This window comes from Alcaligenes faecalis, assembly GCF_041521385.1.
Classification (GTDB): domain Bacteria; phylum Pseudomonadota; class Gammaproteobacteria; order Burkholderiales; family Burkholderiaceae_B; genus Alcaligenes; species Alcaligenes faecalis_E.
Genome location: NZ_CP168006.1, coordinates 1,256,824 through 1,372,166, shown reverse-complemented (window position 1 = coordinate 1,372,166; position 115,343 = coordinate 1,256,824). Strand labels below are relative to the sequence as shown.

The window sequence follows — 115,343 nt, the reverse complement described above, 5'->3', positions numbered from 1 at the left end:
AAGTCAGCCCCAGACCGATGGCAAAGATGTAGAACACCAGATCGGTTTTCGGCATCATCAAGTACCACAGGATCAGCACAGCGCGCGAGGCATACATCAGTGCCAGTACATACTTGCTGCGCCAGCGGGCAATGCAGGAACCGGCGGCGATACTGCCAAAGATATTGGCCAGGCCGATCAGGGCCAGCGACCAGCTTGCTACCGATGGTGGCAGTCCGCACAGGTCAATTTCCCCCGGCAAGTGGGTGACCAGAAAGGCAATGTGGAAACCGCAGGTGAAAAAACCCAGGCTCAGCAGCAAGTAGCTGCGATCTGTCATGGCGTTTTTCAATGTCTCGGTCAGCCCCGGACCGCTGGTAACAGGAGCGGGGCGGGGGGCGGCGGCTGTCTTTTGGGCTTTGCTGCCAGGGCTTAGTTTGCGGATCAGGGGCAGGGTCAGCAGGGCGGTCAGGGCCAGGACCCAAAAGGTCGACATCCAGCCCACCCAGCCGATCAGCTTCTGCACCACGGGAGCAAAGACGAACTGGCCGAAGGAGCCGCCGGCATTGATCAGGCCCGAGGCCTGACCACGAGCGTGATCGGGAATACGTTGGGCAGCCGCGCCAATCAGAGTGGAGAAGCTGGCTGCACCCGAGCCAATATTGGCCAGCAGGCCCAGCGTCAAGGTCAGGCCCAGCCCCGTGTCAATAAACGGTGTGACGGCACAGCTCAATGCCAGAATCAGAAGACCCGCGATCAGAACCCGGTCCGGGCCCCAACGGTCGGAACAGGCACCGGCAATCGGTTGTATCGCCCCCCAGGCAAGTTGGCCCACGGCCATGGCAAAGCTGATGGACATGATGCCCATGCCGGTAGCCTTATCAATGGGGCCAACGAACAGGCCAAAGGATTGGCGTATCCCCATGGTAACCATCAGGATGCCAGCAGCCGCCAACGTCACCGTCATGACAGCGGGCTGGCGCAAGGATTGAAACATGGGGTCCCCTCTTATTATTCAGATTTGAATTATCTGGCGAAATGTCAAAGCGGTGCAATCACCTTGTCTTGTGAAAAGCGACTGGGCGGACAGTGCTGTCGCGCGCTGCTATCCAGTGCAGGGGGGCGGGAGGAGGAGGTGGTGGCTGCGCGTGGCAGGAAGTGCAGGGAGCGGAAGCAGGCCGTTTAGTGCGGCGTTTGATGGCTCAAGCAAGCGCGGGACATAAAAAAAGACGGGCTGACAGCGCCGTCTTTTTTATACCTGCTGCTAAGTAAGATCAGCCTTTTTCCAGACCCGCCTGCACTGAACGTGCGCCTAGCTGGTCGATCAGAACCTGGGGATTGATACCCAGCAAATAGCCGCGTCGGCCACCATTGATGTAGATGGTGTCGAACTCCAGCAGTTCCTCTTCCAGCCACACCGGCATGGCCTTGCGGGTGGCAAAGGGCGAGGTACCACCCACCATATAGCCCGAATGGCGCTGGGCCACCTCCGGTTTGCAAGGGGCGATTTTCTTTGCGCCCGTTTGACGAGCCAGGTTCTTGGTAGAGACTTCACGGTCGCCGTGCATCACGATGATCAAGGGCTTGGCGTTTTCATCTTCCATGATCAGGGTCTTGGCCACCCGGTGCAGGTCCAGACCCAACTGGGCTGCGGCTTCCATGGCGCCGCCATGGTCGACATAGTTGTAGCTATGTTCGGTAAAGTAAATGCCATTTTTACGTAGCCACTGTGTGGCTGGTGTTTCGCTAACGTGTTTTTCTTTCGCCATATCGTGGGAGTGCGCTCAGGCGCGTGGATGATGGGCTGCGTGCAAGGCTTTCAAGCGTTCACGTGCCACATGGGTATAAATCTGGGTTGTGGAAATGTCCGCGTGTCCCAGGAGCATCTGCACCACGCGCAAGTCCGCACCGTGATTGAGCAAATGGGTCGCAAAAGCATGACGCAGAACGTGCGGGGACAAGGGGGCCAGAATCCCGGCCTGCACGGCGTATTTCTTGACGATCAACCAAAAGGACTGGCGACTCATGCAACTGCCACGCCCGGTAATAAATACAAAGTCGCTGCGACGCTGGCCCAGCAAGGCAGGGCGAGATTCCTGCATATAGCGTTCGATCCAGTGCAGGGCTTCCTGCCCCAAAGGCACCAGCCTGTCTTTGCCGCCCTTGCCTTGGTCGATGCGCAGTACGCCATCGTTCAGGCTCAGGTTTTGCAGAGGCAGTTCAGTCAGCTCCGTGACGCGTAAACCGCTGGCATACAGGGTTTCCAGCATGCAGCGGTCGCGCAGCCCCAAGGGATGATGTATATCCGGTGCGGCCAGCAGGCGTTCCACCTGTTCTTCAGACAAGGTATGCGGGACACGCGGGGCCTGTCGGGCGCTGCTCAGTTCCAGGCAGGGATCGTCTTGCCGCATCCCTTCTTGCACTGTCCAATCGTAAAAGCGGCGCAAGGTGGCCAACCTGCGGTTGGCCGTGCTGGCCTTGCTGGCCTTGCTCTGACCGGTCTGGCTGGCCATCCATTCGCGCAAATCGCTGGCATTCAATTGCTCCAGCGGCGTGCCGTCACGTTCCTGCTGAGCCCACTCCTCCAGGCGTTCCAAGTCCTGCCGATATGCCTGCTGTGTATTGGCGGACAGGCCGTCCTGCAACCAGAGCATGGTGATGAAATCGGAAATCAGACTGGCTTGCGTCATGGGGATGGAGAAGTCGTAAAGCGTGGCTATTGGCGTGTTTTTGAGAGCCGGAATAAAGCAGGAAAGCCATCATGCTATCACTCCGGGGTGATGAGTTTCATTTAGCACAAGGGTAGATTTACGCTATATACCTATATATATTTCCTGATTATACTCATTCGTTACCCCTGTCCCGGAGGAGAAAACAATGTTCAAACGTGTCGTATCAGTAGCCGCCTTATCCCTGTTTTTGCAAGGCACTGCGCAAGCCGATGAATTGGTGGTGGCCGCCGCTGCCAGCCTGACCAATGCCTTCAAGGAACTGGCTGGCCAGTTTGAGGCAGCGCATCCCGGCACCAAAGTGCTGACCAGTTTCGCAGCATCGGATGTCGTGCTGCAGCAAATCGTCAATGGCGCTCCGGTCGATGTGTTTGCCTCGGCAGACCAAAAGGCCATGAACAAGGCGGAAGACGCCAAGGTGGTGGACCCTGCTACCCGCAAGAATTTTGTGCAGAATCAGGTGGTACTGATTGTACCGAGCGATAATCCTGCCAACGTGACAAACGTGGGTGATCTGGACAAGGCAGACGTTAAACGCGTGGCTTTGGGCAACCCGGCTGTGGTGCCTGTGGGCCGCTACACCCAGGCTGCCTTGGAAAAAGCCGGTCAGTGGGATGTCGTGAAACAGCGCGAAATCCTGGGTCAGAACGTGCGTCAGGTGCTCGATTACGTCGCCCGTGGTGAAGTAGAAGCCGGTTTTGTGTTCGCGACTGACGCGGCCATCATGAAAGACAAGGTGAATGTGCTGGAAGTGCTCAAGACCACCGAGCCTGTCACTTATCCGATTGCTTTGGTGCAACGTGAAGGTCGCAGTGATAAGGCCCAGGCCTTTCAGGATTTCGTCATGTCCGAGTCTGGGCAGCAAGTGCTGGCAAAATACGGTTTTGCCAAGCCTTGATAGGATGTTGATAGTCGGATGACGTCATTTTGGATTCCCCTGTGGTTGTCGCTCAAGGTCGCCGGTTGGGCGACCTTGTTTGCCTGTGTGCTGGGCATCGGCATTGCTTACGCTCTGTCACGCTGGCAGTCGCGCTGGTGTGACCTGCTCGACTCCATTCTGACTTTGCCTATGGTCTTGCCACCTACGGTCATCGGTTATTACCTTCTGGTCTTGCTGGGGCGGCGCAGTACCTTTGGGCAGTGGCTCTCCAGTATGGGTATCGAGCTGGTCTTTACCTGGCAGGGGGCAGTGATTGCTGCCACAGTTGTCGCTTTCCCCATGATTTTGAAAGCAGCGCGTGCGGCTTTTGAGGATGTGGACCCCCGTCTGGAAAATGCGGCCAGCGTACTGGGCCTGAAGCCTCTGGCCATCTTTTTCCGCGTCAGCCTGCCTTTGGCGGCGCGTGGCATCATGGCTGGTGTGTTGCTGGCGTTCGCCCGAGCCTTGGGCGAGTTTGGGGCGACCTTGATGATTGCGGGCAGCATACCGGGGCGTACCCAAACCATGTCCATCGCTATTTACGAGGCGGTGCAGGCAGGCGAGGATCAGCAGGCGCTGGTGCTGGTCGCCATTATTTCGATTACCTGTGTGCTGGTCTTGTGGAGCACCAGTGCGCTGTCACCGCGTCATGTACGCCGTAAAAGAGGGATGCAATGAGCCTGAGTGTACAGATTCAACGCACCGTGGTTAGCGAGGCCCGTCATTTTGAGCTGAACATTCAGATTCAAACCGAGGCTCGTCATATTGCCCTGTACGGGCCTTCGGGGTCGGGCAAGTCCTTGACGGTGCAAAGTGTGGCGGGCTTGTTGCGGCCCGATCATGGTCGCATCCAGATTGGCGGTCAGGTCTATTTTGATTCTGGGGCAGGCATCAACCTGAAACCGCGTGAGCGTCGGGTGGCCTATCTGTTTCAGGACTACGGCCTGTTCCCGCATTTGACTGCGGCGCAGAATATTTGCTTTGGCCTGAATACGGGTTTGTTCAACCGCTCTGTGCGGGATATGCCTGTGGCTGCCCAGCGTTGGGTGGAGGCATTTGAGCTGGAGTCGGTATTGAGCAGCTATCCCGCCCAGTTATCGGGTGGGCAAAAACAGCGTTGCGCTTTGGCGCGAGCCTTGGCTATCGAGCCTCAGTTGCTTTTGCTGGATGAGCCTTTGGCGGCCCTGGATCAGGATTTGCGTGTTCGTTTGCGGGCGGAACTGGCTCAGTTGCAAAGCCAGATCGATATTCCCACTATCTTGATCACGCACGATCCTGAAGATGCCAGGGCTTTGGCCCAAGAGGTTTATCGTATTCGCGATGGACGCATTATTGAGTGCTGTACCAGCGCAGAACTGGAAGCCCTTACAGCGTAGCGATCATGACACTGGATGCCTTGAATAAGGCATAGGCGGATTGGCCCGCTTCCAGATGCAGACGCTGTGTGCTGTCCAGGGTGATGCTGGCGGTGACTGTCAGGCCCTGTGGTAGTTCCAGACGCACTTCCGCATTGACGGCGCCGGTAATGACGTCAGTAATCGTGCCAGGCAACTGATTGCGTGCGGACAGAGAGTTGCGGGTGTCGCCCGTGCCTATCATGATCGAGGATGCTTTCAGAAAGGCCAGCACTTTTTGTCCTTCGCGCAGGCCCAGGTTTTCCGTGCTTTCCCGTGTAATCGAAGCAACAACGGTTTGGCCCTGGCCAATATCCACATGAATTTCGTCGTTGACGGCGCCGGTCTTGATGGTGGTAACAAGGCCGGGCAGTTGATTGCGGGCTGAAGTTTGCATGATCATGGTTTGGAGTAACTCCATCTGAGTGGCCACGGACGGCATTAAACGACCAATACGGCTCATGAAACGCTGATGCAGCCTGTCGTAGGTTTGGTACAGCTCCAGCAGTTCGATGGCTTTGGGTGTCAGGGTGGCACCGCCCCCCCGATGGCCGCCTGTGCTGCGTAGCACCAACGGTTCGCCTGCCATATTGTTCATGATGTCGATGGCATCCCAGGCCGCTTTGTAGCTGATGCCAATATGACGGGCCGCGGCAGAGATCGAACCCTGTTCGGCAATCGCTGCCAGCAAGGCCATACGGCGGGCGCTACCCCAGGTATGGTCGCCGGTACGTAGCGATAGGCTGCCGGTTAATTCGGTATTGGGGGTGTTTGAACTAGACATGGCGGTAAGTGTAATGGCGAGAACAAACTAGGGATAGAGCGCCGGTACAATGGCTGGATCAGTGCTGCTGGCCGTTCTGTTTTCTTGCAACCTTAACTGGTTTTTTCTATGCATGACACCCCTGCTGTTTCCATGGCTCAATTGCAGGAGCTCAATAGTGCCGAGACGCTTGTATTAACCGTGAACAAGCGCTATGCGCGCCGCCTGCTGGGGCATTTGTCAGCCCGTCTGGCCGGCGCGGGCGGGACGGTTGCCGTACCGGAAATCGTGCCTTTGGGGGCATGGCTGGCGCAGGCCAGTGATCAGCTTTGCTTTTCGGAACAGTGGCAACCGGCTGCGCATCAGATGGATCGTTTCGCCGCCTTGCAACGTTGGGAGCACAGTATCGAGCAGTGCGAGGAAGAGGGGTATTTCCTGGATGTAGGCCAGGCAGCGCGTCTGGCTTGTGAAGCCGATACCTTGCTGGATGAGTGGAGCATTGAGTTGCAGCCCGGTGAGGCCAGCGTGGATTTCGAGCGTTTCATGCAGTGGCGCTCTCATTACCGGCAAAGCCTGGAGCAGGCAGATCTGGATGACGCGAACCTGGCTGCCGAGCGCGTCCTGAAAGCGGTGCAGGCCGGGGCCTTGCATATGCGTCATCGTCATATGGTACTGCACGGTTTTCATGAATACTCCCCGCGTCTGCAAAGCCTTTTGAGTGGTTTGCAGAATATGGGGGTGCAGATCCTGCAACTGCAGCACGAAGAGGCTCCGGCAACAGACGTTCATCGGGTGCAGGCACAGGATGCAGATACGGAATGGCGCTTGGCCGTGCAGTGGGCGCGTCGTCAATTGGACGAAGATCCCAATCGCACGGTAGCCATTGTGGCGGCGCAACTGGAAACGCAACTACCGCTGGTGCATCGCCTCTTGCGGCAAGCCATGCATACCGATCAAGGCGCTTTGCCCTATAACGTGGCAGCGGCCCGATCCTTGGCCGAGTGGCCTGTGGTTGAAGCGGCCCTGGCCTGGTTGAAAGCCCTGTTTACCTTGGCAACCAAGGGGCAGGCTGAACCGGCCATGCTGGGCCAAGCCCTGCGCTTGGGGGCGTGTCAGGCGGAGCAGTCCGAAGCCGGTGGCCGTGCCCGCATTGATAAGGCCTGGCGCGACAACCGCAAGACACAAGTTAGCCGTAAAGACTTTGCTGACATGCTCAGCTTCCATACGCCCGAACTGGCTCTGGCCTGGGTCAAGGCGATGGAGCGTTTCGAGTCCGTATCGGCAGGCGCTCAAGGGGTGGATACCTGGGCTTCGGTCATGCGCCAATGCCTGGAGGCGCTAGGTTTTCCGGGAACCAACCGTCTGGATAGTGCCCAGTTTCAAACCTTGGAGGCGTTGGAGGCCTTGCTGCTGCAACTGGCGCAGCAAGCGCCTGTTTTGGGGCGAATCAGTGCTTTGAAGGCGCAAAGTGCCCTGGCTCGCATGGCCCGTGAAAATCTGTTTCAGCCACAACGAGACCCGCGCTCCCGTCTGGACGTGCTGGGGTTTCTGGAAGCGGAAGGTGGGCGTTGGGATGCCGTATGGGTGTTGGGCCTGACCGATGATATTTTGCCAGCCGCCGTCAAACCCAATCCCTTGATTCCCGCCCAGGTGCTGCGCCGGGTGCAAGCCCCGCGCAGTACGCCAGAGCGGGAGCTGGAGTGGGCGCGCTGGATGCTGAGCGCCTTGTTGCGTTGTGGCAATCAAGTCCTGCTCAGCGCCCCTTTGCAGCAGGGAGAGCAAGAACTGAGGCCCAGCCCTTTGATTGCGCGTTGGCCTGTGCTTGAAATGCCTTGGGTGGTGCCGCTTGAACAGGCCGTCGCACAGGAAGCCTTGCTGGACGAGCAAGGTCCCAGCCTGAAACTGGAAGAGCGTATACGCGGCGGGATCAGCGTACTGGATACGCAGGCTCGCAATCCCTTGTGGGCTTTTGTGAAGTTCCGTTTGCATGGTCAGGCCTTGCCCGATTACGCCCGTGTGGGCGATATGAATACTCGCGGGATGTTCCTGCACCGCGCCGTTGAGCTGTTCTGGCAGCGTGTGAAGGATCAGGACAGCTTGCACGAACTGATTGGCGAGGATTCGCTGCTGGACGTGGTGCAAGCGTGTATCGATCAGGCGGCTCAGGAAGAACTGACCGATTACGGCCCGGTGCTGCGCAGCCTGGAAATGGAGCGGGGTCTGGCCGTCTTGAACGAGTATGCGCATCAGGAAGCCCAGCGCCCGCCGTTTGCCTTGGGTGCGACGGAACAGGAATTGAGCTGGAGCCGTGGCTTGCTGCGTCTGAACCTGCGCTTGGACCGACTGGATGACCTGGCTGATGGCGAGCAATTGCTGATGGACTACAAAACTGGCATAGGCGAACTCAGGCCCGATAAAGATTGGCTGCGGCCCAGGCCTGTGAATCTGCAATTGCCGTTTTATGCAGCCGCCTTGCAGGATGAAGGTCGAACCGTCAGTGGCTTGGCCTTTGTGCGCCTTCATGCCCGTCACGTGGGGCTAAGCGGTTTGGCTGCGCCCGGCATGGATATTGATGGCCTGACCGAATTGGAAAGCGCCCAGCAGTGGACCGCGCAAATCGCACAGTGGAAGCAGGCGGTGGAAGGGCTGGCCGATGAGTTCCTGCAAGGGCAGGCCGCTAACCAGATATGGAACCGCAACGATTTGCTGTATTGCGATGTTTTGCCATTTTTACGTTTGTTCCAGGAAGACCTCCAAGACAATGGAGGAGAGGTGTGATGCTGACAGCCCCTAGTGATAGCCCCGCCCGTGCACGGGCTCTGGACCCCGAGTCCTCCTTTCTGGTGCAAGCCCCAGCCGGCTCCGGCAAGACAGAGTTGCTGACTGACCGGATTCTGGCCCTGCTGGCTCGCGTGCAGCGGCCAGAAGAAATTGTGGCCATTACCTTCACCCGTAAAGCTGCGGCTGAAATGCATGCGCGTGTGCTGGAGAAGCTGGCCGCTGCCAATCAGGAGCGTCCTGCCGAACCCTACCGGGTACGTAGCTGGGAACTGGCGCGCGCGGCCATGCAGCGCAATCAGGAACAGCAGTGGGATTTGCTGGCCTACCCGGCACGTTTGAGTATTCGTACCATCGACTCCTTGTGTGCACACCTGGTGCGTGCCATGCCCTGGATTACGGGGCTGGGCGGGGTGCCCGCTATTACCGATAAGGCACAGGAGCATTACGAAGCAGCGGCCTGGGCCACGCTGGAGATGGCGGAAAGCGTGCCGAGCGTGGCACGTTTTCTGGAGCATATGGATGTGAATTTGCTGCAGGCGCAAGCTTTGTTGGCCGGAATGTTGGCCAGCCGCGATCAGTGGTTGCCCGCCGTGGGGCAGGGCGGTGATGTGGCGCTGTTGCAAGATAGCTTGCGAGAGGTCGTGGAACAGCAGTTGCAGCAGTTAAGCGATGCGCTGCCTCCCGGTTGGGCACGAACCTTGGCTCCCTTGGCCTGCTTTGCTGCCTCGAACCTGGAAACCGGCGATGTGCTGGCCTTGGCCGATTGGCAAGGCGATAACCTGGCCCCGGTCATGGATGATTTGCCGCGCTGGCGTGGTCTGGCAGCCTTGTTGCTGACGGATAAAGGCGATCTGCGCAAAAGCCTGACGGTGCGTAATGGTTTCCCGCCGAAAACCGCACAAAAAGAAATGCTGACGGAGTGGCTGAGCAATTGTCTGGGCGCAGAACCCTGGATTGCCCGCTTGGCCAGTGCCCGTCTTCTGCCCGAGCAGTACTCCCCCCAGCAGCAAGAAGTCCTGTCCAATCTGATTCAGGTTTTATGGCTGGCTGCGGCGCAATTGAAACTGCGTTTTGCCGAGCAAGCCGAGGTCGATTTCACCGAGATTGCACAGCGTGCCCTGCAAGCCTTGGGCGATGCGGAGGAGCCGGGCGAACTGCTCTTGCGCATGGACAGATCCATACGCCATTTGCTGGTGGACGAGTTTCAGGACACCAGCCAATCCCAGGTGCAATTGCTGGAGCGCCTGACCAGTGGCTGGGAGCCGGGCGACGGGCGCAGTCTGTTTCTGGTGGGCGACCCCATGCAGTCCATTTACCGTTTCCGCAAGGCGGAAGTGGGTTTGTTTCTGCAGGTCTGGCAAGCGCGACGCTTGGGCGAAGTGGGGCTGGAGCCGCTGAATCTCAGCAATAACTTTCGCTCCCACCCGCGTTTGGTGGAGTGGGTGAACAAGGTGGGGGCGCAACTGTTTCCGGCTCGACCTGATCCGGATCTGGGCATGGTCACTTACGAGCACTCGACGGCCTTCAAGCCCGATATTCCCCAGTGGGCGGTGCAATTCCATCCGTCCTGGCATTTTCGGGTAGCGCGTGGCGAGGACACGGTGCCATCGCAGCAGGCGGCGCAGGAGCGGGCTGTCGATGAGGCTGTACAGTGTGCGGCCCACGCCCTGGCGCGCTATCCGAATAGCGAGCACCCGGTGGCGATTCTGGTGCGGGCGCGTTCGCACTTGCAGGGTCTGGTGCGCAAGCTGGGCGATCAGGGCATTCCGTGCCGAGCCGTAGAGCTGGAACCCTTGCAACAGCGCCCTGTGGTGGCGGATTTGGTGCAGTTGGTTCGTGCCTTGGCTCATCCGGCTGATCGACTGGCCTGGCTGTCCGTGTTGCGCTCGCCCTTGATCGGCCTGCGTTTGGATAGTCTGCATCGCCTGTGTGCCTTGCATCCCACGCAGACCTTGGCCGAGCTTACGCACAATCAGGATTTTGAAGATTGGGATGTAAATGAGCGCGACCGTTTGCTGTTCGCTTGCCAGATCTTGCTGGATAAAGGCAATCGTAGTGGTTTGATGCCTTTTGCTGCCTGGGTACAGGAGTGCTGGACGCGCTTGGGCGGGCCGCAAGTCTATCCAAGCCTGGCAGATCAGGCGGATGCAGAGCAAGTCTTGCGCCTGCTGGAAGAGCTGTGTCCCTATGGACCGCCCGATCAGCAACAATTGCAGGCTCGTGTGGAGTCCTTGTATGCCACCCCGCAAGGGACGGGCAAGGCCGTGGAAGTGATGACGATTCACAAATCCAAGGGCCTGGAGTTTGAAACCGTTATTTTGTTTGGTTTACACAAACAGTCTGCGGCTGATTCTGAACCCTTGATCCGTCTGGAGCACAGCGCCGAACGCTTGATTTTGGGACCGATCAGTCACAAGGGCAGCGATCAGCGCGATCCGGTGTCGCAGTTTTTGGCGGCGCGGGAACGCATACGTGCCGAGCAGGAAAGTCACCGTCTTTTATACGTGGCCCTGACGCGTGCCCGTCAGGAGTTGCATCTGTTTGCGGAGCTGAGTATCACCCAGGACAAGGGCCTGCGAGAGCCGGATGGCCGTTCCTTGTTGAGCCGTGTCTGGCCTGTGCTGGAGCAACCGCAGGCCCCGGTTTGGCAAGCCGAGCAGGGTGGACAGCAAGAGGAGTCCGGGCAAGGTTCTGCGGCATTGTTGCAGCGTGTGGTGAACGTGCCCGCCATGCCACCGGAGCCGTTGCAATCTGCTGGTCCGCACTATCAAAGTTGGCAGTGGTCTTTGGATACAACGCATGAAAAAGCCATTGGTACGGTTGCTCACGACTGGCTGGAAAAGCTGGGCCGTGAAGGTCTGGATGAATGGCCGGTAGAACGGCTGCAGCAGGGTCGAGCCGTCATGCGTCGCCAATTGCTGCGGGCCGGGGTGCCTGCCATCTATCTGGATGAGGCGACCCAATCCTTGTTCGAGGCCATCGCTGCAACGGTACAAACCGAGCGTGGTCGTTGGCTGCTGGGTGTCAGCCGCGCTTACCGGGAATGGGCCTTGCTGGATGTCAGTGGCCGGGTGTCGATTATCGACTTGGCTATTTCCCAGGAAGACCACTGGCTGGTGGTGGATTACAAGACCGGACGACCTGCCGAGCATGAAAGTCTGGACGATTTCAAGGCCCGGATGCTGGAGCGTTATGCGCCCCAATTGCAGCGTTATTGTGAGCAGGTGCAGGCTCTGGATGGACGGCCCGCGCAGGCGGCGCTTTATTTCCCGAGAGCCGATCTTTGGCTACCGTATTAATGCTACACTATTGGTCGGCGGGCCCCTCCGCATGGTTCGGCGGTGAATCTGGTCAGGTCGGGAACGAAGCAGCCACAGCCGTGCAGAATCAGTGCCGGAGTCAGGCTCGCCACTTCATTTGCTTGTCGGGTTATGCGCGCCCGATCTGTCTGCTTCCCTTCAGCACCGAATCCGGTACACTTTTCCTTTCGCTTATTTGTATTGATGGTTCACGCCGTCCGGAATTCGCATGACCTATCTCGTTCTGGCCCGCAAGTGGCGCCCCCGTTCCTTTGACACCTTGGTTGGTCAGGACCACGTGGTGCGCGCTTTGACGCATGCCCTGGATACTCAGCGTCTGCACCATGCCTGGCTGTTTACGGGCACACGCGGCGTGGGCAAGACCACCTTGTCGCGTATTCTGGCCAAGTCGCTGAACTGCGAAACCGGCATCACCTCCAAGCCCTGTGGTGTTTGCCGCGCGTGTACCGAGATTGATGCTGGCCGTTTTATTGATTATGTCGAGCTGGACGCGGCTTCCAATCGCGGTGTGGAAGAGATGACCCAACTGCTGGAGCAGGCGGTTTATGCCCCCAGCTCGGGCCGCTACAAGGTCTACATGATTGACGAAGTTCACATGTTGACCGGGCATGCGTTCAACGCCATGCTCAAGACGCTGGAAGAACCGCCTGCGCACGTTAAATTCATTCTGGCCACGACCGATCCGCAAAAGATTCCTGTCACCGTCTTGTCGCGCTGTCTGCAATTCAATTTGAAGCAGATGACGGTGCCCGCGATTGTGGGCCATCTGCAGGACATTCTGTCCCAAGAGGACATGCAGTTCGAGCTGCCCGCCTTGCGTTTGCTGGCGCAGGCTGCCGACGGCTCCATGCGGGATGCCTTGTCGCTAAGCGATCAGGCCATTGCCTATAGCGCGGGCGACCTTAGCGCCCAGGCTGTACAAGCCATGCTGGGCACGATTGATCAACGTCATTTGGCGCAATTGCTGCAAGCCTTGGTCGCTTATGATGCACAGGCCATTATGGGAGTGGCCGATGATCTGGCCTTGCGTGGCCTGTCTTATTCGGGGGCTTTGGCGGACTTGGCAACCTTGTTGTCTCGTATCGCCATCGAGCAGCGCATCCCTGGCACGATTTCGGACGATGACCCCTTGGCAGAGGCGGTGCGGCAATTGGCGCCCACGCTCTCGCCCGATCATGTGCAGTTGTTTTATTCGGTCGCGGTGCATAGTCGCCAGGAACTGTCTTTGGCGCCGGATGAGTACGCCGGTTTTGTGATGGCGTGCTTGCGGATGCTGGCCTTGCTGCCCGAGCCTGTTTCAGCCTATGTGCCACCGCCAGCAGGGCCTTCGGGGTCTGATACTGCTGGTGCGGCTCAGGCTGCTTCTGCAAGCCCTGTTGATGCCGCCGCCTCTGCCGCACCTGTACAGCAAGCTGCGCAGGGTGCTCAAGCAGTACAGGCAACACAAACACCCCAGCCTGTGATTGATCCAAAGGCCGCTGCCGCGGTAGTTGCCCCGGCTGTTGATGTTGCCAGTGAACATGCAGCCCAAGCAGCGCCCGTTGCAGAAGCCATCCCTGCTGACGACGATTTTGTCCCTGCCTGGGAAGATGCTCCCGAGTCTGCCAGTGCTGCTGCCAGCGATGAATCTTCTGCGTCTGCCCCGGCAGATGCAGGTTTTGAGGCTCGTTCTGCAACAAGTCAAGCTCAAGAAGCTGTGACCGCAGTTGTCGACGGCAGTGCTGTTGAAACCACCCAAGCGCCATCGACTCCATCCGCCCCGTCAGTCCAGCCAGCCGCAGAGTCCTCTTCAGCAAGTCAGGCAGGTTCCTCTGCGGACCCTGCAGCAGAAGAGTCCTCCAACGCCCAGGGCAAGAGCAGTGCTCAGCCCCTGATGTCGTCTCAAGCTCAGGCCGCGGCCCGAGTAGAACCCGTGCTAGCAGACGCTCCGCCAGCCGCCTCCACCCAGGATGGCCCGGAAGAGCCCGCCTGGTTGTCCGAGGGCATGGACGAAGAGTTCGAGAATTACCAGCCTTTGGATATGGACGCGGCCCGTGCCGAGGAAGACGGCGATGTGCCATCGGTGTCCATGTCTGATCGCTTCATGCCCGACACCGAGCTGGGTTTGCCCGTGCCGCAAAGCGGTGCGGACAGCCCGCGCACTGTGCGACTGGGTGGCATGAAACCGGAAACCTGGCCCGAAGTGGCCACCAGCTTGCCCTTAAGTGGCTGGGCCGCTGAGCTGGCCCGCCAAAGTGAATGGCTGGGCGTGAAAGGCCAGGAAATCCACCTGCGTGCCAAAATCAAGGCCACTGAAGGAAGCCAGGGCAAAGCGCGCTTGCGCACCGTGTTGTCGGAATATTTTGCCCAGTCCATTCAGTTGGTGATCGAATACGGGGATACAGGCGATGCTACCGCGCATGCCGTGGAGCAGGCCAAGCTGGCCGAGCGTCAGCGACAGGCCGAAGAGCAGGTTGCCCAGGATCCCTTTGTCTTGAGCCTGATCCAGGACTTTGACGCCAGTGTCAAAGCCGGGTCAATCAAGGCGACTCCTTTGGTTCGGGCCGCCTGAAGGGCCCCTTGTCAATTTATATCAATCAGGAAAACCAAACCATGATGAAAGGTCAGATTGCCGGCTTGATGCGCCAGGCGCAGCAAATGCAGGAAAACATGAAAAAGGCCCAGGAAGCCTTGGCCGATATCGAGGTCGAGGGCGTTTCCGGTGGTGGTCTGGTCAAGGTCATCATGAACTGCCGCCACGATGTGCGCCGTGTCTCTATCGACCCCAGCCTGCTGGAAGACGAAAAAGAGATGCTGGAAGATTTGATTGCTGCTGCCTTTAACGATGCACAGCGCAAAGCCGAGGCAACCTCGCAGGAAAAAATGGCGGGTGTTACCGCTGGCCTGCCACTGCCTCCCGGTATGAAGCTTCCATTCTAATGAACGAGCCGCAGATCGCAGAGCCCGAACCGCTGCGGGCTCTGATCCAGGCTCTGCGTCGGCTGCCCGGTGTGGGCGAGCGTAGTGCTCGCCGCATGGCTTACCACTTGTTGCAACATGACCTGGTAGGCGCCGACCAATTGAGCCGGGCTCTTGAACATGCCACGACGGCACTGCAACACTGTCAGCGTTGCAATGGTTTTACAGTCCAAGCTATTTGTGAAACCTGTGCCAATCCCCGCCGTGATCCGGCGTTGTTGTGTGTGGTGGAAACACCTGCCGATCAAAACATGATCGAGGCCACGCATGGCTATCGAGGTCTTTACTATGTGCTGATGGGGCGCTTGACGCCACTTGAAGGCGTAGGGCCGGATGCCTTGCAATTTGACCGCTTGCTAGAGCGAGCCAGTGATGGCCAAGTGCAGGAAGTGATTCTAGCGACCAATTTCACCGCAGAGGGCGAAACCACCGCCCATCATCTGGCGGAAATGCTCACTAGCCAGGGTTTGAAAGTGACTCGGCTGGCCCGCGGTGTGCCAGCCGGTAGCGAGCTGGAGTATGTAGACCCCAGTACCATTGCCTGGGCTTTAATGGAGCGTCGCGCCACGTAATCGGTTTTGACCGCTTAGCGGACAAGGGGGGGACACCTCCCTTTGTTTTTTAGTATAAGTATCAAACCTAAATAATTAATGACCAACAACAAGAAGGGGGTTGCCATGAAACTGACTCGTCGTCATGCGCTTAAACTGGTTGGAGCATCGGGTCTTGCGCTGTCGTTACCGTCGCTGGGCCGTACGCAGGAAATCGAGAAAAAAAACCTGACGATTGCCGTGGGTGGTAAGGCGTTGATCTATTATCTGCCTTTGTCCATTGCGGAGATCAATGGTTACTTTGAAGACGAAGGTCTCAATGTCAAGGTAGCGGACTTTGCGGGTGGTTCCAAAGCACTGCAAGCCGTCGTCGGCGGTAGCGCCGATGTGGTATCGGGTGCGTTTGAGCACACCATCAATCTGCAGTCCAAAGGGCAGATGTACCGAGCCTTTGTGCAGCAGGGACGTGCGCCGGCTATCGTTTTAGCCGTGTCCAACAAGACGATGGCTGACTATAAGTCGCCTGCTGACTTGAAAGGCAAGAAGATCGGTGTGACCGCACCGGGCTCCTCGACCAATATGATGGTCAACTTCTACCTGGAGCAAAACGGTCTGAAGCCGTCTGACGTGGCCTTTATCGGCGTAGGTGCGGGTGCCGGTGCTGTCACCGCCATGCGTACGGGTCAGATTGATGCCATGGCCAACCTGGATCCGGTGATCGGCACCTTGCTCAAGGAAAACGAAGTGCGCGTCATTGCGGACACCCGTACCCTTGCCGATACCAAGGCTATTTTTGGTGGCAATATGCCTTCGGCCTGCTTGTACGCCTCTGAAGACTTCATCACCCAGAATCCGAAAACGGCTCAGGCGCTGGCTAACGCCATTGTGCGCGCCGACAAATGGATTCAGGCCAACGACGCTGAAACCATTGCCAAGACCGTGCCGGCGACCTATCTGCTGGGAGATGTAGAGCTCTACAAGCAATGCCTGGAGGCCAATAGGGAAGCACTCTCGCCCAATGGCCTGGTGGATGCTGATGGCCCGGCGACCGCCTTGAACGCACTGGCCGCTTTTGTGCCGAATCTGGACGCCTCCAAGATTGATATCAGCAAAATCTACACCAACGAATTTGCTGACAACGCCAACAAGAAGTATCCCAATGTCTGAGGCGGCACTTTCTTTAGATAACATCAGCTGTGTTTTTGCCTCCCGGGATGGCAAAGGTACGTACACAGCGGTTCGTGACGCCAGCCTGAGTATTGCCCCAGGCGAATTTGTGTCGGTTGTAGGCCCAACGGGCTGCGGCAAGTCCACGCTCCTGAACGTAGGGGCGGGTTTGCTCAGCCCTTCGTCGGGCGAAGTGCGTGTGTTCGGCAAACCCCTGGAAGGGGTGAACGAGCGCGCTGGCTACATGTTCCAGGGCGAAGCACTGATGCCCTGGCGCAGTGCTGAATCCAACGTGATGGCCGGTCTGGAGTTTGCCGGTGTCCCGCAGGACGAGGCCCGCGCCCGTGCCCAGGAGTGGCTCAAACGAGTCGGCCTGGGTGGTTTCGAGGATCGTTATCCGCATCAAATGTCGGGCGGTATGCGCAAACGCGTCATGCTGGCTCAGACCCTGATTCGTGATCCCGACATCATTCTGATGGACGAACCCTTTTCGGCGCTGGACATTCAGACCCGTCAATTGATGGAAAATGAAGTGCTGGAGATTTGGATGGCGCAGCGTAAAGCTGTGCTGTTCATCACTCACGACCTGGACGAAGCCATTGCCATGAGCGATCGAGTGGTGGTTCTGTCAGCCGGGCCGGGCACTCATCCCATCGGCGAATTTCATGTCGATCTTCCACGCCCTCGTGACGTGGCCGAAGTACGCAACGACCCCCGCTTTGTCGAATTGCATGCGGCAATCTGGGCCGTCTTGCGTGATGAGGTTCTAAAGGGCTATGCCCAGCAAAAGCGCGCCTGATATGTCTAAATCCATTACTCAATCCAAGCTGGCCCTGCGTGGCTGGCAAATCTCGCTGCTCGTTGTCATTTTGTCGGCCTGGCACTTCTTTACGCTGGACCCCAAAGTCGCCTTCTTCTTTGGCCAGCCACTGGAAGTGGTCAAGGTGATCTGGGCCTGGTTCGTCACCAACGGGGATATTTACCTGCACCTAGGGGTGACCTTGAGCGAAACCCTGCTGGCTTTTGCTATCGGTACGATTGCCGGTCTGGCATGCGGTCTGTGGCTGGGTCTCTCGCCCCGTGCGGCGGCCTTGCTGGACCCGTACCTGACCGCTGCCAATTCCATGCCGCGCGTCATTCTGGCGCCGATTTTCGGTATGTGGTTTGGCCTGGGTATCTGGTCCAAAGTGGCTCTGGCCGTAACACTGGTGTTTTTCATCGTGTTCTTCAACGTCTACCAGGGTGTGCGTGAAGTCAGCTCCACCTTGCTGGACAATGCCCGTATGCTGGGTGCCAGCCGTCGTCAGTTGCTGCGCCATGTCTACATTCCTTCGGCCACTAGCTGGGTATTTTCCAGCTTGCACACCTCGGTCGGTCTGGCCTTTGTGGGCGCCGTGGTGGGTGAATATCTGGGCTCTGCCAGCGGAGTAGGCTACCTGATCCTGCAGGCCGAAGGCACATTGGATGTGAATACAGTGTTTGCCGGTATTGTGGTGCTCACGGTATTTGCGCTGATTCTGGATGGGCTGGTCAGTGTGTTTGAAGATCGCTTGTTGGCTTGGCGGCCACAAGGTGGTGGTACAGAAAAGCTCTGATTACCGTTGGCCCAAGTGTTGAGAAAAACGGCTCCTGAAACAGGAGTCGTTTTTTATGCTGGTTCGTTCTCTGGACTGTACCGCGTGATCACTGGGGCAGCAGGTACGATGAAACGGCTTTGAAAACAGCAGATTTTCGTTCCTGACGCTGGCAAACGCCGGTAGTGACGCAGCAGGCTGTAGATATTTATCCGCCTGTTTTCTGGGAGGACGACGAGAAGAAGTGTCCGCAGATCAGCTTGCTGTGCGAGTGTTGAAAGAACGTCGATGTACTGAGCCAGAAGAACGTGATGCCCCAAAGCTTGCCAGGGTGTGGGGGGCTTTTGGCGGTACGGAGAAAAACAGCGAGCGTTCATTTGTTTGGAAATGAGAATTGTTGTTATTATCAGCCTTCTCCTTTCCTTGCAGGCTCTTTGCTTTCATGTCCGACCGCCGTGCCTTTCGTAAAACCTGGCTTGCTCACTACAGCGAGCTGCTGGGGGCGTGGCGTCGTCGATCTCACGTTGATCACGATGTGGAAGATGCCATGCACGACGCCGTGCTGCGCATACTGGAAAACGGCTCGGTTTCGGCCGATAATCCGGCGGCCTATCTGCAACGCAGTACCTCCAACGGTCTGATCGACCGGCACAGGCGGGAGGAAAAGCTGCCCATGGTGCCTTTGCACGAGTTGCATGAATCCGAGCATCCCTTGGCAACTGGTCCGGAGTCCCAGGTGTATTCCAGCCAGATGGTCAATGATTTAAGAACGGTGCTGGATGAACTGCCGGACATTTGCAGGCAGGTGTATATTTACCAGCGCCTGGAGGGAAGCTCCCATGCCGAGATTGCCAGAGAACTGGGTATTTCCCGTGCCATGGTGGAAAAGCACATGAACAAAGCGTTGCGACATTTGAGTACAAGGTTACAGAAGTATGCCCCCTGATGTCCTGAACGCAGCGACCGCACAGGATCAGGCGGCCGCCTGGTTTTCTCATCTGCGCTCGGGTGAGGCCTCGCCCGAGGATTGGCGTGCCTTCGAGCAATGGCGTCAGTCCGATCAGGAGCATGATCGCTGTTACCGTCATCTGGAGGCGATCTGGCAAGCGACCTTGCAGATTCCCGAGTCCGAGCTGCGGGCTGCCTTGCGGGCTTCGCGCCCATCGGCCCCGGTCAACAAGCCACGCCGTCGTTTTGCCTGGGGCATGACGGCGGGGCTGTGTGCGGCGGGTGTGCTTGCCGCTGTAGGCATACGGGCTAGCCTGGATACTGAGCCTTCCTATCAAGCCACATTGACGACCCCACGCGGGCTGCACGAAGAATTGCGTCTGCCTGATGGCTCTACCTTGATGGCCAATACTGGCACACGCGCCCAGATTCGTTTTTACGAGAATGAGCGTGTCGTTGACCTGTATGCAGGCGAGGTGTTCTTTGATGTGCAGCCTGATCGGTCTCGCCCGTTTGTGGTGCATGCCGGGCAGAACCGGGTGGTGGTGACAGGCACGCGCTTCAATGTTCTGCATGAGCAGCAGCAATTGCAGGTGACAGTAGAGTCCGGCTCGGTGAAGGTGCAGCAGGGGGCCTGGTGGGACCGGGATACCCGCTTGCTGGAGCGTGGGCAATTCGTTTACACGGCTGAGGATGCTCCTCTGGGACAGGTACAAAAGGCGGATCTGGATACCAGCCTGGCGTGGCGTAACGGCATGATTGTGTTCGAGAACACGCCATTGGAGCGGGCGGTAGCGCAGATCAATCGTTACTTGCCGCAAGCGGCCGTTTTCGATGCGCCTCGTTTTGCAAGTTACAAGGTAGCCGGGGTTTTCAGTGTGAATGAGCCTTTGGCCCTGATTCATACCTTGCCCGATCTGGTGCCAGTGAAAGTTCAAACCTTGCCCAGCGGACAATTGCGAATCAGCGAATAGAGCCCGAGTTTGCCTGGCAATCCAGGCTCTACTTTTTATTTATCAAAAATAATTCTCATTTTTGTTCCGGTGTTTTGATTCTGGTTCGTCGATAGAGTAAGGGGAGCTGTTTTATGTCGCAGACGGCAGCGCCCATCACCTTGCCTTGAGGCCGCCTTGGGCGTGCCTTGCTACTCTTTGGACCTAGTCAGACTGTGAATACACCGACCTCTTCTGTGTGGCGCAACAAGCCCGCGATCAATACACGCTTGACGATTCTGGCAATCAGCCTGGCCTGCGCCGTCAGCGCCTTGCCGCTGGACGTACGTGCGCAGGCTCAAGCCACCTCCATCCATCTTCCTGTGCAGCCCCTTAGCAAGTCCTTGTTGCAGTTGGGGCAGCAGGCCTCGGTACAGATCTTCTTCTCTCAGGAGTTGGTGGATGGTCATCAGGCGCCGGCCTTGTCGGGCAGCTATTCCCCTGAGCAGGCTTTGCAGCAGTTGCTGGCGGGCACGGGCATCACGTACAAGCGCAAGGGCAATACCATCAGCCTGACGCCGGACCCAACCGCCTCGGTGGCCGAGCTGTCCACTATTACCGTCAAGGGCGGGATTCTGGGCGACTTGTCGCCCGCCTATGCGGGCGGGCAAGTGGCAACAGGGGGTAGCCTGGGTTTGCTGGGTTCCGTGGATGTCATGGATAACCCCTTTAGCACCACCAACTACACCTCCGAGCTGCTCTACGACCAGCAAGCCAGAACGCTGGCCGATGTGGTGGTCAATGATGCGGCGGTGCGTACGACGACCTCTACCGGCGGTTTTGGCGAGGACTTTGTGATTCGCGGCTTTGCGGTAGGTAGTGGCGATGTCAGCGTGAACGGCTTGTACAGCCTGGTGTCTTCCAGCCGTGTGCCCGTGCAGATTCTGGAGCGTGTGGAAGTCCTGAAAGGACCCGGTACCCTGATGCGGGGTATCCCGCCCGGAGGGAGTATAGGCGGGGCGATCAATCTGGTGACCAAGCGGGCCGAGGACGAGCCTCTGACCCGTGTGACGGCCAGTTATGTCAGCCAGGCAAACGTGACGGCACAGCTGGATGTGGGCCGCCGTTTTGGTGAAAACAAGGAGTGGGGCGTGCGCTTTAACGGCGTCAAGCGCGGTGGGGAGGCCACGTCGCGCGATGGCAAGCAGGATCTGGGCATGGCCGCCTTGGGCGTGGACTATAGAGGCGCCCGTTTGCGCTGGTCTGCGGATGTCATCCACCAGGAAGACACGCTGGAAAATATCCGTTCGCAAATTGGCTTTCAACGCGACTTGACCGAACTGCCCGCACCACCTGATGGCCGTACCAATTTCTACCCCGGCACTCGCCTGAGCCAACGCGACAACACCATCATGTCCCGTCTGGAGTATGACTTCAGCGATTCGGTAACCGGGCATATCGGGGTCGGCTACCGTCATGGCAAGAATCGCCAGATTTTCCCGGTGAATGTGGAACCGGGGAATCCCAATGTACGCCAGTCTGTGGATGCCGATGGCAATTTCAGCGTGATCTCCACGTTCTATGACTCCTATTCCAAAACGCTAAGCAGCGATGCGGGTTTGAGCGTGGATTTCGACACGGGCCGCGTGGCGCACAAGCTGGCTTTTGGGGTGAGCTATATGGATCAGGAGCTGGGCAATGCCTACAGCCCTGGCACCGAAGTGGCGGACTCCAATATCTACAATCCCGTACCTATTCCCGCAGGTCCGTCACAGCGGCTGACACCGCAAAAGGCATCCAGCACCGGCCTGCTTAGCTTTGCCGTGGCAGATACCTTGTCCTTTGCGGATGACCGTGTCTTGCTGACGGTGGGGGCGCGTCGTCAGACCGTGGATGTCACCAGCTTCAATACGACCACAGGTGTAAAAACTGCCGATTACAGGGCCAGCTCCATCTCGCCCTTGGCGGGGATTGTGGTCAAGCCCATGGAGAATGTCTCGGTCTTTGCCAACTTCACCGAAGGCCTGACACGCGGCACGATTGTGGGCGACACCTACGCCAACCGGGGCGAGATTCTCAAGCCTTTCAAGTCCCGTCAGTATGAGGCGGGTGTGAAAGTGGATTGGGGCGGCATCATGACCTCGGCCTCCCTGTGGCAGATTGCCCGACCTGCAGGGCAAGAGGATGGCAACAATGTGTATGGCTACTTTGGCGAGCAGCGCAACCGTGGTCTGGAGCTGAGTGCTTATGGCGAGTTGATGCCTGGTTTGCGCATGATGGCCAGTGCTGGCTTCACGCAAGGCAAGCTCACCAAAACCCAGAACGGCGTGAATGAAGGTAACCGGGCACCGGGTGTACCTGCCAGCACCTATAACCTGGGTCTGGATTGGGATACGCCTTGGGTACCAGGCCTGAGCCTGAATGGTCGCGTGATTCACACCTCGTCCCAGTACCTGAACAACACCAACACCTTGAAGCTGCCCGCCATGACCCGCTTTGATGTGGGTGTGCGCTACTACACCGATATCGCCGGCAAGGATGTGGTGATCCGCGCCAATATCGAAAACCTGACCGATAAGCGTTACTGGCTGGCTTCCAGCAATTTTGCTACGAACGGGGCAGGGCGCACGTTTATGTTGTCGGCCTCCGTGAATTTCTGATTCGCTGATTGTTAACGTCAGGCAGGGCTTTGCGGCGGTTTTCGGTGCCGCGTAGCCCTGCCTGGACTTGGAAGGGAAAAACAAAATGTTGAAACGATGTTTTTTGGTGTCCGTTCTGTCGGCGGCTCTGTTGAGCGTGACCGCCCAAGCTCAGCCGACTCAGCCGTCTGTGCAGCCCTTGAGCCCAGAGTTGGCGCAGCGCAGCTCGATCACGGCCGATGGCGCCTTGCGCAAGGAGCTGGCTTACGGGATTTATCAGATGGCGTATAGCGCCTCTGAAAAGGCCCTGTATGTGGCTTCGGCAGAAATGCTTGATGGTGTACGGGGTGGGGCGCTTTACAAGCTGGACCCGCAGACTCTGGATGTGCTGGGTGTGATTCACACCGATGAAAGCAATTTTGGCTTGAGCAGCAATGCCGAGGGGGATGTGTTGTTCATGACGAACAGCCTGAACCCGGCGGTTGCTCGTGTGGAGCTGGGCGAAAAGGGTGGTCTGACACGTACGCCTTTCAGCAATATGGGAACGGATGGTTTCAAGGTGGGGCCACGTACGGTGAAGCTGGATGAGGCCCGCAAGCGTCTTTATGTAGGGGGCGTGGGCAATCCGGCGGTGATCTGGGTGCTGGACGAGAGCAGTATGGAAGTGCTCAACACCATTGAAAATGCGGGCAAATGGGTGACCGGCTTGTTGTTGGATACGGATCATCGCCGTATGTACGCAGGCAATGGCGACGGTGAAGTGCTGGTGATTGATACGGACAAGCATCAGATCCAACAGCGATGGAAACCTGCTGGGGACAAACCGGCGATCTTGCTGAACTTTGCTCTGGACCCGAAGCGCAATCGTTTATACGCCACGGAAAATCAGCATCAAAAAACGGTTTATGTACTCGATGCCAGCACGGGCAAACTGCTGGAGCAACTGGACGTAGGGGACGCGCTGGATATTGTTTATAACCCCAAGCGCGACGAGCTGTATGTGTCGCACCGTCAGCAGGGCAAGGTGTCCGTGCTGGATGCGGGCAGCTATGCGAAAAAGGCGGAATACAGCTTGCCTGCTCATCCCAACAGTCTGCTGCTGGGGCCGGACGATCAACTGTATGTCACGGTGAAAGCGCCTTTTACCCCTGACCACAAGGTCAGCGCCCGGGAAAGCGTGGTGCGTATTGATCTGAGCAAGATCTGATTGCAGCCTGAAGGTTCAAAGCAAATCAGCCCGGCGCAATGCCGGGCTGATTCTTTTTGCTGATCACCTTATTGATCAAGCAGGGCTTCTGCTTTCAGGGTTTTGCAGGGCACAAAACCTTTTTATATCGCAGTGCTAGTGATCAAGCCTGCTGACGCGCCTGTTGAATCAGGGTATCCAGCTTGATGCCATCCGCGGTGAACTGACGGATGCCTTCGGCCAGCTTTTCAGTGGCCATCGCGTCCTGGTTCAGGTCGGTACGGAAAGTGATTTCATTGCTGGCCCGCCATTCGGGGGCGACGGCCTTGGCGCGCGCCACATCCAGCATGGCGGGGACTTCACCTTGGGCTGCATCCAGTTGGCCCAGCAGATCCGGGCTGATGGTCAGCAGATCGCAACCGGCCAAGGCCTTGATCTGGCCGACATTGCGGAAGCTGGCACCCATGATCTCCGTGGGGATGTCATAGGTTTTGTAGTATTCGTAAATGCTGCGTACCGAGCGCACGCCGGGATCGTTCTCGCCCTGGTTGGCGCTCTCGTCCCAGTTCTGGCCGGCGGCTTTCTTGAACCAGTCGTAGATACGGCCCACAAAAGGTGAGATCAGGGTGACTTTGGCCTGAGCGCAGGCAATGGCTTGCGGCAGGCAGAACAACAGGGTCAAGTTGCAGTTGATGCCGTCGGCCTGCAGTGTGCGGGCAGCTTGTATGCCCTCCCAGGTGCTGGCCAGCTTGATCAGTACCCGTTCGCGGGTGATACCGGCTTTTTCGTAATGCTGGATGATGTGGCGGGCGCGCTCGACGCTGGCCAGCGTGTCAAAGGACAGGCGGGCATCCACTTCGGTGGAGACGCGGCCAGGAACAATGTCCAGAATCTGGCGGCCAAAGGCAACCAGCAACAGATCGCTGGTTTCAGCCAGGCTGGCGTGAGGGTGGTCGGTGATGACGCGTTCAAGCAACGGTTGATAGGCTGCCTGCTGGACAGCCTTCAAAATCAGGGAAGGGTTGGTTGTTGCATCGGTAGGGCGATACGCGCGCATCGCTTCAAAATCGCCGGTGTCGGCGACTACGGTTGTGCACTGGCGCAGGGAGTCAAGCTGAGTAGTCATGTCTGTTACTAGTCCATCGCAAAGCCATCAAACCAATCAATTACTGTAGTCGATTTTCCATGTTTTCGTGCCTGGTTTCAGTGTTACTTCCGAGAAACTACCGGAAAATGACGGTTTGAGCATATAATTAGAAGGTTTAATATTAATTTCAGAATCCGGGGTTTTTAACGTGCTGCCGTCTTTATTTCCTGAGGAGTCCCGCACTATCACTAGTGCCGTCCTAGCCCTGGCGGATGGAACCCTATTCAAAGGGGTATCAATCGGTGCCGAGGGGCACTGTGTTGCTGAGATCGTTTTCAATACAGCCATGACGGGCTATCAGGAAATCCTGACAGACCCAAGCTACAGCGGTCAAATTGTTACGCTTACCTATCCGCACATCGGTAATACCGGTGTCAATCCAGAGGACTCCGAATCCAACAAGGCCCACGCTGCCGGGCTTGTCATTCGCGATTGTCCCGCCCGCCTGTCCAATTTCCGCTCCACCCAGTCCTTGCCCGACTACCTGAAAGATCAGGGCGTTGTGGCCATCTCCGGTATCGACACCCGCAAGCTGACTCGCATTTTGCGCGAGAAAGGCTCCATGGGGGCTTGCATTCTGGTGGGTGATGATGCCGAACGTGCATTGGAACTGGCCCGCTCTTTCCCTGGCCTGAAAGGTCAGGACTTGGCCAAGGTGGTTACCACCGACAAAACCTACAACTGGACCGAAGGTTCGTGGGAACTGGGGCGAGGTTTCTCCAAGCCCGAAGGCGAGCGCTTTCACGTGGTGGCTTACGACTTTGGCGTCAAGGCCAACATCCTGCGCCTGTTGGCAGACCGTGGCTGTAAAGTCACGGTCGTGCCTGCGCAAACGCCCCTGGCCGATGTGCTGGCGTACGAGCCCGATGGCGTGTTCCTGTCCAACGGCCCTGGCGATCCAGAGCCTTGCGATTACGCTATCGAAGCCTGCAAGGGTTTGTTGGAACGCAAGTTGCCTGTGTTTGGTATTTGCCTGGGCCATCAGATTCTGGGTCTGGCCGTGGGTGCGCAGACCTTGAAGATGAAAAACGGCCACCACGGTGCCAACCACCCTGTGCAAGAGCTGGCCAGCGGTCGTGTGTTCATCACCAGCCAAAATCACGGTTTTGCGGTGGATGCCACCACCTTGCCAGCCAATGCCAAGGTCACGCACATTTCTTTGTTCGACCAGAGCCTGCAAGGCTTCGAGTTGACAGATCGCCCCGCGTTTTGCTTCCAGGGTCACCCCGAAGCCACTCCCGGCCCGCGCGATATTGCCTCGCTGTTCGACAAATTCATCAGCCTGATGGCTGCCCACCAGGCCAATAAATAAATCGCACTATGCCAAAGCGTTCAGACTTAAAAAGCATTCTTATCATTGGCGCAGGCCCGATCATCATTGGTCAGGCTTGTGAATTCGACTACTCGGGAGCCCAGGCATGTAAAGCCCTGAAGGCCGAGGGTTACCGGACTGTACTGGTCAACAGCAACCCGGCCACCATCATGACGGACCCGGATACGGCCGACGTCACCTACATCGAGCCCATCACCTGGCAAGCTGTCGAGAAAATCATTGAAAAAGAGCGTCCCGATGCGCTCTTGCCCACCATGGGTGGTCAAACCGCGCTGAACTGCGCCCTGGACCTGGCCAAGCATGGCGTGCTGGAAAAATTTGGTGTTGAGCTGATCGGAGCCAACGCCGACGCTATTGAAAAAGCCGAAGACCGCCTGAAGTTCAAGGACGCCATGACCTCCATCGGTCTGGAGTCTGCCAAGTCCGGCGTGGCTCACTCCATGGACGAGGCCTGGGCCGTTCAAAAGCGTATTGCTGAAGAAATCGGTACGGCTGGTTTCCCTGTCGTGATTCGCCCCAGCTTCACGCTGGGCGGCACGGGCGGCGGTATTGCCTACAACCCTGAAGAATTTGAAACCATCTGCCGTCGTGGTCTGGAAGCATCGCCGACCAACGAACTGCTGATTGAAGAATCCCTGCTGGGCTGGAAAGAGTTTGAAATGGAAGTGGTGCGTGACCGCGCCGACAACTGCATCATTGTGTGCTCCATTGAAAACCTGGACCCCATGGGTGTGCACACCGGTGACTCCATCACCGTGGCTCCTGCCCAAACCCTGACCGACCGCGAATACCAGATCATGCGTAATGCCTCGATCGCCGTATTGCGTGAAATCGGTGTGGATACCGGTGGCTCGAACGTACAGTTCGCGGTGAACCCCCATAACGGCCGCATGATCGTTATCGAAATGAACCCGCGCGTGTCCCGTTCCTCGGCTCTGGCTTCCAAAGCCACGGGTTTCCCTATCGCCAAGATCGCTGCGCGTCTGGCCGTGGGTTACACCCTGGACGAGCTGCTGAACGAAATCACCGGCGGTGCGACCCCCGCTTCCTTCGAGCCCACCATCGACTACGTGGTCACCAAAGTGCCACGTTTCGCCTTCGAAAAATTCCCCCAGGCCGACTCGCGCCTGACCACCCAGATGAAGTCCGTGGGTGAAGTGATGGCCATTGGCCGCACTTTCCAGGAATCCTTCCAGAAAGCCCTGCGTGGTTTGGAAGTGGGTGTGGATGGTCTGAACCAGAAAACCACCGACCGCGAAAAACTGCAGGTTGAGCTGGGCGAACCTGGCCCAGAACGTATCTGGTACGTGGGCGATGCCTTCGCTCAAGGCCTGACCCTGGACGAAGTTCACAACCTGACCAAGATCGACCCCTGGTTCCTGGCCCAGATCAAAGAGATCGTGGACATTGAACTGGCTCTGGAACAAAAGACGCTGGCCGATCTGGACCGCGACACCTTGTTCGGTCTGAAGCGTCGTGGTTTCTCCGATCGCCGTCTGGCTTTCTTGCTGGACACCGTGGAATCGGAGGTGCGCAAGCTGCGTCACCAGTTGAACGTGCGTCCTGTCTACAAGCGTGTGGACACCTGCGCGGCCGAATTCTCCACTGATACGGCCTATATGTACTCAACCTACGAGGAAGAGTGCGAATCCAACCCTTCGGACAAGAAAAAGATCATTGTTCTGGGTGGTGGTCCTAACCGTATTGGTCAGGGTATCGAGTTTGACTACTGCTGCGTGCACGCTGCGCTGGCATTGCGCGAAGATGGTTACGAAACCATCATGGTCAACTGCAACCCCGAAACCGTTTCTACCGACTACGACACGTCTGACCGTCTGTACTTTGAGCCTCTGACACTGGAAGACGTGCTGGAAATCGTCCACATCGAAAAACCAGTGGGCACCATCGTTCAGTACGGTGGCCAGACGCCTCTGAAATTGGCCCGTGCCTTGGAAGCCAATGGTGTACCTATCATCGGCACCAGCCCTGAGTCCATTGACGTGGCTGAAGACCGTGAGCGTTTCCAGAAACTGCTGAACAAGCTGGGCTTGCGTCAGCCGCCAAACCGTACCGCTCGCACCGAAGGCGAAGCGATCGCTCTGGCTGCCGAAATCGGTTACCCGCTGGTGGTGCGCCCAAGCTACGTGCTGGGTGGCCGTGCCATGGAAATCGTGCATGAACAACAAGACCTGGAACGCTACATGCGCGAAGCGGTTAAGGTCAGCAATGACTCACCCGTACTGCTGGATCACTTCCTGAACAACGCGACGGAAGTGGACGTGGACTGCCTGGCCGATGGCGAGCGCGTCTTTGTGGGCGGTGTGATGCAACACATCGAGCAGGCTGGTGTTCACTCCGGTGACTCGGCTTGCAGCTTGCCACCTTATTCGCTCAGCGATGAAACCGTTGCGGAAATCAAGCGCCAGACCGCACTGATGGCCAAGGCTCTGAATGTAAAGGGCTTGATGAACGTGCAGTTCGCCATTCAGGGCGGCGATGTGTATGTGCTGGAGGTGAACCCACGCGCGTCGCGTACCGTGCCATTTGTCTCCAAGGCAACGGGTTTGCAACTGGCCAAGATTGCTGCTCGTGCCATGGCAGGGCAGACTCTGGCCCAGCAAGGCATTACCGAAGAAGTCACGCCGTCTTACTACAGCGTGAAAGAGGCCGTCTTCCCCTTCGTGAAGTTCCCGGGCGTGGACACGATTCTGGGCCCTGAGATGAAGTCCACCGGCGAAGTCATGGGTGTGGGCACCTCGTTTGCTGAAGCTTTCGTGAAGTCGCAGATGGCTGCCAGCGTCACCTTGCCGGAAGGGGGCTTGGCCTTCATCAGTGTGCGTGCTCAAGATAAACCGCAAGCGGTGGAAGTGGCTCGTGGTTTGATCTCACTGGGCTTTAAGGTTGTGGCCACCCGTGGTACCGCCAGCGCCATTGAACAGGCCGGTCTGGCTGTGCAAGTGGTGAACAAGGTGACCGAAGGTCGTCCGCACATTGTGGACATGATCAAGAATGGCGAAGTGTCTCTGGTCATCAATACGGTTGAAGAGCGTCGCAACGCGATCGTCGATTCGCGTACAATCCGTACACATGCGCTGGCTGCCAATCTGGCCTACTACACCACTATTGCCGGTGCGGTAGCGGCGGTACAAGGTCTGCAGTATTTGCGTCATGGTGATGGCTTGAAGGTTTACGCGGTTCAAGAGCTGCACGCTCTGCTGGCGAAATCGTAAGTCGCTCCATGTCAGAAAGGCGCACCGTTAAGGTGCGCCTTTTTTTATTCTTGTATCAGACAAGGCCAAGCCCTTGTATCGGGGCAGCACGCAGGCCAAGCCTTGCACAGTGCAGAAGTTTTCTTCATTGGAGATCATGTCGTGAAATGGTTCATTCTTGCCTTGTTTATTGTGTGCACAATTATTGTGCACTTCAGGGGTCGAGTCAGGCACCGGTTTTCTCGCCAGTTGCTGGATCATTCCACGTTCACGGCCCCTCTTAATGTCTTTATGTACGGTTTTTCAGCCGTACCGAACAAGCCGTATCTGGATCTGAAGCACTTTCCCGAGCTGAACAAGCTGCTGGAGCACTGCGATGAAATCCGTGCCGAGGCCGAGCAATTGTTTGGTGAAGGCCATATCAAGGCTTCGGACAAGTACAACGATGCAGGCTTTAACTCTTTTTTCAAAACCGGCTGGACGCGTTTTTACCTGAAGTGGTATGACGCCGACCACCCGTCGGCCCGTGAGCTGTGCCCGGTGACAACTCGGCTGCTTAAGGACATTCCGTCGATCAAGGCGGCCATGTTCACCTCCTTGCCGCCGGGAGCCCGTTTGCCGCGCCACCGCGACCCTTATGCGGGTTCACTGCGCTTTCACATGGGGCTGATGACGCCCAATAGTCCAGATTGCTATATCGAAGTGGATGGCCAGCGTTATCACTGGCGTGATGGCGAAGCCGTGGTGTTTGATGAAACCTTTATTCATTACGCCGAAAACAAGACTGATCAGAACCGCATCATCCTGTTTGCCGACGTAGAGCGTCCCATGCGTTACCGTTGGGCGCAGGCCATTAACCATGCGGTGGGTGGTTTCTTGCTGCGTGCGGCAGCCGCTCCCAACCAGGAAGGCGACCGTACCGGCGGTATCAATCGTATTTTCGGTACGGTTTATGCGGTGCGTCGTTTCGGCAAGGCGATCAAGAGAAAGAACGAAACCCTGTACTACATCCTCAAATGGCTGCTGGTGCTGGGTATTGCTGCCTTGATTTTCCTGTAAAAAGCAGGCAAAGATGCAAACGGTCTTTATCACGGGTGCCAGCAGCGGTTTAGGTAGAGCGTTGGCCCAGGAGTACGCGGCTCAAGGCGCCTGCCTGGGTTTGTTGGGGCGGCGTCAGGACGAACTCCAGGCGCTGGCCGACAGCTTGCCCGGTGAGCACCGTATCTATGTGGTGGATGTCCGCGACAGAGACGCCCTGCATCAGGCTGCTCAGGATTTTTTGCGGTTCACAGGCCAAAAGATTGATGTGGTCATTGCCAGTGCGGGGATCAGTGTCGGCACCTTGACGGAAGAAACTGAGGATTTCGCCGTTTTCAAAGCCATTGTGGAGACGAATCTGTTGGCCATGGTAGCGACCTTTGAGCCCTTTATCAGCACGATGAAAGCGGCGGGCAAGGGTTCATTGGTAGGGATTGCCAGTGTGGCGGGGATACGTGGCTTGCCCGGTGCAGGTGCTTACAGCAGTTCCAAGGCGGCGGTCATTGCGTATTGCGAGAGCTTGCGCCTGGAACTATCGGTTCACGGCGTGTCCGTTGTCACCATTACTCCCGGCTATATCCGTACGGCCATGACGGCGCATAATCCGTATTCCATGCCGTTTTTGATGCCTGCCGAGGACTTTGCCCGCAAGGCCCGCAAAACAATAGAGCAGGGCGTGTCCTATCGGGTCATTCCCTGGCCAATGGGCATTGTGTCCCGTCTGATGCGTTTGCTGCCAAACTGGCTGTACGACCGTTTGGCCCGTGGGGCACCTCGTAAGCCACGATTGAATAAAAAATAGCTGATCCTCTTTTCTGTAGCTGGTTTTTGAGGCCTTTATTGGCCTCATCGTGGTTTGAAAGGGAGGCTATGTTTTTCTGACCGCAACCGCAATAGTGCCTGTGGCTATCCTTGGTAAGGGGCCATCGCTATTGTAAGGAAGATGGTTGCGGACGTGGAGCTGGTCTGATTCTGGCTATGTATGGCTTAGGTTTGCTCGTCCAGTGCCGTATTCAGATGCGGCAACTGGCCCCATAAGGTACAGCGCCAGTTCAAGTCTGCATCAATGTTGAAGAAATTCAGGCTGGTATTAAGAATTGCTTGGGTGCGCTTGGCATTCAGTGCTTGTTGGTTCAGCTTGCGCCAGACCATATCAATAACGCCACCATGTGCAAACACCAGTAGGCTCTTGCCAGCATGCGCCTGGGCCAGTCCTTCAAAACACCCCAGTACCCGAGTCTGGAACTGGCGTAGCGACTCACCACCTGCTACGGTGTAGTCGATATCCACCGTATCGTCTGGCTGATCCGGGCCATGGCGTCCCGCCGCATCCCATGCCTGGCCCTCCAGTGTCCCAAAGCCGCGCTCGCGCAGTCCCTGGATTTGCTGAATTTCAATATCCCAGTGCTGACAAGCTATCGCCGCCGTCTCCGAGGCGCGCTGCAGGTCACTGCTGAAGATGGCGTCCACAGGCAGGTGAAATGCCGGGGAATTAAGGTGGCTTTGCAGGGCACGGGCCTGCTCACGGCCTGTCTCGTTCAGCTCTATATCCTGCCAGCCCTGTAAACGGCGTACGGCGTTCCAGGCGGTTTCACCATGGCGGATCAGACAAATAGACGTACTCATGCTGGCGTAATCACTTTGCTAGGGGATCGGACTGCCAAAGGCAGGCTGATTGTCTATTGTAATGGGCCAGTCAAGCACAGGCAGATAGAGGGGATATATACCGCATATAGCGTGAGCATCGACGCCAAATAGTGCTTGAAACCTCGATTGGCCAGATCCATGTTGGGGTTTACCGCGTACCGCCTTATTTTCAGGTGCCTTGTTGAGTCTTTCACGTTTAAAATCATGCCTCAACGAATTGGCCAGTCTCTTGCAGGAGTGCTGCGTCCACGTATAACGAATTGCGCTGTATTTCTTTATTCCTTTTCTGGAACCCCTATGTCTCAGTCTTACTTCCCGCGTTGGCGCCGTGTGTCCGGCAGCGAACCCGACGCGGTCGTGCAGCCCGACGAGTGTTTGGCCACGCCGCAAAATATTGCTATGGGTGCTCAGCACGTGGTGGCCATGTTTGGCTCCACCATTCTGGCTCCCTTGTTGATGGGCTTTGATCCCAATCTGGCCATCTTGATGTCCGGTGTCGGTACGCTGATTTTCTTTGTGTTTGTCGGTGGCCGGGTTCCCAGCTACCTGGGCTCCAGCTTTGCGTTTATTGGCGGTGTGATTGCCGTTACCGGTTATGCCGGCAGCGGCCCCAATCCCAATATTGGTGTGGCCTTGGGGGCCATTATTATCTGTGGCCTGGTCTATACGCTGATCGGTATTCTGGTCTGGGTGTTCAATGCCCGAACCCAGGGTGGAGCAGCACGTTTGATCAACCACTGGATGCCTCCTGTTGTGACCGGCTCGATCGTGGCGGTGATTGGTCTGAATCTGGCACCCATCGCTGCCAAGGGCGCCATGGGTAGCGGTACCTTCGATTCCATGATGGCCTTGATGACCGTGCTGTGTGTGGGTGGAATTGCGGTCTATACCCGTGGGCTTGCCCAGCGCCTGCTGATTCTGGTGGGTCTGGCACTGGCTTGCGTGCTGTACTGGGTGTTCACCAATGTGATGGGCTACGGTACGCCGATCAACTTTGCTCCCGTTGCCGAGGCCGCCTGGCTGGGGTTGCCCAGTTTTTCGGCCCCTGTCTTCCAGGCCCATGCCATGACGGTGATTGTGCCGGTTGCCATTATTCTGGTGGCCGAGAATCTGGGTCACATCAAGGCGGTTAGTGCCATGACAGGCAAGGATCTGGATGGCTATCTGGGGCGTGCCTTCGTGGGGGATGGCGTGGCGACCATGCTGTCCGGCTCCGTAGGCGGCACGGGTGTAACGACTTACGCTGAGAATATCGGCGTGATGGCCGCTACCCGTATCTACTCCACGCTGGTGTTTGCCTTTGCGGCCGTGATTGCGATTTTCCTGGGCTTCTCGCCCAAGTTTGGAGCCGTCATCCAGTCCATTCCCGGCCCTGTGCTCGGTGGCATGTCCATCGTTGTGTTTGGCTTGATTGCGATTGCCGGTGCCCGTATCTGGGTAGTGAACCAGGTGGATTTCAGCGACAACCGCAATTTGCTGGTCGCTGCCGTCACCTTGATTCTGGGGGCTGGTAACTTCTCCTTGCAGTTTGGCGTTATCCGTCTGGATGGTATCGGTTGTGCCACCTTTGGTGCTATTTTGTTGCATGCTTTGCTACGAGGCCGTCGCCAGAACATGGTGTAGTCGTCCCACGGCGGATCAAAGCGGGCTCAGGCCGGGCAGGAGTGATGGCTCGTCTGCCAGCGGCCTTTGCGACGGCTCGTTATAAACCGTCACCCTTGTAAGCTCTGTTTTTATGTACAGGGGTTACAGGGGCTTGCTATTTTCAGGCAGTTTGCCGACAATAGATCTCACACCCCGGTTCTTCGCGGGGTTTTTTTCTGCCACAGAATTTCACTGTGTCGGAAAAGCCATATTGGGGCAGCCGGCAGGTTTGGCTTGAGCAGTGTGTTGGAATGTACGCTGTAGGGTCAGCAGGACTTTCAAGTCAGCCGATTCAACCTGTTTGATTGTTTGCCCCATCATCGTTATCCCCCTATCTTCCAGGCGCTCCCGCTACGGAGCGTCTTTTACTTGTTAAGCAGGAATACTATGTCTGCGATCCCATTGACTGCGCAGGGCGCACAACGTTTGCAAGTCGAATTACACCGCCTCAAGACGGTGGAACGCCCAGATGTAATTAACGCTATCGCCGAGGCGCGAGCACAAGGCGATTTGTCCGAAAACGCCGAGTACGACGCCGCGCGTGAGCGTCAGGGCTTTATCGAAGGCCGGATTGCCGAGCTGGAAGGCACTTTGTCCAATGCCCAGATCATCGAACCGGCTGCGCTACAGGCTGATGGCCGCATCGTGTTTGGTGCGACGGTTGAAATCGAGGACCTGGAGTCCGGCAACACCGTGACCTACCAGATCGTGGGCGATGTTGAAGCTGACATCCGTGCCAACAAGATCTCTATCTCCAGCCCTGTGGCTCGTGCCCTGATTGGCAAGAGCGAGGGCGATGTCGTCGAGGTCAAGGCGCCCGCCGGTATTCGTGAATACGAAATCCTGACGATCAATTACGTTTGATCTGGCCTTTGACAGCCGGTTTGTCCGGCTGTTGATTCGAGCGCGCAAAAGAAAGGCCCCTGCACATTGTGCGGGGGCCTTATAATTTACGGCAGTTTAGCGTTTGCCCGAGCCGCCCAGTCCGCGACGGGCGCCGGCCCGCAGGGACATGGCGCTGCCAGGACGGTTGGTGTTGCTACGGGGCGCGGCAGCGGGTTTGACTGCCGAGAATTTTTGAACGCTGCGTGGTGCGGCCGAGGCTTTTTTCTCTTGGGTGCTGCTGCGTTCAGCTTGCATTTCCGCACGGCGAGCACGTTCTGTTTTGCGCGTACGCTGCACACCGGAAGCGGCCAGTTTCTTGGGCGTGTAAGGCTCCGAGGGTTTGCGCACCGCACGGGTCGGTTTTTCAACAGGCGCTCCCAAAACAGGGGGGCGTTCGATATTGGGTCTGTAGATAGTCAGGATTTTGCCCAGATGATGAATAGGGGCAGCATCGAGCGCATCGCAGATTTGTTCTAACATGGTCAGACGAGCCTGACGGTCATCACCGGCCACACGGATCTTGATGAGCTGGTGAGCCTGCAGGTGGACGGTGATCTCTTTGATCACGGCGTCGGTCAGGCCATTGTCTCCAATCAGGACAACTGGGCGCAGAGCGTGAGCAGCAGCACGAAGTTCGCTGCGCTCATGAGGTGTAAGGTTGAGTTTTGGCATAAAGAGATTGTACGGGAATGGCCAAGAAAAAATTCTCTAAAGAGTGGGTTCAGCAGCACATAAATGACCCTTACGTCAAATTGGCGCAACAAAAGGGGTATCGCGCGCGCGCGGCCTTCAAACTCAGTGAAATACTGGATCTGGAGAAGATTCAGGTTCAGGGCAAAGTGGTGGTGGACCTGGGGTCAACACCGGGTAGCTGGTCGCAACTGATACGTGAACGCATGGTCGGTTCCGGTGGCGTGCTCAATGGTCGCATTATCGCACTGGATATATTGGAAATGGAACCAATTGCCGGGGTAGAGTTCATGCAAGGCGACTTTCGTGAGGACTCCGTACTGGAACAATTGCAAGATTCCTTAAAAGGTGCCGCCGTAGACCTTGTGATTTCGGATATGGCCCCCAACTTGTCGGGTGTGGCATCGGCCGATTCCGCCCGCATTCAGCATCTATGCGAGCTGGCACAGGAATTTGCCCTGCAGCATCTGACCGATGAAGGGGTATTGATTGTCAAAGCCTTCCACGGCAGCGGGTTTTCCCAGATCGTGGAGTCTTTCAAGCAGAATTTTGTCAGAGTCGTCGAGCGTAAACCCAAGGCTTCGCGTGATAAATCATCCGAAACCTTTCTCGTTGCCCGGGGCTTGAAGCGCAGGTAATTTATGACTTGCCGGTCTTCGAATCGGGTAGAATGAACTATGTATGGCGCTTGTTCAGGTATGTGTAAGCATATGGAGCAAGTTATCGCAATCGCAGGAGATTGGCTTTGAACAATTCGTTTTCCAAAGTCGCGATCTGGATGGTTATTGCGCTGGTGCTGTTTACTGTTTTCAAGCAGTTTGACGGCCGGCCACCAGCCACTGATGGCGTCACTTATACACAATTCATGAATGATGCCCGTTCTGGTCGCATCAGCAAGGTAGATATTCAGGGTGATACCCTGCATGTCACGCCGGACTCTGGTCGCAGCTACACGCTGACCTCCCCCGGTGACCTGTGGATGGTGCCTGAACTGGTGAAATCCGGGGTACAGGTATCGGGCAAAGCCCGCGAAGAGCCTTCCTTCCTGACCAGCCTGTTCATCTCCTGGTTCCCCATGCTGCTTTTGATTGGCGTTTGGGTGTTCTTCATGCGTCAGATGCAAGGTGGTGGCAAGGGCGGGGCATTTAGCTTTGGCAAGTCGCGTGCGCGCTTACTGGACGAAAATACCAACCCTGTCACGTTTGCAGATGTAGCTGGTTGCGATGAAGCCAAGGAAGATGTGCAGGAACTGGTGGATTTTCTGCGCGACCCCACTCGCTTTCAGCGTCTGGGTGGGCGTATCCCGCGCGGCATCTTGATGGTCGGTTCGCCCGGTACCGGTAAAACCTTGCTGGCCCGTGCCATTGCAGGTGAAGCGAAAGTGCCTTTCTTCAGCATTTCCGGTTCCGACTTCGTGGAAATGTTCGTGGGTGTGGGTGCTTCTCGTGTGCGTGACATGTTCGAGACCGCCAAGAAGCAATCGCCTTGCATCATCTTTATCGACGAAATCGATGCTGTGGGCCGTCAGCGTGGCGCAGGCCTGGGCGGTGGTAACGACGAACGCGAACAGACACTGAACCAGTTGCTGGTGGAAATGGACGGTTTTGAAACCGGCCAAGGCGTCTTGGTCATTGCCGCGACTAACCGTCCTGACGTACTGGATCCCGCTTTGTTGCGTCCTGGCCGTTTTGACCGTCAAGTGGTGGTGGGTTTGCCTGACATCCGTGGTCGCGAGCAGATTTTGAAAGTACACATGCGCAAAGTGCCTTTGGATGCCAACGTGGACGCCGTGGTGTTGGCTCGTGGTACACCGGGTTTCTCGGGGGCGGATCTGGCCAACCTGGTTAACGAAGCAGCCTTGTTCGCAGCGCGCCGTAACGGTCGCACTGTGGATATGCAGGACTTTGAGCGTGCCAAGGACAAGATCATCATGGGCGCAGAGCGCCGCACCATGATCATGCCCGAGGAAGAGCGTCGCAACACCGCGTACCACGAAGCCGGTCACGCGCTGGTCGCTTGCATGTTGCCGAAAACAGACCCGGTTCACAAAGTCACCATCATTCCTCGGGGTCGAGCCTTGGGTGTCACCATGCAATTGCCAGAAGGCGATCGCTACAGCATGGACAAAGAGCGGTTGCTGAACATGATTGCGGTTCTGTTTGGTGGCCGTATCGCTGAGGAAGTGTTCATGAATCAAATGACCACCGGTGCATCGAACGACTTTGAGCGTGCAACGCAAATTGCGCGTGACATCGTGACTCGCTACGGCATGACAGACTCCCTGGGGCCTGTTGTCTATGCCGAGAACGAAGGCGAGGTCTTTCTGGGCCGCAGCGTTACCAAAACAACGCACGTGTCCGAAGCCACCATGCAGAAAGTGGACTCCGAGATTCGCAAGATTATCGACGAGCAGTACGCCGTTGCTCGCAAGCTGATCGAGGACCATAGCGACAAGATGCATGCCATGGCCAAGGCTTTGCTGGAGTGGGAAACCATTGATGCCGACCAGATCGATGACATCATGAAAGGTTTGCCTCCACGGGCTCCGCATGTGCCCAACAGTAACGACGGCAATTCCTCTGACGGTTCTACACCCCCCACCGCTGGACCTAAACCAGCTGACGACGAGGGTGCCGCGGCGACAACGCCAGTTGCTTAACTTTCATAGGCTAAGCCTATTTCATGAACTACCCTGAGTGGTCTTGTGGGCGCTTCCAGTTTGGGCTGGAGCGCCCTTTGGTTATGGGGATTGTGAATGTCACCCCTGACTCCTTTTATGACGGCAATACTCATAATGATTTGCCTCGGGCGCTGGACCACGCCCGTCAGTTAATCGCCGAAGGCGCGGATATTCTTGATATTGGCGGTGAGTCCACTCGCCCCGGCGCCGAACCCGTTGCCCTGGAGCAAGAACTTGAGCGCGTTATCCCCCTGATTGAGAGCTTGCGCGACAGTGGGGTGGCTTTGTCGGTGGATACCTTCAAGCCGGAAGTCATGCGCGCCAGCCTGGCGGCCGGAGCAGACATGATCAACGACATTTATGCCTTGCGCATGCCTGGCGCCATAGAAGCGGTCAAGGATTCTCATTGCGGTCTGTGTGTCATGCACATGCAAGGCGAACCCAGAACCATGCAAGAGCAGGTTTACTACGATGATGTAGTCGTTGATGTACGTCATTTTTTGCAACAACGATGTGATGCCATAGTGAGCGCAGGCATTCAATCCAAGCGTATCATGCTGGATCCCGGTTTTGGCTTCGGTAAAACAGCGGCACATAATTATCAGTTGCTACGGGGTTTGCAACAGGCGGCAGTGCCTGGTTACCCCTGGCTCATCGGCTTGTCGCGCAAATCCATGATTGGCCATGTCACCGGAAAGCCCGCCAGTGAACGTTTGATTGGCAGTCTATCGGCAGCCCTTGCCTGTGTGGCGCGGGGCGCAAAAATTGTGCGCGTTCATGATGTAGCCGCCACGCGCGAGGCGCTGGATGTGTGGAACGCGGTTGAATGTGGAGTCTCTGAATGAGCGATCGTAAGTATTTCGGCACCGATGGTGTCCGTGGTGAAGTAGGTGGCCCGACTATTAATCCCGAGTTTGCCTTGCGCTTGGGGTACGCTGCCGGTCAAGTCCTGGCCGCCCAACATGAAGGGACAGGCCGTCCTACCGTCGTGATTGGCAAGGACACCCGTATTTCCGGTTATATGCTGGAATCGGCGTTGGAAGCGGGCTTGTCGGCTGCCGGGATTGACGTATTACTGGCGGGCCCTGTGCCTACCCCCGCCGTGGCTTATTTGACACGGACCTTGCGCCTGACAGCCGGTATCGTGATCTCTGCTTCGCACAACCCGTATTACGACAATGGCATCAAGTTTTTCTCCGCCCAAGGCACAAAGTTGCCTGACGAGATTGAACTGAAAATTGAGCAGGCTATTGACCAGCCCATGCATTGGGTGAAGTCCGAGTCCCTGGGCCGTGCGCGTCGCCTGGCCGACTCGGCTGGCCGTTACATTGAATTTTGCAAGAGTGCCTTTCCGAACGACTTGAACCTGAACGGGCTCAAGATCGTGGTGGATGCGGCTCATGGCGCTGCCTACAATATCGCCCCGCACGTGTTCCGCGAGCTGGGGGCAGAGGTGGTTGCTGTGGGGGTTCAACCTGATGGCTTCAACATCAATCAGGAAGTAGGCGCAACCTATCCCGAGAAGTTGGCCGAGGAAGTGCGCAAGCACCATGCGGATTTGGGTATTGCTCTGGACGGTGATGCGGACCGTCTGCAAATGGTCGATTCGCAGGGGCGGATCTACAATGGTGATGAACTATTGTATCTAATTGTTGCGGATCATCTGCGGTCTCAGCCAGTCAAGGGTGTGGTTGGCACCTTGATGACCAATCTGGGCTTCGAGAAGAAAATGCAGGAATTGGGCGTGGATTTTGCACGTGCCAAAGTGGGTGATCGCTACGTATTGGAATTGATGCAGCAAAAAGGTTGGGTCTTTGGTGGCGAAAGCTCAGGCCATCTGCTGTGCTTGGATTGGCACACTACAGGCGATGGCATTATTGCTGCTTTGCAAGTTCTGACCGCTCTGTGCCATAGCGGCAAGAGCTTGCCAGAACTTATGGAAGACTTGAAGATGTACCCGCAAATTATGGTCAATGTGCCGTTGCAGCCGGGTCAGGACTGGAAAAACCATGCAGGTTTGCAACAGGCAACCCAGGAAGTGGAGCAAATGTTGGGTGAACGTGGCCGAGTGCTTATTCGTGCGTCGGGGACGGAACCCAAGCTGCGCTTGATGGTAGAGGCTGAACAAGCCGATCTGGCTCAGGCCGGCATCGATACCCTGCTTGCAGTGGATTTAATGAAATAGTAATGTGGCTATCAAATACCTGAAACATTGTTTGTGCATGATGCACAAAAGTGTTTGGAGTCATCACGATGCTAAATCTTGAGCGCGAACGTACTGAAGTGGATTGGGGAAATACTTGGGCGGGGCATACTGTTGGAGGCTTGGCCTTGCGTCTGGCTCGTACCCAGGCGGAACTTGAATGCCTTCAGCGCCTGCGTTTTCAGGTCTTCACCCAGGAAATGAACGCCGTCTTTCCAGATCAGCATAATGGTCTGGATATAGATCGCTTTGACCCCTGGTGCGAGCATTTCATGGTTACCGAGCCGGGGGAGAACCGGGTGGTTGGGACCTACCGCTTGCTGACCCCGGAAAATGCAAGTAAGGCGGGTGGTTATTACTCGGAATCTGAATTTGATATCAGCGCTCTGGATGCGCTGCGTCCCAGCATGGTCGAAGTGGGGCGCTCCTGCATTCACCCTGACCATCGTAATGGTTCAGCCATCATGATGCTGTGGGGCGGTATTGCTGCTCTGACGCGTGTAGGTGGTTATCGCTACCTTCTGGGTTGCGCCAGCGTCAGCCTGCGCGATGATGGAGTCACAGCCGCCGAAGTCTGGCGTGTGGCCCAGAAATCTATGCGGGATAACAGGCATATCCCGCATGTTCAGCCTTTGAATCGTTACCCGGTTGAACGACTGAACAGCGATTTGCCCGCGCGTATTCCACCGCTGATCAAAGGCTATCTGAAGCTGGGTGCCACGATTTGTGGGGCACCTGCTTGGGATCCGGATTTCAATACGGCTGATTTCCCTGTTCTGCTGGATCTTGAGGCTATGGACGAGCGTTATAAACGCCATTTTGGTCTGGTCTGATTGCGTATTGTCCAGGCTTGACCAGGTCGGGTCAGAGTAAGGCCTGCCAATAAAAAGAACCCCCGAAAGTTGGATAGCTATCCAACTTTCGGGGGTTTTTTAGGTTTTGATAATCTGCTTGGCTCTGCTTGGTGTCGCTTAGCCAGTTCATGGCTCGGTCAGTTGGTGGGGAGTCACACAGCAGTCAAAGCGTCTGCCGGCCTGGGCCAGAGCGGCTGGAAGTTGGGTGTGTTGTTGTTCAACAGGCCGACCAAGCCTCTGCATGGCCAGTGAGCCTTGTTCAGACCAGCTCCAGGCTCAGGTCATTGATCTCGTTTTGCCAGGCTTGGACCTCGGCCAGCAAGGAGGCCTGGGTCAAGGGGTGGCTGGCCATCCATTCATGATCCAGATGGATCTGGACGGTTTTGCCCCGAGCCTGCAGGCTTAGCGGTAAGGTTTCTCTGTCTTCGCGACGGCGCATCAGCATGACCGCCAAGCGCAGGCTCAACAATGTCAGCCACCAGGTGTTATGGTTTTCAAAGCGTTTGAGTTTGCCCAGCTTGCCTTGATGGCCCAGACTAAGGAAACTGAGCAACATCTGATCGTCGTTGGAAAAACCGGGCATATCGGCGTGCTCCAGCACATAGGCAGTGTGCTTATGGTAGTCCGCATGAGCGATGCTCAGACCCACTTCGTGCAGATCTGCAGCCCAGCCTAACTGGCGCTCAAGCTCCTGCACTTCCGTTGTATCGGGCAGCTTCAGTTGTGCGAAGAACTGCATGGCGGCCTTGTGTACACGATGCGATTGACGTGTGTCGACCTGGTAGCGTTTCATCATTTGCTGCACGGTCTGGTCGCGCTGATCATGCTCGGATTCGCGACCCAGCATGTCGTACAGCACCCCGACTCGCAGTGCGCCTTCACCGGGCAGCATCTGGCGAATCTTCAGCTCTTGAAAGGCGGCCATCATAATGGCCAGCCCTGCTGCCAATACTGGCGCGCGATGAGGTTTGACGCCACTTAGATGGCGCATGTCCACCTTGCCGTCGTGTACCAGGCGTTTGCGCAACAGCTCCATGCCTTCCAGGGTGATGCCTTTTTTGGACATCCCATTTTCTTGCAAGATAGCAATGAGACCTTTGGCGGTACCGGAGGAGCCATAGGCTTCTTGCCAGCCGGTCTTGCGGTACTGGCGCGTAATGCCCTCCAGTTCGCGGCGGGCTGTCAGAATGGCATTGTTCATGCGCTCTTCGGTAATCACGCCATCGGCAAAAAATTTGTCGGTGTAGCTGACACAGCCCATGTACAAGGAGGACAGCAGCAGCGGTTTTAAACCCTTACCGATAATGACTTCGGTTGAACCACCGCCGATATCAATCATCAGACGGCGGTTGGGGGAGGGGGGCAGTTCGTTGCTGATGCCGGAGAAAATCAGACGGGCTTCCTCGTGGCCGGAGATGACCTCGATGGGAAAACCAAAGGCTGCCTCGGCAGCCGGCAAGACCTCGCTTAAATTGCGTGCCACCCGAAAGGTGTTGGTGGCCACGGCACGAACACGATTGGGGTGAAAACCGGCCAGACGTTCGTTAAAGCGTTTCAGGATGACGACGGCGCGCTCAATGGCATCGGGACTGATGTACTTGTCGGGGCCCATGCCGGCGGCAAGCCGGACAGATTCATTAAGGCGGTCAATGGTGTAGATCTGGGCATGACCGTTGTGCTGAACGACTCGTCCAATGGATAAACGAAAGCTGTTGGAGCCCAGGTCCACAGCGGCAAGAAGTTGTTCCATGAGGCATTGCTCGGGATGATTACTGTGCGATTATAAGGACATTAATCATGGGTTTTGTCCTGTAAACCGCAAAATTGAGAAAAGTCAGATCAAAAACCTCCTCAAAACGACTGTGTGCTCTTTGTAGCGGTTCTGCCTGCCTGTGATGGGGGTAGTCATGGGCCAAGGTCATCGCACTGTAATATTCATGTAGTAAAAGTCTCACGATCCTTCTTTTTTGGCTTTTTAACGATCTCACCATGCTGCCTTCTCCCGATTCAACCTTGCTAAACCGTGAGTTGTCCTTGCTCAAATTCAATGAGCGAGTGCTGGCCATGGCCGAAAATTCCACTACGCCTTTGCTGGAACGTTTGCGCTATATCTGTATTGTTAGCTCCAATCTGGACGAGCTTTTTGAAATTCGTATTTCCAGCCTGAAAGAACAGATTTTGCAAAACCCTCATCAGGTGGGAGATGACGGGTTTTTGCCTCAGCAGGCTTTTGACAAAGTTCAGGCTGCTGCGCATCGGTTGATCGATAGACAGAACGATCTATTGATGGACGATGTATTGCCCAAATTGATGGATGAAGGAATCGGGCTGTTGTTGACGGCACACTGGACGCAGGCTCAACGAGAGTGGGCGTATCAAACCTTCATGCGCGATGTCATGCCTTTGCTCACGCCGATTGGCCTGGACCCGGCGCACCCTTTTCCTCGTGTCTACAACAAAAGCCTGAATTACATTGTTGAGCTCAGCGGTGAGGACGCTTTTGGCCGCACCGGGACGATTGCTATTGTGCAGGCGCCGCGTGCTTTGCCGCGAGTGATCCGGGTGCCTGACGATATTGCCGGTATTCCCCAGGGTTACATGCTGTTGACCTCATTGATCAGTGTTTTCGTGCACGAGCTGTTTCCGGGCATGGATGTGAAGGGGTGCTATCAGTGGCGTGTTACCCGCAACAGCGATTTGTTTGTGGACGAGGAAGAGGTCACCAATTTGCGGGCCGCCCTGCAAGGTGAGTTGTCGCAGCGTAATTTTGGTGCTGCCGTGCGTCTGGAAATCGACCACTCCATGCCTGAGCGTCTGGAACGCTTTTTGCAAAGCGAGTTCTCGCTGGAAGCGCCCGACACCTATCGGGTAAGTGGTCCGGTGAACTTGTCGCGTTTGATGCAATTGTGCAATGTTCCAGATCGTCCTGATTTACTGTTTGCGGATTACCGGGCCCCCATTCCTGCCCCTTTTGATTCTTCTTTTGAGTCGCCTGCTCAGTTTTTTGACACGATTGCACACAAGGATCAATTACTGCATCACCCGTACCAATCCTTTCAACCGGTCTTGAGTTTTTTGCGTGCTGCGGCGGCTGATCCGGCGGTGGTGGGCATTAAACAGACCATTTATCGTACCGGTGAGGATTCGGAGTTGATGAATATTCTCTTGTCGGCCGCGCGGGCTGGCAAGGAAGTGACGGTTGTGGTTGAGCTGATGGCGCGTTTTGATGAGCAGACCAATATCAATTGGGCGGCCAAGCTGGAAGAGGTGGGGGCGCATGTCAGTTATGGCGTGGTCGGTCACAAGACTCACGCGAAAATGGTGTTGGTCCTGCGGCGCGAGGCAGGTGTTATCCGCCGTTATGGGCACCTGGGCACCGGCAACTATCACCCACGCACCGCTCGTTTGTATACGGATTTCGGGCTGCTGACTGCCAATCAGGAGGTTTGTGAGGACATGGACAAGGTGTTCTCCATGTTGACGGGATTGGGAGCGTGGCGACCGCTCAAGCAACTACTGCAATCGCCCTTCACCTTGCATGACAGCATGATGGATCGAATTCAGGCCGAAACCGAGCGTGCTTTAGCGGGCCAAAAGGCCCGGATCATGGCCAAGATGAACTCCTTGCTCGAACCCAAGATCATTCAGGCCTTGTACGATGCCAGCCAGGCTGGGGTCAGGGTGGATCTGATTGTGCGTGGTGCCTGCGCTTTGCGTGCCGGAGTGCCGGGGCTGTCGGAGAATATTCAGGTTCGTTCGATTATTGGGCGTTTCCTGGAGCACTCGCGTGTGTTCTATTTCTACAATGGTGGTCAGGAAGAGGTCTTTATCTCCTCGGCCGATTGGATGGATCGCAACTTCTTTCGCCGGGTGGAGTTAGGGGTGCCGGTACTGGATCGCAGCTTGAAAAGGCGCGTCATTGCCGAGGCCTTTACGTATGCGCTGCGTGACAACCAATTGTCCTGGAAAGCCAGTCCAGATGGTACGTATAATCGCATCCGCAGTCGTGGTGCACCGTTCAATGTGCATCAGCACCTGATGCAGCGCCTCGGTGGTGTGTGAAAAACAAGACTGTCATGAACATGTCACATAGCCTGTTTACTATGTCTTCACATACAGGGTGGGCCTGTGATCTGACTATCATCAAGAGGATTTCTCGATGTTAAAACGTGTATTCAACAAGGTAAGTATTGCTCTGGCGTTCAGCGCCTTTGCGGCCACTGCCACAGCTGCAGACGTAACCGGTGCGGGTGCGTCGTTCCCTTACCCTATTTATGCCAAGTGGGCGGCTGAATACGCCAAGCAAACGAATAACCGCGTGAACTACCAGTCGATCGGTTCGGGTGGTGGTCAACAGCAGATTATTGCCAAGACCGTGGACTTCGGTGCCTCGGACGACCCAATGAAGGTCGAAACACTGGAAAAAGAAAATCTGTTGCAGTTCCCCGCCGTGATCGGTGGTGTGGTGCCTGTAATCAACGTGGAAGGCATTGAGCCTGGCCAGTTGAAACTGTCCGGTAAAGTACTGGCTGATATCTATCTGGCCAAAGTCACCAAGTGGGACGACGCAGCGATCAAAGAGCTGAACCCTGACCTGACTTTGCCTAACAAAGACATCGTGGTGGTACACCGCTCCGACGGTTCGGGTACGACATTTGGCTGGACCAACTACCTGTCCAAGGTCTCCCCGGACTGGAAATCCCAGGTTGGTGAAGGCAAGGCTGTGAAGTGGCCTACAGGTCAAGGTGGCAAGGGTAACGAAGGCGTGGCCGCTTACGTACGTCAGTTGCAGAACTCGATCGGCTATGTTGAGTACGCTTACGCCAAGCAAAACAAGCTGTCCTGGACTCAGTTGAAGAACAAGGACGGTCAGTTCGTCCAGCCAGGCCAGGAAAGCTTTGCGGCCGCCGCTGCGAACGCAGACTGGGCGGGTACCCCTGGTATGGGTGTGATTCTGACCGAAGAGCCTGGCGCTCAATCCTGGCCTATCACGGCGGCAACCTTCATCTTGATGCACAAGGTGCAGGACAAGCCTGAGAACGGTAAAGAAGTGCTGAACTTCTTTAACTGGGCCTTTGAAAACGGTGCCAAGTCTGCTGAAGAGCTGGATTACGTCGCCTTGCCTAAAGACGTAACCGACAAGATCAAAGCTGTCTGGGCGGCGGAGATCAAGTCCAAAGACGGCGCTGCAGTCTGGAAGTAAGATTCGTGTTCAAATATAGGTCAGTTGTAAATTGATCTTGTGAGACGGCCCACCACTAGGTGGCGCCGTCTTTATTATGTAAAAATTACGGTTTTGTCTTGGACGCACCGCGCGTGGCTTGATCGTTTTGCTGGACCTGAACGTGCCTTGGCTGTTACAGAATCCATAAATCGATTGCAGTGCGTTTGTCCCATTCCGGCCTGACCCTTCATCTGTCTACATGAAATCAAATCAGAACGCCTTTATGGACGGCATTTTCAAGAACATGACGCGCTCGTTTGCGTTTCTCGTGTTCATATTGCTGGCTGCCATCTCTATTTCCCTGATCTATGGAAGCCGGGAATCCATTGCCGAATACGGTTTCTCTTTTCTCTGGACGAATAACTGGGATCCGGTCAATAACGAATATGGCGCATTGGTGCCCATTGCCGGCACCTTGCTCACTTCCTTGATCGCACTCTGTATTGCAGTGCCGGTCTCTTTCGGGATTGCAATGTTCCTGACGGAACTCTCGCCGGCCTGGCTGCGTCGCCCTCTGGGTACAGCCATTGAAATGCTGGCGGCGATTCCTTCCATTATTTACGGCATGTGGGGCCTGTTCGTTTTTGTGCCCTTGTTCCAGCGTTATGTGCAACCCGGCCTGATCTCCTTTTTTGACGGGGTGCCTGTGCTGGAGCAGATTTTCGCCGGCCCTCCTTTCGGTATTGGTGTATTTACCGCCGGCCTGATTCTGTCCGTCATGGTGATCCCTTTCATTACCGCGGTCATGCGTGATGTGTTCGAGCTGGTTCCTCCCATGCTCAAAGAGTCCGCCTACGGCCTGGGCAGTACCACCTGGGAAGTGATGTGGCGTGTGGTTCTGCCTTTCACCAAGAATGGGGTCATTGGCGGGATCATGCTGGGCCTGGGGCGTGCGCTGGGTGAAACCATGGCCGTCACCTTCGTGATTGGTAACTCCTTTAACTTGCCAAACTCGCTGTTCTCGCCGTCGAACTCGATTGCCTCGGCCCTGGCCAACGAGTTTAACGAAGCCGGTGGCATGCAGAAATCCGCCCTGCTGGAGCTGGGCCTGATCCTGTTCCTGATCACCACGGTTGTATTGGCGATCTCCAAGTTGCTCTTGTTGCGTCTGGCCAAGAATGAAGGCACGTCGCGCTAAGGATCACCTACCATGTTTGATAAAAAATCCGCAATTAGTCTGAGCAACCCGATTTACAAACGCAGGCAGGTGTTCAACCGCCTGATGCTGGGGGTGTCTTTTACTGCTTTGATCTTTGGCCTGTTCTGGCTGTTCTGGATCATCTGGACCCTGATCGAAAAGGGCAGCAGTGCCATGGCCTGGTCCTTGCTGTTTGAAAGCACACCACCTCCGGGTGGTGAGGGTGGTCTGCTGAACGCCATTGTCGGCAGTGTCATGATGGCCGGTGTCGGTACCTTGATTGGTACGCCTATTGGCATTCTGGCCGGGACTTATCTGGCTGAATACGGTCAGCGTGGCTGGTTGGCTCCGGCCACCCGCTTTTTGAACGACGTGCTCTTGTCGGCCCCGTCCATCATTATTGGTCTGTTCATCTACGCCGTGTATGTGGCGCAAGTGGGCCATTACTCAGGTTGGGCCGGTTCTTTGGCACTGGCCATTCTGGTGATCCCCGTGGTGGTGCGTTCCACAGACAATATGTTGATGCTGGTTCCCAATGGACTGCGTGAAGCGGCAGCAGCTTTGGGCTGCCCCAAGTGGAAGATTGTGATGTCCATTTCCTACCGTGCAGCCTTGCCCGGTATCGTGACGGGCGTTCTACTGGCCGTGGCCCGTATTGCTGGTGAAACGGCTCCTCTGTTGTTCACCGCCTTGAACAACCAGTTCATGTCCTGGAACATGAACGCGCCGCTGGCCAACTTGCCGGTGGTGATTTTCCAATATGCTGCCAGCCCCTTTGAGGACTGGAACCGTCTGGCCTGGGCAGGTGCGGTGCTGATTACCTTGCTGGTCTTGGGTATCAATATCCTGGCTCGCAGCCTTTTCCGCCAAAAATAACGTTTTCACGGAGCGCCCTAGTCGGCCAACGCTATGAGTCAAATTATTACCTCCGACGAATCGACCAAGATTGAAATCCGTAACCTGAATTTTTTCTATGGCAAATTCCATGCCCTGCGCAATGTGAACATGTCCATCAAGGAAAAGAAGGTTACAGCCTTTATCGGACCTTCGGGTTGCGGTAAATCCACTTTGCTGCGCACGCTGAACCGCATGTACGAGCTGTACCCCGGCCAACGTGCGGAAGGTGAAATCCTGCTGGACAACGAAAACCTGCTGACGTCCAAGCAGGACATTTCCCTGATCCGTGCCAAAGTAGGCATGGTGTTCCAGAAACCGACACCGTTTCCCATGAGTATTTACGACAACGTGGCTTTTGGTGTGCGTTTGTTCGAGCGCCTGAGCAAAGGTGAAATGGACGAGCGTGTGGAATGGGCTCTGTCCAAAGCCGCGCTGTGGAACGAAGTGAAAGACAAGCTGCACCAAAGTGGTAACGGCCTGTCCGGTGGTCAGCAACAGCGTCTGTGTATTGCCCGTGGTGTGGCGATCAAACCTGAGGTTCTGCTGCTGGATGAACCTTGCTCGGCGCTGGACCCGATTTCTACCGCCAAGATCGAAGAGCTGATTGCCGAACTGAAAACGGACTACACCGTGGTTATCGTGACGCACAACATGCAGCAAGCTGCACGTTGCTCGGATTACACCGCGTATATGTATTTGGGTGAACTGATGGAGTTTGGTGAAACTGACCAGATCTTCGTGAAACCAGCTCGCAAGGAAACCGAAGACTACATCACGGGTCGTTTCGGTTAATCAGACGGATGCAGGCAGAGTGGCCTCACGGCGCTTTGCCTGGCGTTTGAAGAAAGCCATCCCTTCACATGGGGACAGTTGTTCCTGTGTGACAAACACCCCAATCGCTGGATCTGTGTCCAATGATTGGGGTGTTTTTTATCCATCGGCACGGCGGATGACAGTCAGCAGCCAGCAATCGCCTGTGGCTTATACGCTTACTGGCTCAACTTGCGTAAAGCATGGCGTATGACTTTGCCGGTGGTGGTCATGGGCAGGGCATCGACGAATTCAATCAGCCGTGGGTACTCATGCGCGGCGACCCGGCGCTTGATGTGTTCCTGGATCTCCTTGATCAGTTCCTGGGACGGTGCGATATCTTCTTTCAGCACCACAAAGGCTTTCACGACTTCCGTGCGTTCGGGGTCGGGGACACCGATCACTGCCGCCATGGCGACGGCGGGATGCCCCATCAGGCCATCCTCAATTGGGCCGGGTCCAATGCGGTAGCCGGAACTGGTGATGACATCATCATCCCGGCCTACGAACTGGATATAGCCGTTCTCGTCCTGTATGCCTTTGTCGCCGGTCAGCAGCCAGTCGCCCACAAATTTCTCGCGGGTGGCCTCGGGGCGTTGCCAGTAGCCCAGGAACATGACTGGATCGGGGGATTGCACGGCAATATGGCCTTCAACACCGGCTTTCTGAATGTGCCCCTGATCATCCACAATCGCGACCTTGTGACCAGGCACGGCCTTGCCAATCTTGCCTGCCTGACCGGGAAACCAGGCCGAGCAGGAGGACACGATCATATTGCACTCGGTTTGTCCGTAGAACTCGTTGATGGTGATGCCCAGTTCCTGTTTCGCCCAATCCAGAAGTTGCGCGCCCAGCGACTCCCCGCCGCTGGCGATGGATTGCAGCTTCAAGGGCCATTGCTCGCGCGACCATTGGCTGCGACGCAGCATTTTCAATGCCGTGGGAGGCAGAAAAGTATGCGTGACACCATGCTCGGACATTAGTTTCCAGGTGGCTTCGGCATCGAATTTGGGGAAGCGGTAGGCCAGCACGGGTATGCCGTGATGCCAGGCGGGGAGCAGCACATCCAGCAGGCCACCAATCCAGGCCCAGTCGGCGGGCGTCCACATCAGGCCTTCACCCGTAGGCAGGAAGTTGTGGGACATCTCTACGCCCGGCAGATGTCCTAACAGCACACGGTGTGCATGCAGGGCACCTTTGGCCGAGCCTGTGGTGCCGGAGGTATAAATCAGCACGGCAGGGTCGTCTGCGCGGGTGCTCAGGGTGCGTGGTGCCGGTTCCGGGTGGGCGGCAATGGCTTGCCATAGGGACAGCGCCTGTTCCTGATCCTGTTGGCTGTCACTTTGGTAAAGATGTTTGAGCTGTGGCAGGTGTTCGCGTAGGGGCAGTAGCGTCTCCAGGCCTTGTTGATCCGTAATCAAGGTGCTGGCACCGGAGTCGTTCAGACGATAGCGCAGTGCATCCGTGCCGAACAGGGTAAACAGGGGCATGGCAATGGCGCCGATTTTGTAGGTCGCCAAATGCGCTAGTGCTGTTTCCAGGCCCTGGGCCAAAAAAATGGCGATGCGGTCACCCGCCTGTATTCCTTGGGCTTGCCAGGCGGCAGCCAGCGAATCAGACCAGGCTTTGAGTTGATCGAAGGTGTAGCGTTTGACCTGGCCATCGGGCCACTGCTGGATCAGGGCAAGACGTCCAGTTCCGTCGGCCCACTTGTCGCAAACATCGTGAGCGATGTTGTAGTGTTCGGGGATGGACCAGTGAAATTCCGAGTAGCTTTGCGAGTAAACAGAATCAGCAGACAGCATGAGAGGCACTTTTCCCAAAGGTGAAATAGACTCTCATCCTAACCCCTTGTGCGGGATGTCCCTATCCGGGCTAATCAGTAGAAAAGAAAAACGGCGCCAGGGGATGCGCCGTTTTTCGTCCTGCTTGCTTGCCCCTGCCGTGAGGGTGGTGGCAAGGTCCAACTACCGACTTTGACTGCTAATACAACGGTGTGTTGTCACTTCAAACTACTGCTTGCGAACATCAACGGCTTGGGGGAAAGTGTTTCCGTGATCAGGACTTGGCGGCCTCTTTCATGGCGTTGCCATGGCACTGATCGTGACCAGAGCGGTGACCACGGCGATGCTGGCCATTGTTCTTGCGCTCTACAACCGTAAACTCGCCATTGGCTCCTTCGGAGCGGACACGTACCACTTTGCCGTCCTTGTCGACCACCATGGCCATGATGTTGTCACCTCGCTGGTGCAGGCTACCCACTTTGGTGTAGCCGGCCTCTTTCAGACGCTGGTAGGCGGGGCCGATATCGGTGACTTGTTCAGCAGTCAGCGGTTTGTGGTCGCGGGCCTGACGTGCTTGTTTTTGGCTGCTCTGTGCTTGGGCTGCGCTTGTGGCGTCCTGAGCGATGGCAGCAGTGCCACCCAACAGGCTTGCGCTCAATACCAAGGCAGAAAAAAGGGAAGTGCGTTTCATGTATAGCTCCTTCGTGTAATCAAAAAGTGGTGCTGTCAGATTCCTGGGTAGCTTCCTTTTGAGAGGGGAAGGTTGGGTTGTCCTGTCAGCCTGGTGCCCATTATGAGCAAGTGGCTCTGAATCTAAACTGAAGTCGCCATTCATGTTATGTTCATCCGCAGCTTGCTATATAAGAGGGGTGCGATCTTTTGATCCCTCTTTTTTGTTTGTACGTACCGATTCTCATGACGTCCATTAAACAATCCGCACTGCTGATGAGTTTGGCCGCCGTTTTGACGGCAGTGATGCCATTGGCACTTGCCCATTCCCATGACTCCCCTGGCTGCAGTGGTAAAAAGCAGCGGGGCGACGCGTCGTGGGACAGGGACCGGCGTTCGGATTGGTCGGGACACGATTACGTTGGAGAGGATGACTGCTTTCGTCGTCTACCCCCACCACCCCCCCCGCCTCCCCCTCCTAATGAACGTTTCGGCCCCAGTCCGTACTGGCCTCCGGGGCCGGCTTACCGTGGTCATGATCAGGCCCGTGAGGCGGTGCGTCGCGGGGAGGCTTTGCCCCTGCGTGAGGTGTTGAAACGGGTGCGCGAGACCTATCCCGGACGAGTGCTGCGTGTCCAGTTTGAATATGACGAGCGCGTTGAGCTTTGGGTTTATGACTTGCGCATGCTGGTCGATGACAACCGCCTCTTGCGCCTGAAAGTGGACGCCTTGACCGCCAAAGTGTTGTTTGTGCGTGGCGTGAAGCGTTCGCATTCCCGAGGACATTGATATGCGGATACTGGTCGTCGAAGACGAGCCTACCTTGGCGGGGCAATTGCAGCAGGCCCTGGAGCGGGCGGGCTATGCGGTTCAAGTCGTCCATGATGGCGAGCAAGGTCATTATCAGGGCGAGGTCGAGGCCTTTGATGCCGTAGTGCTGGATCTGGGTTTACCGGGCATGGATGGGGTGTCGGTATTGCGTCGCTGGCGGGCTTCGGGCATCAATATGCCGGTGCTGATTCTGACGGCTCGCAATGACTGGCACGACAAGGTTGAAGGCATGGATGCCGGTGCGGACGACTATGTGGCCAAGCCCTTTCACATGGAAGAGTTGTTGGCCCGTATGCGCGCCTTGCTGCGCCGCGCGGCCGGTCAGGCGAACCCACGCTTGCAGTTAGGCCACTTGGAGTTGGATGCGCGTTCTTCCTCGATCAGTTGTGCGGGCATGGTTTTGTCGCTGACCAGCCATGAATACCGTTTGCTGGCTTTTATGATGCATCACCCCGGTCAGGTGTTGTCGCGCACCCAATTGACCGAGCATATTTACTCTCAGGACTTTGAGCGCGATTCCAATACCATCGAGGTGTTTATCGGTCGTTTGCGCAAGAAATTACCCCCCGGCTATATCGAAACGGTGCGAGGCATGGGCTATCGTCTGGTGGACCCCGAAGCATGATCGCCCGACGGGGTCACCCCATTCTGGGTTCTCTGCGTGGCCGCTTGTTGCTGGGGACCTTGGCCTGGATTTTGATCAGTATCATTCTGGCCGGTTTGGGCTTGAATCGCTTGTTTCAAGATCACGTTTACCGTCAGTTCGAGCAGCGTTTGCAAACCCATCTGGACCAGATCATGGCGGACGTGAATCTGGACAATGCCGATGGTGTCACCCTGCAATCGCGTCTGAGTGATCCTTTATTTGAGCAGCCGTATTCCGGTATGTACTGGCAGATTGCGCGCCAGGAGGCGGGTAGCAGCCAATGGACGGTGGTGTTGCGTTCGACCTCTTTGTGGGACGAGGCTCTGGATGTCAATGCTCCCGATACGCCCAATGGTGTCTTGTCACTGATGGGGCCGGGAAAACAGCGTCTGGTTGTGCTGCGTCAGGAACTGGACGAGGTGAATGACAAGGGTCAAAGCCTGCAGATTATGGTGGCAGGCAATCGAGAGCTGCTGGCCGAGCCATTGGCTCGTTTTGAGCGGATTCTGTTCCTGTCGCTGGGTGGCTTGGCGGTGGGTCTGATCCTGGCGGCGATCTTGCAAGTGGTGCTGGCCTTGTATCCCCTGCACCTGCTGCGACGCCGTTTGCTGGATGTGCAGGAGGGTCGGGAACCGCAAGTCAGTGGCCGTTTTCCCAGCGAAATTCAGCCCCTGGTGGATGATTTCAATGCGGTGCTCAGTGCCAATGCGGGCATGGTGGATCGTGCGCGGGCGCAGGCTGGAAACCTGGCCCATGCCGTCAAAACCCCGCTCACGATTATGGGCAATGCCGCTCAGGCTGAAGATCCGCATTTGGCGGCTTTGGTTGGCGAGCAGGTGGCTTTGGCCCAGCGTCAGGTTGATCACCATTTGTCACGTGCACGGGCCATGGCGGTCAGAGCCATTGGGGTGCGCACCGATGTGTCTGCCTGCTTGCAGTCCTTGTGTCGTGTGATGGGGCGCTTGCACAAGGCGAAGCAGATTCATCTGGATTTGCCTGCTCAGGCCTTGATTTTTAAGGGCGAAGAGCAGGATTTGCAGGAGATGGCCGGTAATCTCTTGGACAACGCCTGCAAATGGGCGACGCATAATGTGTGGTGCCACGTGTGGCAGCAGGATAATGAGCTGCATCTGGTGGTGGAAGATGATGGTCCTGGCCTGGATCCGGAGCAGCTTGAGCGTGTGTTTGGCCGCGGTCAGCGTGCGGATGAACGGCATCCCGGCTTTGGTTTGGGGTTGGATATTGTGCGCGAGCTGGCGCGCAGCTATCAGGGCAAGGTGCAGGCCAGTGTGTCCGAGAAAGGTGGATTGCGCCTGGATTTGACCTTGGCAAGTTAAGGTAGGAAGCTAGGTGGCCAACGCCAACGCCAACGCCAACGCCAACGCCAACGCCAATACCAGTGTCGTTGGGGGGAGAGGCGTTTGGGGCTGGCAGATTGAGTGGCTGATGCTAACAGGGTCAGGTGGTGGTAATGGCTTGATCATTCATGAAAAACGCCCGGTGAGGCGGGCGTTCTTTTAACACAGGGCTGGGGCCGGCCTTTAGTTCCAGGGGCCACTACTGCCACCCAGACTATAACGTCCGGCACCAATCAAGCCTACGGTCAGCGCGCCAACCAGGAACATGCCTTGCAATTCCAAGGTCCAAATCCCCTGGGCATTGAAGCTGTTGATTTGGTTGCTATGGGCCAGCAACACGGCAATGACCATGTTCATGGCTACAATCAAACCGCCGGCGCGGGCGTAAAAGCCCAGAATCATCAGAACAGGAGCAATCACTTCGCCTATATACACACCCCAGGCCAGAAAGCCGGGCATATTGTTGGTGATCAGCATTCTTTCGATTCCTCCGATGCCATAACGTATCTTGGCGATGCCGTGCAGCAGGATCAACACACCGACCGTGACACGCAGCAAGAGTTTTCCAAGATCATCACGAGACATACAGGCGCTCCATTATGTAGTGGGACAGGACGGTGCGTTATTGTAGAAGACTGGGTTCTTAAAAGTATGACGGAGCATTTACATGACACAAAAGCAGGCTGTCGCAGCAGAACTGGCCCCCAGCGGGGTTTTGCGTGTTGCCATGAATTATGGCAATCCCGTCCTGGCCCAACGTGGTGCCAATGAGCAGTCGCCCAAAGGAGTGTCGGCCGATCTGGCCCGCAGTGTGGCGCAAGAGCTGGGCTTGAGCGTGCAGTTTCATGGCTACGATGCGGCCCAGGCTGTCGTGGAGGCAGTCTACAAGGACGAGTGGGATCTGGCTTTTTTGGCAATCGATCCCAAGCGTGCGGAAAAAATCCGCTTTAGCGAAGCCTATGTGCATATCGAAGGTACCTATCTGGTGCGCGAGGAGTCTGCCTTTCAGACCGTGGATCAGTTGGATCGGCAGGGCGTGTGCATTGCGGTTGGCAAGGGGGCGGCCTATGACTTGTTCCTGAGCCGTCATTTAAAACATGCTGATCTGGTTCGGGCAAGGACCTCTGCCGATGCTATCGACTTGTTTGTAGAAGAGGAACTGGATGCCGCTGCCGGTGTACGCCAGCCCCTGGAACGCTATGCACGTTCCCGCAGCGGTTTGCGTGTATTGCCCGATAGTTTCACCGTGATTCGTCAGGCCATGGCGGTGCCTTCGGAACGTACGCAAGCCCATGCCTGGATTGAAGCGTTTCTGGCCCGGCAAAAAAACGAAGGGATGGTGGCGCAGTTCCTGGCCGATAGTGGGCAGGCCAACGTTACGGTTCCGGAATAGGGTGGGTGCGGCCATTGAGCGCGTCTTGCAGGGCCTGTCTGAACAGGGCCTGCGCTTTCCCGACATCCTGGCTTTTGGACTGCAGCAGATAAATGGGCAGATCCAATCCGTTGCTACCCGTAGAGAATTGGATGCGCTGCAAACGCCCCGATGCCAAAGACGGCCGCAGGCAAGACAAGGGCAGATTCGCCCAACCTAAGCCCCGCTCCACCAGCTCCAGCGTCATGGCCAGGCTGTCCGTTTTCCATTGGCGCAAGCTAAGCATGGATCGGTCTTTGCTGACATCGTGGTCGGGGCTGCTAATGACAATCTGCCGGTAGGCCTTCAAGTCTTCCAGGGGGCAGGGGCCATCTTGTAGCAAAGGATGGCCAGGTGCTGCCACGGCGCTAATGGTTTCGGTCCACAAGGACTGCACAATGCCGACACTTTCCAGCTCCAGTCCGCCATAGGCAATACATAGGTCCAGCTCGCGCTTTTTGAGAGCCTCGACCAAGGTTTCCTGCGGCGCGGTTCGTATTTCCATGTCCAGGCCAGGGTAGCGTTGCTCCAGTGCCTGCAGGGCAATCAAGGCTGGTTTGGGGTCGACATCACAGACTATGCCCAGCCGTATATGGCTTTCCAACCCACCCGATAGTTCTTGCAAATGAAGGCGCAAACCCTGCAAGCGGCTGCTGATCAGTTTGGCATCGGGCAGCATGGCCAGTAACTCGGCGGTAGGCACGGGTTCCCGACGGCTACGATCAAATAGCGTCAGGTCCAGTTCGGCTTCCAAATTAGCCACAGCCATACTGACGGCCGACTGTGTTCGCCGCAACGCCCGTGCAGCGGAGGAAAAAGAGCCGTGTTCGACCACGGCTAGTAACAGCTCGAGATGATCGCTGGTAAGCATGGTTTAACCTATAAACAAAACTGATGGAGTCTGACTTTTTCTACAAGAATTACTGCGGATAATCATGCTTTTCAGCATTTTTATCAAGGATGTTTATCGTGCAGGGGTGGAAAAGAAGAGTCGTCTATGTGGGAATGTTCGAGCTGTTGGGCATGATGGTAGCGGCAACCGTATTGGGACACTTGAGCGGGGCGGGGGCGATGCAAAGTGGTGTGCTGTCCTTCATGATCAGCACCTGTGCGGTATCGGTGAACCTGTTCTACAACATGCTGTTTGAGGCCTGGGAGCGTCGTCGTCAGATTCAGGCGCGCACCTTCTGGCACCGGGTGCTGCATGTGGCCGGTTTTCAGATTGTGCTGGTGTCTTTGTTGGTCCCGCTGATCGCGTGGTGGCTGGAGATCAGTTTATGGAAGGCTTTTTTGATGGAAGCGGTATTGCTGGCTTTCTTTCCTATCTTCGCCTTTATTTATAACTGGGCATTTGATGCGATTTTTGGTTTGCCCAATTCGGTGGGGGTAAACCCAAGCCAAAGTTAAATGTTGTTGCGGTGCTGGCGCATCATTGCTTAATGATGCCGACAAAACTAAAAGGCCTTGCAGATTGCTCTGCAAGGCCTTTGAATTTTTTGGTCGGGGCGGCGGGATTCGAACTCGCGACCCTCTGGTCCCAAACCAGATGCGCTACCAGGCTGCGCTACGCCCCGACTAAGAAAAAAATTATATCTTGCCCTTGTTCGTTTGGCAAGTATATACCTTATTAAAACAGGGCTTGAACGCATGGATGCATCAGGGCTAAGGGCCAATTTTTCACTGCCCAAGGCAAAAAACACAATGCAAATAGATTGACGTTCACGGGTCAGACAAAGAAAAAGGCTTAGTTCACTGTGCAATGAACTAAGCCTTTTATTCTTTAATGGTCGGGGCGGCGGGATTCGAACTCGCGACCCTCTGGTCCCAAACCAGATGCGCTACCAGGCTGCGCTACGCCCCGACTAAAGACAGTAATAATAGACTGAACGCAGGGTTTCGTCAAGCCCTGCGCCCCCGGTTCTAGCGTTTTTGCAGGTGGGGCAGGGTGTAAGCCTGTTCGTGATACGCCCAGCTCGGCCAGAGCACGTGGGCCAGGGCTTCCTTGGCCAGCACTTCGTCTATTTGTTCCAGCGGCTCGTACTTGTCCGGCGCGGTATAGCGATACTGACAAGGCGGCAGGTGTGGTATCAGCACGGTCAGGATGTCGCCTTTCAAATAGCCATAGTTCTCGAAGTACTGCATCATGGCCCGGTCGCTGTCCTGCTGGGTCAGGTCGCGCCCGATCATGGGGTGCTCGCTTTCAATGCCCATCAGGGACAGCAAGGTGGGAGCCAGGTCGATCTGGCTGATAATGCGTTCGTCCTGGCGGTTGGGCACGCCTGCGCCCAGAATCAGGGCGGGAATATGGAAGTGACGCAAAGGCACCAGATTGGCACCGCCCACGCGCGAGTCGTGGTCAGCCACAATCAAAAACACCGTGTTGTCCCAGTAATCGGATTCGCGCGCTTTCTTGAAGAAGTCGCCAATGGCCCAGTCCGCGTAGCGTACGGTGTTCTCTACGGTGGCAGGGTCGCCCTCGACCTGGATACGGCCAGCCGGGTACTCCCAGGGTGAATGATTACTGACGGAGAATGCCAGTGTCAGGGTGGGCTGTTCCGTGTCCTGCTCAAGCAACTGGTGCAGTTTGTTGAACATGTCCTCGTCGCTGGCGCCCCAGGTGCCGACGAACTCGGGTGATTCAAAGCTGGATTGTTCATACAGCTCGTCAAAACCGTTGCCCAGGAAAAAGCTCTTCATATTGTCAAAGTGGGCCTCGCCGCCATAGATAAAGCGCGAGCGGTAGCCTTGTTCCTTGAGCAATTGGGCCAGGGTGAAGAAGCGAGTTTGCGAGCCGGGCAATCGCAGCACCGCGTCGGCTACGGTTGGGGGGAAACCGGCGGAAACCGCTTCCAGACCCCGTACCGAACGAGTGCCGGTTGCGTAGGCGCGGCGGAAGTTCCAGCCTGTTTGCGCCAGCTTGTCCAGCTCGGGTGTCAGATTGGCGCCGCCCAGATTGCTGACATATTGCGCGCCCAGGCTCTCTTCCACGATCAGGACCAGGTTGGGTTTGCGCTCGCGTTTCTGTGCAGGTGTTTGACGGTGCAGGGTAGGTAGAGAGTCGGGGCCGGCAGGCAGCGTGGCTGCATCGCGCACGATTTGGTTCATTTCTGCGGCATCCATGCCGCCGTAAATGTCCTCGGCAGAACGCTCATTTTTCATGCTGTAGATGGCATAGGCCACGTTGTACAGCGAGTTCAAGGGTAGGGTGTTGAGCATGCTGTCGCTGCTCCAGGCCACCGAAGAGGGGTTGATGGGACGGTGGGCCAAGGTGCCACGTATCGCCAGCGCGCACAGGGCGGCTCCCACCAGCATCCAGATGGGACGCAGCCACCAGCTCATGACGGGATCCGGGCCGATGCGTCCAAAGATAGACCAGCCCGAATACACAATCAGCCCAAGACCGATCAGGGCAATGCCTATCATCAGCTTGTAGCCTTTCCAGAGCATGCCCACAACTTCCTGAGGGTGTTTCAGGTAATCCACATACAGCCGGTTCGGGCGCGTGTCGTATTCAATAATGAATTGGGGTGTGGAAACTTCCAGCAAGGTCAGCAGGAACCAGGCGAAGGTAAACCAGAGGGCGGCGACTGTCGTCATCACCGGGTAATGTCCTACCCAGGGGGCCAGCAAGACCACGGGGGCGCTTAGCGCGGCGATCATCAGGGCGTCGATACGCAAGCCGCCAATCAGAATGGGCAGCAGATCTCCAGCCTGACGCACACGGGGCCATTGCCATAACGCAAAGGCCAGTCTGAATGCTGTCAGCAAAATCAGGGCTGAAGGAATAAAAACGTAAACAAGATGGCGCATAAGAAAGTGGTCCTGAGTCGACCTGATTGCCACGGACGGTGGCGCTGACATCGACTTGCACGATTGTATGTCAGTTTAATGGGCAAACTATCTTGCCAAATGCCTGGGCTGCTCAGGCAAGCGTGGCTGCATCCCGGCTCAGGGTGTAAAGACGAAAAAAAGCAGGCTGCTTGGAAAGGCAGCCTGCTGTTAAGAAGGAGCTAGGGGGCCAGCCCCTTGCCCAGGGCCGGCGGCAGGTTCAGGCAACGCGTTGGCTGGGTTCGGTGCGGGAACGGAACTGGTTGCGTTGTTGTTCACGCTGGGCATAGGCTTTGACATGGCCCGCATCCTTGACATGGCCGTAGCCACGGATCAGATCGGGGTAGTTCAGCCAGCGCAGGGCTACTTCCATATTGTCCGCATCCAGATGGGTGCTGACTTCATTCAGGTCGGCCAGATAGTCTTCAATGTTCTGACGTTCCTGACGGCGTTCCTGGGTGTAGCCAAAGATATCCAGAGCACCACCACGTAAACCGCGCAGACCGGCCAGAATCTTGAACAAGTGGCGGGTTGAAGGACCAAACTTGCTCTTGACTGGCTGACCCTGGCTGTTTTTGCGACCGAGCAGGGGCGGAGCCAGATGGTACTCAATCTGGTAATCCTTGCCGGGTTCACCCGCAAACTGGGCGCGTAGCTTGTCCAGGAAGACCGGGTCGGTGTACAGGCGGGCCACCTCATATTCGTCCTTGTAGCTCATCAGCTTGGCCAGTTGGGTGGCAGCGATGCGAGTCAGGGGAAGAGCCTTGTCCTGATCCAGACGCGATTCGCGTTCCATGATCTTGTTGATGGCATCGCGATAGCGTTTGGCCCAGGCTGGGTTCTGATAGGCTGTCAGGTGCTCTTCCATGCGCTTGATCAGGGACTGCACGCTTTCCGGGAAAGAGACGGCACGGGCTTTGGGTGTGGCCCCTTCCATCAAGGTTTCGATACCTTTTTCAGCGGCCAGACGCCCCCATTGGAAAGCTTCACGGTTGGCTTTGACGGCCACTCCGTTCAGCTCAATGGCGCGCAGCAGGCTGTCCATGTGCAGGGGAATCCAGCCGCGCTGGAAGGCGTAACCCAGCAAGATGGGGTTGGCGTACAACGCGTCGCCCATGACATGGACCGCCAGCGCATTGGCATCCAGATAGCGGATTTCTTTGCCGACGGCATTTTCAATATCGGTGCAGGCCGTTTGCAGCGGGAATTTCCAGTGTGCGTTACCGATCAGGTCCGAGGTTGGGCTGGCCGCCGTATTGATAATGGTGTGTGTGCGGTCGCGGCTGACACGGCTCAGTACATCCGTGGAGGCACTGACCAGGGCGTCGCTGCCAATCAGCAAGGAGGCCTCGCCGGTAGGCACGCGGGTGGCGTGCAGCAGATCGGGCTGGCGTGCAATTTGCACGTGGCTCAGCACTGCACCCCCTTTCTGTGCCAGGCCGGCCATATCCAGAACGCTGACGCCTTTTTGCTCGATATGAGCGGCCATACCCAGCAGGCCGCCCACCGTCACCACGCCGGTGCCACCGATACCGGCGATCAGAATGCCGTAAGTCTTGTCCAGATCCGGTAGTTTGGGCAGAGGCAGATCGGCCAGATGGAAGGACTCCAGTGAGCGACCTTTTGCTTCTGGCTTGCGTACTTGTGCTCCTTTCAGGGTGACAAAGCTGGGGCAGAAGCCATTGACACAGGAGAAGTCCTTGTTACAGGAGGACTGGTTGATGCGACGCTTGGAGCCCATAGGGGTATCCAGCGGCTCGACGGACAAGCAGTTGGACTTGACCGAGCAGTCCCCGCAGCCTTCACAGACCGTGTCATTGATAAAGGCGCGCAGGGCGGGGTCCGGGTACGTTCCTTTTTTGCGGCGACGACGTTTTTCCGTGGCGCAGGTCTGGTCATAGACCAGGACGGTGGTGCCAGGCACTTCGCGTAGCTCGCGCTGTACGCGGTCCAGCTCGTCACGGTGATAGACAGGCGGGTTGCCAGCCAGGGTAACGCCCTTGAATTTCTCGGGCTCGTCGGTGACCACCACGATCTTGCGGGCACCCTCGGCATGGACCTGGGCAATGACGTCCGTGACTTTCAGGATTCCGTCTACGGGCTGGCCCCCTGTCATGGCGACGGCATCGTTATACAGAATCTTGTAGGTGATATTGGAGTTGGCGGCGATCGAGGCTCGAATTGCCAAAATCCCCGAGTGGAAATACGTGCCATCGCCCAGATTGGCGAAGACGTGTTTTTCATCAGTAAAGGGTTGTTGACCAATCCAGGCGACACCCTCGCCACCCATATGGCTGAAGGTGGAGGTGCTGCGATCCATCCAGACCGTCATGTAGTGACAGCCAATCCCCGCCATGGCGCGTGAGCCTTCGGGCACGCGAGTGGAGGTATTGTGCGGACAGCCCGAACAGAACCAGGGCTTGCGCTCCACGCTGACGCGCGGCATGCGAGCCTCGCGGTCCTTGGCGTCCAGAATGGCCAAACGGGCCTGGATGCGGGCTTGCAGCTCCTCGGAAATGTCCATGGTGCACAAGCGGCGGGCAATGGCGCGCGCAATGATGGCGGGAGACAGTTCACCTTGAGGGGGCAGCAGCCAGGGCGAGCGCAAGCTGGACCATTCGCCGCCACCGTGTTCGGTCTCGTCAAATTTTCCGTAGACCTTGGGGCGTACGTCATCGCGCCAGTTGTACAGCTCTTCTTTCAGTGCGTATTCCAGAATCTGGCGTTTTTCCTCTACCACCAGAATTTCGGATAGGCCAGTTGCGAACTGGCGGGCGTCCTGCCCGTCCAGGGGCCAGATACAGCCCACTTTGAATAGTCGGATGCCTAGCTCGGCGCAGAGCTCGTCGGACAGGCCCAGATCGGCCAATGCCTGGCGGGTGTCCAGATAGGCTTTACCGGCCGTCATGATGCCAAAGCGAGCGTCGGGCGAATCAATCTCGACGCGGTTCAATTTGTTGGCACGCACATAAGCCAAAGCGGCGTACCACTTGTGGTTCATCATGCGGGCTTCTTGCGCCAGCGGCGGGTCGGGCCAGCGTATGTTCAGGCCATCAGCGGGCATGTCTTCGATCTCGGGCAGGACAATGTTCAGGCTGTCCGGGTCCAGATCGACCGAGGCGTTCGACTCCACCACTTCGGTGACGCATTTCAAGGCCACCCATAGACCGGAGAAACGACTCATGGCCCAGCCGTGCTGGCCGAAGTCCAGGTATTCCTGCACGTTGGCCGGGTACAGCACGGGGATACCGGCGGCGGCGAAAACGTGATCGGATTGGTGGGCCACCGTGGAGGATTTGGCGCCGTGGTCGTCACCGGCCAGTACCAGCACACCGCCGTGACGGGCGCTGCCGGCCGAGTTGGCATGCTTGAACACGTCCATGGAACGGTCCACACCCGGGCCTTTGCCGTACCACATGGCAAAAGTGCCGTCGAAGCGGGCACTGGGGTACAGATTGGTTTGCTGGCTACCCCAGACGGCGGTCGCGGCCAGGTCTTCGTTCAGGCCGGGCTTGAACACGATGTCGTGTTCTTTCAGGTGTTTGCTGGCTTGCCATAAGGCCTGGTCTACGCTCCCTAATGGGGAGCCCCGGTAGCCAGAGATAAAGCCAGCCGTATTCAGACCGGCGCGCCGGTCCCGCTCTTTTTGCAACATGGGCAAGCGCACCAGAGCCTGGGTGCCGCTCATGTAGGCGCGGCCCTTGGTGACAGTGTATTTGTCATCCAGGGACACCGATTCCAACATGGCCTTGTAAGGTTTGTTGAGTGGGGCATTCATGAGTTTGTCTCCTGCAAGAAGGATGGTTTTCGTGCAAGTTGTTGTCGTTTGTTCTTTAGTCTAGGGCAGCTTTTTGTTATCGTAAAATCAAATTTACGTGTACCTGATATCTGAAAAACGGATGGCTATGAAACACGAAGTGACCTTGAGACAGTTCCGTTATTTCATTGCTGCAGCGGTCAGCGGACAGTTCTCTGCGGCGGCCCAGGCGGAGAATGTCTCGCAGTCGGCCATCAGCAATGCAGTGCAAAGTCTGGAACGTCAGTTGAATGTGGCTTTATTTGAACGCCTGCCCCACGGTGTGGAGCTAACGCCACAGGGACAGGCGTTTTTTCACCACGCCCATCACGTGCTTGATGCGGTCAGCGATGCGCTGAACCATGCAGATTTGCGGCGGCAGAATATCGAGGGGCAGATTCGGGTGGCGGCGGGCTATACGGTTCTGGGCTATTTCTTGCCTGACCTGATCAGCCGCTTCAAGCATAGCTATCCCAATATCGACATTGAACTGGTCGACATGGAACGCCCCGACATGGAGGCGGCCTTACAGGACGAGCGCATCGATCTGGGTGTTGCTATTTTGTCGAATATTACCGATTTGGCCTTGTTTGGACACCATCGTCTGAGCAGTTCCCGCCGGCGCTTATGGGTGTCGGATCAGCATGCTCTGGCCAATGAGTCCAGTGTGTCGTTGGAGCAGATCAATCACTATCCCTACATTTTCTTGACGGTGGATGATGCTGATACGGCGGCCAAGCGGCACTGGGGGCGCCCTGGTTTTCCGGAGCGGGTGGCGATGCGGACTCGTTCCCTGGAGGCGGTACGTGGTCTGGTGGCTTACGGCTTTGGCGTGACGATTCTATCCGATATGGTCTACCGTCCTTGGTCTCTGGAAGGCAAACGTATTCACGCGATCGGCATTAACGACACGGTTGAGTCTGTCGAGGTGGGATTGCTGTGGCCCAAAGAACGTGAGCCGCAAGGTCTGGTGGCCTTGTTCCAGCGTTTTCTGATCCAGGCCTGTGATCATGATATGGCCCGCGCCGGCATGGGAAGCCGGCGCGGTGGGGGCTTGCTGTAGCGGGTTTATGGCACCAGGGCCAAGCCGATACGGAATTGCGAAGAACGGTCGCGGTAACCCAGCATGGTTTCCGCGTAGCCCGAGAAGTACTGACCGTAGAGGTAGCCATTCATGTTCAAAGGGGTGCGGTTCAGTGGCCAGGCAATCGAGAACTCGTGCGTGTTGCGGCTGCCCGTACCCTTGTTGTACATGCCTGAGAGCACCAGACCGTTGTCTTGGGCATAGCGGATCTTCCAGTCGTAGCGGCCACGATAGTGAGCCCAGTCTGCATTTTCACCTATGAATACATAGTGTTTGATGCGGGGAGCGAACGTAAGGGTCGCGCCATGATCAAATCGGTAGTTGAACTCGGGCTGAATAAAGACCTCGTTCATGGAGCGGGAGTCCTCACCGGCCTTGCCGTTGGAGGCGTGCTCATAGCCAGTAGCCAGACCCATGAAAAGACGTTTTTGCTCGGATTCCCAGATGGAGTCCTTGCGCCAGAAAAAGCTGGGACGATACGTGGTGTCGACAAAGGGCTTGGAGTCGGCGTGCAGATCCCACAGTGCGGTTTGCGTATAGCCAATGTAGAAGTGATCGTAGAATTTCGGATTGCCAGGATCTTGTGGCGAGTGCAAACGGTACTTGAAGCTTAACTGGAAGCGAGCGTTTGTTCCGCCTTTACTGCCGCCAATAAAGTAGGTCGGGTCGTGGGCCGAGATGGCATTGCTGAATTTCTCGAAGCTGGAGCTGGCAGGTTTCAGACCTTGCCCGTTATTGATGGCCGGGCCTTCACGTTGCGCCCCGGCCGCTACAGCCTGGGCATACGGCAGGGCGGGGTCAATGGCGCGGCGATCATGGCCAGCCCCGGCGTTCACGACGGCGGCATCAGCCGGTTGTGAGGTAATCGGGCTTTGGCCCTCCGGGTTGGTGTCCAGTGCCAACATCACACGCTCACCTTCAATATTGACGGCTTGCAGACCGGTCAAGCCGTTGGGGACCACGGCGCGCCAACTGTAGGCTGTAAAGTTGTTGGTTGGGATGGATGCACTGGGCCGCGTGTTAACCAGTTCGGCAAGGCTGCGGATGACGTTGCCGTTATTGTCGCGCCACTGCAAAACCAGGTTTTGCGGGGCCGTCCAGCTCATCAGGCTGCCCGTGTCGTTGTAGACGATGGCGTCAATATCGACGGTTTCACCAGAACTGGCCTGTACTTGGCGCAATTGATAGCTGATACCGGCCTGTGCGGTATTCAGGATTGCGCTCAAGATAAGAAGGGGGGCCGATAGTATTAAAGAGTGCTTACTTAGTTTCTTCTTGGTCGGCATGGAGAAAAATCCAGGAAAACAAGTTAATCCGTACACGACTGTACCATTTGCGACTAAAAATACTATCTATAATTATTTTTCTTACAGTATTGACACTTTGGCCAGAGTGCTGCTTATCTAAAACAGATTTTCAGGCTAGAATATTCGTTTGTCCTTTTCAAGCTCGTTTTGTGACGACATAGCCTTGAAACGGGTCCCGGCGCTTGCCGGGCCTTTGCATCAGGACCTTGCGTTGTCGGCTGTTTTGACGATGCCACCATCACCTGGCGGGTGTAGCTCAGTTGGATAGAGCACAGGCCTTCTAAGCCTGGGGCCGGGGGTTCGAACCCCTCCACCCGCGCCAACCTTATTCCCCTTTTTGCTTGCGCTGTTTGTGCTCCTAGGCATAACCCTGAGGCAGCACAATTAGTAAGTATGGTGTAAGTGTCGGGCTCTAATGTTCACCGCATAGACGTCGGCAGGCGTCTTCATAGCGCCGTTTTCAGCCTCCTCGGGTTGAGCCGGTTCATAAGATACGCCAGCGAAATAAGGCGTTCAGAACAATGCGGAGACAAACTATGCAAGATCCCCTTGTAGGTCGGATAACGGCCAATCCTCGCTATCAGAATCTGGTCAAGACCCGGTTGCGGTTGGGTTGGATACTCACCATCATCATGTTGGTGGCCTATTACAGTTATATCGGCATTATCGCTTTCGACAAGGAATTGTTTGCCATGCGCTTGGGTGAAGGCGTCATGACCTTGGGTATTCCTATTGGTTTTGGCGTCATTGTTTTGGCGGTTGTGATTACAGGCATTTATGTCTGGCGTGCCAATACCAAGTTCGACCAAATGGCCAAGGAAGTCCTTGAGGAGGTGCGTAAATGAAGCGTTCTTATCTTCGTTTCGGTCTGGTGTTGGGCCTGATGCTGACCAGTCCCGCCTTGCTGGCGGCAGGTGGCGACCTGGGCGAGCTGCAAAAACAACCGACCAATTGGACGGCGATCGGTATGTTCGCAGCCTTTGTGGTGGCGACCTTGTGGATCACCAAATGGGCGGCTGCACGCACCAAGTCGGTCTCTGACTTCTATACGGCAGGTGGCGGTATTACAGGCTTTCAAAACGGCCTGGCTATTGCCGGTGACTATATGTCTGCGGCTTCCTTTTTGGGTATTTCGGCTGCGGTGATGATCAATGGTTACGACGGTTTGATCTACTCCATCGGCTTTTTGGTCGGCTGGCCCATCATTACGTTCCTGCTGGCAGAAAAGCTGCGTAACCTGGGCAAATTCACCTTTGCCGACGTAGCTGCGTATCGCTTCCGTCAGGGGCCTATCCGTGCCTTTGCCGCTTCGGGCACGCTGGTGGTCGTTCTGTTCTACCTGATTGCGCAGATGGTCGGTGCGGGCCAGTTGATCAAGCTGCTGTTTGGCCTGGAGTACTGGGTAGCCGTGGTGCTGGTGGGTGTGTTGATGATGGTCTATGTGCTGTTCGGTGGCATGACCGCGACTACCTGGGTGCAGATCATCAAGGCTGGGCTGCTGCTGTTCGGTGCCTCTTTCATGGCCATCATGGTACTGGCGCAATATGGTTTTTCACCGGAAAAACTGTTTGCAGCGGCAGTACAGGTCAAGACCGATGCCGCTATCGCTGCCGGCAAAGATGCGGTTGAGGCCTCTACAATTGGTCAGGCCATCATGGGGCCTGGTAACTTCATCAAGGATCCGATCAGTGCCATTTCCTTCGGTATGGCCTTGATGTTCGGTACCGCTGGTTTGCCACACATCCTGATGCGCTTTTTCACGGTGCCTGATGCCAAAGAGGCACGTAAATCCGTATTTTGGGCAACCACCTGGATTGGCTACTTCTACATCCTGACCTTCATCATTGGCTTTGGCGCTATCGTGCTGGTGTCCACCAACCCTCGCTTTCTTGAAGAGGGCGGAGTGTTGATTGGTGGCACCAATATGGCCGCTGTGCATTTGGCCGATGCTGTGGGTGGCGACGTGTTCCTGGGCTTTATGTCGGCGGTTGCTTTTGCCACGATTTTGGCTGTGGTGGCTGGCTTGACGCTCTCCGGTACGTCGGCTGTGTCGCATGACCTGTACTCCACACTGATCAAAAAAGGCGAGGCCACGAACGAGGAAGTGATGCGTGTATCGCGTACGACAACCTTGGTTCTGGGCGTGATTGCTGTGTTGTTGGGTATTCTTTTCGAGAAACAGAATATTGCCTTCATGGTGTCACTGGCCTTCGCGATTGCGGCCTCGGCTAACTTCCCAGTTCTGTTCCTGTCCATTATGTGGAAAGGTTGCACGACGCGTGGCGCGACAATAGGCGGCTTTTTGGGCTTGATCGTGGCTTTGCTGCTGACCTTGCTCTCGCCTTCGGTATGGGAAGCCACGTTGGGTAATCCTGCTGGCACGGCTCCATTCCCGTATGCGTCGGCGGCGCTGTTCTCCATGCCCTTGGCTTTCGTGGCGATCTGGTTCTTCTCGATCACTGATCGTAGTGCTCGCGCCGAGATTGATCGTGCCGGTTTTGAGGCTCAGTCTGTGCGCTCCGAGACGGGTGTAGGTGCTGCAGCGGCGTCTGCGCACTAATCGGCTCTGACAGGCTGGGCCTGAGCGCCTAAGCCTGATCCGGAAAGCGTACAAAAACCCCTGGTGTGACTTGAATCACACCAGGGGTTTTATTTGTTCCTGCGTCAGTCCGCAAGCTCAGGTGTCGGGCTTAGGTTTGACTCTCGGATGGAACCGGCAGACCGTCAAAGCGTTCATAAAAGTAGGCTGCCGCTTCAGGTGCCTGCTCGTCTTCGGCCCGCAAGGTGGACAGAATATAGCGTTCGGCTTTGGCGCACACCAAGCGATACACATCCCGACATAGCTCATACGCCTGTTTGCCAGCCCAGCCCGCGGGCAGCAGCTCAATGGGTAGTTGGGGGTCGTGCAACTGGATACGGCGAAACTCGTGAATCAACAGGGTACGAATCACAAAGGCAAGCTCGTCGTTGTAGTCCTGCCCCGCTTCCAGCATGCTCAAAGCAGGCGCAAAACGCTGAATGAACTGTCCGTAGCCGCTGGCCACCTGGGCCAGATCCCAACTGTCCTGAATCAGTTGAGACAGGGGGCGGGTTTGGGGAAGTTGAGAGGGTTCCAGCTTCGCCACATAGACCAGTGATTGAGCCTGGGTAGCCTGCAAGATGTAATCCAGAATGGTGTGATCCGGATTTGGGTGCAGGAAGGCGGTGGGTGACAGGGCGCAAAACCCTTCCCACAGCAGCTCCTTGCGCAGGTCGGCGCGTTGCTTGGAGTTCATCATCAGGCTGGGCATGCTGAAGATCAGCGTCCATTGCCCATCCCAGGCCAGATAAGTTGGGGTGTAAATGCGTTGGTATGCGTGCTCGAAGCGTTGGCTGGCTTCGGGACGCAGGGTGTATTGACTGCGTCGGCCCTCGCGTTGTGCGCTTAGCCAACCTTCCTCGGCCAGTCGGTACACACTGGTGCGCACCAACCGGTCGCTGATTCCGAAAGGGGCCAGCAACTGAATCAGGCTGCCTAGCCAGAGTTTGCCGCCATGGGGGCGAATCACGTCGCCAAACAAGGTCATGACCAGGGACTTGGCACGGGGAGGGCGGTGTTCCAGATGGTGGGTGGCCCATTGGGCCAGGTCGGAATAAGAAAGCTCGGACATTGTTTTTTTAAAGGCGCTCATAGCTGTATGGGAACGGCACGCCTGTCTGTGTTGACCGTTTAAGCGTCTGATTATACGGGGTGGCTACGCAAGCGGATTGAAAGATTGTGCAAGCCAAGGGCTTTCCTTGCGCTTGCTGTCGTTTCATGGGCATACACGCTACAGATAGGGGCTGGCTAGCCAGATCAGGCGGTTACGCAAGCGTTTGCTAAAACCAATTGAATTTAAGGATTCCAGGCTGACAGCCTCGGCTTCTTCAATCTCCAGATCAATCAGGTTCTGGATTTGGCGGGCCGTGTCGCGGCTGTAGATTTCTACATCCAGCTCGAAGTTCAAACGCAAGCTGCGCGGGTCCAGATTGGACGAACCAATATAGGACCAGGCGCCGTCAATGGTCATGAGCTTGGAGTGGTTGAAGGGGCCACGCGCGCGCCAGACTCGGCAGCCGGCGCGTAGCACCTGATCCAACTGGGCTGTCATGGCGTAATTGACCAGGCGCAGATTGTTTTGTCCAGGGATGACGATATCCACCTGGATGCCGCGGCGAGCAGCGGTATTCAAAGCCCCCAGCAGGATCTGGTCGGGCAGAAAGTAAGGGGACTGAATACGGATATGTCGTTGGGCGATGGCAAACGCTCCTTGCAGCATATGGTGGGTGCTGGCCATGAAGCGATCGGGCCCAGAGGCAATGCAACGGGCGGGGACATGGGGCCGAGGCGCGGGTGTGGCGCTGGCATGCCAATAGGCGGGGGACAGGTCCTCGCGCGTGGTGAACTGCCAGTCGTGCCGGAAAGAGGCCAGCAACTGCATGACAGCCGGGCCTTCCAGGCGAAAGTGGGTGTCCTGGGACGGTTTGCCATCGCTGTACTGCGCCATAAAGGACTCACGCAGATTCATGCCGCCGGTAAAGCCGACCGTACCATCCACAATCAGCAGTTTGCGGTGGCTGCGAAGATTGGCGTAGGGCATGCGTAAAAAGCCTAGCGGGTTGGTCATGAACAGGGCGCAACGTATGCCTTCGCGGCGCAGCAATCGCACAATCGGTGTGCGCGAGTATTTCGCGCCAATGGCATCGACCAGCACTCGAATTTGCACGCCACGTTGATGGGCACGAGACAGGGCGCTGACGAACTCGCGCCCAAGGCGGTCACTATCGAAGATATAGCTTTGCAGGGCAATGGTGCTGTGAGCCTGCTCAATGGCCTCCAGCATGGCGGGATAGGTCTGATCGCCACCGACCAGCACGCGCACATTATTGCCGTTACGCAATTGGCTGCGGCTGACGCGGTCCCCCAGAGTTTGCAAAGAGCGAAACGGTGCGCCGGCCAGGGCGCCAATGTCCGAGACGGGGGGGTGTAGATACGTGACCTGTTCATAGAACACATCCGCACTTTGTTCCAGCAGGCTTTGTCTGCGTACGCGGTTGATACCCGCGATCAAATACAGAAATGGCCCCAGTAGCGGCGACATGATAATGACACCCACCCAACTGATGGCTGCGCGCACATCGTTCTTGGTCATGGCGGCGTGAATGGCGGCGGACGCACCCAGTATCACGCTAAGCGCCAGAGCCAGATGTGGCCAGTAATCGTGCAGCAGGGAGCGTAGATGTATCAGATGCTCTTGCATGGGGTCAATGACTACGGTCGGGTAGGTCTGGACGTTGGTAAAGGCTGTGCATCCAGGAAGGGTTGGGCTCCCCCTGGGCGGCAAATTGCTGTAGACGTGAGGGCGCGCGCCAGACGCCACCTCCTATGCCGGGCGAGGGTTGGACGCCATACCAAAACCATTGACCGTCTTCATCTTGTGCCAGCCAGTCCCAATGGGCGGGTGCCTGATCCCAGCAGGGGAAACCGAGTGTCATCAGCAAACTTCCAGAAAATGGGACAGATTAGAGTATAAGAAAGTGTGGTTTTGTGCCAGTTTCTATTACAGACGGTACGGGCCGAAACGTCAGGCGTTTGATGGGGGCGACTCGTTTGACGTGCGGGCTTGCTAATTTGAAGTGCGGGGCGGCCGGAGCCAGCCAAGGCAGGCAAGGGTTTCACAATCAAACACAGTTTATTGTCCTGCCTGGGTGGGTGTGGGGATGTGCGAAGGCGCCAAACTTGCTACGATGAACAAACGCAAAAAAGCCCGCAGAGTGGCGGGCTTTCAAGTATGTTTTTCCAGTTCCTAGCTTTGACATCTTTTAAGGAGATTTGCAAAACTTTGGAAGCGGTAAATTTTTTGGGGTGACCGATGGGGCTCGAACCCACGACAACCGGAATCACAATCCGGGACTCTACCAACTGAGCTACGGTCACCACTATTTACTGCTTTTTTGCTTCAGGCCTACTTTAAAGTGGCTGCGAAGTAAAAAATTTATTCTAGCATGCTTTTTTTAAATAATGCAACACCCATGCACGAATACGCCGACCCTGAGCCCTGCTTCGGTCTTGCCGGTCACGGCGTGACTCAGGTTTAATGATTTCCCCTCGTAATAGCAAGGAAGCGCGAAATGTCTCAATTATTCGTCGTTCATCCCGAAAACCCCCAACCCCGCGCATTGGCTCAAGCAGCAGAACTATTGGCTAAAGGAGGGCTGCTCGCCATTCCTACCGATTCCAGTTATGCCGTTGTTGCTCGTCTGGATGACAAGTCAGCGGCTGACAACCTGCGTCGTTTGCGTGGCTTGGATGACCGTCATCATCTGACCTTGCTGTGTCGTGATCTGGCTGAGATCAGCCACTTTGCCAAAGTGGACAACCCGCAGTATCGACTGCTGAAAATGGCCACCCCTGGCCCGTGGACTTTTATTCTGGAAGCCACCAAGGAAGTGCCGCGCCGTGTGTCGCATCCTTCGCGCAAAACCATTGGTATTCGGGTGCCCGACCGGAAAGTGGCCCTGGCCTTGATGGAGCAAGTGGGCAGTCCTCTGATTTCCACCACCCTGATTCCCGACGGCGAAGACGAGCCCTTGAACGATGCCCAGGACATTCTGGACCGTTACGCCCATCAACTGGCGGCGGTTGTCGATGGTGGGCCGTGCCCTTTGCAGGCCACTACCGTCATCGATTTGACGGGACCCACGCCCGACGTGTTGCGTCGAGGCTCTGGTGATCCCTCTACCTTGGGCCTGTCTTGACCCCCTGACTGACACAAAACTCGCGTCCAAGTGCGTATCCGTGTTTCAATTCTGAACCTTGGGGCAGCAGTCGCTGTCCCAATCAGACGGGTTGCGTGTGGGTGGCTTAGCCTATTGTGAATAGACCCACGGCCCGGACCCAAGGATCACCATGGACTCTTTTATACAGACCTTGACGGTCTATGCTTTGCCTGTCATTTTCGGCATCACGCTGCATGAAGCCGCTCATGGCTATGTTGCGCGTATGTTTGGCGACCCTACGGCCATGCAGGCCGGTCGCATCAGCCTGAACCCACTGCGTCACATTGACCCTATCGGGACCATTGTGGTGCCTGCGGTTCTTTTGCTCTCCAGCGCCATGATGGGCATGGGCGGTATTCTGTTTGGCTGGGCCAAACCCGTCCCTGTGGATTGGGGGCGTTTGCGCAATCCCAAACGGGACATGCTCTGGGTTGCCTTGGCCGGCCCGGCCTCCAATATGATGATGGCTATTTTGTGGGTTCTGTATGCCCATTTGATGGTCAAGATCGGTCAGGGTGACAGCCGCTTCTGGATGGGCATGGCGGTGGCCGGTGTGCAGGTCAACCTGGTTTTGATGGCACTGAATCTGCTGCCTTTGCCGCCTTTGGACGGTGGGCGCATTGTATTTAGTCTATTGCCTAACCGTTGGGCCTATCATTATTCTCGTATCGAGCCTTACGGCATGATCATTCTGATCTTGCTGATGTTTACCGGTGTGCTCTGGACACTGATGAGTCCTTTGATTGCACTGGGCGAAGGCATATTGAAATGGTTCTTATGATTTAACGGCTTATCCGTTAAACTTGTGAGTCATATTTTTTTTGGGCTATAGGGCCTTAAACCCGGAGATTCATCTCATCATGGCAAGTTCGGACTCTGCTATTTCCAATTTTCAGGGCAGTATGGTGGCCCTTGTTACACCCATGGATCCCAATGGGGGTCTGGATTTTGCCGCTTACCGAAAGTTGATCGACTGGCACATTCAGGAAGGAACACGTGTGCTGGTGGTTGTTGGAACCTCGGGCGAATCGCCTACGGTGTCGGTGGATGAACACGCTGAACTGATCAAGGTTGCCGTGGAGCACGCTGCCGGTCGTGTTCCTGTGATCGCTGGTGTAGGCGGTAACTCCACCCGTGAGGCCATTGAGCTGTCGCGCCACGCCCAGGAAGTGGGTGCAGACGCTGGTTTGTCGGTGGTGCCTTACTACAACCGTCCCACCCAGGAAGGCATGTACCAGCATTTTCGCGCGATTGCCGAAGCGGTCAGCCTGCCCCAGTTTCTGTACAACGTGCCTGGTCGCACGGTAGCCGACTTGCAGAACGATACCGTTCTGCGTCTGGCTCAAATCCCCAACATTATCGGTATCAAGGACGCAACGGGCGACTTGGCTCGTGGTGGCCTGTTGCTGCGTGATGTACCGGAAGACTTTATTGTGGTCAGCGGTGATGATCCTACCGCTGCTGCGTATATCTTATTGGGCGCCAAAGGTAATATTTCTGTGACGGCCAACGTGGCCCCACGCCTGATGAGCCAGTTGTGTCAGGCTGCCCTGGATATGGACGTACCGACGGTACGCCGTTTGAACGCCTATCTGGCAGGTTTGAATAAAAACCTGTTTATTGAGGCTAACCCCATTCCCGTGAAATGGGCCGTTGCAGAAATGGGCCTTACTCAACTGGGATATCGTTTACCATTGACGCCGTTAAGTACACAGCATCACGAATTGCTGCGTCAATCCTTGAAACTTGCGGATCTTCTTCCATGATTGCTAAGCCAGTTAATAAAAGCCTGATCGGGCTGTCTTTGAGCCTGTTGGTACTGTCGGGCTGCTCGACAATGGACCAGATTATGGGCCAGGGCGAGTCGGTGAATTACAAGAGTACGGTTGCAGGCGATCCCTTGAGCATTCCGCCGGATCTGACTCAGGCTAACCGCGACGCACATTACCGTGCGCCAGAAGGGGCCACGTCTTATTCGGTCTACTCGCAAGGTCAGAGTGCGCAGCAGCTCAAAGGCGGGGCGGATGATATTCTGCCTCAGTCCGACGTCATCAAAGTGATGCGTGACGGCGATCTGCGTTGGCTGGTGGTCGATCGGCCCGTGGAAGACCTGTTCCCTCGTATTATCGAATTCTGGGGTGATCATGGTTTTACCATTCAGTCTCAAGATCCTCGCGCTGGTTTGATCCAGACCGATTGGGCTGAAAACCGTGCCAAGATTCCAGAAAGCTGGATTCGCAGTGCCTTGGGTTCCATCATTGACCAGGTCTTTGACAGTGGTGAACGAGACCGCTTCCGTACCCGCTTTGAGCGCGTCGGCAACAAGACAGAAATCTATGTGTCTCACCAGCATATGGAAGAAACACCCACGGCAGACGGTACCGCCTTTAAGTGGGTGTTCGCCAAAGAAGATCCCGGTCTGAATGCCGCCATGCTGGCTCGCATGATGGTCTTCCTGGGCTCGGATATTGAAACCGCACGTGAACAAGTGGCCAATGCCACCAAAGATCCTGCTGGCGTTCAAGTCCAGACCTCAGACAAGGGCGATCAGGCCGAACTGACGCTCAACGAGTCCTTTGATCGTGCATGGCGTCGTGTTGGCGTGGCCATCGACTCCGCTGGTTTCTCGGTGGAGGATCGTGATCGTTCCACGGGTGAGTTCTTTATCCGCTATCTGGATTCGGATACGGGCGAGAAGATCGAACAGCAAAACATCATTGGCCGCATCTTTGGCAGTCGCAACACCGCCGAAGCCACACCATTCCGCATCAAGCTCAGTGCCCAAGGTGCAGGTACTCGTGTCACGGTGCTGGATCAGCAAGGTCAGGAACAGACGACGGCGACAGCCAAGCGCATTATCAATGTGCTTTCCACCAATCTGCGCCCCGGCAACTGATTGTTATAAGCTGGCCTGCGGGCCGTCTGGAAAAAACCCTGGTTTCATGCCAGGGTTTTTTTTATGCCCTTGATCTGCCCTGAATGGGTTTGATACGGTTTCAAGTCTAAAAAGGCATGTCAATTGGCATCAAGCGTCAAACGCAGCCAGTGTGGTTGCCGCCTGGCTGTTAGTCTGTCCTGGGTTCGGTTGACACTTTTTTCCTTTGGGCGAAGGAGAGGCAACTGGTGGGATTTGTCCTGAAAGGGGAGGGCTGTTCTTGTGTGGGCTGCTTGAAAGGGGCCACTTTTTATTTTGTGAGCCGAGTGAATCTTTATCGAGCAGGGCTGGACTTTCTCTAAAACAGTAAAGATAATAGGAACTATTATCATTTGCTGTGTTTAAGGAGTGGCCCATGCTGAAATCGTTTTATCGTAACGGTTTAAGTTTTTGCCTGCGCATGCTGCGTGGCTCACAAGCCTCTGCTCATGCTCCTTCAGAGCCGGGTGCTCGTGTGCTGGCCATGATCGAGGCCTTGCCTCGTCGCCGCCGCGAAGCCTTTGTGCTGCACCGCTTTGAGGGCCTGAACTACAAAGAAATCGCGACTCGTATGGGCACCAGCCCTCGGGTTGTTGAGCACTATATCCGTATGGCCATGCTGGCGTGCCGCCACAACCCGGCACCAGTCGATCGGATGGACGGGGCTGTGCCGCGTCCGGCTGGTTCGTATGTCTAAGGACGAACACATGCAGCACATCGATGAGCAGGCCTTGAACTGGCTGCTCAAACAGCATGACCCCAAACACCAAGGCGACGCCCGTAGCCAGGCGGCATTCCGCGCCTGGCTGTCCATTGACCCTCAGCATCAGGCCGCTTTCCTGCGTTGGAAGCTGGAGTGGGAAGCCATGGATGGAATCAGCCAGGAGCATTTGAGCCGTTTGCGTGCGAGCTCCCAGCAAGCCGCCAGTGCGGCAGGGCAGAGAGTATGGTGTCGCCGCGTGCTAAATAGTTGCGTGGACATGTGGTCTGCCAACCCTGCCTTGCGTTTTGCTTTGGGTGGGGCGGTATGTTTGCTGCTAGGTGTGGCGTTTTTGGGCAGTATCGGTAGCTATTTTCTATAAGCCTTGTACAAAGTGTCTAGGTCTTATCTCCCCAAGGTGAACGTAGGTATTGCGCAGCTTGCTGGATACGCTCATCCAGCGTTGTGGCTTCCAGTCTTGGAATGACACCCAGGCAAGGGCCCGGCAGATAGTCATGCAGCGTTTGCAGATTCTCCTTGGCATAATTCATCTCCGGGACTATGTGGTTGGCGACCCAGCCCAGAAAGCTCAAGCCACTGGCGCGTATGGCTTGAACGGTCAGCAAGGCATGATTCAAGGCCCCCAAACGTAAACCAACCACCAAGACTACAGGTAGCTGCAACGCCTGTGCCAAATCTACCCCCGTGTGCCCTTGTCCCAGGGGCAGCATGAAGCCTCCCACTCCTTCAACGATTACATAGTCGGCTTGTATTGCCGCTGCATGAACCGTTTTTTGGATCAGAGCCGGGTCTAATTCGACTCCTGTTTGCTCAGCCAGAATGTGGGGTGCCGCAGCGGGCTTAAACAAGTACGGTGTCAGTGTTTCCGGATCAGGTTTCAGGCTGGAGTGCCGGGCCAGCGCGTCTACGTCTTCGTTATGCAGACGGCCTTCTATTTCCTCGGCCCCCGACGCAATAGGCTTGATGCCCAGCGTGCGTGCACCGCTTTGGCTTAGTAAGTGGAGCAAAGCCGAGCTGACCAGCGTTTTGCCAATCTCCGTATCGGTGCCCGTCACAAAGCAGGCCCTCATGCGTATTCCTTCAGCAGACGACCCAGGCCATTCAGGCAATGCTCCACTTCTTGTGTGCCCCATAGATAGCCGGGCATCAGGTACACGGTATTGCCGATAGGGCGCAGCATCAGCCCTTGTTGCAGGGCTGAGCGGTAAAAGCGTCGTGCAAAACCCTGGTGATCGTAGCGAGCCGGGCCCGTGTCCAGGTCAAAGGCCCAGATCACCCCGCAGCGGCGCAGATGCTGCATCCTGGGATACTGTCGATTCAGTTTTTGCAGGCCGTCATCCAGTGCTTGCCCCAGCGTTTTTTGCAGCTCGTAGACAGGGTATTGCTCAAACAAGTCCAGAGTAGCCAGCGCGGCGCGGCAGGCCAGGGGATTGCCGGTGTACGAATGAGAGTGCAGAAAGCCCCGGCGCAAGTCTTGATCATAAAACCCTTGAAAAATCGTGGGGCTGGAGAGCACCACGGACAAAGGCAGCGTGCCGCCGGTAATTCCCTTGGACAGGCACAGCAGATCAGGCCAGATACCTGCCTGCTCGCAGGCAAAGAAGGTGCCGGTACGCCCGCAACCCACGGCAATCTCGTCCAAAATCAAATGTACGTGATAGCGGTCGCATAGCTCACGCACACCGCGCAGATAGTCGGGTGAATGCATGTTCATGCCAGCCGCACATTGCACCAGCGGCTCCAGAATCACGGCGGCAATGTCCTGATGGCTCTCCAGAATCTGTTTCAACGACTGCAGTGCGTTTGTGGTGACCTGGTGGTGTTCGTCCGGGCTATGGGCCTGGCGCAGATCGGGGCTGGCTGCGGTGTATTGCTGGCCCAGTTGCGAGCCGTAGCTTTCCCGGAACAAGGGCACATCGGTTACGGCCAGAGCACCCAGCGTTTCGCCGTGGTATCCCTGTGCAATGCCTACAAAACGGTGCTTGTGCTCCTGGCCCTGGTTGCGCCAGTAGTGCACGCTCAGTTTCAAGGCAATTTCCACTGCAGAAGCGCCGTCGCTGGCATAAAAAGCATGGCCTAAGCGATGGCTGCTCAAGGTGGCCAATCGTTCGGAAAGCTGCACAACCGGCTCATGGGTCAGGCCGCAGAGCATGATGTGATCCAGTTGCTGGACCTGATCGCTAATTGCCTGCACCAGATGCGGGTGGCTATGTCCAAACAGATTCACCCACCAGGAGCTGATGGCGTCCAGGTAGGCGTTGCCGTTGGCATCATACAGCCAGGCGCCCTGGGCGCGCTTGATCGCCAGTAGCGGTACGCCTTGATCGTGATGCTGCATCTGAGTGCAGGGATGCCAGACCGCTTGCAAGCTGCGTTGGGCCAAAGGAGGGAGAGAGTTTGAGTTCATGGCAAATCACCGTAAAGAGTGGGCGGCTTCCTGTAGTGCCTGGACCAGTTTTTCAATATCCTGATGCCGGTGGGCGGCAGACAGGGAAATGCGTAATCGGGCTTGATGGCGGGGAACGGTGGGCGGGCGTATGGCCGGTGCCCAAATACCTTTTTGAAGAAGCGTTTCGGATAGCTGCAAAGCAGGTTCCACCTCGCCCATCAGCAGGCTTTGCACGGGTGTGTCGGACGGCGCCAGACGCCAGGGCAGGTCCTGGCTCAAGGTTTGCAGCGTTTGGATGTGTTCTTTCAACAAGGCCCGCTGGGGCTGAGCTTGTTTGATCAGCCGTAGGCAAGCCAGCAAGGAAGCGCAATGTGCCGGTGCCAAGCCGGTGCTGTACACATAGCTGCGGGCGGATTGCGTGAACCAGTCGGCCAAGTTATGGGAGCAGGCAATAAAAGCGCCGCCTTGCCCGGCTGCCTTGCCAAAAGTCCCCAGATAAATCAGACGCCGACGTTGTGTGGCCGTGAGCTGGAAAAGCTCAGGCGCACCGCGCCCGTTTTCGCCCAAAATGCCCAAGCCATGTGCATCGTCCAGATACAACAAGGCATCGTGGCGTTCGCATAAGGTGATCAGTTCATCGACCGGGGCTATTGTCCCGTCCATGCTGAACAGGCTGTCCGAGATCACCAGCTTGAAGCCCGGCGTTGGTCTGCCGAGTAGATTATCCAGCCGTGCCATATCCCTATGGGGATACACACGTAAACGAGCACCGGATAGACGGCTGGCATCAATCAGGCTGGCGTGGTTCAGCCTGTCACAGAAGATGGTGTCGCCCGTGCCGACCAGCGCGGGAATGACACCCAAGCTGGCTTGGTAGCCGCTGACAAAAAGACGGCTGGCCTCGAAGCCACTCCAGTCTGCCAGATCCTGCTCCAGTGCCTGAGCCAGCGCATGATGCCCACAAATGAGTGGGGAGGCCGTGGCTCCGGCTACATCTTGTGCTGCCAGCAGTTTGAGTTGTGGATGCTGACTAAGGCCCAGATAGTCATTGCCGGCGAAGTTCAGCACGACCTGAGCATTGCGCTCGATATGCGCGTTCGGCAAGGGACGGCTGATGGCTCTTTGTCGCCACAGCTTCTTGGTCTTCAAGGCCTCCAATTGCTGATCCAGATGAGTGAGAAAAGCACTCATGATTGAGCAGCCCGGTATTGAACCAGCAAGCGGTTCCAGCCCCGATAGGCAGGGAGTTGAATGCGCTCTCCTTGAGCCAATTGCAGGCGAGGTAGCAAAGGCAGAAACTGCTCAAGTACCAGTTTTGCCTCCAACTGCACCAAACCGGCTCCCAGACAATGATGAATTCCATAGCCCATGGAGAGCTCGGCCTGATTGTCGCGGCTGAAGTCCAGCTCGTCGGGATGGGCAAACACCTCCGGATCCCGGTTGGCAGCGCCCAATAGCAATAGCAAGAGTTGTCCTTTGCGTAAATGCTGGCCGTGCCAGTGTTGGTCCTGCATCAAACGTCTGGCCGTGTATTGAATCGGGCTGTCGTGACGCAGAACCTCCCTGATCGCGGCGGGAATTTTTTGTGGATTCGATAGCAGTTCCTGCCGCTTTGTGGAGTCGCTTAGCAGAGTCTGAAACAGTGAACTGAGCAGATGCCGGGAGGTTTCATAGCCCGCAAAAAGCAACATACAGGACTGCGCCAAACGCTCGCGCCTGCCGTGCAGAGAGAGCTGCTCGTCATGCAACAGTCGCCAGGCCAGCCCACCTTCTTGCAGATTGATGGTGTTACCCAGAAAGTCGGCCATCTCCAGCAAAGCGTCCTGCGTATCCATCAACAAAGGTAGATCCGGTGTCGCTAGGCCAATGAAACGTGCCAGTTGCTCTGACCAGGCCTGAAAAACCGATAAGGGTAGCTGCTGCAAACCGAGTACATCCATCATGACCAAGGCGGGGAGCGGGCGACAGACCTCATCAACCAGATCCGCAGAGCCGTGCCGCAGTTTGTCTTTCAAACCAAGATGGATTTGCGCAGCACGACTCTTGATCGTGTCGTGCAAGGATTCCAATGCCTTGGCGCTGAAAGCTGCATTCACCACCCGCCGGACGCGTGTGTGACGGGGGCGATCCAGAAAAACCAGTGTCCGGGCCATCAAGCCCTTGAAGGTTTGCAGACGCGGGGAGGGGGCAGCGCCCGCCTGAGCTACCCACCCGCCGACACGCCGCACACTTAAATCAGGATCACGCAGGGCGGCTTGTACATCGCTATGCCTATGAACCAGCCAAGCCCCACCGCAGAAATCCGCATCCCACACCAAAGGCGACCCCTGGCGAAGGCAGGCATAAGTCGGGTAGGGAGACGCAAGCTTGAAATCGCCAAACATGACACCGTTTCCTGAAAACCAAAGCCAGCGCAGGCTAGCACTTGAGCCGGAAAGAGGCAGTCAGGAGATTGTGTCTATTAATTCTTTCAGGGTGTTTTGGTGGGATTAGAAAGTGGTTTGAGGTTTATGGAGGCTGTTAGGCTAATTTGTGTGACTATTTTTTACAATAAAATTGATCAGTGGATTTGAAGCGATTGAGCTTTCCTTGTAGAACCCTTTTTTCTATGGTTTTGAAATTTCATTTAAAATCAGATGCTTATAAAGTTGTCAAAAAAAAGGGTTTGGGAGGCAAAAAGAGCCATAAGATAGAGTCTGTTTGGCGCTCAGGGATAAACGCTCTAGTTTGCTGCCGCATAGGCAGCTTAGAAAGCCCGGTGGATGCGCCACCACCGCCTGCGAAGTTTGCTGCCGCATAGGCAGCTTAGAAATGTTCGTTGATCTTTGCGGCCTGGGTATCCCGGTTTGCTGCCGCATAGGCAGCTTAGAAATTTCCGCAGATTCGCCATTTAACGCTTTACCCGTTTGCTGCCGCATAGGCAGCTTAGAAATGGTCGCACAACTTCCCATGTGACCTCCGCAAGTTTGCTGCCGCATAGGCAGCTTAGAAATTACCGTCAGAGGTGGTGACGAAGTAAGGCTCGTTTGCTGCCGCATAGGCAGCTTAGAAATGGAATACAAGGAGCTGCGGGCCTGCGACTACGTTTGCTGCCGCATAGGCAGTTCAAGAATGGAGGCCACAGGCTGCTGCTATATGGCCGCTGAAATAGAGGAAGTTTCAGCTGCTTAGCTAGCTTTTTGTCGTAGGCCGTCGCCTATCCAGTGACAAGGCCAGTTCTGGTAGCGGCCCTGCAGCAATAGCAGACTAGGACTACCGCCCTAGTCTGCTATTTCTTCCAACTAGTTACCGAGCATCAGATGCTGCCGGTAGTCCATCATTACTCAGTTGTTCGGTTTTACGCTGCGGCAACTTCCCATTCAAAATACAGTACGCCAGCAGACCGATCACCAGTCCCCAGAAGGCCCCGCCAATCCCGAATAGCGTGATATTGGCAGCCGAGGCCAGGAATGTAATCAAGGCTGCTTCACGTGATTTGATATCGGCCATGGCCCCTGCCAGGCTGCCGCCTATGGTGCCCAGCAGCGCCAAGCCCGCTAGGGTGGTGATGAACGTTGCGGGGAAGGCCATGAACACGGCGGCCAGCGTCAGGCCAAAAACACCGACAAGAATGTAGAACACACCAGCGGCAATCCCGGCAACCCAGCGTTTGGAGGGATCCTGGTGCGCTTCTGGCCCGGTGCAGATGGCTGCAGTAATGGCCGCTACATTCATGGCGTGGGAGCCAAAAGGAGCCATGATCAGCGAACCCAGGCCGGTCACCCACACAATCGGGTTGGCGCTGGTACGAAAACCGTCGTTACGCAGGACCAGCATACCGGGCATGTATTGGCCAGTCAGCGTGATCAGAAACAAGGGCAAGGCCACGCTCAGCAGGGCATTGAGCGTAAACACCGGCATGGTGAACACTGGCGCGGCCAGTTCCAGTTTCAGACCGCTGAGGTCGACGCGATGCTCCAGCAGCAAAAAGCTCAGGCCCAGGATCAGTATGCCCACCACGGCGTAGCGTGCGGAAAAGCGTTTGATGATCAGGTAGGCCAGAATCAGCAAGCCGGCCAGCTTCGGGTCTAGCGTCATGCTGCCAAATGCCCCAATGCCAAATTGCAGCAGAATCCCGGCCAGCAGACCGGCGGCGATGCCGTTTGGAATCAGGCGGATCAGGCGCTCGAAGTAGGAGGATAGGCCCAGGACCACAAAGGCTGCTGCCGAAATCAGGTAGGCGCCGACGGCTTCCTCGTAGGGGGTACTGGCCAGAGCAGTCACCAGAAATGCGGCTGCTGGAGTAGACCAGGCGGTGATGATGGGCTCGCGCGAGACCCAGCTCAAGAGCAGGCCCGTAACACCTACACCAATGGAGATCGACCAGACCCAGGAGGCGGTCAGCTCAGGGCTCAGGCCAGCGACTTTGGCGGCCTGGAAAACCAGAATGAAGGTGCCGCCGTAATTAACGATGACCGAGATCAGACCGGCCACGATAGGCGGGATCAGGTCGCTGACTAAATAGGATGAGGACGATCGGGAGGTAGACATAGTGCTCTGCGCTTTCCAAAAGGAGAGATGACAAACAAGCACTATTTATAGCGATTAAATGGACTGGTCTGGCAGGACGCTTTCCGGGAATAGGTCAGACCACTTTTGAATTAGGTAGGTGCCTGACTATATGGAGTGGGGTGGCTACAGGATTGTTGAGTGTGACCCGAGCTGGATTGAAGCTGGGCTGCAAAGTCACTAATGGTGGCTTTATGACGAGTTGCTCATCTTGTGAATTGCGTTTTTCATGATAGTGCTTTTTCTTGCTGGATGGCGTGAATAATACTGTGGCAACCGCAACCGCAACCGCAACTGCAACCGCAACCGCAACCGCAACCGCAACCGCAACCGCAATCAGCAACTATATCGGGCTTTCGATTCTTTTGGGGCTAGAGATAAAAAAGCGAGGTAGCCTGCAAGCTGCCCCGCTTTTTTGCTGAACTCGCCAGAGCTAGTGGCTCGGTGCTCAGTTTTCCTTGAATTGCAGCCAGCCGTCATCCAGCCAGGCATTCAGCATTTCGCGTTCATCTTCATCCAGGGCTTCAAAATGCTCGCCGGGAATTAAGAGTTCACGCTGGTCAGCCAATTGTTTCAGCGCCGGGCTGGCCGGGCAGGGGGCGACCTCGCCGTTGATGTACAGTTCATTGTCGCGGTACATCATGCGCGAACAGCGATCCAAAACCAAGCGGCCCTCAGGCAGCTCGGGGTCGTGCAGATCCACCGGGTCTTCGGCGATGTCGAACCAGCTATTGCTGGGCAATTCGGTCAGCCAGACGCCCAGAAAACGTGAGGCCAGTGCTTCGTCAAAACGAATGGCGTTCAAGGCATCCAGCGACTTTTGAATCAGGTTTTCCGGCAAGGCGGCAGGCGTGGTGCTGGCCTGTGCGTCTGGGTCAGTGTAGCGTTGCTGCATGGTTTCGGGCATGGACATGGGCGGGTCGGCATACAGGCCAAAGCCTTCACCACTGGCAGCGGCCAGTTGATCCGAGGCGGCGTCCATCAAACCACGAGCTAGCGTTGCCTGGGTAGGCGAGCGAAAGCCGATGGAAATTGTCATGCAGTCGCCAATCGCAATCCCGTCATGCGCCACGTGCGGGGGCAGATACAGCATATCGCCGGGTTCCAGGGTGAACTCTTCTTCGACCTGAAAATTGCGCAAAATCTTCAAGGGCAGGTCGGGCACCAGGCTTAAGTCTTTTTGCTGGCTGATACGCCAATGGCGCTTGCCGTGGGCTTGCAGCAGGAACACATCGTAGCTGTCAAAGTGTGGGCCTACGCCACCGCCGTCAGAGGCAATACTGATCATGGCGTCATCCAGACGGGCATCGCCAATGAAGCGGAACTGACGCATCAGGGCAGCGGTGTTGTCGTCGTGCAGATCCACGCTTTGTGCCAGGGCGGTCCAGTTGGGCTGCGAGGCGGGCGGCAGTTCGTCAAAAGGCCCGGTTTCCATTTCCCAGTCTTCGCCATCATGCATGATCAGGCGCGACTCGACCTCTTCACGCGTTACCAGCTCACGGATATTGTCTATGCTTAGCGAGTGCTGGAAATTAGGGATGGCGCCGCGTATCAATAACGGTTTGCGTTGCCAGTAGGTTTGCATGAATTCATGCGCGCTGATGCCACCCAAAAGGGTCAATGGCTGGTCGATAGTCATGGACTGCCCGAACAAGAATTAAATTAGCCCGTAGCTTAACTGATCCGGCTTGCCTCGGCTGCTGTGCTGTTTGTGCCTAAGGCGGATGAAGCGCAAAGAAAGCGGAAAAATAGTTTGGCTGTATTCGGGCAGAATGGATGGGTGATGATTGGCACTTAGTCAATCTGGAAATCCGATGCTTCGATGGTCACGGTTTTTCCTGGAGTCCAGCGTGCAGACTGGATAGAGGTTCCCCGAAGCCTTTGGGCCTTTGGCGTCAATGGCACAGAGCAAGCAAAGGTTGTGAGATCGGCATCCAGAGACCACACTGAAAGAGCTGCCTGAGGGAGCCATAACGGCTCCCTTTGTTTTAGTCAGCGGGTTTCATCTCTTTTTTCCAGCGATACAGCAGATCCAGGGCATCGCGTGCGCTCATGTCATCTACATCCAGTTGTTTGAACTGATCCAGCAGTTCCAGTGCCTGTTCTGTGGTTGGATCAGGTTCCGCCACCGTGGCTTCGGGGGCGCTACCTGCATTGAATAGATCCAGTTGGGCACTAGGATCATTCTGTGCTTCCAGGCGGCTGAGCTCACGGCTGGCCTGACGAATCACCGCAGAGGGGATGCCGGCACGCTGTGCAACCTGAATCCCGTAACTGCGACTGGCCGGACCTTCCTGAACTTCGTGCAGGAATACAATGCCCGAAGCCGATTCTGCGGCGGCCAGGTGTACGTTCGCAGCGGCAGCTAGCTCGTTAGGCAGACGCGTGATTTCAAAGTAGTGCGTGGCAAACAGGGTCAATGCCTGATTGTGGCTGAGCAGGCGATGCGCGATGGACCAGGCCAGGGCCAGACCATCATAGGTGGAGGTGCCGCGGCCAATTTCATCCATCAGCACGAGACTGTAGGGGGTGGCGCCAGCCAGAATCGCTGCTGCTTCAGTCATTTCCATCATGAAGGTGGAGCGGCCACCGGCCAGGTCATCAGCCGCACCGATACGGGTAAAGATGCGATCGATCTGACCAATACGGGCCGTGCTGGCCGGTACAAAGCTACCGATGCGGGCCAATAAGGCAATCAAGGCAACCTGGCGCATATAGGTGGACTTACCACCCATATTCGGGCCGGTAATCAGCAACATGCGGCGTTGTGCGTGCATCTCACAATGGTTGGGTGTGAATCGCTCGATACTGTGTTCCACCACGGGATGACGACCCGCTTCAATCCAGATGCCGGCCTGTTCGCTTAGTTCCGGGGCGACCCAGTTATTGTCCAACGCATGCAGCGCCAGGGAAGACAGGGTATCCAGTTCCGCCAGGGCGCTGGAGCACAAGGCCAAGGGGCCTGCATAGCTTTGTAGCTTGTCCAGCAATTCATCGAACAGGAACTTTTCGCGGCTCAGACTGCGGTCCTTCGCGGACAGGACTTTGTCTTCCCATTCTTTTAGTTCAGGTGTGATGAAGCGTTCGGCGTTTTTCAGTGTCTGGCGGCGGCGGTAGTCGTCGGGGACTTTGTCGGCCTGACCACGGCTGACCTCAATAAAGAAACCATGCACACGGTTGTATTCGACGCGCAAGGTGGCGATGCCGGTACGTTCGCGCTCACGGGCTTCGATCTTGACCAGCACATCGCCGCTGTCGCTGGCCAAGCTGCGCAATTCGTCCAGATCGGCATCGTAGCCATCGGCAATGACACCCCCATCACGGATTAGCAAGGCTGGCTCGGGGGCAATAGCTGCCTGCAGCAAAGAGGCTAGCTCCGGGTCCAGAGCCAAACTTAACAAATGCCCATACAAATGTTCAGACTGCGCAAAGTTCTGTTCCAATTCCTGACGCAGTTCGGGTAGCGTTGCCAGTGCGTCGCGCAAACTGGCCAGCTCCCGGGGACGCACGCTGCGCAGGGAAATACGCGTGGCAATACGCTCCAGGTCTGGAAAACGGCGCAGGGCATGACGCAGCGCACCCAAAGGATCACCTGCATTCAGGCTGGCGCTTTGCTGGGTCTGGAAGAACAGGGACACCACGTCCTGACGCTGCTGAACGGCGTGGTTCAGACGCAAGGGATGATGCAGCCAGCGGCGCAGCAAGCGGCTGCCCATGGGGGTTTGGCAATGGTCCAGTGTGGAGAACAGGGTTGGGCTGGTTTCACCGCTAATGGTTTCGGTAATTTCCAGATTCTTGCGCGTGACCGCATCCAGCACCAGAAAGTCCGAACTGTGCTGAACCCGGATAGCGGTGATGTGAACCAGGGATTGGGATTGTGTGCTGCCGACATAGCGCAGCAAGGCTCCGGCCGCCGCTGTCGCCGCAGGCAGCTCGTCCAGACCAAAGCTGGCCAAGGAGTCCAGATCGAAATGGTCCAGCAGGGTTTCGCGCGAACCGTCTTGTGCAAAGTGCCAGTCTGGCAAGGTGTGGCAACTGGCTTGGGGCAGTTCCGGGGCAGGGCGCAGCGATTCGGGGTAGACCAGTTCTACAGGGCCGATACGGTTCAGTTCCGTATCCAGCATGTCTGGCTCGCACTGGCTGACCAGAAATTCACCACTGGCCAGGTTCATCCAGGCCAGTCCCACCATTTCCTGACGTTGTACTTTGATGAGTGTGCAAGCGGCGATCAGGCGATCTGCCTTGGGAGGCAACAAGGCATCGTCGGTCAGTGTGCCAGGGGTGACCACGCGCATGATCTTGCGCTCGACCGGGCCTTTGCTGGCAGCCGGGTCACCGACTTGTTCACAGATGGCGACGGACTCGCCCAAGGCAACCAAACGTGCCAGATACCCTTCCATGGCATGAAAAGGTACCCCTGCCATCGGGATGGGCTCGCCATTGGAGGAACCACGCTTGGTCAGTGTCAGGTTCAGCAGGCGCGCGCCACGCTCGGCATCGGCGTAGAACATCTCATAGAAATCCCCCATCCGATAGAACAACAGATGCGAGCCAGCCTCCGCTTTGAGCTGAAGGTATTGACGCATCATGGGCGTGTGGGCGGACAGATCGGCAGCAGAGGTCATAGCGCAGTACAGGTCAGGGAATTCAACAACAAGGCCGCCCAGAAGGCGGCTGAGTCGATATTGTAGCGAGGGCAGTCACGTGGGGGATAGGCAAGTGGCTGATTTAGTCTCGCGTATTTCCCCTTAAGGTGCAGGGATATCCCGGTTTTGAGCATGGAAGTGCTTAATGTAATAATAAAAATGATAATCACTTTTATTTAGAAAACAGGATATTCCCATGTTTACACGTTGTCTCGCTTTGTCTGTTTTGTCTGCCGCTTTGCTGAGCGCAGGATCGCTTGCTTACGCCCAGCCGGCCGAGGCGGTCTCGTTGCCTCTGACGCCGGAGCTGGCACAAAAGACTTCGATTACGGCAGAAGGAGCCTTGCGCAAGGATCTGGCCTACGGGATTTATCAAACGGTTTACAGCCCTTTTGACAATTCCTTGTATGTCGCCTCGGCAGAGCGGGCACCCTCGGTTCGTGGTGGTGTGATCTACAAGCTGGACCCCATCACCCTGGATGTGAAGGGGACGATATATACCGACGAGAGCAACTTCGGCCTGACAAGAAACGCCTCGGGCGACGCTCTGTACGTTACCAATAGTCTGGCTGCTGCCGTCTCCAAAGTAGAGCTAAAGGAGGACGGGGGCATAGAGCGCGTCCATTTCAACAATAGGAGTTTTGATGACACCAAAATGGGGCCGCGTACGATTCGTCACGATCCTCAGCAAGGTCGTGTCTATGTGGGAGCCGTCGGTGCGCCTGCCGTGATCTGGGTACTGGATGATCGTAATCTGGAACTGATTGACACCATTGAAAACGCAGGCAAATGGGTGACCGGCTTGCTGGTGGATTCGGCCTCGCATCGTTTGTATGCTGCCAATGGCGATGGCGATGGCGAGGTGATGGTGGTGAATACTCAGACCAACAAGATCGAACAGCGCTGGAAACCGGCTGGCGTCAAACCCGCCTTGCTCTTGAATTTCGCGCTGGATTCCGCCCGCAATCGTCTGTATGTGACGGAAACCAAAGATCAGAAAACTGTGTATGTGCTGGATGCCCGCGACGGTAAATTGCTGCAGCAACTGCCGGTGGGCGATGCGATGGATATCCTGTATAACGCCGATCGTGACGAGCTGTATTTGACGCACCGCGAGCAAGGCAAGGTGTCTGTATTGGATGGCGCCAGCTATGCGGTCAAGGCGCAGTACAACTTGCCCGAAAACCCCAACAGCCTGGAGCTGGGCCCGGACAGTCAGTTGTACGTCACTGTTAAAGCACCGTTCACCCCTCAGTACAAAGCCAGCAAGCGTGAGAGCGTGGTGCGTATTGACCTGAAGAACATCAAGGGTTGATAGGTAATCGTGATGACACGTCTATTTAAACCTTGCCTGGGACGCTCTCTTGTCTTATCCCTGCTTGCTCTCCATGTACAGGCTCAGGCGCAAGACCAGGCGGATGTTGTCCAGGCGCAGGAGTTGTCCACCATTACCGTCAATGCCAGTGCAGATGCCTCGCGTCAGGGTTTGCTGCCCGAGTATGCGGGCGGCCAGGTCGCCAGCGGTGGCCGGGTGGGGATATTGGGGGCTCTGGATAATATGGACTCGCCCTTTAGCGTCAACAGCTATACCAGCCGCTATATCGAGCAATTGCAGGCGACCACGGTAGCCGATGTGGTGCGCCATGATCCTTCCGTGCGGGTGGCGCGTGGTTTTGGCAACTTCCAGGAAAGCTTTTTCATTCGGGGCTTTTTGACGGCTTCCGATGATATTGCTTACAACGGCTTGTTTGGTTTGCTGCCCCGGCAAGCGACCGCGGCCGAACTGGCCGAGCGTATTGAAGTGCTGCATGGAGCAGGCGGCTTTCTGTACGGTGCCGCACCTTCTGGCGGTGGTATTGGGGGCACGATCAATGTGCTGCCCAAACGAGCGGGGGAGAATCCGCTGACCAAGCTTGGTGTGGGTTATGGCAGTGGCGGGCAAAGCCAGATCAAGGCGGATATTTCGCGTCGCTTTGCGGATGATGCGGCAGGTATTCGCATCAATGCCATCAAACGCAGCGGTGATACGGCGGTCGACAATGAACACACCCGTCTGGACCTGTATACCGTGGGGATGGATTGGCGTGGTGAGCGTGTACGCTTGTCTGCCGACCTGGGCTATCAGGAGCACAAGCTGCGCGAAGTCCGGCCCAATGTCACCTTGCAGGCCGGCTTGTCGGCCTTGCCGGAGCTGCCCTCTCACAAGCGTAACTTTGCTCAGCCCTGGACTTATTCCAATGAGAAAACTGTCTTTGGCACGGTGCGTGGGGAATATGATCTGAATGATTCCATCACGCTGTGGGCGGCCTTTGGCATGAAAAATGGCAAGGAAGAAAATCAGTTGGCGGGCCTGACAGTGACCGATGCGGTTTCGGGTAAATCTACCTTTTCACGTTTCGATAACTCCCGACGAGATGATGTGAAAACGGGCGAGCTGGGCTTGCGAGCCAGTTTTGAAACCGGCCCTGTGTTGCATGAACTGGTTGCTGCGGCTTCTCTGTATGACCACAAGGAGAAAAACGCCTGGGCCATGGGCAGCGTGCAGGACAGCAATCTCTATGATCCTGTGAGCTATGCCTTGCCACCCATTGCCTTTTCGGGTGGTGATCTGGGATCTCCGACGTTAGTGGGGCGCACCAAATTGACGAGTTACACCCTGGGCGACTTGATGTACCTCTGGGATGACAGGCTGGAAGTCATGCTGGGTTTGCGCCATCAGATTATGGAAACGCGCAGCTACGACTACGGAACCCAGGCCCTGCAACGCAAAGACCGTCAGCAACACACCAGCCCCGCAGCAGGAGTGGTATTCAAGCTGACGGATGAATGGGCTTTGTATGGCAACTATACGGAAAGCCTGGCCCAAGGTGATCTGGCTCCGACTCGCTTTAACAACCAGCCCGTTCAGAATGCAGGGCAGCGTTTATCAGCGTTTGTTGCCAAGCAAAAAGAACTGGGTATCAAGTACGACAATGGCTCCATGGGCGGCGGGTTGACCTTCTTCACCACGACCAAACCGCGTGGCGTGGTCAATGACACGCTGCGTTTTGTGGAGTCGGGCAAGGATCGCCATAACGGGCTGGAGTTGAGCTTTTACGGTCAGTTGACGGATTCCTTGCGCATCCTCGGTGGTGTGACTGCGCTGGATACCAAGCAGAAAAACACGGGTGATCCGCTTAGCGAAGGCCAGCGCGTGATTGGCGTGCCGCGCTGGCAAGGCAGTCTGGGTTTGACCTGGGATGTGCCGCAGGTGACTGGCTTGTCGCTGGATACCCAGTTGCTGGCCACCGGTGCCCGTTATGCGGATTCGGCCAATGCGATCCGTGTGCCAGGTTGGGTACGTTGGGATCTGGGAGCCAGCTATCAGCGCAAGGTCTCCGGTGTGCCCATGACGTTTCGGGCCAGTGTCGAGAATGTGGCCGATACGGCATATTGGGCGTCAGTTGGCGGTTATCCCAATAATGGCTATCTGGTTTTGTCGCAGCCTCGTACCTTCATGTTGAGTGTGTCCGCCGAGTTTTAAGGATAGGGCAGGGGAGTACCTCCCCTGCCTTTGTTGGCATGTTGAGCGCGGTATCTTAAAACCGGGATGACGCCTTTTATTTCAGAATAACTCTGACAGTTTTAGTTCTTAGTATTTCTTTTGTGACTGTTAGGTGGGTGCTTGCTAGTGTGATTAGCCCCTGACTTCGTGACGACCAGCCGTCAGTTGTTTTGTATTTAAGTAGTACGCTGGCTAATTAAATGAACGGCTGATTTATCTAATAGAAAAATAAAAAAGAAGATGTTACAAGCTGATTTATGGAACCTATCGCCGCCTCCGACTTGAAAACTATTTTGCATTCCAAGCGTGCAAATATTTATTATTTGGAACATTGCCGTGTATTGCTTAATGGCGGGCGGGTCGAGTACGTAACTGACGCAGGAAAAAAAGCCTTGTATTGGAATATCCCCATTGCCAATACCACCTGCATTTTGTTGGGAACCGGAACGTCGTTGACCCAGGCCGCCATGCGGGAGCTGGCTAAGGCAGGAGTACTTGTGGGGTTTTGTGGTGGAGGAGGGACTCCTTTATTTGCAGGCTCCCCCATGGATGTAGAGGTGGCATGGCTTAGTCCTCAAAGTGAGTATCGCCCTACCGAATACTTGCAGGCTTGGGTGCGGTTTTGGTTTAAAGACGATCTACGCTTGCAAGCCGCCTTGAAATTGCAGAGCCTGCGACTGAAATTCTTGCGTTCTCAGTGGGGGCGTAGGGAGATACAGGACATGGGCTTTCAGCCGGTTTTGTCCGAGCTTGATGCTGTATTAGAAAAAAGTGCATCCTCTTTGCAATATGCACCTGATGTTACGCATGTTTTGACAGAGGAGGCGCGGCTTAGCAAGGCGCTGTTTCGTATAGCCGCCAATGCGGTGCAGTATGGTGAGTTTTCCCGAGTCAAAAAAGGGCAGGGCTTGGACCCTGCCAATCGTTTTTTGGATCATGGTAATTACCTGGCCTATGGTCTGGGAGCGACTGCGTGCTGGGTGCTGGGCTTGCCTCATGGCTTGGCGGTGCTTCATGGCAAAACACGCCGAGGCGGCTTGGTGTTTGATGCGGCTGATTTGGTTAAGGATGCCATTATTTTGCCGCAGGCGTTTTTATCTGCGATGCATGGCGATCAGGAGCAGGAGTTTCGACGGCAGTGTATCGAGGCGTTGACGCGCAGTGAGTCGTTGGACTTTATGATCGATAGCCTGAAAGATATTGCGATGAGTGTTTCAGCCGATGTTGTAGATTCGTAGGGCTGCAGGCATGAATATTTTGCTGGTGTCGCAATGTACAAAACAGGCCTTGGTCCAAACACGTCGTATTTTGGATCAGTTTGCAGAGCGTCGAGGGGAGCGTACTTGGCAAACGGCCATTACGCAGGCCGGCCTGGATACTTTACGCAAATTGTTGCGGCAAACCGCTAGAAAAAATACAGCGGTTGCGTGTCATTGGATACGTGGCAAGGATCACACTGAATTGTTGTGGGTGGTGGGCAATCGCAGTCAATTTAATGAGTATGGTGCAGTGCCGACGCACTCCACCTCCCGAGATGTATTGCGTCAGGCGGATGAGAATAATTGGCACAATTTGTCGCTAATCAATCTGCTTTCTGGCTTGGCGGCTTTGCTGCATGATTTGGGTAAATCCTGCCAGTCGTTTCAGGCCCGATTAAAACCCGGCTCCTTGCCGGAAAAGAATCGTTATCGGCATGAGTGGGTGTCGGTTCGTTTATTTCAGGCGTTTGTGGGGCCGGATGATGATCAAGGCTGGTTACATCGCTTGATGCTGGCCGGGCATAAACAGGCCGATGCTCACGCATTTGAACAAGTCTGGTTAGGTGAATCAGGCCATGTTCTATATAAAGATGGCCTGGATCAACAGACAAAACAGCATAGACCGTTTGCACAAGATGGTTCTGGTTTACCTCCCTTGGCGCAAGCAATTGCCTGGCTCGTACTGACGCATCACCGTTTGCCTGCTTGCCCCGACGAGCAAAACCCAGATCCAGAGCGTCGCCTTTGGCACGGGAAAAAACCCTACAACGGCAGTGCGCAAGCACTAGAACACTTACTGGCCAAGGTGAACGCTGATTGGAATGAGCCATGGCTTGAAGTTGCTGATAAACAGGCCATTGATCGCTGTCAGCCATATTGGCATTTCCCGCATGGCTTACCTGTGCGTACCTTGCTTTGGAGGCAGCGGGCAGCTCGCTTTGCCAAAGCCTTGCAATCACATGTTTTGACTGGGCAAGACTTACTGCATGATCCTTATGTGATGCACCTGTCGCGCTTGTCGCTGATGCTGGCGGATCACTATTACTCGGGCCTGAAAAAAGAGGAGCATCGACTTCAGGGGGAGAAAAACTTCCCCCTTTATGCCAATACAGACCGAGCTACCGGCCATTTACTGCAGCCTTTAGATGAGCATTTGCTTGGGGTGGAGCATCAGGCCGGAAAGCTGGTGCATAGCTTGCCCTCCTTGAGGGGGCAGTTACCTCATTTGATTGCGCATCGAAAGCTGAAAAAGCGTAGCGCGGATGCGCGTTTTCACTGGCAGGACAAGGCGGCCGATCTGGCTGTAGCGGTACGGCAAGAATCCAGGGATTGCGGTGCTTTTATCGTCAATATGGCTTCAACGGGGTGTGGCAAAACCCTGGCGAATGCCCGCATCATGAATGCCCTGACGGATCCTGCTTTAGGGCTGCGTTGTGCCTTCGCTATTGGATTGCGTACCTTGACTTTGCAGACCGGGCGTAGTTTTCAGACTGACCTGGGCTTGGATGAGGATGCCTTGGCCATTCAAGTGGGTGGCTCTAGTCAGAAAGCCTTGTTTGAGTATTACGAACAGTTGGCAGAACGCAGTGGCTCCGCCTCGCGGCAAAGCTTGATTGATGAAAGTAGCCATGTCATTTACGACAGCAATACGGATCATCCGGCCTTAAAACAGTTGGCGCATGAGCCGGGAGCGCAAAAGTTATTAAGTGCTCCGTTGCTGGTGTGCACGATTGATCATTTGACTCCAGCAACCGAGAGTTTGCGCGGCGGACGGCAGATTGCACCTATGTTGCGCTTGTTGACCGGGGATCTGGTGTTGGATGAGCCAGATGATTTTGACCTGGATGATTTGCCCGCCTTAACGCGTTTGGTGCATTGGGCGGGGCTGTTGGGTTCCCGAGTCTTATTGTCCTCCGCCACCTTAGCCCCCGCATTGGTGCAGGGGCTGTATTTGGCTTATGCGGCGGGGCGTCGCTGGTTTCAACGTAATCGCGGATTGCGCCCCGACGAGCCTGTGCAAATTGCCTGCCTCTGGGTGGATGAGTTTCATCAGGTATATGTACCGTGTCGACAGGCGCACGAGTTTGAAGTCCAACATCATGCGTTTGTACAGAAGCGGGTACAGGAGCTGGGCCAGCAAGTTGTACGGCGTCGGGCTGAGTTGTTGGCTTTGCCCGCAAACATGGCGAAACTTTCTAAGCACGAGCAGCGTATACAGTTTGCGCAGGTGGCCCGACTAGGGATATTCAAGCTGCATAAGAAAAATCACAGCCAAGATCCCCATAGCGGTAAACGAGTCAGTTTTGGTTTATTGCGTATGGCCAACATCAATCCTTTGTGTGAGGTGGCGTTGGCCTTGTATCAGGCCGGGATGCCGGATGGCGTTCAATTGCATGTGTGTGTATATCACTCTCAGTATCCCTTGGTGATGCGCTCCGCAATCGAGCATATGCTCGATCAGGTCATGAACAGACGGCAGCCCCAAGCGGTGTTTAACCACCCTTTAATCCGGCAGAAACTGGATCAGTCCAGTGCTCAGGATCATTTATTTCTTGTGGTCGGCTCGCCAGTGGCAGAAGTAGGCCGGGATCACGATTATGACTGGGCGGTGGTTGAGCCTTCATCCATGCGATCCATTATTCAACTGGCAGGGCGGGTGCGTCGACATCGAAGTGATCAAAGCGATCGTGATCTTAATATTTTGCTGTGTAACGCCAACCTCTTGCACTTTAGCGCAGGCAAGGGAAAGCCCGCCTTTTGTCGGCCTGGGTTTGAGGGGACTGGACCGAATCTTTTAGAAAGCCATTATTTAGCCTCGGTGCTCCAGCCCCTGGTGGATGAAAAACATCAGTTTTGCGTCGATGCTCGTCCGCGAATCCTGCCGCGTGCTTTGTCGCAACGACAACCTCGTAAGAGCTTGGTTGATTTGGAGCATGCCCGCTTGGAGACGCAGATGTTGCCCAGAGAGAAGAATAGCAGTGTGTCTACTGCATCTTCTGTGTTGAACGCCAGCAGTTTTTGGGCAGAGCCGCAGGCGCATTTGTTGGGCTTTGTACAGCAAATGCAGCCCTTCAGGGAGCAGACCAGCCAGCAAGTAGAGCTTGTTTTTTTGCCGGATGAAGACGAAATCTTGCGGCTCCATAAAGTGCAGGATCAAGATCGGTATGGAGGAAAACAGTATGTACCTGTTGATGCAAGCTTGAAGCATGCTGTGTCGGTACCAGAGGATAAAGGCGCCATCAGGTGGCAGACGGAGAGCCTGGAAGAACTGATGCAACGGCAGGCACAGGAAATGGATCTGTCCCTGGAGGCGTTCGCCTACAAGTTTGGAATGGTATCAGTGGGGGCGAGTGAAAATGGGTGGGTCTGGAGTGAGGCGCTCGGGTTTAGTCGGAAGGGATAGATGAGTCTGTATTAACAGTACAGTTGCTTGACTGTTGGGAGAGATGATGTGAATGAATCCTTAAGTTCTGAGAAAGCGAGGCAATGGAGGGAGCTTATCCAGAGCTTTATCCAGGCCCGTTTACAGGCCAAATTAGAAAAGCTGTCCGAGGATGATCCCAAACGCTCTGATTTGATTGCTCAGTATCAAGTTGAGACATGGTTGGCTGACGCTGCTCGGCGGGTTAAGCAGATTCAGGCGGTGACGCATTCCTTGAAGCCGATCCACCCTGATGCGCGAGGCACCAATCTCTATGTGGACCCGACGGCGTTACCTGCATTGGAGCAGCTAAGTAGCCATGTGCTGCATGACAACTTTGCCAGCGATGTGGTTGGTAATGCTGCGGCACTCGATGTCTATAAATTTCTACGTTTGGAGTGGGGCGGACACAGCATTTTGGACCGTTTGCAAGCGGATGATCCTGCTGTGCTGGCTGCGTTTTGTGCTGATCTCGAACAGGCTAAAGAGTGGCAGCAAGCCTTTCTGGGCTTGCTCCAGGACAATGGTCAAGCCATGTCCAGCCATGTTCTGGCTAAGCAGTTGTATTTCTTGGTGGGCGAAGATTCTGGTGATGATGCACACTATCATTTGCTCGCTCCGTTGTTCCCCACCTCCTTGGTTCATGCCGTGCATGAAGTACTTCAAGAGGATCGGTTTGGGGAACCTATGAAACTGGCCCGACAGGCACAGCGCGATAAGGTGATGCATGAGCATGCGGTGCGCTGGTATCCCAATTTGGCTGTCCGTAAATTGGGAGGTACTAAGCCGCAGAATATCTCTCAGTTAAATAGCGAGCGGGGTGGCGTTAATTACTTGCTCAGCTCCTTGCCCCCGACTTGGACGTCTCGATCCGCTCCCAGCCCATGGGCGGTAGAGTCCATTTTTGACTCCCTGTTCATGCAGCGTCGGGAGGTGCGTCAGCAAGTAAGAGGTTTGCAACGGTTTTTGCATAGTCAGCCCAAGCCTATTAAAGAAACGCGTGATCGTGTCGACGATTATCTAGCCCGCTTGATTGATGAGTTGGTGTCGTTTGCTGCCGAATTACGCCTGGCTTGGCCTGCGGGTTGGACAGCGGATAGTCGTTGTCAGCTTAATCGTGAAGAGCAGCTATGGCTGGATACTGAGCGAGTTCGTCAGGAAGATCTTTTTAGTTCTGAGGATGACCAAGCGTTTCGCGCCGAATGGTACTGGATGGATTGGCCTGATCAAATCGGCCAGCGCTTTGCCCGCTGGCTCAACGGGCGTTTGGGTGACACTTTACCGGTCGGTGACGTTGAGTATTTTCACTGGAAGAAAGAGCTGTTAATAGATCAAGCTCATTGGGCCAGTCAGTTGCGCACATTACGGCAACAAAACAACGCACCTTTATATATCTCGGCAAGGAAGGGGGGGATATGAGTTCGAACATAGAAGCCTTGTTGCTGATTCCCCGTTTGCGTATTCAAAATGCCAACGCCATCTCCAGCCCCTTAACCCACGGCTTCCCAGCCATGAGTGCTTTTTTGGGCTTGATGTGGGCCTTGAATCGCAAGTTGGAAAAAACAGGTGTCCCTATTGTGCTGGAAAAAGTGGGGGTTGTTTGCCACTCACATCAGGAGCAAGTAAATACTGGCTTTGTGAGCACGTTTAATCTGACCCGCAATCCGGTTGACAAGAAAGGCGACACTCTGGCGATTGTAGAAGAGGGGCGCATGCAGTTGGAGCTCAGTCTCATCTTTCAGCTTCGGGGGCGCGCCAATGGGGAGAACGGCAGCTTGGCGAGTCAAGAGCACACTCAACGACAGGATTGGGCGAAACAGGTCGATGACTGTTTGGCGACGATGCGCGTGGCGGGCGGTAGTGTGCTGGGACATCAGGGGGCGCAGCGAACCCCATCCATGATGCTTTGGCCCTCCGAGGAGAAAGAGCAGAAAGAACTGTTCCGCACCTTGCGGCGTCGTTGTCTACCAGGCTTTGCGCTGGTAAGCCGAGAGGATTTGCTGCAATCGCATTGGAGCAAATTAAAAGACGAAGTACCCGAGAGCACCTTGCTGGATGCCTGGCTGGATTTATCGCGCTTCAATTACCGCAGTCAGCAAATGGAAGATGGGTCGGTAAAGTGGCAACACGATCGTGAGGGTTGGGTTGTGCCTATTCCAGTTGGTTATCGTGCGCTAGGACCGTTGCAGGAGTCTGGGTCGGTCTTGAATGCTCGTGACACCTCCACACCCTTTCGTTTTGTAGAAAGCGTTTATTCAATTGGGCAATGGCTTGGTCCTCATCATTTAAACCATCCCGACGATTTGCTCTGGTATGCCCAGTACCAAGAGCCTGAAGGAAGCTACCTGTGCTGCAACGCATACCAAGCTCCCGAGCCAGAGCCAGAGCCTGAGTCTGGTTTGTCCCTTCTGGATGACTCGGTGTTTGATTGGACCACTTAACGCAGGTAAGTTTTTTGTGTGATTTTTAGTTTGGACTGGCAGTTTGTCAGTAAGGCTATAAGTGCCTTGGGGAAGCTTTAAAAGAAGGTGTGTTGCTCTTTTGGGCCTCTATTCAATCTGGTGACGAATTATTCTGGAGTAGTTCTTATGTCTTTGAAGACCGCATCCGTATTAGCATTCGAGCGCAAAATTGACCCGTCTGATGCTTTGTTTTATGCAGGAAGTTGGCAAGATCAGGATAAACAGGCTGCTTGGCAAACTGTGGTGATCACTCAGAAATCGGTTCGCGGCACGATCTCTAACCGACTCAAAGCCAAAGACCAGGATCCTGCTAAGTTGGATGCCGCTATTGAGAAGCCTAATTTGCAAACCGTAGACGTGGCGGCTTTGCCCCCTAATAGCGACACATTACAAGTTGGTTTTACCTTACGTATTTTGTCTGGCATGGGATTGCCATCGGCTTGCAATAACGTGGAGTACCAGGCCAAGTTGCAGCAGGTGGTGCAGGCTTATATACAAGACAATGGCTTTACGGAGCTGGCCCGTCGTTATGCTCACAACCTGGCTAATGGTCGGTTCTTGTGGCGCAATCGAATTGGCGCAGAGCAGGTTCAGGTCCTTATTGATTTGCTTGAGCAAGGCCAGGTCAGTCAGAGTTGGTCGTTTGATGCCTTGACGTTGAGCCTGCGCCAGTTTGATCAAAAAGGGCAAACGCCAGAGCTGGAGGCCTTGTCGCAATTGATTGCACAAGGTTTGGCTGGGGCGCGTCATGTTTTGCTGCGTATTCGTGCGTATGTGCGTGTGGGGCAAGGACAGGAAGTATTCCCTTCCCAGGAGCTGATTCTGGAGCGGGGTAAAGGCGATAAAAGCCGAACCTTGTATCACGTTAATGATGTTGCTGCAATGCACTCACAAAAAATTGGCAATGCCATTCGTACTATTGACGATTGGTACCCAGGCTCGCAGGAGCTGGGGCCTATTGCGGTGGAGCCGTATGGTTCGGTGACGACTCAAGGCAAGGCGTACCGTCAGCCCAAAGAAAATCTGGACTTTTATACCTTGCTGGATAATTGGGTGCTGAAAGATAAAGCCCCAGCCCTGGAGCAACAGCATTTTGTCATGGCCGTATTGATCCGTGGCGGTGTCTTTGGTGATGCTGGGAACTGAGGCCATGAGCACTCATTACATCGAAATTCGTATTTTGCCTGATCCGGAGTTTAGTGCGGTTCATCTAATGGGAGTCTTGTATGCCAAGCTGCATCGGGCCTTGGTGCAAATGGGCACGCAGGGCCTGGGAGTCAGTTTTCCGGGCTATTCCATAAAGCCTCGTACAGTGGGGCCAATAATGCGGATTCATGGTTCCTTGTCAGAGTTGCAGAGTTTGGAGCAGACTCAGTGGTTACGCGGGATGCATGATCATATTGATTTGAAAGAAGCCAGCCCTGTTCCGCAGGACGCGACGTACCGAACGGTTTATCGTCGTCAGTTCAAAACCAATGTCGATCGGCTGCGGCGCAGGCGTATGAAGCGTCATGGAGAAACAGCAGATCAGGCTGTGAAGGCGATTCCTGAATGTGTTCAACAGCAACCAACCTTGCCGTTCATACAGATGCGTAGCCAAAGTACCGCACAAACCTTTTGTCTGTTCCTGGAAATGGGACCGGAGCAGGAGGTGGCAGCGTTGGGAGGTTTCAATGCTTATGGACTAAGTACGCAGGCTAGCGTCCCTTGGTTTTGACCCAAATTTTTAGTGAAAATAATTATTCTTTAAAATCAATGGCTTGTGTTTTTGTCTAAAAAAAGGGTTTTGTAGGTAAAAAAGGCTGAAAGCGTTGAGTATTCAGCGATTTCGGTGTTTTTTATTCTAGTTTGCTGCCGCATAGGCAGCTTAGAAATGACGACTGCGACGAGTTGACCACGCTGCGCAGTTTGCTGCCGCATAGGCAGCTTAGAAAGTTTCGATCTTGCTGCGCTTTGCCTGCGCGTAGTTTGCTGCCGCATAGGCAGCTTAGAAATTGGAGCACCTCCATTTTCAGGCGGTAGCGATGTTTGCTGCCGCATAGGCAGCTTAGAAAAACGTGGGCGAGCACTTCGTAACCGTGGCACTGTTTGCTGCCGCATAGGCAGCTTAGAAATCGCGGCGCTCGTGCGGCAGCTGCTTGCGCATGTTTGCTGCCGCATAGGCAGCTTAGAAAATCGCAATCGCGGAATCTACATAGCCCCTGGTGTTTGCTGCCGCATAGGCAGCTTAGAAAAGGTGGCGGCGGTATGTCGCAGGTCGTGAAATGTTTGCTGCCGCATAGGCAGCTTAGAAAATCTGCGCTGCAATCGCTTCATACCTCTCTGTGTTTGCTGCCGCATAGGCAGCTTAGAAAAACGTGGAGATTAACGGCATCCAGGGCACGTTGTTTGCTGCCGCATAGGCAGCTTAGAAATTGTGGCCGGGGTCAGCGGTAGCGGTCAACAAGTTTGCTGCCGCATAGGCAGCTTAGAAAAGTTCGAGCTGGGCGGCGCAAAGGTGGGCTATGTTTGCTGCCGCATAGGCGGCTTAGAAAAAGATTGGCAAATACCGCGTGGACTTTCTTGTGTTTGCTGCCGCATAGGCAGCTTAGAAATTTGCTCTGTCGCGGTATCCATTGGTGTGTCGGTTTGCTGCCGCATAGGCAGCTTAGAAAGGGTTCCGCATTTGGAAGCGGTGCCATGAGCGGTTTGCTGCCGTATAGGCAGCTTAGAAAAAGTCGTAACGACCAAACAGATATATCTGCGTGTTTGCTGCCGCATAGGCAGCTTAGAAATGTTTTTACATCGTTAGGCGTTTGCCGTGTGTAATCTTTGTCTCTTATTGAGAGTCGGCAGCAGAGTCTATTTTCATTGGGTACGCCCGATTTGGCGCCTGTATTTGTTCTTTCAAGCTGCCCGCTATAACTTTTACAAAATAAATGTCCGGAAAGTGGGCTCTCAAACGTCTTTATAGGGAAGGCCTGAAAAAGGACCGATTGTCCTGTCCGCTTGATTGCACTGTTCAGGGGTGAATCCGCGCTGTTTGCTAGGCAGCCTGGAGCCCGTTTCGGTGTAGGCAAGTATCTGCCTTCTTGACCATTTTTACTTTTTTGATCTCCTGCTACGCAGGATACGGCGGGTGTCGATCTACGGTTTTAACGGGATTATGTATGAAGTCCAAAGCAGTGAAGCGTCGCTGGGCGTTGGCCCTGTTGGCGGTGCTGGTGCTGGGGGCGCTGGCCGCACAGGCCGGGCGCTCCTCAGAGCAGTTTGAAACGGTGGCTGTGGAGCAAAGCGATATACGCGCTACCGTTGCTGCGGTGGGGACGTTAAAGCCCAGTCGCTATGTGGATGTGGGTGCACAGGTGTCGGGGCAGATTACGGCTTTGCCGGTTGCACCGGGCGATCAGGTTGAGCAGGGGCAGTTGCTGGTGGAAATTGATCCCAGTGTGCAGCAAGCCACCGTTGATGCCGGCCGCGCTTCGTTGGCGGCGTTTCGCGCCCAGTTGGCTGAACAGCAGGCCCAGCTTGTGTTGGCCCGTCAGCAGTTGGCTCGTCAGCGTCAATTGGAGCGCCAGCAGGCCAGCCGTCAGGAAGATATCCAGATCGCCCAGGCGAATCTGGCTACGGCTCAAGCTCGTGTTGCTCATGTACAAGCGCAGATGGAACAGACCCAGGCTACGCTGAAAGCTGATGAAGCCCGACTGGGCTATACGCGTATTTACGCGCCCATGAGTGGCACCGTCATTGGCGTACAGGCGCGGGAAGGACAGACGCTGAATGCCACATACCAAACGCCCACTATTTTGCGTATTGCGGACCTGAGCACCATGACGGTGTGGACCAGTGTGTCCGAGGCCGATATTCGCCGTATCAAACCGGGCATGACCGTGACCTTTACGACCCTGGGTGAGCAGGGCGAGACGCAGGCGCGTCAATGGCAGGCCAGGGTACGGCAGATCATGCCGGCCCCCGAAGGCAGCACAAAGGAAGAAACCACTGCAACAGCCCCGACAGCCACACAGGCCATCATGTATACGGTGCTGTTTGATGTGGACAACGAAGATGGCGAGTTGATGCCTCAGATGACGGCTCAGGTGTTGTTTGAAATTGATCGGGCTGACCAGGCTTTGCTGGTGCCTTTGGTGGCGTTGCGCGCTGATACTGATCGTGGTCCCGAGGCGTTTAAGGTGGCTGTGCTCGAGCAGGGCAAGCTGCAGGAAAAGCCGGTCAGCCTGGGGGTGCGTAATCGCCACCAGGTTCAGGTTCTGGATGGCTTGACCTCGGGAGAGCAGGTTGTGCTGGCCGTGGTGGCCCCCGAGCGTGGCTGGCGGTGGTTGCAATGGTAGGGGCTGCACCTGCTTTGATTGAGCTGCGGGGCATTAACCGTATCTACGGTGGCCCGCCCAGTACCAAGCCTGCGGTGCAGGTCTTGTTCGATGTCAGCTTGAGTATTGAGCCGGGCGAGTTTGTGGCCATTGTGGGCGCTTCGGGATCGGGTAAGTCGACGCTGATGAACCTGCTCGGGTGTCTGGATAGGCCCAGCAGCGGTACTTACTGGTTCCAGGGCCGGGATGTCGCGCAGTTAAACCCGGACGAACTGGCCGCTTTGCGTCGGGAAACCTTTGGTTTTGTGTTTCAGGGCTATCACCTGATTCCTACCGAAACGGCCAGTGAAAATGTCCAGATGCCTGCCATTTACGCGGGAATGGATGAGGACGCGCGTGCGGCACGGGCTGCGGAATTGCTCAGCAGCCTGGGGCTGGCGGACAAGCTGGACAACCGGCCCAATCAGTTGTCCGGCGGCCAGCAGCAGCGCGTGTCCATTGCCCGTGCCTTGATGAACGGTGGGCGTGTCATTCTGGCTGACGAACCCACGGGGGCATTGGACTCGCGCAGTGGCGCAGAAGTGATGACCTTGCTGCGCAAGCTCTCGGACTCCGGACACACCATTATTCTGATTACGCACGACCATGAAGTCGCGGCGATGGCAGACCGGATCATTGAAATTCGTGACGGCTGCATTCTCTCGGATAGTCGTCCTGAAACGGCCTTGGAGAGCAAACCCACGCAGCCCTTACCGCCGCCTGAGCACTGTCGTTCACCCTGGCTCTCTGAAATCAAGGATGCGGCGCGCAGTGCCTTGCGCAGCATGTTTATTAATCGGCATCGTACCGCCTTGACCTTGCTGGGCGTGATTATAGGAGTGGCCTCGGTCATTGTCATGCTGGCGGTGGGGGAGGGAGCCCGTCAGCGAGTGGTGGAGCAGATGGGGACGATGGGGACCACCATTATGTATTTAGGCAGTTACTCACCGTCCAATGGGTTTCCTAGAGGAGAGTTGACGCAGGAGGATCTGGACGCGATTGCAGAGCTGCCGTTAATACGGCGTGTGATGCCGGTTATTGGTGATCCGATTACGGTACGGCGTGGCAGTGTGGACCGTCAGGTGTATGTATTTGCCGCCAATGAGACTATGCCTGATGTCCATCACTGGCCATTGGCGCAAGGCCGTTATTACACGGATGCAGAGGATCGGGATTTGGCTCCTTTAGTGGTTCTGGGACATCGTGCCGCCAAGCATTTTTTTTCGGATAGGGAGGTGCCCCTGGGGCAAAAACTGTTGATTGGGAACTCGCCTTTTGAGGTTATTGGCGTGATGCAGGAGCGAGGGGCCGACTCAGGGGTGGAGGACTATGACGATATGGTCTTTATTCCTTATCTTGCTGCCCGTGCCCGTGTGTACCAAGCGCAGACACAACCTGATTATGTGGTTGTTGAGGCGCAAGACAGCGCCACCGTGCTGGAGGCGGAGCAATCAATGCGTCAGTTACTGCTTCAGCGTCATGGCGGACGCGAGGACTTTTCCATTGGCAACGCGGCGGCCCGTTTGCAAGCCGAAGCCTCTACACGGCAGTCTATGAGCATGATGCTGGGCCTGATCGCTGCAGTCTCGTTGGTGGTAGGCGGTATTGGGGTCATGAACGTAATGTTGATGACGGTGCGTGAACGTACGCGGGAAATTGGCATACGTATGGCCACCGGCGCGCGACAAAGCGACATCATGCGCCAGTTTCTGACCGAGGCAGTTTTGTTGACGATTACAGGCGGTTGCCTGGGCGTGCTGGCCGGTGCGGTTGTGGGTATTGGCCTGATTTTTAGTGGGGTAGATGTGGTGTTTTCCTTGCGGGCGGCCTTGGGCGCCTTTGGCTGCGCTGTGGTGACGGGCATGGTTTTTGGCTATATGCCAGCACGTACGGCGGCGGCACTGGACCCCGTTCAGGCTTTGGCTGGGGAGTAAGCATGGCCCATTACCGATGGATTGCAGGGATCATGAGCACGCTTTTGCTGCAGGCGTGCAGCTCCTTGTCTTCGGATCTGGACAAGACCCCGCCGACGCTGCCCCAGGCGTATCAACAGCGAGCCAAGGCCACACCCAGCCCTGTACAGGCTCAGGTGGAGCCGCAGTGGTGGCGTGCCTATAACAGCCCCGCCTTGAACAGCCTGATGCAGGAAGCCGTGAAGGATGTGGCGGTGCTGCGTCAGGCCCAGGCCCGGATCTTGCAAGCGCAGGCCCAGGCACGCATTGCCGGAGCCAGTTTACTGCCGGAATTGCAGGGCAATGTTTCTGTGCAAAGGGATGCACCGTTTTCTTCGTCACATGGTGACCCCCGCTCGCAATATGTGGCCGGTGTGTTCATGAGCTACGAACTGGATGTGTGGGGGCGTAATCGTGCTCTGGCTGATAGTGCCGTGTTCCTGGCCCAGGCGGCGAATTATGAGCTGGATGTGTTGCGTGTCAGCGTACAGGCGCAGGTGGTGCATTTAAGTTTGCAAGCCTTGGGCGATAAGCAGCGTGTCGCCATTGCTCGTCAAAACCTGGCCGTTGCGCAACGCTTGTTGAGCTTGCTGGAAGCACGCCTGCAAGCGGGGGCGGCTTCGCCGTTGGAGCTGGCGCAGCAACGTCAATTGCTGGCGTCGCAACAGCGCAAATTGTTCGTGATTGAGGAACAGGCCATTCGCACGCGGGTGGAGTTGGCGACCCTGTTGGGCCGTACTGAAATCATGCCCGAACCACAGGAGGATATTGCGGACTTGCAGGTGCCAGAGCTGGACGCGGGTCTGCCTGCACAGCTCTTGTCGCAACGCCCTGATATTGCGCGCATCGAGGCCCAATTGTCAGCGGCTCATGCCGATGTGCAGGTGGCGCGCGCTGCCATGTATCCCAGCCTGACCTTGGGCGCGCGAGCAGGGGCATCGGGGAATCATTGGGAAGAAAGTTTGCGCCATCCGGTCTATAGCCTGATCAGTGGGCTGGTGGCCCCTATCTTCAATGCCGGTCGTCTGCAGGCGGGCAAGGATTTAAGCGACGCCCGTTTACAGGAATGGCTGGTGCAGTATCGCCAGACCATTGTGCAGGCCTATATGGATGTGGAAGGCGTGCTGGCACAACTGCATAGCCTGGATGCTCAGGCGCAGGCCATGGAACGGGAGTGGGAGCAAGCCAGACTGGCGTTTCAACTGGCCGAAGCACGTTATCGCTCCGGCTCGGAAACCTTGCTGTCTTTACTGGATGCGCAGCGTACCTTGTACGCCGCCCAGGATGTGCGCGTCAGTTTGATGCAGTCGCGTCTGCAGTCCCGCGCGGCGCTTTTCAGGGCGCTGGGCGGGGGCTGGCAAGCTGGCTCAGGCGGCCTGGCTGATCAGGGGACGGTGGCACAGGCTGGGGTCTAGCAAGCTGGCAGCCGCCTCGTCCAGCAGGATGTGGGCGTTGGCGTGCTGCTTCAAGGCCGTGAAAGGCAGCTCGGGCGTGACACCACCTTCCTGATAATTGAGCATGGTGCGAGCCTTGTGCTCACCCGTCACTACCAGGGCAATTTCATGGGCGCTCAGAATATCGGCAATCCCCATGGTGATGGCCGAGGTAGGCACTTGGTCCATGGAGTCAAAAAAGCGACTGTTGTCGATACGGGTGCGCTCGGACAGGGCCACCACATGGGTGCGGCTGTCAAAAGGCGTGCCCGGTTCGTTAAAGCCAATGTGTCCGTTGGTGCCGACGCCCAGTAGTTGCAAGGCGACACCGCCGCTGGCGGCAATCGCGGCGGAATAGTCCTGACAGTGCTGCTCCAGCTCTGTGCTCAGGCCATTGGGCAGATGCAGGCGTGCAGTATCAAAGGGCAATTGGCTGAACAGGTGCTGGCGCATGTAGCACGCGTAGCTTTGCTCGTGCTCTGCCGCCAGACCCACATATTCATCCAGATTGAAGCTATTGATCCTGGACACATCCAGTCCATTGGCACGTACGTCCTGCACGAAACGGGCGTAAATGGGTTCCATGGTCCCCCCCGTTGCCAGACCCAGAGTCGCTTGTGGGTTCTGACGAATAATGTCTTGAAGACGGGTGCTCAGGTGTGTCGCAATGGCGGCGGAATCGGGGAAGACTAAAAACATATTTTTTTTCTTCGTATGGGCTGAATAAGTTGAAAAAAAACTTCGCCGCAAGCACGGCGAAGTTTGATCTTTCGAGATTCTAATGGGACAACAGCGTAACGTCAGTTTTTTTTGCAAGCAAGTGACACTGGTTCAGACATCTTGTTTGCCGGTCTCTCCCAGGAATCCGCCACTTTGATGGGCCCACAAACGAGCATATAAGCCCCCTTTTTGCAGCAAGTCCTGGTGGCTACCTTGCTCGATGATGCGGCCCTGATCCAGCACAATCAAGCGGTCCAGTGCGGCAATGGTGGACAGGCGGTGGGCAATGGCAATCACCGTCTTGCCCTGCATCAGCGTATTGAGGCTTTCCTGAATGGCCGCTTCCACTTCGGAGTCCAGGGCACTGGTGGCTTCATCCAGTAACAGGATGGGAGCATCTTTGAGCATGACGCGGGCAATGGCCACACGCTGCCGTTGACCGCCGGACAGTTTCACGCCGCGTTCGCCCACATGGGCATCCAGACCTTCACGGCCCTGGCGGTCGTGCAATTGCGGAATGAAGTCGGCAGCGGCGGCACGCTCTACCGCCATATGCAGCAACTCGTCGTTGGCATCGGGGCGGCCATACAGAATGTTGTCGCGCATGGAGCGGTGCAGCAAGGACGTATCCTGCGTCACCATGCCAATGGCAGCACGCAAACTGTCTTGCGTGACATGGGCAATGTCCTGGCCATCAATGCGGATGGTGCCGCTATCGACATCGTGGAAACGCAGCAGCAGATTGACCAGCGTGGATTTGCCCGCGCCTGAACGGCCAATCAGGCCAACACGCTCGCCCGGCTTGATCACCAGATTGAGCTTGTCGATAACCTGACGGCTTTTATCGCGGTAAGCAAAGCTGACGTCCTGGAACTCGATACGGCCTTGCTCGATGTGCAGGGTGTTGGCATCGGGCGCATCCACTACAGTGGGTTTTTGCGTCAAGGTGTTGATGCCGTCCTGAATCGTGCCCACGTTCTCGAACAGGTTGGTCAGCTCCCACATCAGCCAATGGGAATGGCCGGACAGACGCAATGCCATGGCAATGACAGCCGCCACCACACCGGCGGTGGATTGATCAATCGACCACAGGTACAAGGCCAGGCCTGCCGAACTGATCAGCAAGAGGGTGGCCAGCACATGGTTGGCCACTTCAAACAGGCTGATCAGGCGCATTTGGGCATGGCCTGTTTCCTGAAAGCGGCGCATGGCGTTCTTGGCATGGTCTGCCTCACGGCGTGTGTGGGCAAATAGCTTGACCGTGTTGATATTGGTGTAGGCGTCGGTAATGCGGCCCGTCATCAAGGCGCGAGCATCGGCCTGTTCAGCGCCGACTTTGCCCAGACGGGGCACAAAGTACAGACAGGCCAATGCATAGCCCACCAGCCAGAACAGGAAGGGCAGGATCAGCAGGCGGTCAAAGCTGCCGGCCAGAATCAGGATACCGATCAGGTAGGCGCTCATGCCCACAACCACTTCCACGGCCATGAACAGGGTTTCGCGTACCGCCAGAGCGGTTTGCATGATCTTGGTGGTGATGCGACCGGCGAACTCGTCCGCATAAAAGGACATGCTCTGGTTCAGCATCAGTTTGTGGAATAGCCAGCGCAGGCGCATGGGGAAGTTGATGGCCAGCACCTGGTGCATGACCAGCGTATGCAGGCTGATCAGGACCACGCTGCCCAGCAGAACAGCGGCAATAGTCAGGAGCGTGCCACCCTGCTGGCTCCAGAACAGAGCAGGTTCAATCGAGGGCAGCCAGTCCACGATATAGCTGAGCAGGGCAAACAGCATGGCCTCGTAGGCCGACAGGCCAATCGAGGTCACGGTCATCAGGCCAATCCAGCCACGTGAATTTTTTGTGCAGGCCCAGATGAAGGGGAAAAATCCTTTGGGAGGAGGGGCGACGTGTTGTTCGGGATAGGGATTTAACCGACGTTCAAAGAATGACAGCACCGAATGGGCTCCAGCGGACGGCCCCAAGGATGACAGGGCCGTTTAGACAAATAGAAAACCGCTTCCGGGGTATGAAGCGGCAATTTTTGATGGTACAGCAGTCATTCTGTCTGGCTGAAGAAAACCTGATAAAAACACAGTCTTTGTGTATGGAAAGTGTCAGATATTGACCACGGCGTACGTTTGGACAGCGAGCAGGCTTAGTAAGCCACCACCTGACCATCTTTACGTGGGTCGGAGCCGCCCACGTAATGATTGCCCTGACGCAGAATCAGTTGTGCACCGCCAAAGGCGAACACACCGCTGCCGGGTTCAACGACGACTTCATGACCGCGCTCGCGCAAGGCCTGAACCAGCGCCGGATCGAAAGTGGGTTCTACTGCCACCCCACGGCCACCCGTCACGCGCCAGCGTGGGGCATCGGCGGCGGCTTGCGGGTTTTGGCCGTACAGCAGCACACGCAGCGCCATTTGCATATGGCCTTGCGACTGGAAGGGGCCACCCATCACACCAAACGACATTTGCGGCGTGCCATCGGCATTCATGGCAAAGGCCGGAATGATGGTGTGCGAGGGGCGCTTGCCACCGGCCACTTCATTCACATGGCCGGGGCGCAGGGTAAAGCCATGCCCTCGGTTCTGCAGGCTGATGCCGGTGCCGGGGACGACCACGCCGGAGCCAAAACCCATGTAGTTGGACTGGATCAGGGACACCATCATGCCGCTGGCATCGGCGGCGGTGACATAGACCGTGCCGGAGGGGCCGGGCAGGCCATGTTTGGGGTCCCCTGCCTTGTCCATCTGAATCAGGGCAGCGCGCTCGCGCAGATAGGCCGGGTCCAGCAGATGCTCGGGCTGGTGAATCATGTGCTCCAGATCGGCGTGGTGCTCGTACAAATCGGCAAAAGCCAGCTTCATGGCTTCAATGCTCAAATGCACGGTATCGATGTGATCCAGCGGTTGCTGACCCACACCGGCCTGCTCCATGATGCCCAGTGCCATCAAGGCGGCCAGACCCTGACCATTCGGGGGGATTTCATGAATGACCGATTGCGCAAAAGGATGGCTGATGGTGCCGCACCAGTTCGTGCGGTGCTCGGCCAGATCCTGCTCGTCCATGGCACCGCCATGCTGGCGGGAGAAGTCGGCAATGCGTTTGGCCAGCTCGCCGGTATAGAAGTCCTGACCCTGGGTGGCGGCGATGCGTTCCAGTGTGTTGGCCTGGTCCTGGTTCTGATACCACTGGCCAGCGACAGGGGCTTTGCCATCACGTAAAAAGGCTTCGGCAAAACCGGGCTGATCGCCCAGGCGTTGACGACCCAGTTCCCATAAGCGCGCGATCACGGGCGAGACCGGGAAACCCTCGCGGGCGTAATGGATTGCGGGGGCAGCCACCTGTTCCAGACTCAGACGGCCCAGCTTGCTGGACAGTTCGGCCCAGGCAGAGACCGCACCGGGAACGGACACGCTTTCCCAACCCTTGTCGGGCATGGCTGCATGACCTTTGAAACGGTCGGGCGACCAGGCACGAGGCGAACGACCGGAGGCGTTCAGGCCATGCAGTTCTTTGCCGTCCCAGACGATGGCAAAGGCGTCACTGCCTATGCCGCAACCCGTGGGTTCGACCACGGTAAGGGTAATAGCGGCCGCCAGGGCCGCATCGACGGCATTGCCACCCGCTTGCAAGATGCGCAGGCCCGCTTGCGCGGCTAAAGGGTGGGAGGTGCTGACCATGTTTTGGCCAAGCACCGCAGAGCGGGCGGATGGGTAGGGGTTGTTCCAGTCCATACAGTTGTCAGTCTTGTTCATTGAATCTGTATTCCAGTCAGTTGGATCAGGCTGTGCCAACGTGCGCTGTCCTCGCGGACCAGAGAGATAAACGCTTCTCGACTGGTGCTGCGGGGCAGATCCACGCCCAAGGTTTGCAGGCGTGAGCGTACGCTGGGGTCCTGAGCGGCATGGGTGAATGCCTCATAAGCTTTGTCACGGATATCATCGGGCAGGCCGGCGGGCGCATACAGACCAAACCAGGTAACTGACTCATAGCCCGGCAAGCCAGACTCCTGAAAGGTGGGCAAGTTCGGGGCCAGCGGCGAACGCTGTGGGCCTGTCACCGCCAGAGCACGCAATTGGCCGCTGTTCACATACGGCATTCCGGTGGGGATGGCGTCCAGTAAAACATGGATGGAGCCGCCCAGCATATCGTTAATGGCCTGACCAGTTCCCCGGTACGGAACATGCGACATGACGATATTGGCCTGATTCAAAAAGGCCTCGGTGCCCAGGTGCACGATGGTGCCATTGCCGCTGCTGGCGTAGTTCAGCTCATTGGGATGGGCGCGGGTGTACTCAATCAGTTCCGGCAAGGTGTGGGCGGGTACGGACGGGTTCACCAATAAGACGCTGGCGGCATCGCCCAAATGAGCGATGGGGGTGAAGTCTTTTTCTGCATCGTAGGGGAGGGACTTGTACAGATGCGGTGCAATGGCGTGAGTGCTGCTGGTGGTGAACAAAAGCGTGTAGCCATCGGGTTTGCTGCGGGCTACTTCGGCTGAGCCAATGGTGCCGCCTGCGCCTGTGCGGTTGTCCACGACAATGTTGGCGTTCATCGCCTTGGCGGCGCTTTCGGCAATCAGTCGGCTGATGACGTCGGTCGCGCCGCCGGTCGGGAAGGGCACGATCAGGCGAATGGAGCGATCAGGCCACTCGCTGGCATGGGCAGCCACGCTGCTGACCGCTAGAACGGCGCCCAACAGGGTTTGGGCAAAACGTCTCCAGGGGCGGCGGATCGAAGGGGACTGTGCGGTGTTTGCGATGTTGCTGAATGTTGTCATGGCTATCTCCTCAATCAGGAGATGATAGAAAAGGCAAAGATGCCGAACCAGCAACAAATAAGCAGGTCAGCATTGCTATTTTGGCAAGACTGACGGGTCTACTTCAAGCTGCGGCAACAACTCGTCCAGAAAGCGGCGAACAATAGCTGGCAAGCGGCGGCCAGCGAGGGCCTGTACTTCAATTTGGCGGTTCAGCAAACCGCGTTCATGGATGAAGCTGGCTTGCAGCAAACCTTGCTCAATCAGGTGACGAGCCGAGAGCAAGGCTGACACCGTCACGCCTGCGCCGGACAAGGCAAATTGATGCAGAGACTGCATGTGATTGCTGCTGAATACCGGGTCCAGACTCAGGTTCTGTGCGCTGCAGGCCACATCCATCATTTGCCGCACGGTGGTGTCCGGGCCGGGCAAGGCCAGAGGGTGTGCCAGAAGGCTTTTCAGGCTGATGCGTTCGGTACGGGTAACGGGATGGCCGGGAACCGCCAGGGCCATGACGGGGGCATCGCGGCGAAACAAGGTCTTGATGTCTTTTTCGGCTGTTTGAGTGAATTTGATGCCGATGTCTATCTGGCCGCTTAACAACAGCATGGTGATACGGTGTGGCGGCAGCACGTCCAGTTGAAAGCGTATGCCTTGATGCTTGTCACGGAACTGTGCAATGCATTGCGGCAGTAGCTGGGCGGCCAAACCTTCCGAGGATGCAATCCGGATCTGGCCAGTCTGCAGCCCTTGCAAGGCGGCAATATCGTGCAAGGTGCGCTCGGCATCCATGGCGCTGCGGCGGGCATGGGCCAGCAGCAGTTCTCCCGCCGCGGTCAGGCTCATGCCACGGGCATGGCGCTCGAACAAGGCCATGCCCAGGTTTTCCTCCAGCCCACTTATTTGACGACTGATGGCCGATGTGGCCACATGCAGATTACTGGCCGCTTGCGAAATAGAGCCACAGCGCGCGACCTCCTGGAAGTAGCGCAGTGCGGTTTCTTGGAGGTGGCGTGGGTTCATGCCAGACTGCCGCGCAGTTCGGCGGCAATCTCGTAGGAGCGCAGGCGCTTGTTGTGGTCAAAGATATTGGCGTTCAGCATCAGCTCGTTGGCTCCCGTTCGCTGAATGAATCCTTTCATCTGTTCAAGCACTTGCTCCGGATTGCCGATGGCCGTACAGCTAAGCAAGGAGTCCAGCAGATGCTGGGCCGGTGGGCTGCATTGTTCGTAGTAATCCCGCACGGGTGGCGGTAGCTGGCCGGGACGACCGCTGCGCAGGTTGACAAAGGACTGTTGCCAGGAAGAGGCCAGTAGCTTGGCTTCGTCTTGCGTATCGGCGGCAAAGACGTTGTAGCCCAGCATGACGTAGGGCTTTTCCAGATGCACGGAAGGCTGGAACTGACGGCGGTAAACCTCAATAGCATCCATCAATTGAGCAGGTGCAAAATGCGAGGCAAAGGCATAGGGCAAGCCCAGCGCGGCGGCCAGTTGAGCACCAAACAGGCTGGAGCCCAGAATCCAGACCGGCACATTCAGGCCACGACCGGGTACGGCCATGATGCGGTTGCGCGGCTCGTCGGACATATAGTCCATCAGCTCCAGCACATCGCGTGGAAACTGGTCTGGGTCGCTGTTCAGATTGCGGCGCAAGGCGCGGGCGGTTTCGGGGTCCGAGCCAGGGGCACGGCCCAGGCCCAAATCAATACGGCCAGGGTACAGAGAGGCCAGTGTTCCAAACTGCTCGGCAATGACCAAAGGGGAATGGTTGGGCAACATGATGCCGCCCGCTCCGACCCGAATGCGGCTGGTTTGACCGGCAATATGGCCAATCAGTACCGAGGTCGCGGCACTGGCAATACCAGGCATGCCGTGGTGTTCGGCCAACCAGTAACGGTGATAGCCCCACTGCTCGGCATGACGGGCAATGTCCGCCGAACAGCGAAAGGACTGGGCCGGGGTGGAGCCTTGAACGATAGGGGACAGGTCTAGGACGGAGAGCGGATAGCTTGGCTTCATGGCATCGGATTCAAATTGGACTCAGGATATAGTCAATCCATCGTTAGGCAGCGTCAAGTAAACCCATAGCATAGGCAAGGATGTTCAGATGAAAGAAACCAGTCGTCGCACCGTCAATCACTACCAGGACCATGCACAGGCCTATCGGGACGGCACATGGGACCACGACGTCAGCCAGAATCGCGATGCCTTGCTGGCGGCGATCGGCTTGCCGGGGCCTGTGGATATTCTGGACCTGGGCTGTGGGCCGGGGCGGGATCTGGTCGCTTTTCAGGCTATGGGACATCGTCCGGTGGGGCTGGATGGCTGTGCCGCTTTTGTGGATATGGCCCGTCAGCAAACTGGTTTGCCGGTATTGCATCAGGACTTTCTGGATTTGAATTTGCCCACTGCTGCATTCGATGGCGTGTTTGCCAATGCGGTGTTGTTCCATATACCCAGTGCGCAGTTGCCCGCTGTACTGACGGCTTTGCGGCATAGCCTGCGACCGGGTGGTGTGCTGTTTTCTTCCAATCCGCGCGGTCAGGGGCAAGAGGGCTGGAATGGTCAGCGTTACGGGTGCTACTACAGTTGGGAACAGTGGTTAGAGCGTCTGGAGCAAGCGGGCTTTGACTATATAGACCATTTTTATCGCCCTACAGACAAGCCCCCGCAGGAGCAACATTGGCTGGCATCTTTGTGGCGTGTGCCCGCTTGCTGATAAGCAAAATGGTGAATTCCTGACCTGGCTACTTAGTGTGTTGTTCTGTAAGCCTATTTTTTGCTCATACAGGGGTTTTCCCTATTTTTATGCACATCTTTTGTGGATAAGCCGGTTTTCAGCAAGCAGGGGTGTGCCTGAGGAAAAAAATGGTAAAGAATTGTCGATTCTCTGATCTTTGTTTTTAAGTGATTGATTGTGCAGGAATAAATGCAGTGATTCATGGTTTATCCTGTGACTTGTCCACATTTTATGGGGATAAGCGGGTGTTTCTTTTCGGGTTTGGCTGTTTTCTGTTCGCGGTTTTTAAGTTGCTGATACTACGGGGTGTTTTTCTGATTTGCCCAGTTTTTCCTATGAGCTATCCACAGTTTCCGGGGATAAAGTGGAACGCTTGACCAACTTGGGTTCATGTCCCTCCCAAGGCTATGATGCGCACTAGCAATGTTTACCCTTGGCGGCCAGTCCCTTCGGTGCTTTGCCTTTTAATTGAGGAGATTGAAACGTGGAAAAATTGCAAGCCTGGATGACAGAGTTTCCAGCTGTAGTCGCGATTGCGCTTAATGTCGTGATCGCTTTGTTGATTCTGATTATTGGCTGGTGGCTATCTGCTGTCGCCGGTCGAGCCATCAAACGGATGGCAACCCGCTCCCCCCGAGTGGATCCGACGATTGTGCCTATGGCCCAATCCGTGACAGTCTGGACGATTCGGGTTTTTGTGTTGATCGCCGTACTGGCGCGTTTTGGCGTA

At 56.1% G+C, this 115,343-nt stretch carries 90 protein-coding genes, 4 tRNA genes, 1 other RNA gene and 2 CRISPR repeat arrays (2 of these 97 only partly in view); of the genes, 61 read left to right on the top strand and 34 right to left on the bottom strand.

Annotated elements, in window-relative coordinates; translation table 11 throughout:
* From ACDI13_RS06165 to xerD, 3 genes are all read right to left on the bottom strand, one after another.
* A protein-coding gene (locus ACDI13_RS06165; protein WP_316989084.1) for an MFS transporter crosses the window boundary here: on the bottom strand, positions 1–976 show its 5' portion. 254 nt of this gene lie to the left of the window's left edge; the window shows 976 of its 1,230 coding nt (coding positions 1–976); the start codon lies at positions 974–976; the stop codon falls past the left edge of the window.
* 277 nt (positions 977–1,253) lie between these two features.
* The gene (gene ybaK / locus ACDI13_RS06160) at positions 1,254–1,748 is read right to left on the bottom strand and encodes a Cys-tRNA(Pro) deacylase (RefSeq protein WP_316989083.1); all 495 of its coding nucleotides are present in this window, start codon (positions 1,746–1,748) and stop codon (positions 1,254–1,256) included.
* 15 nt (positions 1,749–1,763) lie between these two features.
* On the bottom strand, positions 1,764–2,669 hold the full coding sequence (xerD, locus tag ACDI13_RS06155) for a site-specific tyrosine recombinase XerD (protein ID WP_316989082.1): 906 nt from the start codon (positions 2,667–2,669) through the stop codon (positions 1,764–1,766).
* Between the two features lie 187 nt (positions 2,670–2,856).
* Here xerD and modA point away from each other — a divergent pair, with 187 nt between their 5' ends.
* From modA to ACDI13_RS06140, 3 genes are read left to right on the top strand one after another with little or no spacing between them, the layout of a single operon-like run.
* Positions 2,857–3,606, top strand: coding sequence for a molybdate ABC transporter substrate-binding protein (modA, locus tag ACDI13_RS06150; RefSeq protein ID WP_316989081.1), 750 nt, complete (start codon positions 2,857–2,859; stop codon positions 3,604–3,606).
* An 18-nt stretch (positions 3,607–3,624) separates the two neighbouring features.
* Positions 3,625–4,305: a molybdate ABC transporter permease subunit gene (gene modB, locus ACDI13_RS06145; protein WP_316989080.1), complete on the top strand. Its 681-nt coding sequence runs from the start codon at positions 3,625–3,627 to the stop codon at positions 4,303–4,305.
* Entirely contained in the window at positions 4,302–5,003 is a 702-nt protein-coding gene (locus tag ACDI13_RS06140) for an ATP-binding cassette domain-containing protein (RefSeq protein ID WP_316989079.1), read from the top strand. Before modB ends, ACDI13_RS06140 begins: the two co-directional genes overlap by 4 nt.
* Here the strand turns inward: ACDI13_RS06140 and ACDI13_RS06135 are convergent.
* Complete coding sequence (locus ACDI13_RS06135; protein WP_316989078.1) at positions 4,993–5,805, bottom strand: TOBE domain-containing protein; 813 nt, start codon at positions 5,803–5,805, stop codon at positions 4,993–4,995. The genes ACDI13_RS06140 and ACDI13_RS06135 overlap by 11 nt on opposite strands.
* Positions 5,806–5,913: 108 nt before the next feature.
* On the opposite strand from ACDI13_RS06135, the gene ACDI13_RS06130 reads away from it, so the two are divergent.
* From ACDI13_RS06130 to ACDI13_RS06070, 13 genes are all read left to right on the top strand, one after another.
* Entirely contained in the window at positions 5,914–8,562 is a 2,649-nt protein-coding gene (locus tag ACDI13_RS06130) for a PD-(D/E)XK nuclease family protein (RefSeq protein ID WP_316989077.1), read from the top strand.
* A complete protein-coding gene (locus ACDI13_RS06125; RefSeq protein ID WP_316989076.1) occupies positions 8,562–11,864 on the top strand; it encodes a UvrD-helicase domain-containing protein in 3,303 nt (1,100 codons plus the stop codon). The genes ACDI13_RS06130 and ACDI13_RS06125 overlap by 1 nt, the downstream gene beginning before the upstream one ends.
* 16 nt (positions 11,865–11,880) lie before the next feature.
* An RNA gene (gene ffs / locus ACDI13_RS06120) (signal recognition particle sRNA small type) lies at positions 11,881–11,978 on the top strand.
* A gap of 115 nt (positions 11,979–12,093) precedes the next feature.
* Positions 12,094–14,436 carry a DNA polymerase III subunit gamma/tau gene (gene dnaX / locus ACDI13_RS06115; protein WP_316989075.1) on the top strand — a complete coding sequence of 781 codons (2,343 nt, stop codon included), beginning with the start codon at positions 12,094–12,096 and terminating at the stop codon, positions 14,434–14,436.
* A 41-nt stretch (positions 14,437–14,477) separates the two neighbouring features.
* Positions 14,478–14,804 (top strand): YbaB/EbfC family nucleoid-associated protein, encoded by a 327-nt coding sequence (locus ACDI13_RS06110; RefSeq protein WP_094195825.1) that lies wholly within the window; start codon positions 14,478–14,480, stop codon positions 14,802–14,804.
* Positions 14,804–15,415, top strand: coding sequence for a recombination mediator RecR (recR, locus tag ACDI13_RS06105; protein ID WP_316989074.1), 612 nt, complete (start codon positions 14,804–14,806; stop codon positions 15,413–15,415). Before ACDI13_RS06110 ends, recR begins: the two co-directional genes overlap by 1 nt.
* A 105-nt stretch (positions 15,416–15,520) precedes the next feature.
* Positions 15,521–16,561, top strand: a complete 1,041-nt coding sequence (locus ACDI13_RS06100) for an ABC transporter substrate-binding protein (protein ID WP_316989073.1) — start codon at positions 15,521–15,523, stop codon at positions 16,559–16,561.
* Complete coding sequence (locus tag ACDI13_RS06095) at positions 16,554–17,360, top strand: ABC transporter ATP-binding protein (RefSeq protein ID WP_316989072.1); 807 nt, start codon at positions 16,554–16,556, stop codon at positions 17,358–17,360. Before ACDI13_RS06100 ends, ACDI13_RS06095 begins: the two co-directional genes overlap by 8 nt.
* Position 17,361: 1 nt before the next feature.
* Positions 17,362–18,156, top strand: a complete 795-nt coding sequence (locus tag ACDI13_RS06090; RefSeq protein WP_316989071.1) for an ABC transporter permease — start codon at positions 17,362–17,364, stop codon at positions 18,154–18,156.
* Positions 18,157–18,577: 421 nt separating this feature from the next.
* Positions 18,578–19,081 (top strand): sigma-70 family RNA polymerase sigma factor, encoded by a 504-nt coding sequence (locus ACDI13_RS06085; RefSeq protein ID WP_316989070.1) that lies wholly within the window; start codon positions 18,578–18,580, stop codon positions 19,079–19,081.
* Complete coding sequence (locus ACDI13_RS06080; protein WP_316989069.1) at positions 19,071–20,057, top strand: FecR domain-containing protein; 987 nt, start codon at positions 19,071–19,073, stop codon at positions 20,055–20,057. The genes ACDI13_RS06085 and ACDI13_RS06080 overlap by 11 nt, the downstream gene beginning before the upstream one ends.
* 194 nt (positions 20,058–20,251) lie before the next feature.
* Entirely contained in the window at positions 20,252–22,675 is a 2,424-nt protein-coding gene (locus tag ACDI13_RS06075; RefSeq protein WP_316989068.1) for a TonB-dependent receptor, read from the top strand.
* Positions 22,676–22,760: 85 nt separating this feature from the next.
* On the top strand, positions 22,761–23,861 hold the full coding sequence (locus ACDI13_RS06070; protein ID WP_316989067.1) for a YncE family protein: 1,101 nt from the start codon (positions 22,761–22,763) through the stop codon (positions 23,859–23,861).
* Positions 23,862–24,003: 142 nt separating this feature from the next.
* Here the strand turns inward: ACDI13_RS06070 and tal are convergent, their stop codons facing one another.
* The gene (tal, locus tag ACDI13_RS06065) at positions 24,004–24,966 is read right to left on the bottom strand and encodes a transaldolase (RefSeq protein WP_316989066.1); all 963 of its coding nucleotides are present in this window, start codon (positions 24,964–24,966) and stop codon (positions 24,004–24,006) included.
* Positions 24,967–25,135: 169 nt separating this feature from the next.
* Between tal and carA the strand changes: the two genes are divergently transcribed.
* The 4 genes from carA (at position 25,136) to ACDI13_RS06045 (ending at position 31,369) form a co-directional block, all read left to right on the top strand.
* Positions 25,136–26,299, top strand: coding sequence for a glutamine-hydrolyzing carbamoyl-phosphate synthase small subunit (gene carA / locus ACDI13_RS06060; RefSeq protein WP_316990633.1), 1,164 nt, complete (start codon positions 25,136–25,138; stop codon positions 26,297–26,299).
* Positions 26,300–26,307: 8 nt separating this feature from the next.
* On the top strand, positions 26,308–29,550 hold the full coding sequence (gene carB / locus ACDI13_RS06055) for a carbamoyl-phosphate synthase large subunit (protein ID WP_316990632.1): 3,243 nt from the start codon (positions 26,308–26,310) through the stop codon (positions 29,548–29,550).
* A gap of 141 nt (positions 29,551–29,691) precedes the next feature.
* Positions 29,692–30,588, top strand: a complete 897-nt coding sequence (gene lpxO / locus ACDI13_RS06050) for a lipid A hydroxylase LpxO (RefSeq protein ID WP_316990631.1) — start codon at positions 29,692–29,694, stop codon at positions 30,586–30,588.
* Positions 30,589–30,601: 13 nt separating this feature from the next.
* Complete coding sequence (locus tag ACDI13_RS06045) at positions 30,602–31,369, top strand: SDR family oxidoreductase (protein WP_316990630.1); 768 nt, start codon at positions 30,602–30,604, stop codon at positions 31,367–31,369.
* 185 nt (positions 31,370–31,554) lie between these two features.
* Here ACDI13_RS06045 and ACDI13_RS06040 read toward each other — a convergent pair whose 3' ends face one another.
* A complete protein-coding gene (locus ACDI13_RS06040) occupies positions 31,555–32,193 on the bottom strand; it encodes a histidine phosphatase family protein (RefSeq protein WP_316990629.1) in 639 nt (212 codons plus the stop codon).
* Positions 32,194–32,511: 318 nt separating this feature from the next.
* Here ACDI13_RS06040 and ACDI13_RS06035 point away from each other — a divergent pair, with 318 nt between their 5' ends.
* Both ACDI13_RS06035 and greA read left to right on the top strand, forming a co-directional pair.
* Positions 32,512–33,837 carry a solute carrier family 23 protein gene (locus ACDI13_RS06035; protein WP_316990628.1) on the top strand — a complete coding sequence of 442 codons (1,326 nt, stop codon included), beginning with the start codon at positions 32,512–32,514 and terminating at the stop codon, positions 33,835–33,837.
* A 408-nt stretch (positions 33,838–34,245) separates the two neighbouring features.
* A complete protein-coding gene (gene greA / locus ACDI13_RS06030; RefSeq protein WP_153229308.1) occupies positions 34,246–34,722 on the top strand; it encodes a transcription elongation factor GreA in 477 nt (158 codons plus the stop codon).
* Positions 34,723–34,818: 96 nt separating this feature from the next.
* Here greA and ACDI13_RS06025 read toward each other — a convergent pair whose 3' ends face one another.
* Entirely contained in the window at positions 34,819–35,415 is a 597-nt protein-coding gene (locus tag ACDI13_RS06025) for a YhbY family RNA-binding protein (protein ID WP_026485246.1), read from the bottom strand.
* A 17-nt stretch (positions 35,416–35,432) separates the two neighbouring features.
* Between ACDI13_RS06025 and ACDI13_RS06020 the strand changes: the two genes are divergently transcribed.
* The 5 genes from ACDI13_RS06020 (at position 35,433) to ACDI13_RS06000 (ending at position 41,149) form a co-directional block, all read left to right on the top strand.
* The gene (locus tag ACDI13_RS06020) at positions 35,433–36,071 is read left to right on the top strand and encodes an RlmE family RNA methyltransferase (RefSeq protein ID WP_316990627.1); all 639 of its coding nucleotides are present in this window, start codon (positions 35,433–35,435) and stop codon (positions 36,069–36,071) included.
* A 107-nt stretch (positions 36,072–36,178) separates the two neighbouring features.
* Positions 36,179–38,092, top strand: coding sequence for an ATP-dependent zinc metalloprotease FtsH (ftsH, locus tag ACDI13_RS06015; RefSeq protein WP_316990626.1), 1,914 nt, complete (start codon positions 36,179–36,181; stop codon positions 38,090–38,092).
* 23 nt (positions 38,093–38,115) lie between these two features.
* The gene (gene folP / locus ACDI13_RS06010; RefSeq protein ID WP_316990625.1) at positions 38,116–38,958 is read left to right on the top strand and encodes a dihydropteroate synthase; all 843 of its coding nucleotides are present in this window, start codon (positions 38,116–38,118) and stop codon (positions 38,956–38,958) included.
* Positions 38,955–40,298: a phosphoglucosamine mutase gene (gene glmM / locus ACDI13_RS06005; RefSeq protein ID WP_316990624.1), complete on the top strand. Its 1,344-nt coding sequence runs from the start codon at positions 38,955–38,957 to the stop codon at positions 40,296–40,298. The genes folP and glmM overlap by 4 nt, the downstream gene beginning before the upstream one ends.
* A gap of 68 nt (positions 40,299–40,366) precedes the next feature.
* Positions 40,367–41,149 carry a GNAT family N-acyltransferase gene (locus ACDI13_RS06000; RefSeq protein ID WP_316990623.1) on the top strand — a complete coding sequence of 261 codons (783 nt, stop codon included), beginning with the start codon at positions 40,367–40,369 and terminating at the stop codon, positions 41,147–41,149.
* 280 nt (positions 41,150–41,429) lie between these two features.
* Here the strand turns inward: ACDI13_RS06000 and ACDI13_RS05995 are convergent, their stop codons facing one another.
* Positions 41,430–42,920 (bottom strand): Ppx/GppA phosphatase family protein, encoded by a 1,491-nt coding sequence (locus ACDI13_RS05995; protein WP_316990622.1) that lies wholly within the window; start codon positions 42,918–42,920, stop codon positions 41,430–41,432.
* A gap of 239 nt (positions 42,921–43,159) precedes the next feature.
* Between ACDI13_RS05995 and ppk1 the strand changes: the two genes are divergently transcribed.
* The 5 genes from ppk1 to pstB all read left to right on the top strand — a co-directional run bounded on the left by ppk1 (position 43,160) and on the right by pstB (position 49,221).
* The gene (ppk1, locus tag ACDI13_RS05990; protein WP_316990621.1) at positions 43,160–45,232 is read left to right on the top strand and encodes a polyphosphate kinase 1; all 2,073 of its coding nucleotides are present in this window, start codon (positions 43,160–43,162) and stop codon (positions 45,230–45,232) included.
* Between the two features lie 97 nt (positions 45,233–45,329).
* Positions 45,330–46,373 (top strand): phosphate ABC transporter substrate-binding protein PstS, encoded by a 1,044-nt coding sequence (gene pstS / locus ACDI13_RS05985; protein WP_316990620.1) that lies wholly within the window; start codon positions 45,330–45,332, stop codon positions 46,371–46,373.
* A 220-nt stretch (positions 46,374–46,593) separates the two neighbouring features.
* Entirely contained in the window at positions 46,594–47,532 is a 939-nt protein-coding gene (gene pstC / locus ACDI13_RS05980; protein ID WP_372372866.1) for a phosphate ABC transporter permease subunit PstC, read from the top strand.
* Positions 47,533–47,544: 12 nt separating this feature from the next.
* Positions 47,545–48,408, top strand: a complete 864-nt coding sequence (gene pstA, locus ACDI13_RS05975; RefSeq protein WP_316990609.1) for a phosphate ABC transporter permease PstA — start codon at positions 47,545–47,547, stop codon at positions 48,406–48,408.
* 33 nt (positions 48,409–48,441) lie between these two features.
* Positions 48,442–49,221: a phosphate ABC transporter ATP-binding protein PstB gene (pstB, locus tag ACDI13_RS05970; RefSeq protein WP_003802766.1), complete on the top strand. Its 780-nt coding sequence runs from the start codon at positions 48,442–48,444 to the stop codon at positions 49,219–49,221.
* A 197-nt stretch (positions 49,222–49,418) separates the two neighbouring features.
* On the opposite strand, the gene ACDI13_RS05965 is transcribed toward pstB, so the two are convergent.
* Entirely contained in the window at positions 49,419–51,044 is a 1,626-nt protein-coding gene (locus tag ACDI13_RS05965) for an acyl-CoA synthetase (protein WP_316990610.1), read from the bottom strand.
* A 253-nt stretch (positions 51,045–51,297) separates the two neighbouring features.
* Complete coding sequence (locus tag ACDI13_RS05960; protein WP_316990611.1) at positions 51,298–51,714, bottom strand: hypothetical protein; 417 nt, start codon at positions 51,712–51,714, stop codon at positions 51,298–51,300.
* A 224-nt stretch (positions 51,715–51,938) separates the two neighbouring features.
* Between ACDI13_RS05960 and ACDI13_RS05955 the strand changes: the two genes are divergently transcribed.
* Genes ACDI13_RS05955 through ACDI13_RS05940 form a run of 4 tightly spaced genes read left to right on the top strand, consistent with a single transcriptional unit; the run spans position 51,939 to position 54,690 of the window.
* The gene (locus tag ACDI13_RS05955; protein WP_316990612.1) at positions 51,939–52,481 is read left to right on the top strand and encodes a hypothetical protein; all 543 of its coding nucleotides are present in this window, start codon (positions 51,939–51,941) and stop codon (positions 52,479–52,481) included.
* A 1-nt stretch (position 52,482) separates the two neighbouring features.
* Positions 52,483–53,148, top strand: coding sequence for a response regulator transcription factor (locus ACDI13_RS05950; RefSeq protein WP_316990613.1), 666 nt, complete (start codon positions 52,483–52,485; stop codon positions 53,146–53,148).
* Complete coding sequence (locus ACDI13_RS05945; RefSeq protein WP_316990614.1) at positions 53,145–54,506, top strand: sensor histidine kinase; 1,362 nt, start codon at positions 53,145–53,147, stop codon at positions 54,504–54,506. The genes ACDI13_RS05950 and ACDI13_RS05945 overlap by 4 nt, the downstream gene beginning before the upstream one ends.
* Positions 54,507–54,519: 13 nt before the next feature.
* Positions 54,520–54,690 carry a hypothetical protein gene (locus ACDI13_RS05940; protein ID WP_316990615.1) on the top strand — a complete coding sequence of 57 codons (171 nt, stop codon included), beginning with the start codon at positions 54,520–54,522 and terminating at the stop codon, positions 54,688–54,690.
* A 20-nt stretch (positions 54,691–54,710) separates the two neighbouring features.
* On the opposite strand, the gene ACDI13_RS05935 is transcribed toward ACDI13_RS05940, so the two are convergent.
* Positions 54,711–55,112 carry a DoxX family protein gene (locus ACDI13_RS05935; RefSeq protein ID WP_316990616.1) on the bottom strand — a complete coding sequence of 134 codons (402 nt, stop codon included), beginning with the start codon at positions 55,110–55,112 and terminating at the stop codon, positions 54,711–54,713.
* Between the two features lie 82 nt (positions 55,113–55,194).
* Between ACDI13_RS05935 and ACDI13_RS05930 the strand changes: the two genes are divergently transcribed.
* Positions 55,195–55,920 (top strand): transporter substrate-binding domain-containing protein, encoded by a 726-nt coding sequence (locus ACDI13_RS05930; RefSeq protein WP_316990617.1) that lies wholly within the window; start codon positions 55,195–55,197, stop codon positions 55,918–55,920.
* Here the strand turns inward: ACDI13_RS05930 and ACDI13_RS05925 are convergent.
* Complete coding sequence (locus ACDI13_RS05925) at positions 55,904–56,809, bottom strand: LysR family transcriptional regulator (protein WP_316990618.1); 906 nt, start codon at positions 56,807–56,809, stop codon at positions 55,904–55,906. The genes ACDI13_RS05930 and ACDI13_RS05925 overlap by 17 nt on opposite strands.
* Positions 56,810–56,907: 98 nt before the next feature.
* Here ACDI13_RS05925 and ACDI13_RS05920 point away from each other — a divergent pair, with 98 nt between their 5' ends.
* Positions 56,908–57,345, top strand: coding sequence for a PACE efflux transporter (locus ACDI13_RS05920; protein ID WP_316990619.1), 438 nt, complete (start codon positions 56,908–56,910; stop codon positions 57,343–57,345).
* 90 nt (positions 57,346–57,435) lie between these two features.
* Here the strand turns inward: ACDI13_RS05920 and ACDI13_RS05915 are convergent.
* The 4 genes from ACDI13_RS05915 to ACDI13_RS05900 form a co-directional block, all read right to left on the bottom strand.
* A tRNA-Pro gene (locus ACDI13_RS05915) sits at positions 57,436–57,512 on the bottom strand.
* Between the two features lie 210 nt (positions 57,513–57,722).
* Positions 57,723–57,799: transfer RNA gene (locus tag ACDI13_RS05910), tRNA-Pro, on the bottom strand.
* A 59-nt stretch (positions 57,800–57,858) separates the two neighbouring features.
* Positions 57,859–59,748 carry an LTA synthase family protein gene (locus ACDI13_RS05905; RefSeq protein ID WP_316990976.1) on the bottom strand — a complete coding sequence of 630 codons (1,890 nt, stop codon included), beginning with the start codon at positions 59,746–59,748 and terminating at the stop codon, positions 57,859–57,861.
* Positions 59,749–59,986: 238 nt separating this feature from the next.
* On the bottom strand, positions 59,987–63,544 hold the full coding sequence (locus ACDI13_RS05900) for an indolepyruvate ferredoxin oxidoreductase family protein (RefSeq protein ID WP_316990977.1): 3,558 nt from the start codon (positions 63,542–63,544) through the stop codon (positions 59,987–59,989).
* A gap of 127 nt (positions 63,545–63,671) precedes the next feature.
* Here ACDI13_RS05900 and ACDI13_RS05895 point away from each other — a divergent pair, with 127 nt between their 5' ends.
* Positions 63,672–64,625 (top strand): LysR family transcriptional regulator, encoded by a 954-nt coding sequence (locus tag ACDI13_RS05895; protein ID WP_372373095.1) that lies wholly within the window; start codon positions 63,672–63,674, stop codon positions 64,623–64,625.
* A 5-nt stretch (positions 64,626–64,630) separates the two neighbouring features.
* Here ACDI13_RS05895 and ACDI13_RS05890 read toward each other — a convergent pair whose 3' ends face one another.
* A complete protein-coding gene (locus ACDI13_RS05890) occupies positions 64,631–65,932 on the bottom strand; it encodes a phospholipase A (RefSeq protein WP_372372862.1) in 1,302 nt (433 codons plus the stop codon).
* A gap of 266 nt (positions 65,933–66,198) precedes the next feature.
* On the opposite strand from ACDI13_RS05890, the gene ACDI13_RS05885 reads away from it, so the two are divergent.
* The 3 genes from ACDI13_RS05885 to ACDI13_RS05875 all read left to right on the top strand — a co-directional run bounded on the left by ACDI13_RS05885 (position 66,199) and on the right by ACDI13_RS05875 (position 68,513).
* Positions 66,199–66,275: transfer RNA gene (locus ACDI13_RS05885), tRNA-Arg, on the top strand.
* A 214-nt stretch (positions 66,276–66,489) separates the two neighbouring features.
* Positions 66,490–66,798, top strand: coding sequence for a DUF485 domain-containing protein (locus ACDI13_RS05880; protein WP_249461313.1), 309 nt, complete (start codon positions 66,490–66,492; stop codon positions 66,796–66,798).
* Positions 66,795–68,513 (top strand): cation acetate symporter, encoded by a 1,719-nt coding sequence (locus ACDI13_RS05875; protein ID WP_316990980.1) that lies wholly within the window; start codon positions 66,795–66,797, stop codon positions 68,511–68,513. Before ACDI13_RS05880 ends, ACDI13_RS05875 begins: the two co-directional genes overlap by 4 nt.
* A gap of 130 nt (positions 68,514–68,643) precedes the next feature.
* Here the strand turns inward: ACDI13_RS05875 and paaX are convergent, their stop codons facing one another.
* The 4 genes from paaX to ACDI13_RS05855 form a co-directional block, all read right to left on the bottom strand.
* Complete coding sequence (paaX, locus tag ACDI13_RS05870; RefSeq protein ID WP_316990981.1) at positions 68,644–69,603, bottom strand: phenylacetic acid degradation operon negative regulatory protein PaaX; 960 nt, start codon at positions 69,601–69,603, stop codon at positions 68,644–68,646.
* 159 nt (positions 69,604–69,762) lie between these two features.
* Positions 69,763–71,232 carry a phospholipase D-like domain-containing protein gene (locus ACDI13_RS05865; RefSeq protein WP_316990982.1) on the bottom strand — a complete coding sequence of 490 codons (1,470 nt, stop codon included), beginning with the start codon at positions 71,230–71,232 and terminating at the stop codon, positions 69,763–69,765.
* 4 nt (positions 71,233–71,236) lie between these two features.
* Entirely contained in the window at positions 71,237–71,467 is a 231-nt protein-coding gene (locus tag ACDI13_RS05860; RefSeq protein WP_316990983.1) for a hypothetical protein, read from the bottom strand.
* A gap of 366 nt (positions 71,468–71,833) precedes the next feature.
* A tRNA-His gene (locus ACDI13_RS05855) sits at positions 71,834–71,909 on the bottom strand.
* Positions 71,910–72,103: 194 nt separating this feature from the next.
* Here ACDI13_RS05855 and ACDI13_RS05850 point away from each other — a divergent pair.
* The 6 genes from ACDI13_RS05850 to ACDI13_RS05825 all read left to right on the top strand — a co-directional run bounded on the left by ACDI13_RS05850 (position 72,104) and on the right by ACDI13_RS05825 (position 76,747).
* Positions 72,104–72,730, top strand: coding sequence for an L-threonylcarbamoyladenylate synthase (locus ACDI13_RS05850; protein WP_316990984.1), 627 nt, complete (start codon positions 72,104–72,106; stop codon positions 72,728–72,730).
* 151 nt (positions 72,731–72,881) lie between these two features.
* On the top strand, positions 72,882–73,532 hold the full coding sequence (locus tag ACDI13_RS05845) for a site-2 protease family protein (RefSeq protein WP_316990985.1): 651 nt from the start codon (positions 72,882–72,884) through the stop codon (positions 73,530–73,532).
* Positions 73,533–73,611: 79 nt separating this feature from the next.
* The gene (dapA, locus tag ACDI13_RS05840; protein ID WP_316990986.1) at positions 73,612–74,517 is read left to right on the top strand and encodes a 4-hydroxy-tetrahydrodipicolinate synthase; all 906 of its coding nucleotides are present in this window, start codon (positions 73,612–73,614) and stop codon (positions 74,515–74,517) included.
* Entirely contained in the window at positions 74,514–75,647 is a 1,134-nt protein-coding gene (gene bamC, locus ACDI13_RS05835) for an outer membrane protein assembly factor BamC (protein WP_316990987.1), read from the top strand. The genes dapA and bamC overlap by 4 nt, the downstream gene beginning before the upstream one ends.
* Positions 75,648–76,041: 394 nt before the next feature.
* Positions 76,042–76,362: a sigma factor-like helix-turn-helix DNA-binding protein gene (locus ACDI13_RS05830; RefSeq protein ID WP_316990988.1), complete on the top strand. Its 321-nt coding sequence runs from the start codon at positions 76,042–76,044 to the stop codon at positions 76,360–76,362.
* 10 nt (positions 76,363–76,372) lie between these two features.
* Positions 76,373–76,747 carry a DUF4880 domain-containing protein gene (locus ACDI13_RS05825; RefSeq protein ID WP_316990989.1) on the top strand — a complete coding sequence of 125 codons (375 nt, stop codon included), beginning with the start codon at positions 76,373–76,375 and terminating at the stop codon, positions 76,745–76,747.
* Positions 76,748–76,763: 16 nt separating this feature from the next.
* Here the strand turns inward: ACDI13_RS05825 and bioD are convergent, their stop codons facing one another.
* The 7 genes from bioD to mutS all read right to left on the bottom strand — a co-directional run bounded on the left by bioD (position 76,764) and on the right by mutS (position 87,948).
* Positions 76,764–77,456: a dethiobiotin synthase gene (bioD, locus tag ACDI13_RS05820; RefSeq protein WP_316990990.1), complete on the bottom strand. Its 693-nt coding sequence runs from the start codon at positions 77,454–77,456 to the stop codon at positions 76,764–76,766.
* Positions 77,453–78,793, bottom strand: a complete 1,341-nt coding sequence (bioA, locus tag ACDI13_RS05815) for an adenosylmethionine--8-amino-7-oxononanoate transaminase (RefSeq protein ID WP_316990991.1) — start codon at positions 78,791–78,793, stop codon at positions 77,453–77,455. Before bioA ends, bioD begins: the two co-directional genes overlap by 4 nt.
* Before the next feature lie 6 nt (positions 78,794–78,799).
* The gene (locus tag ACDI13_RS05810; RefSeq protein ID WP_316990992.1) at positions 78,800–79,966 is read right to left on the bottom strand and encodes an 8-amino-7-oxononanoate synthase; all 1,167 of its coding nucleotides are present in this window, start codon (positions 79,964–79,966) and stop codon (positions 78,800–78,802) included.
* The gene (locus ACDI13_RS05805; protein ID WP_316990993.1) at positions 79,963–81,159 is read right to left on the bottom strand and encodes a cytochrome P450; all 1,197 of its coding nucleotides are present in this window, start codon (positions 81,157–81,159) and stop codon (positions 79,963–79,965) included. The genes ACDI13_RS05810 and ACDI13_RS05805 overlap by 4 nt, the downstream gene beginning before the upstream one ends.
* Positions 81,160–81,500: 341 nt before the next feature.
* A CRISPR array of direct repeats spans positions 81,501–81,888; the repeat unit is 29 nt; unit sequence GTTTGCTGCCGCATAGGCAGCTTAGAAAT.
* A gap of 172 nt (positions 81,889–82,060) precedes the next feature.
* Positions 82,061–83,305 carry a benzoate/H(+) symporter BenE family transporter gene (locus ACDI13_RS05800; RefSeq protein WP_316990994.1) on the bottom strand — a complete coding sequence of 415 codons (1,245 nt, stop codon included), beginning with the start codon at positions 83,303–83,305 and terminating at the stop codon, positions 82,061–82,063.
* A gap of 466 nt (positions 83,306–83,771) precedes the next feature.
* Positions 83,772–84,962 (bottom strand): JmjC domain-containing protein, encoded by a 1,191-nt coding sequence (locus tag ACDI13_RS05795; protein ID WP_316990995.1) that lies wholly within the window; start codon positions 84,960–84,962, stop codon positions 83,772–83,774.
* Positions 84,963–85,311: 349 nt separating this feature from the next.
* Positions 85,312–87,948, bottom strand: a complete 2,637-nt coding sequence (gene mutS, locus ACDI13_RS05790; protein WP_316990996.1) for a DNA mismatch repair protein MutS — start codon at positions 87,946–87,948, stop codon at positions 85,312–85,314.
* A gap of 217 nt (positions 87,949–88,165) precedes the next feature.
* Here mutS and ACDI13_RS05785 point away from each other — a divergent pair, with 217 nt between their 5' ends.
* The 11 genes from ACDI13_RS05785 to ACDI13_RS05735 all read left to right on the top strand — a co-directional run bounded on the left by ACDI13_RS05785 (position 88,166) and on the right by ACDI13_RS05735 (position 106,368).
* Complete coding sequence (locus ACDI13_RS05785) at positions 88,166–89,284, top strand: YncE family protein (RefSeq protein WP_316990997.1); 1,119 nt, start codon at positions 88,166–88,168, stop codon at positions 89,282–89,284.
* A 12-nt stretch (positions 89,285–89,296) separates the two neighbouring features.
* On the top strand, positions 89,297–91,492 hold the full coding sequence (locus ACDI13_RS05780; protein ID WP_316990998.1) for a TonB-dependent receptor: 2,196 nt from the start codon (positions 89,297–89,299) through the stop codon (positions 91,490–91,492).
* Positions 91,493–91,770: 278 nt separating this feature from the next.
* Complete coding sequence (gene cas1f / locus ACDI13_RS05775; RefSeq protein WP_316990999.1) at positions 91,771–92,751, top strand: type I-F CRISPR-associated endonuclease Cas1f; 981 nt, start codon at positions 91,771–91,773, stop codon at positions 92,749–92,751.
* Between the two features lie 10 nt (positions 92,752–92,761).
* Positions 92,762–96,175, top strand: coding sequence for a type I-F CRISPR-associated helicase Cas3f (cas3f, locus tag ACDI13_RS05770; protein WP_316991000.1), 3,414 nt, complete (start codon positions 92,762–92,764; stop codon positions 96,173–96,175).
* 48 nt (positions 96,176–96,223) lie between these two features.
* Positions 96,224–97,612 carry a type I-F CRISPR-associated protein Csy1 gene (gene csy1, locus ACDI13_RS05765; RefSeq protein WP_316991001.1) on the top strand — a complete coding sequence of 463 codons (1,389 nt, stop codon included), beginning with the start codon at positions 96,224–96,226 and terminating at the stop codon, positions 97,610–97,612.
* Positions 97,609–98,634: a type I-F CRISPR-associated protein Csy2 gene (gene csy2 / locus ACDI13_RS05760; protein WP_316991002.1), complete on the top strand. Its 1,026-nt coding sequence runs from the start codon at positions 97,609–97,611 to the stop codon at positions 98,632–98,634. Before csy1 ends, csy2 begins: the two co-directional genes overlap by 4 nt.
* Positions 98,635–98,781: 147 nt before the next feature.
* On the top strand, positions 98,782–99,801 hold the full coding sequence (gene csy3, locus ACDI13_RS05755; RefSeq protein WP_316991003.1) for a type I-F CRISPR-associated protein Csy3: 1,020 nt from the start codon (positions 98,782–98,784) through the stop codon (positions 99,799–99,801).
* Positions 99,802–99,805: 4 nt separating this feature from the next.
* Positions 99,806–100,372, top strand: coding sequence for a type I-F CRISPR-associated endoribonuclease Cas6/Csy4 (gene cas6f, locus ACDI13_RS05750; RefSeq protein WP_316991004.1), 567 nt, complete (start codon positions 99,806–99,808; stop codon positions 100,370–100,372).
* A gap of 129 nt (positions 100,373–100,501) precedes the next feature.
* Positions 100,502–101,429: a CRISPR direct-repeat array (repeat unit 28 nt; unit sequence GTTTGCTGCCGCATAGGCAGCTTAGAAA).
* A 375-nt stretch (positions 101,430–101,804) separates the two neighbouring features.
* Positions 101,805–102,983 (top strand): efflux RND transporter periplasmic adaptor subunit, encoded by a 1,179-nt coding sequence (locus tag ACDI13_RS05745; protein ID WP_316991005.1) that lies wholly within the window; start codon positions 101,805–101,807, stop codon positions 102,981–102,983.
* Positions 102,977–104,935 (top strand): ABC transporter permease, encoded by a 1,959-nt coding sequence (locus ACDI13_RS05740; protein WP_316991006.1) that lies wholly within the window; start codon positions 102,977–102,979, stop codon positions 104,933–104,935. The genes ACDI13_RS05745 and ACDI13_RS05740 overlap by 7 nt, the downstream gene beginning before the upstream one ends.
* A 2-nt stretch (positions 104,936–104,937) precedes the next feature.
* Positions 104,938–106,368 (top strand): efflux transporter outer membrane subunit, encoded by a 1,431-nt coding sequence (locus tag ACDI13_RS05735; RefSeq protein ID WP_316991007.1) that lies wholly within the window; start codon positions 104,938–104,940, stop codon positions 106,366–106,368.
* Here the strand turns inward: ACDI13_RS05735 and ACDI13_RS05730 are convergent.
* The 6 genes from ACDI13_RS05730 to ACDI13_RS05705 form a co-directional block, all read right to left on the bottom strand.
* On the bottom strand, positions 106,321–107,085 hold the full coding sequence (locus ACDI13_RS05730; protein WP_316991008.1) for a glucosamine-6-phosphate deaminase: 765 nt from the start codon (positions 107,083–107,085) through the stop codon (positions 106,321–106,323). The two genes, ACDI13_RS05735 and ACDI13_RS05730, sit on opposite strands and share 48 nt — an antisense overlap.
* A 132-nt stretch (positions 107,086–107,217) precedes the next feature.
* Positions 107,218–109,062, bottom strand: a complete 1,845-nt coding sequence (locus ACDI13_RS05725; RefSeq protein ID WP_316991009.1) for an ABC transporter ATP-binding protein — start codon at positions 109,060–109,062, stop codon at positions 107,218–107,220.
* A 200-nt stretch (positions 109,063–109,262) separates the two neighbouring features.
* Positions 109,263–110,870 (bottom strand): gamma-glutamyltransferase family protein, encoded by a 1,608-nt coding sequence (locus ACDI13_RS05720; protein WP_316991010.1) that lies wholly within the window; start codon positions 110,868–110,870, stop codon positions 109,263–109,265.
* On the bottom strand, positions 110,867–111,895 hold the full coding sequence (locus ACDI13_RS05715; RefSeq protein ID WP_316991011.1) for a tripartite tricarboxylate transporter substrate binding protein: 1,029 nt from the start codon (positions 111,893–111,895) through the stop codon (positions 110,867–110,869). Before ACDI13_RS05715 ends, ACDI13_RS05720 begins: the two co-directional genes overlap by 4 nt.
* A gap of 75 nt (positions 111,896–111,970) precedes the next feature.
* A complete protein-coding gene (locus tag ACDI13_RS05710; protein WP_316991012.1) occupies positions 111,971–112,897 on the bottom strand; it encodes a LysR substrate-binding domain-containing protein in 927 nt (308 codons plus the stop codon).
* Positions 112,894–113,892: an LLM class flavin-dependent oxidoreductase gene (locus ACDI13_RS05705; RefSeq protein WP_316991013.1), complete on the bottom strand. Its 999-nt coding sequence runs from the start codon at positions 113,890–113,892 to the stop codon at positions 112,894–112,896. The genes ACDI13_RS05710 and ACDI13_RS05705 overlap by 4 nt, the downstream gene beginning before the upstream one ends.
* A gap of 88 nt (positions 113,893–113,980) precedes the next feature.
* Between ACDI13_RS05705 and ACDI13_RS05700 the strand changes: the two genes are divergently transcribed.
* Complete coding sequence (locus ACDI13_RS05700) at positions 113,981–114,592, top strand: class I SAM-dependent methyltransferase (protein WP_316991014.1); 612 nt, start codon at positions 113,981–113,983, stop codon at positions 114,590–114,592.
* A 526-nt stretch (positions 114,593–115,118) separates the two neighbouring features.
* Positions 115,119–115,343: the 5' end (the start) of a mechanosensitive ion channel domain-containing protein gene (locus tag ACDI13_RS05695; protein ID WP_316991047.1), read on the top strand. It continues 588 nt past the right edge of the window; 225 of the gene's 813 nt are visible here — the first part of the coding sequence; its start codon is at positions 115,119–115,121; the stop codon falls past the right edge of the window.

What these genes read in the sequence shown, in the direction of transcription:
- ACDI13_RS06070 (WP_316989067.1), top strand. Translation starts at nt 22,761, where the DNA reads ATGTTGAAACGATGTTTTTTGGTGTCCGTTCTGTCGGCGGCTCTGTTG.
- ACDI13_RS05710 (WP_316991012.1), bottom strand. Translation starts at nt 112,897, where the DNA reads ATGAACCCACGCCACCTCCAAGAAACCGCACTGCGCTACTTCCAGGAG.
- ACDI13_RS06000 (WP_316990623.1), top strand. Translation starts at nt 40,367, where the DNA reads ATGCTAAATCTTGAGCGCGAACGTACTGAAGTGGATTGGGGAAATACT.
- ACDI13_RS05700 (WP_316991014.1), top strand. Translation starts at nt 113,981, where the DNA reads ATGAAAGAAACCAGTCGTCGCACCGTCAATCACTACCAGGACCATGCA.
- ACDI13_RS05930 (WP_316990617.1), top strand. Translation starts at nt 55,195, where the DNA reads ATGACACAAAAGCAGGCTGTCGCAGCAGAACTGGCCCCCAGCGGGGTT.
- ACDI13_RS05845 (WP_316990985.1), top strand. Translation starts at nt 72,882, where the DNA reads ATGGACTCTTTTATACAGACCTTGACGGTCTATGCTTTGCCTGTCATT.
- ACDI13_RS05935 (WP_316990616.1), bottom strand. Translation starts at nt 55,112, where the DNA reads ATGTCTCGTGATGATCTTGGAAAACTCTTGCTGCGTGTCACGGTCGGT.
- pstA (WP_316990609.1), top strand. Translation starts at nt 47,545, where the DNA reads ATGTTTGATAAAAAATCCGCAATTAGTCTGAGCAACCCGATTTACAAA.
- ACDI13_RS05950 (WP_316990613.1), top strand. Translation starts at nt 52,483, where the DNA reads ATGCGGATACTGGTCGTCGAAGACGAGCCTACCTTGGCGGGGCAATTG.
- dnaX (WP_316989075.1), top strand. Translation starts at nt 12,094, where the DNA reads ATGACCTATCTCGTTCTGGCCCGCAAGTGGCGCCCCCGTTCCTTTGAC.
- modA (WP_316989081.1), top strand. Translation starts at nt 2,857, where the DNA reads ATGTTCAAACGTGTCGTATCAGTAGCCGCCTTATCCCTGTTTTTGCAA.
- folP (WP_316990625.1), top strand. Translation starts at nt 38,116, where the DNA reads ATGAACTACCCTGAGTGGTCTTGTGGGCGCTTCCAGTTTGGGCTGGAG.
- ACDI13_RS06090 (WP_316989071.1), top strand. Translation starts at nt 17,362, where the DNA reads ATGTCTAAATCCATTACTCAATCCAAGCTGGCCCTGCGTGGCTGGCAA.
- ACDI13_RS06130 (WP_316989077.1), top strand. Translation starts at nt 5,914, where the DNA reads ATGCATGACACCCCTGCTGTTTCCATGGCTCAATTGCAGGAGCTCAAT.
- ACDI13_RS05995 (WP_316990622.1), bottom strand. Translation starts at nt 42,920, where the DNA reads ATGGAACAACTTCTTGCCGCTGTGGACCTGGGCTCCAACAGCTTTCGT.
- ACDI13_RS05945 (WP_316990614.1), top strand. Translation starts at nt 53,145, where the DNA reads ATGATCGCCCGACGGGGTCACCCCATTCTGGGTTCTCTGCGTGGCCGC.
- ACDI13_RS05830 (WP_316990988.1), top strand. Translation starts at nt 76,042, where the DNA reads ATGCTGAAATCGTTTTATCGTAACGGTTTAAGTTTTTGCCTGCGCATG.
- ACDI13_RS05860 (WP_316990983.1), bottom strand. Translation starts at nt 71,467, where the DNA reads ATGACACTCGGTTTCCCCTGCTGGGATCAGGCACCCGCCCATTGGGAC.
- ACDI13_RS06080 (WP_316989069.1), top strand. Translation starts at nt 19,071, where the DNA reads ATGCCCCCTGATGTCCTGAACGCAGCGACCGCACAGGATCAGGCGGCC.
- bioA (WP_316990991.1), bottom strand. Translation starts at nt 78,793, where the DNA reads ATGAACTCAAACTCTCTCCCTCCTTTGGCCCAACGCAGCTTGCAAGCG.
- tal (WP_316989066.1), bottom strand. Translation starts at nt 24,966, where the DNA reads ATGACTACTCAGCTTGACTCCCTGCGCCAGTGCACAACCGTAGTCGCC.
- ACDI13_RS06085 (WP_316989070.1), top strand. Translation starts at nt 18,578, where the DNA reads ATGTCCGACCGCCGTGCCTTTCGTAAAACCTGGCTTGCTCACTACAGC.
- cas6f (WP_316991004.1), top strand. Translation starts at nt 99,806, where the DNA reads ATGAGCACTCATTACATCGAAATTCGTATTTTGCCTGATCCGGAGTTT.
- ACDI13_RS05795 (WP_316990995.1), bottom strand. Translation starts at nt 84,962, where the DNA reads ATGACTATCGACCAGCCATTGACCCTTTTGGGTGGCATCAGCGCGCAT.
- cas3f (WP_316991000.1), top strand. Translation starts at nt 92,762, where the DNA reads ATGAATATTTTGCTGGTGTCGCAATGTACAAAACAGGCCTTGGTCCAA.
- ACDI13_RS06035 (WP_316990628.1), top strand. Translation starts at nt 32,512, where the DNA reads ATGTCTCAGTCTTACTTCCCGCGTTGGCGCCGTGTGTCCGGCAGCGAA.
- ACDI13_RS05895 (WP_372373095.1), top strand. Translation starts at nt 63,672, where the DNA reads ATGAAACACGAAGTGACCTTGAGACAGTTCCGTTATTTCATTGCTGCA.
- ACDI13_RS06025 (WP_026485246.1), bottom strand. Translation starts at nt 35,415, where the DNA reads ATGCCAAAACTCAACCTTACACCTCATGAGCGCAGCGAACTTCGTGCT.
- csy2 (WP_316991002.1), top strand. Translation starts at nt 97,609, where the DNA reads ATGAGTTCGAACATAGAAGCCTTGTTGCTGATTCCCCGTTTGCGTATT.
- ACDI13_RS05960 (WP_316990611.1), bottom strand. Translation starts at nt 51,714, where the DNA reads ATGAAACGCACTTCCCTTTTTTCTGCCTTGGTATTGAGCGCAAGCCTG.
- paaX (WP_316990981.1), bottom strand. Translation starts at nt 69,603, where the DNA reads ATGTCCGAGCTTTCTTATTCCGACCTGGCCCAATGGGCCACCCACCAT.
- ACDI13_RS05925 (WP_316990618.1), bottom strand. Translation starts at nt 56,809, where the DNA reads ATGCTTACCAGCGATCATCTCGAGCTGTTACTAGCCGTGGTCGAACAC.
- pstC (WP_372372866.1), top strand. Translation starts at nt 46,594, where the DNA reads ATGAAATCAAATCAGAACGCCTTTATGGACGGCATTTTCAAGAACATG.
- carB (WP_316990632.1), top strand. Translation starts at nt 26,308, where the DNA reads ATGCCAAAGCGTTCAGACTTAAAAAGCATTCTTATCATTGGCGCAGGC.
- greA (WP_153229308.1), top strand. Translation starts at nt 34,246, where the DNA reads ATGTCTGCGATCCCATTGACTGCGCAGGGCGCACAACGTTTGCAAGTC.
- ACDI13_RS06045 (WP_316990630.1), top strand. Translation starts at nt 30,602, where the DNA reads ATGCAAACGGTCTTTATCACGGGTGCCAGCAGCGGTTTAGGTAGAGCG.
- ACDI13_RS05865 (WP_316990982.1), bottom strand. Translation starts at nt 71,232, where the DNA reads ATGCAAGAGCATCTGATACATCTACGCTCCCTGCTGCACGATTACTGG.
- ybaK (WP_316989083.1), bottom strand. Translation starts at nt 1,748, where the DNA reads ATGGCGAAAGAAAAACACGTTAGCGAAACACCAGCCACACAGTGGCTA.
- ACDI13_RS05955 (WP_316990612.1), top strand. Translation starts at nt 51,939, where the DNA reads ATGACGTCCATTAAACAATCCGCACTGCTGATGAGTTTGGCCGCCGTT.
- ACDI13_RS05780 (WP_316990998.1), top strand. Translation starts at nt 89,297, where the DNA reads ATGACACGTCTATTTAAACCTTGCCTGGGACGCTCTCTTGTCTTATCC.
- ACDI13_RS06110 (WP_094195825.1), top strand. Translation starts at nt 14,478, where the DNA reads ATGATGAAAGGTCAGATTGCCGGCTTGATGCGCCAGGCGCAGCAAATG.
- ACDI13_RS05805 (WP_316990993.1), bottom strand. Translation starts at nt 81,159, where the DNA reads ATGTTTGGCGATTTCAAGCTTGCGTCTCCCTACCCGACTTATGCCTGC.
- ACDI13_RS05810 (WP_316990992.1), bottom strand. Translation starts at nt 79,966, where the DNA reads ATGAGTGCTTTTCTCACTCATCTGGATCAGCAATTGGAGGCCTTGAAG.
- ACDI13_RS05905 (WP_316990976.1), bottom strand. Translation starts at nt 59,748, where the DNA reads ATGCGCCATCTTGTTTACGTTTTTATTCCTTCAGCCCTGATTTTGCTG.
- ppk1 (WP_316990621.1), top strand. Translation starts at nt 43,160, where the DNA reads ATGCTGCCTTCTCCCGATTCAACCTTGCTAAACCGTGAGTTGTCCTTG.
- ACDI13_RS05900 (WP_316990977.1), bottom strand. Translation starts at nt 63,544, where the DNA reads ATGAATGCCCCACTCAACAAACCTTACAAGGCCATGTTGGAATCGGTG.
- ACDI13_RS06135 (WP_316989078.1), bottom strand. Translation starts at nt 5,805, where the DNA reads ATGTCTAGTTCAAACACCCCCAATACCGAATTAACCGGCAGCCTATCG.
- cas1f (WP_316990999.1), top strand. Translation starts at nt 91,771, where the DNA reads ATGGAACCTATCGCCGCCTCCGACTTGAAAACTATTTTGCATTCCAAG.
- ACDI13_RS06125 (WP_316989076.1), top strand. Translation starts at nt 8,562, where the DNA reads ATGCTGACAGCCCCTAGTGATAGCCCCGCCCGTGCACGGGCTCTGGAC.
- ACDI13_RS05745 (WP_316991005.1), top strand. Translation starts at nt 101,805, where the DNA reads ATGAAGTCCAAAGCAGTGAAGCGTCGCTGGGCGTTGGCCCTGTTGGCG.
- ACDI13_RS05825 (WP_316990989.1), top strand. Translation starts at nt 76,373, where the DNA reads ATGCAGCACATCGATGAGCAGGCCTTGAACTGGCTGCTCAAACAGCAT.
- ACDI13_RS06100 (WP_316989073.1), top strand. Translation starts at nt 15,521, where the DNA reads ATGAAACTGACTCGTCGTCATGCGCTTAAACTGGTTGGAGCATCGGGT.
- ACDI13_RS05880 (WP_249461313.1), top strand. Translation starts at nt 66,490, where the DNA reads ATGCAAGATCCCCTTGTAGGTCGGATAACGGCCAATCCTCGCTATCAG.
- ACDI13_RS06040 (WP_316990629.1), bottom strand. Translation starts at nt 32,193, where the DNA reads ATGAGTACGTCTATTTGTCTGATCCGCCATGGTGAAACCGCCTGGAAC.
- ACDI13_RS05890 (WP_372372862.1), bottom strand. Translation starts at nt 65,932, where the DNA reads ATGCCGACCAAGAAGAAACTAAGTAAGCACTCTTTAATACTATCGGCC.
- xerD (WP_316989082.1), bottom strand. Translation starts at nt 2,669, where the DNA reads ATGACGCAAGCCAGTCTGATTTCCGATTTCATCACCATGCTCTGGTTG.
- ACDI13_RS05800 (WP_316990994.1), bottom strand. Translation starts at nt 83,305, where the DNA reads ATGTCTACCTCCCGATCGTCCTCATCCTATTTAGTCAGCGACCTGATC.
- ACDI13_RS06095 (WP_316989072.1), top strand. Translation starts at nt 16,554, where the DNA reads ATGTCTGAGGCGGCACTTTCTTTAGATAACATCAGCTGTGTTTTTGCC.
- ACDI13_RS05735 (WP_316991007.1), top strand. Translation starts at nt 104,938, where the DNA reads ATGGCCCATTACCGATGGATTGCAGGGATCATGAGCACGCTTTTGCTG.
- ACDI13_RS06020 (WP_316990627.1), top strand. Translation starts at nt 35,433, where the DNA reads ATGGCCAAGAAAAAATTCTCTAAAGAGTGGGTTCAGCAGCACATAAAT.
- bamC (WP_316990987.1), top strand. Translation starts at nt 74,514, where the DNA reads ATGATTGCTAAGCCAGTTAATAAAAGCCTGATCGGGCTGTCTTTGAGC.
- ACDI13_RS06140 (WP_316989079.1), top strand. Translation starts at nt 4,302, where the DNA reads ATGAGCCTGAGTGTACAGATTCAACGCACCGTGGTTAGCGAGGCCCGT.
- ACDI13_RS05850 (WP_316990984.1), top strand. Translation starts at nt 72,104, where the DNA reads ATGTCTCAATTATTCGTCGTTCATCCCGAAAACCCCCAACCCCGCGCA.
- bioD (WP_316990990.1), bottom strand. Translation starts at nt 77,456, where the DNA reads ATGAGGGCCTGCTTTGTGACGGGCACCGATACGGAGATTGGCAAAACG.
- ACDI13_RS05715 (WP_316991011.1), bottom strand. Translation starts at nt 111,895, where the DNA reads ATGACAACATTCAGCAACATCGCAAACACCGCACAGTCCCCTTCGATC.
- ACDI13_RS05875 (WP_316990980.1), top strand. Translation starts at nt 66,795, where the DNA reads ATGAAGCGTTCTTATCTTCGTTTCGGTCTGGTGTTGGGCCTGATGCTG.
- ACDI13_RS05785 (WP_316990997.1), top strand. Translation starts at nt 88,166, where the DNA reads ATGTTTACACGTTGTCTCGCTTTGTCTGTTTTGTCTGCCGCTTTGCTG.
- glmM (WP_316990624.1), top strand. Translation starts at nt 38,955, where the DNA reads ATGAGCGATCGTAAGTATTTCGGCACCGATGGTGTCCGTGGTGAAGTA.
- csy3 (WP_316991003.1), top strand. Translation starts at nt 98,782, where the DNA reads ATGTCTTTGAAGACCGCATCCGTATTAGCATTCGAGCGCAAAATTGAC.
- ACDI13_RS05740 (WP_316991006.1), top strand. Translation starts at nt 102,977, where the DNA reads ATGGTAGGGGCTGCACCTGCTTTGATTGAGCTGCGGGGCATTAACCGT.
- pstB (WP_003802766.1), top strand. Translation starts at nt 48,442, where the DNA reads ATGAGTCAAATTATTACCTCCGACGAATCGACCAAGATTGAAATCCGT.
- ACDI13_RS05705 (WP_316991013.1), bottom strand. Translation starts at nt 113,892, where the DNA reads ATGAAGCCAAGCTATCCGCTCTCCGTCCTAGACCTGTCCCCTATCGTT.
- dapA (WP_316990986.1), top strand. Translation starts at nt 73,612, where the DNA reads ATGGCAAGTTCGGACTCTGCTATTTCCAATTTTCAGGGCAGTATGGTG.
- ACDI13_RS05720 (WP_316991010.1), bottom strand. Translation starts at nt 110,870, where the DNA reads ATGAACAAGACTGACAACTGTATGGACTGGAACAACCCCTACCCATCC.
- ACDI13_RS05730 (WP_316991008.1), bottom strand. Translation starts at nt 107,085, where the DNA reads ATGTTTTTAGTCTTCCCCGATTCCGCCGCCATTGCGACACACCTGAGC.
- modB (WP_316989080.1), top strand. Translation starts at nt 3,625, where the DNA reads ATGACGTCATTTTGGATTCCCCTGTGGTTGTCGCTCAAGGTCGCCGGT.
- ACDI13_RS05965 (WP_316990610.1), bottom strand. Translation starts at nt 51,044, where the DNA reads ATGCTGTCTGCTGATTCTGTTTACTCGCAAAGCTACTCGGAATTTCAC.
- recR (WP_316989074.1), top strand. Translation starts at nt 14,804, where the DNA reads ATGAACGAGCCGCAGATCGCAGAGCCCGAACCGCTGCGGGCTCTGATC.
- pstS (WP_316990620.1), top strand. Translation starts at nt 45,330, where the DNA reads ATGTTAAAACGTGTATTCAACAAGGTAAGTATTGCTCTGGCGTTCAGC.
- mutS (WP_316990996.1), bottom strand. Translation starts at nt 87,948, where the DNA reads ATGACCTCTGCTGCCGATCTGTCCGCCCACACGCCCATGATGCGTCAA.